This is a genomic window from Flavobacterium sp. GNP011 (genome assembly GCF_056428925.1).
Window position 1 is genome coordinate 57,672 of the sequence record NZ_JBWJVJ010000004.1, and the last position, 115,343, is coordinate 173,014.

At 34.1% G+C, this 115,343-nt stretch carries 101 protein-coding genes, 6 tRNA genes, 3 rRNA genes and 1 pseudogene (1 of these 111 only partly in view); 26 read left to right on the plus strand and 85 right to left on the minus strand.

Annotation, left to right across the window (positions count from 1 at the left end):
• Nucleotides 1–14: 14 nt before the first annotated feature.
• Both AC061E_RS05150 and AC061E_RS05155 read right to left on the minus strand, forming a co-directional pair.
• The gene (locus AC061E_RS05150; protein ID WP_478285312.1) at nucleotides 15–3,461 is read right to left on the minus strand and encodes an RHS repeat domain-containing protein; all 3,447 of its coding nucleotides are present in this window, start codon (nucleotides 3,459–3,461) and stop codon (nucleotides 15–17) included.
• A 650-nt stretch (nucleotides 3,462–4,111) separates the two neighbouring features.
• Nucleotides 4,112–6,241 (minus strand): TonB-dependent receptor domain-containing protein, encoded by a 2,130-nt coding sequence (locus AC061E_RS05155; protein WP_478285313.1) that lies wholly within the window; start codon nucleotides 6,239–6,241, stop codon nucleotides 4,112–4,114.
• A 142-nt stretch (nucleotides 6,242–6,383) separates the two neighbouring features.
• On the opposite strand from AC061E_RS05155, the gene AC061E_RS05160 reads away from it, so the two are divergent.
• From AC061E_RS05160 to AC061E_RS05205, 10 genes are all read left to right on the plus strand, one after another.
• Nucleotides 6,384–7,769, plus strand: a complete 1,386-nt coding sequence (locus AC061E_RS05160; RefSeq protein WP_478285314.1) for a DUF1800 family protein — start codon at nucleotides 6,384–6,386, stop codon at nucleotides 7,767–7,769.
• A gap of 10 nt (nucleotides 7,770–7,779) precedes the next feature.
• Entirely contained in the window at nucleotides 7,780–8,949 is a 1,170-nt protein-coding gene (locus AC061E_RS05165; RefSeq protein ID WP_478285315.1) for a DUF1501 domain-containing protein, read from the plus strand.
• A gap of 58 nt (nucleotides 8,950–9,007) precedes the next feature.
• Complete coding sequence (locus tag AC061E_RS05170; protein WP_478285316.1) at nucleotides 9,008–9,904, plus strand: EamA family transporter; 897 nt, start codon at nucleotides 9,008–9,010, stop codon at nucleotides 9,902–9,904.
• Nucleotides 9,905–9,971: 67 nt separating this feature from the next.
• A complete protein-coding gene (locus AC061E_RS05175) occupies nucleotides 9,972–10,325 on the plus strand; it encodes a DoxX family protein (RefSeq protein WP_478285317.1) in 354 nt (117 codons plus the stop codon).
• A gap of 4 nt (nucleotides 10,326–10,329) precedes the next feature.
• The gene (locus AC061E_RS05180; protein WP_478285318.1) at nucleotides 10,330–10,938 is read left to right on the plus strand and encodes an alpha-ketoglutarate-dependent dioxygenase AlkB family protein; all 609 of its coding nucleotides are present in this window, start codon (nucleotides 10,330–10,332) and stop codon (nucleotides 10,936–10,938) included.
• 295 nt (nucleotides 10,939–11,233) lie between these two features.
• Nucleotides 11,234–11,512 carry a DUF2805 domain-containing protein gene (locus AC061E_RS05185; protein WP_086455130.1) on the plus strand — a complete coding sequence of 93 codons (279 nt, stop codon included), beginning with the start codon at nucleotides 11,234–11,236 and terminating at the stop codon, nucleotides 11,510–11,512.
• Nucleotides 11,513–11,723: 211 nt separating this feature from the next.
• Nucleotides 11,724–11,909 carry a hypothetical protein gene (locus AC061E_RS05190; RefSeq protein WP_478285319.1) on the plus strand — a complete coding sequence of 62 codons (186 nt, stop codon included), beginning with the start codon at nucleotides 11,724–11,726 and terminating at the stop codon, nucleotides 11,907–11,909.
• A complete protein-coding gene (locus AC061E_RS05195) occupies nucleotides 11,910–12,851 on the plus strand; it encodes an alpha/beta hydrolase (protein ID WP_478285320.1) in 942 nt (313 codons plus the stop codon).
• A 47-nt stretch (nucleotides 12,852–12,898) separates the two neighbouring features.
• Nucleotides 12,899–14,761, plus strand: a complete 1,863-nt coding sequence (locus AC061E_RS05200) for a M61 family metallopeptidase (protein ID WP_478285321.1) — start codon at nucleotides 12,899–12,901, stop codon at nucleotides 14,759–14,761.
• A 175-nt stretch (nucleotides 14,762–14,936) separates the two neighbouring features.
• The gene (locus AC061E_RS05205) at nucleotides 14,937–15,647 is read left to right on the plus strand and encodes a DUF4369 domain-containing protein (RefSeq protein ID WP_478285322.1); all 711 of its coding nucleotides are present in this window, start codon (nucleotides 14,937–14,939) and stop codon (nucleotides 15,645–15,647) included.
• A gap of 352 nt (nucleotides 15,648–15,999) precedes the next feature.
• Here the strand turns inward: AC061E_RS05205 and AC061E_RS05210 are convergent.
• From AC061E_RS05210 to idi, 7 genes are all read right to left on the minus strand, one after another.
• A tRNA-Thr gene (locus tag AC061E_RS05210) sits at nucleotides 16,000–16,073 on the minus strand.
• A gap of 147 nt (nucleotides 16,074–16,220) precedes the next feature.
• Nucleotides 16,221–16,294: transfer RNA gene (locus AC061E_RS05215), tRNA-Thr, on the minus strand.
• A gap of 78 nt (nucleotides 16,295–16,372) precedes the next feature.
• Complete coding sequence (locus AC061E_RS05220; RefSeq protein WP_144893109.1) at nucleotides 16,373–16,639, minus strand: hypothetical protein; 267 nt, start codon at nucleotides 16,637–16,639, stop codon at nucleotides 16,373–16,375.
• Between the two features lie 71 nt (nucleotides 16,640–16,710).
• Nucleotides 16,711–17,670 carry a type I phosphomannose isomerase catalytic subunit gene (locus AC061E_RS05225; protein ID WP_478285323.1) on the minus strand — a complete coding sequence of 320 codons (960 nt, stop codon included), beginning with the start codon at nucleotides 17,668–17,670 and terminating at the stop codon, nucleotides 16,711–16,713.
• A 90-nt stretch (nucleotides 17,671–17,760) separates the two neighbouring features.
• On the minus strand, nucleotides 17,761–18,222 hold the full coding sequence (locus tag AC061E_RS05230) for a peroxiredoxin (protein ID WP_478285324.1): 462 nt from the start codon (nucleotides 18,220–18,222) through the stop codon (nucleotides 17,761–17,763).
• Nucleotides 18,219–18,629 (minus strand): 6-pyruvoyl trahydropterin synthase family protein, encoded by a 411-nt coding sequence (locus tag AC061E_RS05235; protein WP_478285325.1) that lies wholly within the window; start codon nucleotides 18,627–18,629, stop codon nucleotides 18,219–18,221. Before AC061E_RS05235 ends, AC061E_RS05230 begins: the two co-directional genes overlap by 4 nt.
• A 12-nt stretch (nucleotides 18,630–18,641) precedes the next feature.
• Complete coding sequence (gene idi / locus AC061E_RS05240) at nucleotides 18,642–19,199, minus strand: isopentenyl-diphosphate Delta-isomerase (protein WP_478285326.1); 558 nt, start codon at nucleotides 19,197–19,199, stop codon at nucleotides 18,642–18,644.
• Nucleotides 19,200–19,580: 381 nt separating this feature from the next.
• Here idi and msrB point away from each other — a divergent pair, with 381 nt between their 5' ends.
• Both msrB and AC061E_RS05250 read left to right on the plus strand, forming a co-directional pair.
• Nucleotides 19,581–20,129, plus strand: coding sequence for a peptide-methionine (R)-S-oxide reductase MsrB (msrB, locus tag AC061E_RS05245; RefSeq protein WP_478285327.1), 549 nt, complete (start codon nucleotides 19,581–19,583; stop codon nucleotides 20,127–20,129).
• A 196-nt stretch (nucleotides 20,130–20,325) separates the two neighbouring features.
• Nucleotides 20,326–21,633, plus strand: coding sequence for an amidohydrolase (locus AC061E_RS05250; RefSeq protein WP_478285328.1), 1,308 nt, complete (start codon nucleotides 20,326–20,328; stop codon nucleotides 21,631–21,633).
• 57 nt (nucleotides 21,634–21,690) lie between these two features.
• Here the strand turns inward: AC061E_RS05250 and AC061E_RS05255 are convergent.
• The 3 genes and pseudogenes from AC061E_RS05255 to AC061E_RS05265 all read right to left on the minus strand — a co-directional run.
• Nucleotides 21,691–22,085 (minus strand): annotated as a pseudogene (locus AC061E_RS05255) (FAD-dependent protein); the annotation flags it as partial.
• Between the two features lie 135 nt (nucleotides 22,086–22,220).
• A complete protein-coding gene (locus tag AC061E_RS05260) occupies nucleotides 22,221–24,722 on the minus strand; it encodes a pectate lyase family protein (protein WP_478285329.1) in 2,502 nt (833 codons plus the stop codon).
• A 187-nt stretch (nucleotides 24,723–24,909) separates the two neighbouring features.
• Nucleotides 24,910–26,478 carry an NAD(P)/FAD-dependent oxidoreductase gene (locus AC061E_RS05265; RefSeq protein WP_478285330.1) on the minus strand — a complete coding sequence of 523 codons (1,569 nt, stop codon included), beginning with the start codon at nucleotides 26,476–26,478 and terminating at the stop codon, nucleotides 24,910–24,912.
• 192 nt (nucleotides 26,479–26,670) lie between these two features.
• Between AC061E_RS05265 and AC061E_RS05270 the strand changes: the two genes are divergently transcribed.
• A complete protein-coding gene (locus tag AC061E_RS05270; RefSeq protein WP_158727956.1) occupies nucleotides 26,671–26,910 on the plus strand; it encodes a hypothetical protein in 240 nt (79 codons plus the stop codon).
• Between the two features lie 2 nt (nucleotides 26,911–26,912).
• Here AC061E_RS05270 and AC061E_RS05275 read toward each other — a convergent pair whose 3' ends face one another.
• Nucleotides 26,913–27,734: a purine-nucleoside phosphorylase gene (locus AC061E_RS05275; RefSeq protein ID WP_478285331.1), complete on the minus strand. Its 822-nt coding sequence runs from the start codon at nucleotides 27,732–27,734 to the stop codon at nucleotides 26,913–26,915.
• A 62-nt stretch (nucleotides 27,735–27,796) separates the two neighbouring features.
• Here AC061E_RS05275 and AC061E_RS05280 point away from each other — a divergent pair, with 62 nt between their 5' ends.
• From AC061E_RS05280 to AC061E_RS05305, 6 genes are read left to right on the plus strand one after another with little or no spacing between them, the layout of a single operon-like run.
• The gene (locus tag AC061E_RS05280) at nucleotides 27,797–28,546 is read left to right on the plus strand and encodes a DUF547 domain-containing protein (RefSeq protein ID WP_478285332.1); all 750 of its coding nucleotides are present in this window, start codon (nucleotides 27,797–27,799) and stop codon (nucleotides 28,544–28,546) included.
• A gap of 9 nt (nucleotides 28,547–28,555) precedes the next feature.
• On the plus strand, nucleotides 28,556–28,891 hold the full coding sequence (locus AC061E_RS05285) for an arsenosugar biosynthesis-associated peroxidase-like protein (RefSeq protein ID WP_478285333.1): 336 nt from the start codon (nucleotides 28,556–28,558) through the stop codon (nucleotides 28,889–28,891).
• The gene (gene arsS, locus AC061E_RS05290) at nucleotides 28,888–29,955 is read left to right on the plus strand and encodes an arsenosugar biosynthesis radical SAM (seleno)protein ArsS (protein WP_478285334.1); all 1,068 of its coding nucleotides are present in this window, start codon (nucleotides 28,888–28,890) and stop codon (nucleotides 29,953–29,955) included. The genes AC061E_RS05285 and arsS overlap by 4 nt, the downstream gene beginning before the upstream one ends.
• Nucleotides 29,956–29,964: 9 nt before the next feature.
• Complete coding sequence (locus tag AC061E_RS05295; RefSeq protein ID WP_478285335.1) at nucleotides 29,965–30,615, plus strand: aquaporin; 651 nt, start codon at nucleotides 29,965–29,967, stop codon at nucleotides 30,613–30,615.
• 7 nt (nucleotides 30,616–30,622) lie between these two features.
• On the plus strand, nucleotides 30,623–31,594 hold the full coding sequence (arsM, locus tag AC061E_RS05300; protein WP_478285336.1) for an arsenosugar biosynthesis arsenite methyltransferase ArsM: 972 nt from the start codon (nucleotides 30,623–30,625) through the stop codon (nucleotides 31,592–31,594).
• Between the two features lie 53 nt (nucleotides 31,595–31,647).
• Nucleotides 31,648–32,241 carry a TIGR04282 family arsenosugar biosynthesis glycosyltransferase gene (locus tag AC061E_RS05305; RefSeq protein WP_478285337.1) on the plus strand — a complete coding sequence of 198 codons (594 nt, stop codon included), beginning with the start codon at nucleotides 31,648–31,650 and terminating at the stop codon, nucleotides 32,239–32,241.
• A gap of 150 nt (nucleotides 32,242–32,391) precedes the next feature.
• Here AC061E_RS05305 and recQ read toward each other — a convergent pair whose 3' ends face one another.
• A complete protein-coding gene (recQ, locus tag AC061E_RS05310; protein WP_478285338.1) occupies nucleotides 32,392–34,587 on the minus strand; it encodes a DNA helicase RecQ in 2,196 nt (731 codons plus the stop codon).
• Between the two features lie 85 nt (nucleotides 34,588–34,672).
• On the opposite strand from recQ, the gene AC061E_RS05315 reads away from it, so the two are divergent.
• The 4 genes from AC061E_RS05315 to lptB all read left to right on the plus strand — a co-directional run bounded on the left by AC061E_RS05315 (nucleotide 34,673) and on the right by lptB (nucleotide 37,656).
• Nucleotides 34,673–35,638 (plus strand): KpsF/GutQ family sugar-phosphate isomerase, encoded by a 966-nt coding sequence (locus AC061E_RS05315; protein ID WP_478285339.1) that lies wholly within the window; start codon nucleotides 34,673–34,675, stop codon nucleotides 35,636–35,638.
• On the plus strand, nucleotides 35,638–36,453 hold the full coding sequence (gene tatC, locus AC061E_RS05320) for a twin-arginine translocase subunit TatC (RefSeq protein WP_478285340.1): 816 nt from the start codon (nucleotides 35,638–35,640) through the stop codon (nucleotides 36,451–36,453). The genes AC061E_RS05315 and tatC overlap by 1 nt, the downstream gene beginning before the upstream one ends.
• Nucleotides 36,446–36,799: a carboxymuconolactone decarboxylase family protein gene (locus AC061E_RS05325; protein ID WP_144893068.1), complete on the plus strand. Its 354-nt coding sequence runs from the start codon at nucleotides 36,446–36,448 to the stop codon at nucleotides 36,797–36,799. Before tatC ends, AC061E_RS05325 begins: the two co-directional genes overlap by 8 nt.
• A gap of 116 nt (nucleotides 36,800–36,915) precedes the next feature.
• Nucleotides 36,916–37,656 (plus strand): LPS export ABC transporter ATP-binding protein, encoded by a 741-nt coding sequence (gene lptB / locus AC061E_RS05330; protein ID WP_478285341.1) that lies wholly within the window; start codon nucleotides 36,916–36,918, stop codon nucleotides 37,654–37,656.
• 31 nt (nucleotides 37,657–37,687) lie between these two features.
• Here lptB and AC061E_RS05335 read toward each other — a convergent pair whose 3' ends face one another.
• Together AC061E_RS05335 and AC061E_RS05340 are read right to left on the minus strand one after the other, a co-directional pair.
• Nucleotides 37,688–38,554: a glycoside hydrolase family 25 protein gene (locus tag AC061E_RS05335; RefSeq protein ID WP_478285342.1), complete on the minus strand. Its 867-nt coding sequence runs from the start codon at nucleotides 38,552–38,554 to the stop codon at nucleotides 37,688–37,690.
• Between the two features lie 8 nt (nucleotides 38,555–38,562).
• Entirely contained in the window at nucleotides 38,563–39,279 is a 717-nt protein-coding gene (locus tag AC061E_RS05340) for a CDP-alcohol phosphatidyltransferase family protein (RefSeq protein WP_478285452.1), read from the minus strand.
• 238 nt (nucleotides 39,280–39,517) lie between these two features.
• On the opposite strand from AC061E_RS05340, the gene AC061E_RS05345 reads away from it, so the two are divergent.
• Entirely contained in the window at nucleotides 39,518–40,588 is a 1,071-nt protein-coding gene (locus AC061E_RS05345; RefSeq protein ID WP_478285343.1) for a putative type IX sorting system protein PorV2, read from the plus strand.
• 114 nt (nucleotides 40,589–40,702) lie between these two features.
• The gene (locus AC061E_RS05350; RefSeq protein ID WP_478285344.1) at nucleotides 40,703–41,842 is read left to right on the plus strand and encodes a lipoprotein N-acyltransferase Lnb domain-containing protein; all 1,140 of its coding nucleotides are present in this window, start codon (nucleotides 40,703–40,705) and stop codon (nucleotides 41,840–41,842) included.
• A gap of 21 nt (nucleotides 41,843–41,863) precedes the next feature.
• On the opposite strand, the gene AC061E_RS05355 is transcribed toward AC061E_RS05350, so the two are convergent.
• The 42 genes from AC061E_RS05355 to AC061E_RS05560 form a co-directional block, all read right to left on the minus strand.
• Nucleotides 41,864–43,258 (minus strand): exopolysaccharide biosynthesis polyprenyl glycosylphosphotransferase, encoded by a 1,395-nt coding sequence (locus tag AC061E_RS05355; protein WP_478285345.1) that lies wholly within the window; start codon nucleotides 43,256–43,258, stop codon nucleotides 41,864–41,866.
• A 167-nt stretch (nucleotides 43,259–43,425) separates the two neighbouring features.
• Nucleotides 43,426–44,766 carry an O-antigen ligase family protein gene (locus AC061E_RS05360; RefSeq protein ID WP_478285346.1) on the minus strand — a complete coding sequence of 447 codons (1,341 nt, stop codon included), beginning with the start codon at nucleotides 44,764–44,766 and terminating at the stop codon, nucleotides 43,426–43,428.
• Complete coding sequence (locus tag AC061E_RS05365) at nucleotides 44,763–45,839, minus strand: glycosyltransferase (RefSeq protein ID WP_478285347.1); 1,077 nt, start codon at nucleotides 45,837–45,839, stop codon at nucleotides 44,763–44,765. The genes AC061E_RS05360 and AC061E_RS05365 overlap by 4 nt, the downstream gene beginning before the upstream one ends.
• Nucleotides 45,836–46,954: a glycosyltransferase family 4 protein gene (locus AC061E_RS05370; RefSeq protein WP_478285348.1), complete on the minus strand. Its 1,119-nt coding sequence runs from the start codon at nucleotides 46,952–46,954 to the stop codon at nucleotides 45,836–45,838. Before AC061E_RS05370 ends, AC061E_RS05365 begins: the two co-directional genes overlap by 4 nt.
• Nucleotides 46,951–47,880, minus strand: coding sequence for a methyltransferase domain-containing protein (locus tag AC061E_RS05375; protein ID WP_478285349.1), 930 nt, complete (start codon nucleotides 47,878–47,880; stop codon nucleotides 46,951–46,953). Before AC061E_RS05375 ends, AC061E_RS05370 begins: the two co-directional genes overlap by 4 nt.
• A gap of 86 nt (nucleotides 47,881–47,966) precedes the next feature.
• Nucleotides 47,967–48,986, minus strand: a complete 1,020-nt coding sequence (locus AC061E_RS05380) for a glycosyltransferase family 2 protein (protein WP_478285350.1) — start codon at nucleotides 48,984–48,986, stop codon at nucleotides 47,967–47,969.
• On the minus strand, nucleotides 48,976–49,995 hold the full coding sequence (locus AC061E_RS05385) for an exostosin domain-containing protein (protein ID WP_478285351.1): 1,020 nt from the start codon (nucleotides 49,993–49,995) through the stop codon (nucleotides 48,976–48,978). The genes AC061E_RS05380 and AC061E_RS05385 overlap by 11 nt, the downstream gene beginning before the upstream one ends.
• Before the next feature lie 5 nt (nucleotides 49,996–50,000).
• Nucleotides 50,001–50,849 (minus strand): FkbM family methyltransferase, encoded by an 849-nt coding sequence (locus AC061E_RS05390; RefSeq protein ID WP_478285352.1) that lies wholly within the window; start codon nucleotides 50,847–50,849, stop codon nucleotides 50,001–50,003.
• Nucleotides 50,839–52,392: a glycosyltransferase family 2 protein gene (locus AC061E_RS05395; RefSeq protein WP_478285353.1), complete on the minus strand. Its 1,554-nt coding sequence runs from the start codon at nucleotides 52,390–52,392 to the stop codon at nucleotides 50,839–50,841. Before AC061E_RS05395 ends, AC061E_RS05390 begins: the two co-directional genes overlap by 11 nt.
• Nucleotides 52,389–53,537, minus strand: a complete 1,149-nt coding sequence (locus AC061E_RS05400; RefSeq protein WP_478285354.1) for a glycosyltransferase family 4 protein — start codon at nucleotides 53,535–53,537, stop codon at nucleotides 52,389–52,391. The genes AC061E_RS05395 and AC061E_RS05400 overlap by 4 nt, the downstream gene beginning before the upstream one ends.
• An 89-nt stretch (nucleotides 53,538–53,626) precedes the next feature.
• Nucleotides 53,627–54,499 (minus strand): hypothetical protein, encoded by an 873-nt coding sequence (locus AC061E_RS05405; protein WP_478285355.1) that lies wholly within the window; start codon nucleotides 54,497–54,499, stop codon nucleotides 53,627–53,629.
• A gap of 49 nt (nucleotides 54,500–54,548) precedes the next feature.
• Nucleotides 54,549–55,982 (minus strand): MBOAT family O-acyltransferase, encoded by a 1,434-nt coding sequence (locus AC061E_RS05410; protein WP_478285356.1) that lies wholly within the window; start codon nucleotides 55,980–55,982, stop codon nucleotides 54,549–54,551.
• A gap of 1 nt (nucleotide 55,983) precedes the next feature.
• Complete coding sequence (locus AC061E_RS05415; protein ID WP_478285357.1) at nucleotides 55,984–57,381, minus strand: glycosyltransferase family protein; 1,398 nt, start codon at nucleotides 57,379–57,381, stop codon at nucleotides 55,984–55,986.
• An 88-nt stretch (nucleotides 57,382–57,469) separates the two neighbouring features.
• Entirely contained in the window at nucleotides 57,470–58,345 is an 876-nt protein-coding gene (locus tag AC061E_RS05420; protein ID WP_478285358.1) for an N-acetylneuraminate synthase family protein, read from the minus strand.
• Between the two features lie 212 nt (nucleotides 58,346–58,557).
• Nucleotides 58,558–59,718 carry a cytidylyltransferase domain-containing protein gene (locus AC061E_RS05425; RefSeq protein ID WP_478285359.1) on the minus strand — a complete coding sequence of 387 codons (1,161 nt, stop codon included), beginning with the start codon at nucleotides 59,716–59,718 and terminating at the stop codon, nucleotides 58,558–58,560.
• Nucleotides 59,715–60,488 carry a hypothetical protein gene (locus AC061E_RS05430; protein ID WP_478285360.1) on the minus strand — a complete coding sequence of 258 codons (774 nt, stop codon included), beginning with the start codon at nucleotides 60,486–60,488 and terminating at the stop codon, nucleotides 59,715–59,717. The genes AC061E_RS05425 and AC061E_RS05430 overlap by 4 nt, the downstream gene beginning before the upstream one ends.
• A gap of 136 nt (nucleotides 60,489–60,624) precedes the next feature.
• On the minus strand, nucleotides 60,625–62,064 hold the full coding sequence (locus AC061E_RS05435) for an MBOAT family O-acyltransferase (RefSeq protein ID WP_478285361.1): 1,440 nt from the start codon (nucleotides 62,062–62,064) through the stop codon (nucleotides 60,625–60,627).
• 1 nt (nucleotide 62,065) lies between these two features.
• Nucleotides 62,066–62,944, minus strand: a complete 879-nt coding sequence (locus AC061E_RS05440; protein WP_478285362.1) for a glycosyltransferase family 2 protein — start codon at nucleotides 62,942–62,944, stop codon at nucleotides 62,066–62,068.
• Nucleotides 62,945–62,956: 12 nt separating this feature from the next.
• Nucleotides 62,957–64,102 carry a glycosyltransferase gene (locus AC061E_RS05445; protein ID WP_478285363.1) on the minus strand — a complete coding sequence of 382 codons (1,146 nt, stop codon included), beginning with the start codon at nucleotides 64,100–64,102 and terminating at the stop codon, nucleotides 62,957–62,959.
• A 50-nt stretch (nucleotides 64,103–64,152) separates the two neighbouring features.
• A complete protein-coding gene (locus AC061E_RS05450; RefSeq protein ID WP_478285364.1) occupies nucleotides 64,153–65,076 on the minus strand; it encodes a glycosyltransferase in 924 nt (307 codons plus the stop codon).
• On the minus strand, nucleotides 65,076–65,891 hold the full coding sequence (locus tag AC061E_RS05455; protein WP_478285365.1) for a glycosyltransferase family 2 protein: 816 nt from the start codon (nucleotides 65,889–65,891) through the stop codon (nucleotides 65,076–65,078). Before AC061E_RS05455 ends, AC061E_RS05450 begins: the two co-directional genes overlap by 1 nt.
• A gap of 90 nt (nucleotides 65,892–65,981) precedes the next feature.
• Nucleotides 65,982–67,004 (minus strand): acyltransferase family protein, encoded by a 1,023-nt coding sequence (locus tag AC061E_RS05460; RefSeq protein WP_478285366.1) that lies wholly within the window; start codon nucleotides 67,002–67,004, stop codon nucleotides 65,982–65,984.
• Between the two features lies 1 nt (nucleotide 67,005).
• Complete coding sequence (locus tag AC061E_RS05465) at nucleotides 67,006–67,791, minus strand: glycosyltransferase family 2 protein (RefSeq protein WP_478285367.1); 786 nt, start codon at nucleotides 67,789–67,791, stop codon at nucleotides 67,006–67,008.
• Nucleotides 67,788–68,648, minus strand: a complete 861-nt coding sequence (locus tag AC061E_RS05470; RefSeq protein ID WP_478285368.1) for a glycosyltransferase family 2 protein — start codon at nucleotides 68,646–68,648, stop codon at nucleotides 67,788–67,790. The genes AC061E_RS05465 and AC061E_RS05470 overlap by 4 nt, the downstream gene beginning before the upstream one ends.
• Nucleotides 68,645–69,487, minus strand: coding sequence for a glycosyltransferase family 2 protein (locus tag AC061E_RS05475; RefSeq protein ID WP_478285369.1), 843 nt, complete (start codon nucleotides 69,485–69,487; stop codon nucleotides 68,645–68,647). The genes AC061E_RS05470 and AC061E_RS05475 overlap by 4 nt, the downstream gene beginning before the upstream one ends.
• A gap of 19 nt (nucleotides 69,488–69,506) precedes the next feature.
• Nucleotides 69,507–70,454, minus strand: a complete 948-nt coding sequence (locus AC061E_RS05480; RefSeq protein WP_478285370.1) for a glycosyltransferase family 2 protein — start codon at nucleotides 70,452–70,454, stop codon at nucleotides 69,507–69,509.
• A complete protein-coding gene (locus AC061E_RS05485) occupies nucleotides 70,454–71,362 on the minus strand; it encodes a glycosyltransferase (RefSeq protein WP_478285371.1) in 909 nt (302 codons plus the stop codon). The genes AC061E_RS05480 and AC061E_RS05485 overlap by 1 nt, the downstream gene beginning before the upstream one ends.
• Nucleotides 71,356–72,210 (minus strand): glycosyltransferase, encoded by an 855-nt coding sequence (locus AC061E_RS05490; RefSeq protein ID WP_478285372.1) that lies wholly within the window; start codon nucleotides 72,208–72,210, stop codon nucleotides 71,356–71,358. The genes AC061E_RS05485 and AC061E_RS05490 overlap by 7 nt, the downstream gene beginning before the upstream one ends.
• Before the next feature lie 5 nt (nucleotides 72,211–72,215).
• A complete protein-coding gene (locus tag AC061E_RS05495; RefSeq protein ID WP_478285373.1) occupies nucleotides 72,216–73,217 on the minus strand; it encodes a glycosyltransferase family 2 protein in 1,002 nt (333 codons plus the stop codon).
• Nucleotides 73,217–74,068: a class I SAM-dependent methyltransferase gene (locus tag AC061E_RS05500; RefSeq protein ID WP_478285374.1), complete on the minus strand. Its 852-nt coding sequence runs from the start codon at nucleotides 74,066–74,068 to the stop codon at nucleotides 73,217–73,219. Before AC061E_RS05500 ends, AC061E_RS05495 begins: the two co-directional genes overlap by 1 nt.
• 43 nt (nucleotides 74,069–74,111) lie before the next feature.
• Nucleotides 74,112–74,795, minus strand: coding sequence for a CmcI family methyltransferase (locus tag AC061E_RS05505; protein ID WP_478285375.1), 684 nt, complete (start codon nucleotides 74,793–74,795; stop codon nucleotides 74,112–74,114).
• Nucleotides 74,768–75,553 (minus strand): TylF/MycF/NovP-related O-methyltransferase, encoded by a 786-nt coding sequence (locus AC061E_RS05510; RefSeq protein ID WP_478285376.1) that lies wholly within the window; start codon nucleotides 75,551–75,553, stop codon nucleotides 74,768–74,770. The genes AC061E_RS05505 and AC061E_RS05510 overlap by 28 nt, the downstream gene beginning before the upstream one ends.
• Before the next feature lie 2 nt (nucleotides 75,554–75,555).
• Nucleotides 75,556–76,860, minus strand: a complete 1,305-nt coding sequence (locus tag AC061E_RS05515; RefSeq protein WP_478285377.1) for an ABC transporter ATP-binding protein — start codon at nucleotides 76,858–76,860, stop codon at nucleotides 75,556–75,558.
• Between the two features lie 207 nt (nucleotides 76,861–77,067).
• On the minus strand, nucleotides 77,068–77,937 hold the full coding sequence (locus AC061E_RS05520; protein ID WP_478285378.1) for an ABC transporter permease: 870 nt from the start codon (nucleotides 77,935–77,937) through the stop codon (nucleotides 77,068–77,070).
• Nucleotides 77,938–78,163: 226 nt separating this feature from the next.
• Entirely contained in the window at nucleotides 78,164–78,640 is a 477-nt protein-coding gene (locus AC061E_RS05525) for a hypothetical protein (protein ID WP_478285379.1), read from the minus strand.
• 140 nt (nucleotides 78,641–78,780) lie between these two features.
• A tRNA-Leu gene (locus AC061E_RS05530) sits at nucleotides 78,781–78,866 on the minus strand.
• Between the two features lie 6 nt (nucleotides 78,867–78,872).
• A tRNA-Phe gene (locus AC061E_RS05535) sits at nucleotides 78,873–78,945 on the minus strand.
• A gap of 58 nt (nucleotides 78,946–79,003) precedes the next feature.
• Nucleotides 79,004–79,113, minus strand: a 5S ribosomal RNA gene (rrf, locus tag AC061E_RS05540).
• A gap of 173 nt (nucleotides 79,114–79,286) precedes the next feature.
• A 23S ribosomal RNA gene (locus tag AC061E_RS05545) occupies nucleotides 79,287–82,172 on the minus strand.
• 188 nt (nucleotides 82,173–82,360) lie between these two features.
• Nucleotides 82,361–82,434, minus strand: a tRNA-Ala gene (locus tag AC061E_RS05550).
• A gap of 104 nt (nucleotides 82,435–82,538) precedes the next feature.
• Nucleotides 82,539–82,612: transfer RNA gene (locus tag AC061E_RS05555), tRNA-Ile, on the minus strand.
• 131 nt (nucleotides 82,613–82,743) lie between these two features.
• A 16S ribosomal RNA gene (locus AC061E_RS05560) occupies nucleotides 82,744–84,257 on the minus strand.
• The 16S, 23S and 5S rRNA genes sit together here with 4 tRNA genes alongside, the layout of an rRNA operon.
• A 1,151-nt stretch (nucleotides 84,258–85,408) precedes the next feature.
• On the opposite strand from AC061E_RS05560, the gene AC061E_RS05565 reads away from it, so the two are divergent.
• Nucleotides 85,409–86,146 (plus strand): tyrosine-protein phosphatase, encoded by a 738-nt coding sequence (locus tag AC061E_RS05565; protein ID WP_478285380.1) that lies wholly within the window; start codon nucleotides 85,409–85,411, stop codon nucleotides 86,144–86,146.
• 105 nt (nucleotides 86,147–86,251) lie between these two features.
• Here AC061E_RS05565 and AC061E_RS05570 read toward each other — a convergent pair whose 3' ends face one another.
• From AC061E_RS05570 to pseB, 27 genes are all read right to left on the minus strand, one after another.
• Complete coding sequence (locus AC061E_RS05570; RefSeq protein WP_478285381.1) at nucleotides 86,252–88,612, minus strand: GumC family protein; 2,361 nt, start codon at nucleotides 88,610–88,612, stop codon at nucleotides 86,252–86,254.
• A 6-nt stretch (nucleotides 88,613–88,618) separates the two neighbouring features.
• Nucleotides 88,619–89,413 (minus strand): polysaccharide biosynthesis/export family protein, encoded by a 795-nt coding sequence (locus tag AC061E_RS05575; protein WP_478285382.1) that lies wholly within the window; start codon nucleotides 89,411–89,413, stop codon nucleotides 88,619–88,621.
• Between the two features lie 410 nt (nucleotides 89,414–89,823).
• Nucleotides 89,824–91,743 carry a polysaccharide biosynthesis protein gene (locus AC061E_RS05580; RefSeq protein ID WP_478285453.1) on the minus strand — a complete coding sequence of 640 codons (1,920 nt, stop codon included), beginning with the start codon at nucleotides 91,741–91,743 and terminating at the stop codon, nucleotides 89,824–89,826.
• An 837-nt stretch (nucleotides 91,744–92,580) separates the two neighbouring features.
• Nucleotides 92,581–93,732, minus strand: a complete 1,152-nt coding sequence (locus AC061E_RS05585) for a DegT/DnrJ/EryC1/StrS family aminotransferase (protein ID WP_478285383.1) — start codon at nucleotides 93,730–93,732, stop codon at nucleotides 92,581–92,583.
• Entirely contained in the window at nucleotides 93,722–94,147 is a 426-nt protein-coding gene (locus tag AC061E_RS05590) for a hypothetical protein (RefSeq protein WP_478285384.1), read from the minus strand. Before AC061E_RS05590 ends, AC061E_RS05585 begins: the two co-directional genes overlap by 11 nt.
• Nucleotides 94,147–95,100, minus strand: coding sequence for an MraY family glycosyltransferase (locus AC061E_RS05595; protein ID WP_478285385.1), 954 nt, complete (start codon nucleotides 95,098–95,100; stop codon nucleotides 94,147–94,149). The genes AC061E_RS05590 and AC061E_RS05595 overlap by 1 nt, the downstream gene beginning before the upstream one ends.
• Nucleotides 95,101–95,136: 36 nt before the next feature.
• On the minus strand, nucleotides 95,137–96,036 hold the full coding sequence (locus tag AC061E_RS05600) for an NAD-dependent epimerase/dehydratase family protein (protein WP_478285386.1): 900 nt from the start codon (nucleotides 96,034–96,036) through the stop codon (nucleotides 95,137–95,139).
• A gap of 19 nt (nucleotides 96,037–96,055) precedes the next feature.
• Nucleotides 96,056–96,802 carry a glycosyltransferase family 2 protein gene (locus tag AC061E_RS05605; RefSeq protein ID WP_478285387.1) on the minus strand — a complete coding sequence of 249 codons (747 nt, stop codon included), beginning with the start codon at nucleotides 96,800–96,802 and terminating at the stop codon, nucleotides 96,056–96,058.
• Nucleotides 96,803–96,879: 77 nt separating this feature from the next.
• Nucleotides 96,880–97,455, minus strand: a complete 576-nt coding sequence (locus AC061E_RS05610) for a CatB-related O-acetyltransferase (protein ID WP_478285388.1) — start codon at nucleotides 97,453–97,455, stop codon at nucleotides 96,880–96,882.
• A gap of 61 nt (nucleotides 97,456–97,516) precedes the next feature.
• A complete protein-coding gene (locus AC061E_RS05615; protein WP_478285389.1) occupies nucleotides 97,517–98,425 on the minus strand; it encodes a motility associated factor glycosyltransferase family protein in 909 nt (302 codons plus the stop codon).
• Nucleotides 98,426–98,427: 2 nt separating this feature from the next.
• Nucleotides 98,428–99,417, minus strand: a complete 990-nt coding sequence (locus tag AC061E_RS05620) for a glycosyltransferase family 4 protein (RefSeq protein ID WP_478285390.1) — start codon at nucleotides 99,415–99,417, stop codon at nucleotides 98,428–98,430.
• A 272-nt stretch (nucleotides 99,418–99,689) separates the two neighbouring features.
• Nucleotides 99,690–100,673 carry an alpha-1,2-fucosyltransferase gene (locus AC061E_RS05625; protein ID WP_478285391.1) on the minus strand — a complete coding sequence of 328 codons (984 nt, stop codon included), beginning with the start codon at nucleotides 100,671–100,673 and terminating at the stop codon, nucleotides 99,690–99,692.
• 90 nt (nucleotides 100,674–100,763) lie between these two features.
• On the minus strand, nucleotides 100,764–101,957 hold the full coding sequence (locus tag AC061E_RS05630) for a hypothetical protein (RefSeq protein WP_478285392.1): 1,194 nt from the start codon (nucleotides 101,955–101,957) through the stop codon (nucleotides 100,764–100,766).
• A complete protein-coding gene (locus tag AC061E_RS05635) occupies nucleotides 101,958–102,788 on the minus strand; it encodes a hypothetical protein (protein WP_478285393.1) in 831 nt (276 codons plus the stop codon).
• A 6-nt stretch (nucleotides 102,789–102,794) separates the two neighbouring features.
• Nucleotides 102,795–104,153 carry a lipopolysaccharide biosynthesis protein gene (locus AC061E_RS05640; protein WP_478285394.1) on the minus strand — a complete coding sequence of 453 codons (1,359 nt, stop codon included), beginning with the start codon at nucleotides 104,151–104,153 and terminating at the stop codon, nucleotides 102,795–102,797.
• 905 nt (nucleotides 104,154–105,058) lie between these two features.
• The gene (locus tag AC061E_RS05645) at nucleotides 105,059–106,099 is read right to left on the minus strand and encodes a Gfo/Idh/MocA family protein (RefSeq protein ID WP_478285395.1); all 1,041 of its coding nucleotides are present in this window, start codon (nucleotides 106,097–106,099) and stop codon (nucleotides 105,059–105,061) included.
• Between the two features lies 1 nt (nucleotide 106,100).
• Nucleotides 106,101–107,540 carry an NDP-hexose 2,3-dehydratase family protein gene (locus AC061E_RS05650; RefSeq protein ID WP_478285396.1) on the minus strand — a complete coding sequence of 480 codons (1,440 nt, stop codon included), beginning with the start codon at nucleotides 107,538–107,540 and terminating at the stop codon, nucleotides 106,101–106,103.
• An 11-nt stretch (nucleotides 107,541–107,551) separates the two neighbouring features.
• Nucleotides 107,552–108,433, minus strand: coding sequence for an NAD-dependent epimerase/dehydratase family protein (locus AC061E_RS05655; RefSeq protein WP_478285397.1), 882 nt, complete (start codon nucleotides 108,431–108,433; stop codon nucleotides 107,552–107,554).
• Between the two features lie 332 nt (nucleotides 108,434–108,765).
• Entirely contained in the window at nucleotides 108,766–109,803 is a 1,038-nt protein-coding gene (pseI, locus tag AC061E_RS05660) for a pseudaminic acid synthase (protein ID WP_478285398.1), read from the minus strand.
• Between the two features lie 2 nt (nucleotides 109,804–109,805).
• Entirely contained in the window at nucleotides 109,806–110,270 is a 465-nt protein-coding gene (locus AC061E_RS05665; RefSeq protein ID WP_478285399.1) for a GNAT family N-acetyltransferase, read from the minus strand.
• A complete protein-coding gene (locus AC061E_RS05670; protein WP_478285400.1) occupies nucleotides 110,264–110,824 on the minus strand; it encodes a GNAT family N-acetyltransferase in 561 nt (186 codons plus the stop codon). Before AC061E_RS05670 ends, AC061E_RS05665 begins: the two co-directional genes overlap by 7 nt.
• Nucleotides 110,811–111,509, minus strand: coding sequence for a pseudaminic acid cytidylyltransferase (gene pseF, locus AC061E_RS05675; RefSeq protein ID WP_478285401.1), 699 nt, complete (start codon nucleotides 111,507–111,509; stop codon nucleotides 110,811–110,813). The genes AC061E_RS05670 and pseF overlap by 14 nt, the downstream gene beginning before the upstream one ends.
• Nucleotides 111,510–111,521: 12 nt before the next feature.
• Complete coding sequence (gene hisF / locus AC061E_RS05680) at nucleotides 111,522–112,268, minus strand: imidazole glycerol phosphate synthase subunit HisF (protein ID WP_478285402.1); 747 nt, start codon at nucleotides 112,266–112,268, stop codon at nucleotides 111,522–111,524.
• Complete coding sequence (hisH, locus tag AC061E_RS05685) at nucleotides 112,261–112,866, minus strand: imidazole glycerol phosphate synthase subunit HisH (protein ID WP_478285403.1); 606 nt, start codon at nucleotides 112,864–112,866, stop codon at nucleotides 112,261–112,263. Before hisH ends, hisF begins: the two co-directional genes overlap by 8 nt.
• Before the next feature lie 3 nt (nucleotides 112,867–112,869).
• A complete protein-coding gene (locus AC061E_RS05690; protein ID WP_478285404.1) occupies nucleotides 112,870–114,021 on the minus strand; it encodes an N-acetyl sugar amidotransferase in 1,152 nt (383 codons plus the stop codon).
• Between the two features lie 3 nt (nucleotides 114,022–114,024).
• On the minus strand, nucleotides 114,025–115,224 hold the full coding sequence (gene pseC, locus AC061E_RS05695) for a UDP-4-amino-4,6-dideoxy-N-acetyl-beta-L-altrosamine transaminase (RefSeq protein ID WP_478285405.1): 1,200 nt from the start codon (nucleotides 115,222–115,224) through the stop codon (nucleotides 114,025–114,027).
• 2 nt (nucleotides 115,225–115,226) lie between these two features.
• Nucleotides 115,227–115,343 carry the final stretch of a UDP-N-acetylglucosamine 4,6-dehydratase (inverting) gene (gene pseB, locus AC061E_RS05700; RefSeq protein ID WP_478285406.1) on the minus strand. 888 nt of this gene lie beyond the right edge of the window, so only the last 117 of its 1,005 coding nucleotides appear in the window; the start codon falls outside the window, past its right edge; it ends in the stop codon at nucleotides 115,227–115,229.

Consider the following 115,343-nt stretch of genomic DNA (forward strand, 5'->3'; position numbering starts at 1 on the left):
GAACTATTACTATTTTATTGACAGTTAATAGTTTCACCTTTGTAGTTGTAACAGTATTTTTGTAACACATTTCCATCTTGATCTTTCACCCATTTCAATCTATTGAAAGCATCATACTCATAAGTGGTTTTTAGTCCTTTAGGATCTGTAATGGTTCTCACTCCCACCAATGGAATATAGGTATAGGTAGTGATCATAGCATTTGGTAAATTTGTTCTTAAGGCATTTAATGCAGCTGTTAATGCATTTTCATCAGTGCCATTTGATAACGCTTGCAAATTTGCTTCGTATTGTTGTACTTGTGCATAAGTTGCATTTTCTATTTTTGCTATGGGTTGCGTTTGATTGTAACCCCAGATATAAGTTATTGGAATACCATTTGATTGTTTAAGCTCAAGTGGATTACCAAATTCATCATAGGATTTATACTCTAACTTTTCTTCTAAAGTATTAGTCCCCTTAGATGTCATAATAAATTTTGGTAGATAAGACTGATTACTAGCCCATGTATTTGAATAATCAATTTTATTAGTAGATAATAACGTACTATTGTTAAAAGTCTCTATTTTTTCAATCTCTGAAATTCTATTTTGAGAATTTAGTGAATTACCGCTGTGGTAATAATAATTGGTTTTTATGTTTTCACCTAAACTATTAGAACTAGTTTGTGATTCTATTTGTTTGTTTAAACTATTATAAGTGTAAGTCTCATTTGTTTCTAACATATTAGTAGTACCACCGATGTAATAGTAATTCTTGGTGTTTTTTGCTGTTAGTTTTGACCAACCAAAAGCTTCAAAAATAGGGTAAGGAATTATTTTCGGGGTATCAATATCCAAAGGTAACCCACATAAAAAACTTGCCGTCATAGAAAAATTTGACCTGCAACTTATACAATCTGTTTGATTATTTAAATAATAAAGATAAGTTTCATACGTAGAAAATAAAGAACCTGTGTAACAACTTCCAGCTGGTTTTCTGAATCTTGTGCCTGTATGTTCCAAATAGTTTTGAAAATCGTAAATATAAGTCGTTTCTCTAATGCTTTGGTTTAAATCATTATATACAATTTCATTCAATACTAACCCTCTTTTGTAATCGAAATTTTTACTAGGTATGAAGGGAATACCTGTAGCAATATTTGTTTCTGGATAATTACGAGGCGAAGTGTATGTGTAATCCGTTCTGCCCAAGCCAGTTTCTGACACAGACACTTCGGAATAGCCAACATCTGCTCCAGCAGTTTTTAAACTAATTAAGTTATTACTGGATGTATAATTCAAAAAAGAAACTTCTGTATTAAGATTATCATTACAACCGAAACCACTATATGGAGAGAAGGAATAATTATAAGCAAATTTATCAAAATATTCATATATGGGCTTAGGAAAAACAAGTGAACCACTTGATTTGCTTTGAATGGTAAAAAAATTATAATTGTAATTTTTAATTTTGGCAGTAGATGAAGGGTTACTAGTATCTGAAAGGAAATATTTGATATTTCTGATTCTATTACCTCCTCCGTATAAATATTTTTTTTGTTCTGAATTTTTACTATAATACTCAATCATCATAGTATCTGTCCCCGAATAGTTTAAGTCAAAATTATTTCTACGTATGGCATACTCTATATTTTTTTCGAGAATAAATTCAATACAGCAAGCCGCATTGGTAAATGAACAAGTTAAACTGGTGACTTTAGTCCATTGCCCATTCTCCTTTTTTAATAAACTAAATGATTTAGTGTCTTGACTAGGATCTTCATTAAGAGCAATACTTGGATAAAATTTGACCTTTCTATTTTCAATTGTAGAAATAGGTAAAGCTTTTAGAATGGAATTATTGAAACTTAACAAGGTTGTATTAGATAAATAAAAATTAGTGCTGTTCTCGTCAAAATTTGTAATCTCCTGATCTCCAATAAATGAATACGTGTTAGATTCAAACTCAAAATTTACAGATCCGCCAGTAGGATATTTGATTTTTTCTAACAGGTCTGTAGAACTGAATTCTACAGAAGGATTTCTATGATTACTAGTAGTAATTTCACAATTATCAATTAGATTAAAAAAACCCCAATAATCTATTCCAATTGTTTTGCCATTAGACTGATTTTGTTTGTAAAATAATTCCGAATTTGTAATAGATTGCTGATTTTCATTTTTTTCCTTTACTTTTTTCAACAGCATTCTTGTATTTAATATTCTTGAGTATTCATACTCAAAATTGAACTGTTTGACAAATTTGGAATAATTATCTTTAATAATTATCGAATTAAGATAAGCAGTTTGCTCTTTAATATTAATATTGTCATCCAATCGTCCTTTTAAATAATTAAAATAAATTTTAGCATTACCAATTATATCTATAACTTGAATTTTTTTTACATCAATTCTAGTAGTAGATACTGAAGTAGATTCAAGAGGTGGATAATTAGCACATTTATTATTGTCAGCCATTAGATACTTATCAATATCTGTTTTATTAGTTGAATAATTATTAAATGATTCTACATAACTTTCCGTATTGAAAATAAAATCAATCAATAATTTGTTATTGTTATCATAAACTTTAGAAAGATGGAAGGAACTTTTAAAAGGCTTTTCGGCTTCAATATTATCTGAAAATGAATAATTATATGAGTCTTCATTTATAAAGTAAGTATTAGATGAAGCAGTTGTATTGTTTGAATTCTCAAAGACATCAAAAATATACTTATAACCTTTCTCATCAAAAATAGTAAAACTTAAAGGAGTATAAGGATTACTATTTACATTTCCGTAGTTATAAATTATCTTTAAACGATAATCATCAAGAGGTATAATTTCAAGCAAATTATTATTTAAATTTTTCTTGATATAAAATCTCCCTGAAATTCCCATAAAGTTAAACTGCCATAAATCATGTTCAGTATCGTATTTATTGGTATTTGCAGCTGTCCATAAGAATTCATTCCCTATGTCTAAAGATTGTGTTGACAAATTATTTTGATAGTAATCTTGGGTTGTATTAGCTATATTTTCTTTGTAGTAATAATAATTATTTATGTCATTACTAATATAACTATCGGTATGATATAGGCCTACTTTGGTATCATTTGCGTTGTAATTAATTAAAATTTCATCGGGCAGCCCTCTAACTGTTCTTGAGATTGAACCTCCAGCAAATAGACTCCATCCTAAGCCTACATCACTAGCTCTATCATTAGCTCCTACTCCTGAATGGTATTTTAAACTGATATTAATATTAATATCCTTTGAATGTGTAGAGTTAGTAAATAATGGTATTGAAACATCTGGGATCCCGGTATAATTACTTACTGGCACTTCTTCAAACTTCATTAAAGCAGATGCGGTTGGTGATGGAGGAATTATTGTTGGCAACTCTGTTTTTATTTGTGTATTTTGAGAAAATAAAAACGTAATAAAAAGCAAAGAGAAAATTAGAAAGCTATTTTTCATATAATTAAAAATATAAATTTGATAAAGAACGATCAAATATAATATAAATTACGTACAAATCATAATTTATTATTTAATTTCTTTAAATTAAATTTGTAAGAAAAAAATTAATTTATAACACTACTCAACTGAAACATTGGCAAATACATAGCCACAAGCAATACCGCTACTAAAACCCAAATGAAAAGAATAATAAAATGAAAAGAATAAAAAAAGGTTACAGGACCTTGGTTAAAACTTTGCATATCTTCATTACCTCTTGGCTGTATTGCTTGCTAAGTTGCTGAAAAACATAGTCCGTTTGGTTGGTTTCTTCTACTACTTTTCCATAGAGATGATGCGGTTATCAAACAACGAATTCGCTTTTAGACTTTCGCTTAAACTATGTCCATTTGAGATAGTATGTTTTCTACAGCCTTCAACGATTCTTGCAAGGGAGCAAACTGGATCATTTTTTTTACCATTTGTATGCTGTTCAACAAGGGAACTTTGGCGTTGATTAGCAAAGCAATAGCTTGTGTAAACTGAGTCAGATAAATTTTCACCAAAAAAGAGCCCAATATAACATTGAGCTCTTTATTATCAAAATCAATTAAAATTCATCTAAAATTTGTGTCTGGTCTAACAACGTTAAGCTTTTTAGAAATTGTTTATTGATTGATTAAACCGCCTTCTTCTTTTTTCTCGTTGTTTAATAAACTCGGATTTTCTTTTGCCAGTTTGTTTTTAGTTGGTATTTTATAGTTCAAACTAAAACCAAATTTTCTCGTGTCTTGCTTACTGCTTATAAGTAAAGGCGTCTCAAAGGAATTGAATGCGTTTCTATTGGTGTTTAGAATATCATCTGCAAAAAGTGATACTGTCAACTGATCTTTTAAGAATTTTTTCGAAAAAGTAAAGTCTAAAGAATTTCTAAGGGGCTCAACTGCTATAAAGTAAAAATAATTTCCTCTTGGAATAACGTAATTATAATTGGCCACAAATTTTACTTTTTTGGGCAAAAGTAACTGAGACATAAAATTAAACATCCAAAAACCGTTTGTATCTACTTTAGGAATTTGATGGTATTGGTAACCCGCATACACGTATAAAAAATTCATCGTATCTGGGTTTACATTCATTTTCATCGTTTCGGCTAGCCCTTTGGTAAACAACATATAAGGAATAGGCATTCCTACACTAAAATTATGAATCTTAACCTCTTGGATATTTTCATTTGTATTGACTACAAGATTATTCGTTAGAAAAACCCTATTGATTACTTGGTTCTTTGCTACACTCATGTTGTAGCTTACAAATGCATAATCAAAAGCACTTAATTTAACTTCATAATTATCAAATATAGTAGGCTGTAAGTTAGGGTTACCAGAATATTCAACATTAGGGTTTTGATAATTGGTGTTATTTGGGTTCAATGCCGATGTACTTGGCAAGGTAATTTTTTTGTTGTAGTTCATATTAAAATTAACGGCATTACTAAAATTGTACTGCGCACTTGCATTGGGAAAAAACCTAAACTGATTAAATTCTGCAAGTTTAGCAACATCTGTATTTCCAGTTATGTTGTAATCTTCGGCTCGACCGCCAAGAATAAAATTAAATTTGTCAAATTTTGTTTGAAATTCTAAGTAAGTTGAAGCGGTTCTACGCTTGTAGTCTAAGTTGGTTACACCTCTATTGGAAGCATCAAACAAAAGCTCTTCGTACAAAGCACCAACATTTAGCTTACCTTCATCAGAGAATTTAATAGGTTGTGAAAAATCTACTTTTGCATTCAATAATTCTTGTTGTGAAGCATTGTCTAACAACGGGGTAGTTGAACCTGCTGGTTCTAATTGAAATTCATTAGAATTTCGGTTATAATTGAATCTAAACTCTAGTTTTTTTGCCGCATTGTCAAACTTTTTTTGATAGGTAACTACCGCGTCATGACGAAAACCACCGCTCGTTGAAGCATCATTAGTAGTAAAGCCTGGTCCATTTGAAAGTGTTTGACTGTTATTATTATTGTGCGTGAGATCATAATTAAGAAGTAATCTATCTTTACCAATATCAAAAGTAAGCGCTGATTTTACAAAATTATTTCGTCCCACACGATCAGCTTCTGTTGCTGTTAATAAAGCGCTACCACCGTTTTCCTCATTTTTTAAGGAAGTCCATAAAGCATTTTCTCTATAATTTTGCCCCATGTTTAATTGCCATCCAAAATATTTATTCTTGGCACTCAATAAGACACTATTATTCACTCTCCAGCGCACATCATCATAACTGGTAAAACTAGTGCTATTAGTATAAGTAGCACTTAAATAATTTTTGGCGTTTTTATTGGTAATTATATTAAGGATTGCACCTCCTGAAGTTGCCGGAAACTCGGCACCTGGCTGTGTAATAATTTCAATTTTTTCAATAGCATTAGCGGGCATTCCCTCTAGGAAAGCATTGAGTTCATTAGTAGAAATATTAAGTGGTCTACCATCCATAAACACATCCAGTTGCTTGCCTTGAAACATCATTCCAGCAATATCCGAGGCTATTAAACCTGGTAATTTCTTAATTCCCTCTAGCACAGAACCTGTATTTAAGCTAGGTTGGTCAGAGAAGTTAAAAATGGTTCGGTCTGCTTTTTGCTCCACTGCTTTTTTAGTTTTTACAATGGTTACTTCTTTCAACTCTGTAGTTTTTTCAGTTTCGGTTTCAGGAGTTTTCTCTGGAGTAGTTTGAGCCATACTACCCGTTATACAAATCAAACTCAACAAAATAATAAAATGTACTTTTTTCATGTTTTTTATATCAGATACCCCATAAGACTTCTTTATAAAAGAAATGTTACAAAACTGACAATTTAATTTTTCTTAGTAATAGATTAATTAGTTAAGATTAAACCTTTTTTAGAACAATTTGTCCTATTTTAAATAACTCTTTATGAACACACAAACACTCTGGTCCTTACGACTTGGTTTTTCGTCAAAGCAAGCCGAAAAACTACAAACTATGGGAATTAATTCATTTCTAGAGGCTTCGTTCGCAACGTTACATGATTATAAAGTCCCTGATTTTATGGTTGACAGCCCAAAATCTATCACCGAATTACAACAATATAGAAAAAAACTTAAAGATGCCAGTCCAGAACAAATAAAGGAATTGCGTAAAAAGGAAGCACAAACTTCACTCGAATTGAAGAGTTGGTGGATTGATAAAATACAAAACGAGACATATCCTTTACGCGAAAAAATGACCTGTTTTTGGCACAATCATTTTGTATCAACGCTACAAAAAGTAAAGGTCAATTATTGGGTTTTTCAACACAATCAAATTCTTAGAGAAAATGCATTTGGAAATTTCAAAACCTTAACAAAAAAAATAATTCAAAGCAATGCTATGGTGCGCTATCTTGACAATGTAGACAATAGAAAAGGCAAAATAAATGAAAATTTAAGCAGAGAATTACTAGAATTGTTTACTCTAGGTATTGGGAATTATACTGAAACAGACATAAAAGGTGGCGCTAAAGGACTTGCAGGACTTGGTCTTGGCGAAGACCAAGCAGTATACCGAACCTTTTTTGAAGATAATGAAGCTTTTGACTATCTAGGCAAAAAAGGAAGTTTTAAAATTGATGCTATGATAGACCTTATTTTTGAACAGCCACAAGTTCCTTATTTGTTGACTCGCAAAATTCTAAAATGGTTTATTTATGACAACCCAAATGAAGAATTAGTTAATTATTATGGAGACTATTTCAGAAAAATGAATTTTGAAATACAGCCCTTACTTTTAAAAATTTTCACCAAAGAGTATCCTAAAAAAACAGCAGGCTCCAAAATAAAAAACCCACTAGAATACAGCCTCCAAATAATTCACGAACTTGGAATCAAAACTACTAACACAAAAATGATTGTGCTTTTTTGTAAGCAACAAGGAATGGATTTGATGGACCAACCCAATGTAAAAGGATGGGATGGCGGAAATTCATGGTTAACATCCCAAGTGTACTTACAACGCAATAATGTAGCCGATTTACTTTGTAACGGAAAAAATTTAAACCGGAATTTTAATGGTGAAATGAAGGAAAATAAAAATGCAAATAAAATCGTGAATCTTCAATTAAAATGGAATAAAACGGATACCAATAAAACGATCATCAATGCATTTGAAAACCGATTATTATTCCAGATTGATGACGTCATGAAGGCCGATTTTGAAAAAATATTGAAATATGATTTTGATGGTTCAATTGAAGGCTCACAATTTGCAGTGCTGCGATTGGTTAATTTCATGATAAAAACCCCAGAATTTCAACTTATCTAAAGCTAGCATTATGAACCGAAGAAACTTTTTAAACTTAACAGGTACTCTTACTGCAGGAACTCTGCTTTTACCAGATTTTTTATATTCTTTTGGGAAACAAAAAAGTATAATTACTGGAGAGCAATGTGTAGTTTTTATTCAACTCAACGGCGGAAATGATGGCCTAAATACCTTTATTCCCTATCAGGATATGATGTATTATGACTTTCGTCCAAAAATTGCAATTTCAAAAAATGAAATACTACATTCAGCACAGGGAATGGGTTTTCATCCTGCTTTAAAAAACTTTGCTCAAATGCAACAAAGTGGCGACTTAGCTGTAATCCAAAATGTTGGGTACCCAAATCCTGTAAAATCTCATTTTAGAAGTCAGGAAATTTGGCAAACAGCTCCTATAAATCAAGAGTTTTTAAATGACGGTTGGCTAGGACGTTTCTTAGATTTCCAATGTAAAGAACACCAGCCCACAGCAGGGATAAACATTGATACTATTGACAACTTAGCGCTCAAAGGTGAAGAACCTAATTCGATCACGGTAAAAGATCCAAACCGATTTCTTGTTGGAAACAAAATAGAAGTCAACTCAAAACTAACAACAAATCCGCAATTAGACTTTGTTAGAAAAATAGCAAATTCTGTAGTTGAAGGTTCTGACGAGATACAAAATGCCCTAAAAAAAAGTGCTCCCGCCGAAGTGGTATACCCCAAAACAGGTTTATCCAAAAATCTAGAATGGATGGCGCGCTTAATCAAAGGAAATTTAAACTCCACAGTGTATTATACCTCACTGAATGGTTTTGACACGCATGATAACCAACTTACAATTCATAACAACAAACTTACAGAACTGAATGATGCGGTATTCAGTTTTTACCAAGACTTAAAGAAAGCGGAGTTGTTAGAGAACGTTTCCATAGTAGTTTTTTCTGAATTTGGCCGACGCGTCAAGGACAATGGTAAAGTAACAGATCATGGAACTGCTGCGCCTCTATTTGTCATTGGCGGAAGCAATAAAGGAACAATAATTGGTAACAACCCTAATTTACAAGACTTAGACGGAGGAGATTTAAAACATGAAATAGATTTTAGGAGTGTATATGCATCACTTTTACGACAAAAAATGGAGTTTGATCCTGTTAAAATTGGAATTCGAAACCCCGAATTAAAAGGTCTCTTTTAAAAATGCTGTAAATCACTTTAAAAAACTATCTTTGCCCGCTTTTAAAAATAGAACAAAAATGATGAAGAATAGTATTTTAAAGGGAGTATTCCTTGTGGGACTTGGTGCTACTAGCTACGGAATGTTGGCTACATTTGTAAAAATTGCTTACGGCGAAGGCTTTACAACTCCGGAGGTAACCACTGCTCAATTCACCTATGGAATTTTAGGAATGCTACTGATAAATGCTTTTCAAAAATCAAAAAAAGGGACTGAGGTTGTAAAAGCATCTACAAAAAATATTACCCAATTAATGCTGGCCGGAACCTCCCTAGGTATGACAAGTGTATTTTATTATTTAGCTGTAAAATACATACCAGTATCAATTGCTATTGTTCTATTGATGCAAACCGTTTGGATGGGGGTTATATTTGAAATGATTTTAGAAAAAAAAGCACCCTCAACGCAAAAAATAATATCGGTTTTAATAGTTCTTGCAGGAACCGCCTTGGCTACAAATTTAATTGAAAGTTCGGTAGAACTAGACTGGCGTGGTATCGTTTTAGGCCTCTTGGCCGCCACTTCCTTCACCACTACCATGTTTACTGCAAATAGAGTTGCTACTCAAATTTCATCTGCACAACGCAGTCTTTATATGCTACTTGGCGGAGCGGTAATCGTGACTGGGTTTGCTATAGCTACACAAACAGGTGCCTTTAACTTTGATATTTTTCTTAAATGGGGTATTGTATTAGCGCTTTTTGGCACTATAATTCCACCTTTATTATTCAATGCTGGCTTCCCACTTACAGGTATCGGACTAGGCAGTATTGTATCCGCATTAGAACTTCCTGTATCTGTACTTATGGCCTATTTCTTGTTGAGTGAGTCTGTAAATACCCTGCAATGGTTTGGAATTATTCTGATTATAATTGCAATTGTGATTATGAATATCAACTTCAAAAAGACTTTGTAAAGACTATTTGATTCTAATTAGCTTTAATTGGGCTTTTTTTTCTAAATTCGTAATAAACAATTTTATCATGAATTTACCTTGGCATTTGTACGGAATGGCTTTTATATATTTCATTGCAGGAATAAACCATTTTAGGAATCCTAGATTATACTTAAAAATCATTCCGCCCTATTTCCCAAACCCCAAAGCGCTAAACGCCATCAGTGGATTAGCCGAGATTATTCTTGGTATAACATTATGTATACCCCAGCTGTCAAACGCAGCTGCATGGGGCGTAATTGCTTTGTTAATTGCCATTTTTCCTACTCATATTTACATGTATTTTGATCCTAAAGCTAGCATGGGATTACCAAAATGGGTATTGTTCCTGAGATTACCTTTGCAGTTTGCATTGATTTTTTGGGCATATCAATATACGTAAAATTATGGAATCCTTTTTTGAAAATCAGGAACAACCGATACAATTTCAGGTTCCAGATGCTGAAATCACGTATTACCCTGCCTTTTTTGATTTGGCTACAGCCAATGAAATCTACCTGAGCCTAGTTCAAGATATCCCATGGCAGCAAGATGACATTCGCGTTTTCGGAAAAGTTCACCCGCAACCACGATTGACTGCACTTTATGGAAATGAAGGGAAGCCCTACTCCTATTCTAATATTACCATGCAGCCACACCCTTGGAATGCACTGTTGCAAAAACTAAAAAAACAGGTGGAGGCTGCCGCCAATACTATTTTTACAACCGTTCTTTTAAATCAATATCGAGATGGAAAAGACAGTAATGGTTGGCATGCTGATAACGAAAAAGAACTGGGAATCAATCCTACAATTGCCTCATTGAGTTTTGGGGCAACACGTAATTTCCAAATGAAACACAATCATTTAAAGGATCAAAAACTAAACCTTTTACTTGAACACGGGAGTTTACTGCTCATGAAAGGAAGTACACAACATTTCTGGAAACATCAAATTCCAAAAACTGCAAAACCTGTAGAACCCAGAATAAACCTTACTTTTAGGGTAATTATTTAGCAATAAAGTACCAAATAACCAATCATTGAACCACAAATTTATATACACTTTATCAGTAATAGCTAGGCAAAATATAGAAAATTTGTCTCAACAAATCTAGTCTACGGATTTTTTACGATACAACAGAAATGCAATAAAAAACAAACATCAAAAAATACTTAAAAAAAATATTTTAGAAACAATAAAAAAAATGCAGTTTTGATAAAATCCAATTGATTTTTTTCTTAATATTGGTAACAAATTAGAAATATACATTATTAACCATTTACAACTTATTTGAATTAATTTTCACGTGATGAAAAAGAGTAACCGAAAAGAATTAAACTGGGAGCAAACAGAAAAACTTGTTACAATGGCTTTAGAAGAAAAAAATCCTTTTGAAATCATTAAAAAAGAATTTGGCTTAGCAGAAAAAGAGATTCTCGAAATCATGAAAAAGAAAATGCCTGCTGAAAAATTTGAAATGTGGAAAAAGAAAGCTGTAGCAAATAAACCAAAACCAAAACCTTTGAAAATTGATGATTTTGACGAAGATTTGGATGGTAAATATTATATCAAAAACAAACTAGATTAAAACATGAAACTCCTGATTTACGGGAGTTTTTTTGTTTGCTTACAATTCAAAAAATAGGGTAGCAGTTACAACAATAAACAAAACCATTTCATTCGAAATAATGGGTTGGCACAAAATATGGTCGCTCCAAAATAAACTAAGCATCTCTAAAGAAAAAATAATTAAGGCGTATCAAGACGAATCAAAATTCACATTTTGAAAAGGTCTCAGAATGCCTGGAAAAGAAATTCCCCGATTAATAACAGCGGGTACTTTTTATAAAAACGGAAGGAATTTTTGGGATGTATCCAATAAAAAAAACGCAATCATTGTCACATTACGAGATCATTATTTCAAAAAATTAATCATTGAGGTAGAAATTCCTGAAGCGGTGCTACAACAAATAAACACACCTTAAATGAAAATCATTTACTCTTTTGTTTTTATAACGCTAACTGCATGGTGTCATGCTCAAAATAAAAACTTTACAAACAAAGATATTACAATCAACCCTTTGCTGAAGGGAACTTTATATGCACCTAATGAAAGTTCAAAAAATAACACTCTTGTAATAGTTATTGCAGGTTCAGGTCCAACAGACAGGGATGGCAACCAAAGAAATCTAGTCAATAATTCCTTGAAATTTTTATGCGAAGGTGTTGCTTCAAATGCCATCCACGCGTTCAGTTATGACAAAAGGATGTTTGCCATGGCACAGGCAGGAAACGTAGATGAAGCTTCGCTGTCATTAAACGATTTTATTACAGATGCAAACGATGTAGTTCAGTTTTTTAAAAATGAAAAAAAATACAAAAAAATAGTAATAATAGGTCACAGTGAAGGCGCATTAATAGGATTAGTGGCTGCAAACCAAAACACAGACGCTTACATCTCAATAGCTGGTTCAGGACGAGGCATTGATGCTGTTATTCTAGATCAAATTGCACTACAAGCACCATTTTTAAAAGATGAAGTACAACAAAATTTAGAAATCCTAAAAACTGGCAAAACGTTTGAACTCAAAAACCAAATGCTTGCTTCCATCTTTAGACCAAGCGTGCAGCCTTACATGATTTCTTGGCTAAAATACCAGCCAGAAGATGAAATTAAAAAACTACAAATACCCATCTTAATAATTAATGGCACGAAAGATTTACAAGTAAGTATAGCAGACGCTCAACTACTTAAACAAGCAAAACCCGAAGCTAATCTAGTACTCATAAATAATATGAATCATGTATTAAAAGACATAACGGGTGATGATGCTGCAAACAGAGCTAGTTACAATAGTCCAGAATTAGCCAATTCCAATCAGCTACTGAATGAAATACTTTCTTTTCTTAAAAATTTAAAGTTGTAACAAAAACCTGAACAAGCAGACTAATTGCTTTAAATAATATATACTCAATGAAAAAAATAATTTATTCCTTAGCAGTTGTAACAATGCTGTGGAGTTGCAAAACAACAAGCACCACAGCAACATCTGCTGTAAAAGAAGAGGTTAATGTAACAATTGACATTAACAATGTAAAAGAAGACAAGGTGTTAGTAACAGTTGTTGCTCCAAAAATAAAAACAAACGAAATCACATACAGTGTCCCAAAAATAATTCCGGGTACGTATTCCATAGATGATTATGGAAAATATATTGAAGATTTCAAAGCATTTGATAGCAAAGGCGGTCAACTTACCGTTACGAAAACAGATGACAATACTTGGAATATTCAAAACGCAACTACATTAAGTAAAATAACATACCTTGTTAATGATACTTTCGACACTGAAAAAGGTGGTGGTTTTGGTAAAAATGATGTTTTCTCTCCAGCAGGAACAAATATTGATGCAGGTAAAAATTTCATGCTAAACATGCACGGCTTTGTAGGCTATTTTGACAATAAAAAAGACATATCATATACCGTATCAGTCTCACATCCTGAAACATTGTGGGGTGCTACATCTATGAAAGATCTTGACAACAGCACAACAAATGATGTATTTAATACCCCGAGATACTCAGAGCTTGTAGAAAACCCAATCATGTATGCAAAATCAGATTACACTACATTTACTGTTGATGGGATGGAAATATTGATTAGTGTTTTTTCACCAAATGGAAAAGTGACCGCTGAAAGTATTACTCCGGACATGAAAACCATGATGATTGCTCAAAAAACATTTTTAGGAAAAATAAATGCTACAAAAAAATACACTGTATTGCTGTACTTATCAAGCATGACCCCTACAGATGCAAAAGGTTTTGGCGCATTAGAACATCCTACCGCAACCACGGTAGTACTACCAGAGGCAATGCCTAAGGCTGAACTTGTAAATGCAATGAAAGATGTAGTTTCACATGAATTTTTTCACATTGTAACTCCGTTAACAATTCACTCTAAAGAAATTCACTATTTTGATTTTAATACCCCAAAAATGTCCGAACATTTATGGATGTATGAAGGCATTACAGAATATTTTGCAAATCTTTTCCAAATCAATCAAGGGTTGATTACTGAAGAAGAATTTTACACGCGAATGGCTGAAAAAATTGAAAACTCAAAAAAACTAAACGACACCATGCCTTTCACAACCATGAGTGCCAATGTTTTGACAGAGCCTTACAAAGCACAATACTTAAACGTATATGAAAAAGGAGCACTTATAGGAATGTGTTTGGATATCATCATCAGAGAAAAAAGTAATGGTGAAAGAGGTATTCTAGATTTAATGCAGAAATTATCTGTGGAATATGGCGTTTCAAAACCATTTAATGACAAAGAACTTTTTGACAAAATAACTTCATTTACGTATCCTGAAGTAGGTGATTTCTTAAAGACTTATATAGCAGGTCCTACTCCTATTCCTTATGAATCTTTTCTAGCTAAAGTAGGAGTTGTAAAAACATCTGAAAAAGTTCCAGCAAATGTATTCCTTAAAGGTCAAGTTCCGTACATTACAGTAGACCAGGCAACAAAGGAAATTAGTATCATCCCAAACATAGAACTTAATGTATTTTACAGCACTTTAGGACTTGTGGGAGGTGACACCATTTTTGCCATCAATGACAAAGCTTACTCGCTTACTAATATTTACGAAATGATAACTGATAGCCAAAAATGGAAAGAGGATGATTCAGTTGCTGTAAAAATTAAACGTAACGGCGTAGAACAAGTGATCAAAGGAAAAGTAAAACTTCCTTACGAAGACAAGGAAGAACTCAAAGCTACAGATGTATCTAAAACCACACTAAAACAAGCATGGTTAAAAGGATAATAATTTTAACTCAATAAACAGAATCCTAATTTAGAAATAAATTAGGATTTTTTTTGTAAAATAAAAAAAACACAACAGCATTCCAACATTTTTCTTTATTTTGCGCCACAATAACAATGAAACCAAAACCGCTGTACAACGATTATAAACAGCACTATTTAATCACAATATCAACATGAAAAAAACAATATTTGCTCTTGTTACACTAGCATTATTATCCTCTTGTAATAAAGAAGATGCAAAAGGCAACCTACACATCACAGGCAACATCAAAGGTTTAAAGAAAGGCACTCTATACTTACAAAGAATAGTAGATACAACACTGGTTCCATTAGACACCATAAATATTGATGGAAATGCTTCATTCGAGAGTCATATTAACCTAGAATCACCAGAAATGCTGTATTTATTCCTTGATAGAGGTGTAAGTAATTCATTAGACAACAACCTTTCCTTTTTTGCAGAACCTGGCAACATGACTATTGATACCAGTTTAGACAATTATTTAATGGATGCCAAAGTTACAGGGTCAAAAAACAATGAGGTATTTGAAGAATACAAATTAATAAAAACTCGTTTTAATGAAGAAAACTTGGAGTTAATCCAAAAGAAATTCAGCGCAATTAAAACACAAAACAACAAAAAAATTGACAGTTTAAGTGCTAAGCAAGATTCTAATCTAAAAAGAAGGTATTTATTTGCTACAAATTTTGCTTTAAATAATAGAGATTATGAAGTTGCTCCTTACATTGCCTTATCTGAAATATACGATATCAACTTAAAATACTTAGATACCATCCAAAAATCAATGTCACCTAAAGTTGCTCAATCTCTTTATGGAAAAAAGCTAACAAAATATGTAAGCTCATTGAAAAAACAAGAATAACTACTTGTTCATCTTAAATAACTAAACCTGAGCAAAAATGTTTTTTTTGCACAGGTTTTTTTATGTTTTTTCTGAAATGTGTTTTGAAAAACCTAACTTAGAAATACCTAAAACAAAAGTTTCCTAAAAAAGTGGTGTCTATTTTTTTTAAATATACATTATGGTGTATCGTCTAAAATTTACGCACTACATTTAATTGAAACTTTAGTTCTTATCAAATATTGCACGGCATTAATCGGTGTTAACGTTAGTTTTCAAATATAACATTAACAATCAATTTAAAAGTAATACATGTAAGTTAATTAGAGCTATAAAAAAAACCACCTAATAAAAATTAGGTGGTTTATAGAAGAGCCGGCGGAGGGACTCGAACCCACGACCTGCTGATTACAAATCAGCTGCTCTAGCCAACTGAGCTACGCTGGCGACTTATTACGGGTGCAAATATAATGCTGTTTTTTAATTAAACAAATGTTTTATTTAAATAAATTTAAAAAATAGTACATCTAACTTTAATATAGCTATTTATTTATTTTCCAAAAAAAAACCACCTAAAAAGGTGGTTTTACAATGAGCCGGCGGAGGGACTCGAACCCACGACCTGCTGATTACAAATCAGCTGCTCTAGCCAACTGAGCTACGCTGGCGTCTCATTTCGAGTGCAAATATAAAGATGAATTTGACTAATCCAAAATAAATTTGCACTTTTTTATGAATTTATTTGACTATAATTCGTTGATTTTAGTAATCAATTGATTTGCAGTTTGTTCTAATTCTACATTGATTTGCTTGAAATGTGCTTTTTTATTTTCAACATTTTTAGCATTAACTTTAGTGATCAAAACATCAAAAGCTGCAATAGCCTCATCGATTAAATTATTTGTTTCTGTAGTAGGTTTTCCTGTTGTAGAAATTTCATATAAGTAAACTGCTTCAATAATATCACCTAAAACGTAATTGATGTCTTTCTTTAAATTTTTAACGTTTGCCATTTTTATTCTTTTAAAATTTGATTTTTAATTTGCGTTTGCAAAAGTACATATAATCTTTCTATTACTGACTATTAAATGTAAATTTCTAAAATAGAAGCTTTTCCACTTAACACATAAGCACTTATCCGCGCAGGAATCAGTAGTGTATCCCCTTTTTTATATTGATATACTTTTTCGTTTAACTTTAAACTAAAATTGCCATCAACACACATGTACACCGTAAAAGACTCATTAGTTTTATTCATTAAAACCTCACCATCAAGTGGTAAAAAATTGGTAATAAAATAAGGACAATGAACTACTTCATTAGAAACGTTAACCTCTTTCAAATAGTGTCTTTGGGTATCCACTGTATTGTAATTAATGGCATCCAAAGCTAAATCAACATGCAGTTCTCTTGTATTTCCATTAACATCTACCCTATCAAAATCATAAATACGATACGTAATATCAGATGTTTGCTGTATTTCTGCCACAACCATTCCCGCACCTATAGCATGCACAGTTCCTGTTTCTAGAAAGAAAACATCTCCTTCAAAAACCTTCTTTTGATCTAAAATAGAAAGCAAAGTTTTCTCTTTCAAGTTAGAGACATATTCCGCTGCATTGGATTTATTTTTGAAACCAACAATAATTTCGGCATCGGCATCTGCTTGCATGATATACCACATTTCTGTTTTTCCAAAGGATTTATGCCTAGCTTTCGCCAAAGCGTCATTAGGATGAACTTGAATAGACAGATCCTCTCGAGCATCTAAATATTTAAAAAGGAGAGGGAATTGGTTACCAAATTTTTCGTAAACATTTGAACCTAATATTTCTTCAGGAAAATCCTCAAGTAAGGAGGTTAATGATTTTCCTTTCCAATCACCATTTGCCACCACACTTACATCACCTGCAACTGCTGATAGTTCCCAACTTTCACCTGTTATAGAAGAAGTTATAGGTTTATCTAAAACGTTTTTCAATTTTTCACCACCCCAAATTCTTTCTTTTAGAATGGGCTCAAATTGTAAAGGATAAAATTGCATATCGAGAGATGTTACTGGTTATTAAAATTAAATTCAAGAAAATGTAAAAAAAGAGCTTTAAAAATTAGTTTAAATATAAGCAAACCAACTTTATAAAACTAGTTTTTTTATAGCTTGTAATGCCTTAGGTATGTGTTTTGTTGCCAATACGCTATCAAAAACCATCTGCACAACACCTTGTTTATCTGTCACATAAGTTACTCTTCCTGGCACTAAACCAAAAAGACCCGTGGGAACACCAAAACTTTTACGAATAGTTTTATCACTATCTGATAGCAATATAAAAGGCAATTTATACTGCTTTGAAAATTTTTGGTGCGAAGCTAAGCTATCACTACTTATCCCTATTACCTCAGCACCTAAATCTTTAAAATCCTCGTATTGATCTCTAAAACTACACGCTTGCGCGGTACAACCTGGCGTATTATCTTTAGGGTAAAAATAAATAACTAATGGTTTTGAACCCACTACGCTAGCACTATCAAAAGTGTTCCCGTCAGTATCTATGGCTGTAAAATGCGGTATTACATCACCAACTTTTAATTCTTTCATAGTCCTTTATAGGTTACAAAGTTACGTGGTGTTTCATACAAAACTACTTCTAAATCAAATTCAGGTTTGATTTTCTTTTTGATTTTATCCCAAATCACAACTACAATATTCTCGGCTGTAGGATTCAGATCTTTAAACTCTGGTACATCTAAATTTAAGTTCTTATGGTCAAATTGATTTTCGACTTCTTCTTTGATAATATCACTCAAAAATTTTACGTCCATAACATAGCCCGTTTCAGGATCAATTTCGCCAGTGACACTTACTGTTAAATCGTAATTATGTCCGTGGAAATTAGGATTATTGCACTTCCCAAACACGGCGTCATTCTGTTCGAAAGTCCAATCCTTTCTATACAATCTATGTGCTGCATTAAAATGAGCTTTTCTTGAAATGGTAACTTTCATATGGTATAGAAATTAATTATTTTTTAATTTATCTTGAGTTAACGGGCTTTTGTGATCTTCCAAATAGTGATAAAATTCTTCGAAAATAATTTTAAACCAAACGGTATATAATTCTGGATGAACCTCCATGTCATTTTTAACGTCTTCAATTTTCATCCATTTCCAACTTTCAACCTCATCTCTATTAATTAATGGAGCCTCATTGTAATACCCGATCATAACGTGATCCAGCTCATGTTCTGTTAACCCGTTGTCAAAAGGCGCCTTATAAATAAAATGAAACAGCTCTTTCAATTCGGTCACAAAACCCATTTCTTCATGCAATCTTCTTGTTCCGGCTTGAATATTAGTCTCACCTTCCCTTTGATGACTACAACAGGTATTGGTCCACAATAAAGGCGAATGGTATTTTTGATGTGCTCGTTGTTGAAGCATGATTTCATTTTGACTGTTCAAAACAAAAACAGAAAAAGCGCGATGCAAAACTGCTTTTTGATGCGCTTCTAGTTTTGGCATAAGCCCAATTTGCTCGTCGTGTTCGTTAACTAAGATTACATTTTCTTCTGGCATGTTTGTATATTATAACTTCAAAAGTACGAAAAAAAATAATGGGATGTTGGGTTTAACATTCTGTTTCGAATTGTTGAATCACAATTGAAACATATTTAAAAATTGAATATCAAAAAAAATATGGCGTAATACAAAAATGCCTTTCTATTATTTCTATTCACAATCAAAACCTTATAAACAGCTCTTTTTAAAACAGTTTCAAAGTAAATCTATAATTTTTTCTTGATTCTCTTTTCTAGAACTAAACTTTTACTTTCTACAAATCTAATTCTTGATTTTTAACGTAAATAACAATAGTTAAATCAAAGCTCTAAATTGTTAATTCATTAAAAATAAGAAGGCTTGAAACTAAAATGAATTTATATTTGTAAAAAAGAAATCATGAAAACTAAAATCACTTTTTTTTGCGCTTTGTTCGCAATTCCGCTTTTTATGTTTACTGCCTGTGCACAAAACACCGCAAAAAAGCAAACTGCAACTGCAGGATCAGTTATCACAAAACCTGAAAATCCTTATTATTCTAATACTGACACAGCTAAACTAAAAGTGAGTGACGTAGAGTGGAAAAAGGTATTACCCGAAGATGTCTATGAAGTAACCCGAAATGCAGATACCGAAAGACCTTTTACAGGTAAATATTGGAATACCGACGAAAAAGGAACCTACTACTGTGCTGCTTGTGGCAACAAATTATTTAGATCTGGAGCCAAATTTTCGAGCAATTGCGGTTGGCCAAGTTTTTTTGAACAAGACAATAAAAACAGTGTAGTTTATAAAAATGATAACTCTTTAGGAATGGAGCGAATCGAAGCCCTTTGCGGAAGATGTGACGGGCATTTAGGGCATCTTTTTGATGACGGTCCAGAGCCTACTGGAAAAAGATATTGCATGAATTCTATTGCATTAGACTTTATACCTGATGCTAAGTAAAAGGAATAATAAAATTACAAAACCTTTGTAATAACTAAAATCAGTTTGGAGCTTATTCAAGCTGATTTTTTTTATTAGAAACAACATAAAATAAATCAAACTACAATAAAAATATTCCTTACTTTTGAAAAAGACCTTTAATTTCTAAATGTCAATTTATTTGCGCAAAGCGATTTAAACTAATTCATCACGCTCCATGAATACCTATTATTTACTACCTTGTTTACTACTGTTTTCAATTGGAACACAAGCTCAAAACAATGCCTTAAAAAGCAAAATCACCAGTAAAGCAGCCTCTTTAGAATCTAAAGTAGTAAGCTGGAGACGTGATTTTCATGAAAATCCTGAATTAGGAAATAGGGAGTTTAAAACTGCCGAAAAAATAGCTGCCCATTTGCAAAGTTTAGGCATTGAAGTTAAAACAGGAGTTGCAAAAACAGGAGTTTTAGGTGTTTTAAAAGGTGGAAAACCAGGTCCTGTTGTAGCATTAAGAGCAGATATGGATGCTTTACCTGTGATGGAACGTGCAAATTTACCATTTGCTTCAAAAGCTACCGGAGAATACAACGGCACAACCGTAAGTGTAATGCATGCATGCGGACATGATACTCATGTAGCGATGTTGATGGGTACAGCCGAAGTTTTAGCCTCGGTAAAAAACGAAATAAAAGGAACTGTCGTATTTATTTTTCAACCCGCAGAAGAAGGACCGCCTGAAGGAGAAGAAGGAGGAGCTGAATTGATGGTTAAAGAAGGCGTTTTGAACAACCCAAAAGTGGATGTTATTTTTGGGCTACACATTAATGCTCAAACCGAAGTGGGCCAAATTAAATACCGCCCAAGAGGAACTATGGCTTCCTCTGACTGGTTTACCATAAAAGTTAATGGCAAGCAATCTCATGGCGCATATCCATGGCAATCTGTTGATCCTATTGTTACCGCATCACAAATTGTTATGGGTTTACAAACTATAGTTAGTAGAAATGTAAACCTCACTCAAAATGCCGCTGTGGTAAGTGTTGGCCAAATTAATGCCGGAGTGAGAAGCAATATTATCCCTGAGTCTCTAACGATGACCGGTACCATTAGAACATTAGATGCAGAAACGCAAGATTTCATTCATGGCAAAATAAAAACGATAGCTACTAATATTGCTATAAGTGCTGGGGCAACAGCTGAAGTGGCTATTACCAAAAAAACATTAATTACCTATAACGAACCTTCACTTACTGAGCAAATGCTGCCTACACTGCAAGCTGCCGCTGGAAAAGAAAATGTACTACTGACCGAAGCAGTAACTGGAGCGGAAGATTTCTCTTTTTACCAAGCAAAAATTCCAGGTTTGTTTTACTTTATAGGAGGAATGCCTAAAGGTAAAAAACCAAGTGACATGCCTTCACATCACACACCTGATTTTTACATTGATGAAGGAAGCTTTGTACTAGGAATGACTTCTATGGCACATCTTACACTAGATTATATGGAAATGAAATCTAAAAAATAATTCAAGAATCAAGAGAAATTCCATTTATTTTTTTGTGGAGTCCATCCAGATACATAATCAAATTTTACTTTTCAATACTTGAGCAATCATCTGGCACATTTTTCACTATCAATTGCAGCCGAAATAATTTCCTCCAGCATATCCCGCTCCTTCGCCACAAGGATACAAACCTTTTATTTGTAGATATTCATAAGTAATAGGATCTCTTGGTATGCGTACTTGTGATGAAGTTCTAGATTCTGTAGCGTGAAGAATACCTCATTGGCTAAATAGCCTCGCATTGATTTACCAAACTCTGCGAAGTCTTCTCGTAAAATGTACGTCAAATTACTTGGGAATACCTGTCCTAATTATACATACGTAGTTCCAGGTTCATACAATGTTTTAGGGATATCTAATGATACTTTTTTTTGTGTAAAATCAATCATGCGCTGTGCTGGCACTTTTTGACTTTATTGACTAAAGCAACATACTCACTATTCAAAAAATTAAAAATTCTACACCATCAAAATTCCTTAATTTCTTCATAATGCATATATTATATTAAATATAGCTATATAAACACCCCTATTAGATCTCAAATTGCATCATTTTTTAATAATAATTTTATTTGTTGAACCTGTACTTGTGGTCATCTTAACAAAATACGTACCTACACTACACGTACTCATGTCAATTATTTTACTATTGGAAACTTCTTTTACAAGAACTCCATTGATGTCATAAACTTCTAAACGCAATACGTCTTGACTACTTTCAATAGTCAAAATATCAACTACTGGATTAGGATAAGTAATGATAGTGTTGGATATAGCATTATCTGATAAAGTTTTTTCTGCTAATCGTAATGAAGCACCATAACTAGTAGCAATATAATACAATTGTGCTGTAGACCCTTTAGAAATAGTATTAACTCCTGCTGGCAATGAAACCGTAACTATACCAGCTACAGCAGTTCTTGAGACATTGTTTACCAAAACAGTTCCTGAAAAGTTAGTATCAAAAACCAATGTTACATTTGCAACTGCGGAAGTTGTAAAAGTAATTGCTGTACTTGATTCCATTTTTAATCTACCTGTTAAAGTCAATCCCGCATAAGAAACTAAGCCAGGCGTTGAGTTTAAATTTCCAGTTATGGTATAAAATGAGCTTGTTTTACCAGATGTAGTAAAATTATGGACTATTGTACCTGTTGTAGGTGAAGTTGAAGTTGTCACATTTACAGTACTAGTAATAGTTACTGAACTTCCAGAAGTACCTATAGTTGAGACTGTAAAAGTTCTAGAGCCCGCAGGTACTCCTGATATTGTAACTGTTTTTGCCGTAGTATTTTTTACTGTAGTTAGCCCCACGGGTAAATTAGTTACATTTACATCTGTTGCTAAACCGCCCCATGTAAAAACAATGGGTACTATTGCATTTCCAGAAACTACTGTTTGATTTGCATTACTAGATACTATTAGAGTTTGATTATTAGTAGTTACTGGGGGACTTGCCTCACCTTGAACCGACACTAGTTTACTTGAATACGCTCTTAAAGCTGCCATTAATGGAGCATTTACAGCATCTGCAACGTCATCTACACTATTATTAAAAGTCCATTTAAAGTCCCCGCCAGCAACGCGTCCAGCAAATTGTATTGTTTTTGTTCTAGCCACTTCGGGACTATCAGCAGTGTATGAATACATTATGGATGTATTTGTATCAAAATTATTATAAGAATTCGAACCTGATTTTGACGTAATAGTACTGCTAATTGTTTGGCTCCTACTTGAAACTACAATGGCATCAAATTCTCTAGGATTAGTAGCTTGGTCGTAGGCTACAAAACGAGTTTGTCCACTCATAACATTGTTAAACGCTTTTATTGTTCCGCCAGCTTCACCTGAAAATGTCCCTTCTAAACCACCAAAAATATCAGACCCTTGCATTGATGTAAGCATTGGATATTTACAATTTCTAAAAAAGTTGGATTCCATAAATACAGATGACCCAAGTGTAGAACCTGCTCCATATTTAGAATTTCCATCATAATAATTATTATAAACGTGCGCCGAATAAAAACGTACTCTTGGATGACGTGAATCTGAATGATCATACCAATTGTGATGATATGTAATATATAATCCTGAAGTAGTTCCTTCACTAAGGCCTAAAAGATTAGATTTACCAGAATCCCAAAAGTGATTATACGAAAAAGTTATGTATGTAGATTTCTTACAGTCCATAGCACCATCACCTTTAGCTTGATCAGCGTCTCCTCCTGCCGAACCATAAAACAAATCACAATTATGTACCCATACATAATCATTATTTTGTTGCAGGCTAACATTATCGCCTTCACTTGCATTAGTGAGCATAAAACCTAAATTACGAATTTCAATATTAGTTGCATTTTTAATACGAATACCCCAGCCATTTGCAACTGCATCGTTTCCAACTCCCTCAAAAGTTATAAAACTTGAAGTGTTTTTTGCGTTTTCTATAGCAATATCACCACCTTCAAGAACTGCTGGATCTGTAATATTACCTACTAATCGTATAACAAAAGGTCTAGTTTCTTGACCTTTTTTTAAACCATTCAAAATATTTTGTAAACCAACACATGGATTTGTTGTTGCTCCAGTAACATTTACAGAAATTGAATTTTTAGTATTTTGTGTTACGTACAAAACTACAGCATTGTCTTTTAGTGTTCCGTTAGCTTTATATCCTCCGGGAACTCTTGAATTAGAAAATGAAAAACCAGTTCTATCTTGGGCTGTTACCATTAAGCTAGCAGTTGTTGTTCCTGTAACTTCAACTCCAGATACAACTGGAGCAACTCTTACTGTATACGAACCCGGTGCCAAACCCAATACATCGGCCCTCATATAACTACCGTAGCTTCTAATTAATTGAGAGTCAATTTTAACATTAGAAAGTCCTACGCCTGTATAATATACATTATAACTATTGGCATTTGTAACAGGAGCCCACTGCACAAATATGGATTCTTGCCAGCCTTGGGCAAGGTTAATTGTTACTGATTGAGCAGTTGTCTGTAAAGTACAGCAAATAAATACTAGAAAAAATAAAATTTTATTCATGATGGCAGTATTAAATTGTTTTCATCGAATACATTATGCAATCGATTACTCAAAAGTAAAATACTTTTACCACTAACAAGTTGAATAAGTTCAACTTGAACAAAATTTATATTAATAACTGCAATAAAAGCTACTATTTAGTAGGCTTTACACCTATTATTAACTTTATAATCCAGACAGAGACAAATTAATATGAGTTTTTTAAAACCTGAGCAATCATCTGTGCGCATTTTTCACCATCAATTGCAGCCGAAATAATTCCTCCCGCATATCCCGCTCCCTCGCCACATGGGTACAAACCTTTTATTTGTAGATGTTCATAAGTAATAGGATCTCTTGGTATGCGCACTGGTGATGAAGTTCGTGACTCTGGCGCGTGAAGAATAGCCTCATTAGTTAAATAACCTCGCATTGATTTACCAAACTCTGAGAAACCTTCACGCAAAATATGGGTTAAATTACTTGGAAATACCTGACCCAACTCTACAGACGTCGTTCCAGGAACATACGATGTTTTTGGGATATCTGATGATACTCTTTTTTGTGTAAAATCAATCATACGTTGCGCTGGCACTTTTTGACTTTCTCCTGCAAGGTACCATGCACGTTGTTCTATACTTTTTTGAAATTCCATTCCAGCTAGTGCTCCATACTTCGCAAAAGGTTTGAAATCGGCCAACTGCAACTCAATTACAATTCCAGAATTGGCGGTAGCCTGATCCCTTTTAGATGGTGACCAACCATTTGTTACCACCTCGCCGGGACTGGTTGCACAAGGAGCAATTACGCCTCCTGGACACATACAAAAAGAATACATACCACGGCCTGCAACTTGCTTGACAATGCTGTAAGGCGCTGGAGGTAAATGTTCGCCTCTGTAATCACAACTATATTGTATACTATCAATTAAGGTTTGAGGATGTTCTGCGCGAACACCTAAAGCAAAAGGTTTAGCCTCTATAAAAATCTTTTTTCGATCTAATAGTTCAAAAATATCACGAGCGGAATGTCCCGTGGCTAAGATTAATTTATTAGCAAGAATAGTATCTCCCTTATGCGTAAAAATCCCTTGAACTTCATTGTTTTTTACCAAAATATCAGCAACTCTAGTTTCAAACAAAACTTGACCTCCACATTCAATAATTTTTTCACGAATATCCTGAATAATTTGAGGCAATTTATTGGTGCCAATGTGTGGGTGTGCATCTATAAGTATGTCATGAGAAGCACCGAAAGCAACAAACAATTCTAATATTCTATTAACATCGCCTCTTTTTTTAGATCTGGTATACAATTTCCCATCAGAATAGGTACCTGCGCCACCTTCGCCAAAACAATAATTAGAATCTTCATGAACTATATGATCTACATTGATAGCTTTTAAATCTCTTCTTCGTCCACGAACGTCTTTACCTCTTTCAACAACAATAGGCTTTAATCCTAATTCTACTAGGTGTAAAGCTGCAAAAAGACCTGCGGGGCCAGCTCCTACCACCAATACCTCCTGAGCATTTGCTACATTAGGAAAATCAGGCATGGTGAATCTTCTTTCGTCAATTACTTCTCCTTTTGTAAAAATTTCTACTTTGAGATTAATTTTTATTGCTTTTTGTCGGGCATCAATAGATCTTTTTAAAATAGAAACATGTTGCACATCTTCAACTGCAACTTTAATTTGCTTTGCCAAATGTTTTTTGAGCAAATCATTATTTGCAGCTATTTCTGGGGTGACTTGTAGTAAGAGTTCTTGAGGCATTTTTTTTAAAATCAACATTGGATGTTACATAGAAGCAGCATCCAAAATATTAGGGTACAAAAGTAACATTTTTTTACAGTCAAAAGGACAAGGAACTACCACTATCCACGATTTAGAAACTAAAAAAATAAATTCATTTTAGAAATAGACTTCGTAACTTTGACATCAAAACAAGTTCAAAATAAAGAATACATGTCGCGTAAAATAAAATTAATTTGGGATTTTCGTGGTCCTAGTGCTGCAAAAACTGCAGAACACCATGAAATTCATCTCAAGGAATACATTGCAATTGAAAAATTACCTTTGCAAATCACAGGATTCGAAATTCATGGTGAAATGCAAGCTATAGCATTTATGGTGGTTACTGATGAACATATGATTCAAGTGCGTGATGCTTTAAAACCACATCGCGGCGAATTGTATGTCGAATAAAACTATACGATACTGTGAATGGTTTCAAAGAATAACTGACTCAATTTTTCATCTGATTTACCAGCAATAGCAATAATTTCGGCAATATCAACAGGTTTTAAATGATCTGGATCGCACTCGTCAGTAATCACACTTACGGCAGCGCATGGCAATTTTAATTGATTGGCTACAATAACCTCGGGCGTTGTACTCATTCCTACCATATCTGCACCAATTCTACCAAGATAGCGATACTCAGCCCTAGTTTCTAATTGTGGCCCATAAACTGAAGCATACACCCCTTTTTTTAGTGACAATTCCATTTTACTAGCTTCGGTTAGTAAGATATTATTTAGCGTCTCATCATAAGGGGCACTCATATCAGGAAAAATACCACCGTATTCAAAACTATTCAAGCCAGAAAGCGGACTGCCACCTTGTAGATTGATGTGATCATCAAGTAAAATTAAATCTCCTTTTTTGAAATCTTTATTGATTCCGCCTGCAGCATTGCTCAACAGCAAAAACTGGATACCTAGTTTTTGTAAAACCCTAATAGGAAAAGTAACTTGCTGCAAAGTATATCCTTCGTATAAATGAAAACGGCCTTGCATAGCAATTACTTTTTTAGAACCAATAGATCCAAAGAGCAACTTCCCTTTATGAAACTCAACAGTAGAGACCGGAAAATGCGGAATATCAGCATAATCTATTTCTTGTTCTACTACCAAATAATCTAAAAATTTTCCTAAGCCTGTTCCAAGTACTACGCCTACTTCTGGATTTAAAATTCCTTTAGAAATTAAAAAATCAGCTGATTGTGAAATTTGTGCTAAATATGTCATGTTAAAAAAAACTATTGTTGGTAAATTTCGTAAATAATAATAAATTTACAAAAAGCCACGCTATGAAAAACCTACTAATATTACTTTGTTTTACCCAAATACTGATGGCACAACCCAAAGATTACGTGAAAATATCACAAGACTTTATTGAAGCAGCAAAATTTGGAGAAGGCAATACCGAAGAATTTGTTTCGCTAATTGCAAATGCAAACGAAACAGACTTAATTAATCAACTTACAAATGACGATCTTAAAAAAGCATTCTTCATAAATCTTTACAATGGATTTACAAATTACGCTTTGAAAAAAGATCCCGAAAAATACAAGAGTCGAAGTGCTTTTTTCACATCAAAACAATTTTTACTTGCGGGCTACGAATTGAGCCTTGACGATATAGAACATGTTTTTTTAAGAAGATCAAGTGTTAAGTACAGTGTGGGGAAATTGAATAAAGTTTTTCCACCAAAACTTGAAAAAAAATTCCGTGTTGACAAATTAGATTACCGCATCCATTTTAGTTTGAATTGCGGTGCCAAAAGCTGTCCACCTATCTTTTTTTATGATCCAAAAAAAATCAATCAGCAACTTGACGTTGCCACAAAAAGTTATTTAACGGGTGACGTAAGTTATGATAAAGAGAAAAACATCTTGCGAGTTCCTGTTTTAATGAGCTGGTTTCGAGGAGATTTTGGAGACAAAAAAGGAATTTTAAAAATTTGCCAAGATTTAAAAATCATACCCGAAAATGTAAATCCTAAATTAGAGTACAACGAATACGATTGGAGTTTATTTCTAGAAAACTTTAAAAACTAAAAAATACAAATGGACAAAAATTATTACAACTCAGACGATTTAAAAAAATTTGGTAACATCGTTGAATTTCAAAAAGAAATGGGCGAAAAATTCTTTAGCTATTACGGAGAAGTCTTCAAAGAAGGTGAATTAACAGCTAGAGAAAAATCTCTGATTGCACTTGCTGTAGCGCATGCCGTTCAATGTCCGTATTGTATTGATGCTTACAGTTCTGATGCCTATGAAAAAGGGTATAGCGAAGGACAAATGATGGAGGCTGTGCATGTTGCAGCAGCCATTCGAGGTGGAGCTAGTTTAGTACACGGAGTTCAAATGATGAATAAAGTCAAGAAAATTAGTTTATGAGCGAATTTGTAAAAGTTAAATTAAAGTCTCTCAAAGCAAATGAAAACCTACTTTCTAAGGCAGCACATCAAATAGCCGTTTTAGAACAAAACCCAGATGTGTTTACCCCGTTTAAAACCCAGTTACATACCATTGGCTTAAGTCCACTTCAACCTACAAGTTTGGAAATTTTTCAAATTAATTTGGGTAAAATGTGCAATCAAGTATGCACACATTGTCACGTAGACGCTGGTCCAGATCGAAAAGAAATCATGACCAAAGAAACGATGGAAGTTATTCTGGAAGTTTTAAAAGTCAATCCTAACTTTAAAATAGTAGACATGACTGGTGGCGCACCGGAAATGAATCCTAATTTTAGATGGTTTATAGAAGAAGTGAGCAAACTTGGAATTCAAATGTATGTGCGTTGTAACTTGACTATCATTACTGCTAACAAAAAGTACAACGACTTACCAGAATTCTTTAAACAACACCAAATAGAGGTTATCTCATCATTACCGTTTTATTCTAAAAATAGAACCGACAAACAAAGAGGTGATGGCGTTTTTGAAAGCTCTATAAAAGCTTTAAAAATGCTCAATGCGGTGGGTTACGGCAAAGCTGATTCAGGTTTAAAACTGAATTTAGTGTACAATCCGGCAGGAGCATTTTTACCACCTGACCAAAATGCATTGGAAAAAGAATACAAAACAGCTTTACAAAAGGATTTTGGAATTGAGTTTAACAATCTGTTTGCTATAACTAATCTGCCTGTGAGCCGATACTTAGATTATTTGATTTCGTCAGGTAACTATGAAGATTACATGACTAAACTCATTGATGCTTTTAACCCTTTGGCTGCTCAAAATGTGATGTGTAGAAATACCATCTCTATAGGTTGGGACGGTTATATTTATGATTGCGATTTCAACCAAATGCTAGAGTTAAAAGTTACTTGCAAAGACGCGCAGCACATTAGTAATTTTGATTCAAATGCCCTTTTAAACAGGACGATTATTGTAAACAATCATTGTTATGGCTGTACCGCAGGTTCTGGTAGCAGTTGTGGTGGTGCTGTTGCTTAAAACGAAACTATGAGAGAAAATATTTCCGAATTTTTATGTACCTACATACTCGTGTTTTGCGGTACTGGTGCTATTATTATCAATCATGAGACAAGTGGTACAGTTACACATGTGGGCATTTGCATCACTTTTGGGTTAATTGTAATGGGGTTAATTTATGGTTTCGGACAAATATCTGGAGCACACATGAATCCAGCCGTAAGTATTGCATTCGCTTTCTTGAAAATACTTCCAATAAAAAAATTGCCTTTTTATATAATTTCTCAGATTTTAGGCGGATTAGCAGCCAGTACAACACTCAAATTATTATTCCCAAAGAATAGTGGATTGGGAGGGACAATTCCATCTGGCACTGACGGTCAATCTTTTGTATTAGAGTTCATTTTGACCTTTATTTTAATGCTTGTTATTTTAACAGTAGCCTTAGGAAACAAAGAACATTCTCCTTTTGCTGGCATTGCCATTGGAGGCGTTGTATTACTCGAAGCCATGTTTGCTGGACCTATATGTGGCGCCTCTATGAATCCTATTAGATCTCTGGCACCTGCCCTTGTTTCTGGCAATTTGAATTCACAATGGCTGTATATAGTAGCTCCTATCACAGCTACTATACTTGCCTCAATTACATGGAAAACCATTTTAAAAGAAAAAAACTTATAGTAACAATATGGAAAATTATTTAGACGCTACAGTAAATTTATACCGAGATGCAGCACTTACTCCCGATATAGGACTGTGCTGTACAACAACACCAATATGGAAATTTCCTGGCTTAGAAATTCCAAAAATAATGCAAGAAATGAATTACGGTTGTGGTAGTACCATTTCGGCTCAAGACTTAATCAACAATCCAAAAATATTATATGTAGGCGTAGGTGGCGGTATGGAATTGCTTCAATTCTCATATTTTTCGCGTCAAAAAGGAGGCGTGATTGGTGTTGATGTTGTTGATGAAATGCTGGAAGCATCCAAACAAAATTTTAAAATTGCAGAGCAGGAAAACCACTGGTTCAAAAGTGAATTTGTCGAATTAAAAAAAGGAGATGCATTAAACCTACCTATCGAAAACGAAAGTATTGATATTGCAGCTCAAAATTGCTTGTTCAATATTTTTAAAACTGATGATTTAAGAAAAGCACTTGAAGAAATGTATCGGGTTCTCAAACCTCACGGAAGATTGGTAATGAGTGATCCAACCTGTGAACAAGAAATGAACGAAACTCTTAAAAATGATGACCATTTAAGAGCACTTTGTTTGAGCGGAAGCATCCCAATCAAGGAGTATATTAAAATGTTGACAGATGTAGGTTTTGGAACTATAGAAATTAGAGGCCGAAGACCGTATCGAATTTTAGACCCTGAAAATTATGCTACCGATGAATTAATTTTCATTGAGAGTATTGAAGTTTGCGCTATCAAAGATCCAATGCCTAGCGATGGACCGTGTGTATTTACAGGAAAAGCAGCTATTTTTTATGGCAAAGACGACTATTTTGATGATAAAAAAGGACATGTCTTGATGAAAAATCAGCCGCTAGCAGTCTGTGACAAAACAGCACAAGCACTAGCCGATTTAAACAGAAGTGATATTTTTATAAGCGAATCAACGTTTCACTACAACGGAGGCGGATGTTGCTAAACACTATAAAGCTGCAGTATTCTTAGTACTGCAGCTTTAATTATTACCTTTTTATGCAAAACAAAAAAGCTATCATTCTTTTTACTAAAAATCCTGAACTAGGAAAAGTCAAAACACGACTTGCCAAGACTATTGGTAACGAAAAAGCACTTGAGATTTACAAAAAATTATTAGTGCACACCCAAGAAATTGTTACTCCTGTTCAAGCGGACAAATTTGTATTCTATTCGGATTCAATTACGGTGGAGGATCAATGGAATGCGGGTTCGTTTCACAAAAAAGTACAAGATGGTGATGACTTAGGCAAACGTATGGCACATGCTTTTCAAGAGATTTTTCACTTAGGTTATGAATCGGTTTGTATTATTGGGAGTGATTGTTACGAACTCACCTCTGCCATTATTGAAAAAGCGTTTTTAGCATTAGAAACGAATGAAACCGTTATAGGCCCAACATTTGATGGTGGGTATTATCTATTAGGAATGAACCAATTTCATGAAACAGTCTTCAATAATAAAACCTGGAGCACTGATACTGTATATATGGACACAATATCAGATTTTCAAAATCTAAACCTATCTTTCTCTACTTTGAATAAATTATCTGACATTGATGAAGAAAAAGATTTACCCGAACATTGGAAATAAAGCAATTTACATACCCTCTTTAAAATAGAAATAACTTTAACATTAAAATTACATTACAAAAAGGCTGTAGCCCATTTTCATGGATACAGAGGTAAAAATAACAATATCAACATCATAAATACAGATAAGTCAGAGACATATCTTATGAAATTAATTAGCTACTTCACTAATAAATTGGATGCGCATTAATCTCAATTCATCTAAATCATAATCCCCATCAAATTCTTTTAGAGCTGCCTCAATATTATCTGACTCTGATTCCATAAAATAATCGTGAATCTCCTCTTGTTGATCCTCATCAAGCATTTCATCAATCCAATACTTGATATTCAATTTAGTCCCTGAGTACACAATCTGCTCCATTTCTTTTAATAAAGCATCCATATTTATCCCCTTGGCAGAGGCAATATCATCTAAGGATAATTTTCTATCTATGTTTTGAATAATGTATAACTTATTTACAGAGTTTACTCCGGTTGATTTAACTACTAAATCTTCTGGTCTTACAATGTCGTTGTCTTCAACATAGCGACTTATCAATTCTAAGAAATCTTTTCCGTATTTTTTAGCTTTACCCTCACCCACTCCATGAATGTTTATCATCTCATCTTGTGTTATAGGATACTTTAAAGCCATGTCCTCAAGAGATGGATCTTGGAAAACTACAAATGGTGGAACCCCTATTTTCTTAGCCACTTTTTTACGTAAATCTCGTAACATCCCCATTAAAACCTCATCGGCAACACCTGTTGATTTGGCTGCTGTTACTATTGCTTCATCAACCGTTTCATTGTATTCATGATCTTCAGACATCATAAAAGAGTGTGGATTTTCAAGGTAATTCAATCCGTTGTTTGTAACTTTTACAATACCGTAGGTCTCAATATCTTTAGATAAAAATCCTGCTACTAAGACCTGTCTTAACAACGCCATCCAATATTTCTCATCGTGATTTGCACCACAACCAAAAAAAGATTGCGTATCGGTTCTATGTGCTTTAATTACGGCGTTGACACGACCTATTAATGTAAAAACAACTTCTTTTGATTTATACAAATGTTTGGTGTCCCGAACTACTTGCAAGAGCTGTATAACTTGATCTTTGGCTTCAACTTTTGTTTTAGGATTACGTACATTATCATCCATATCAGCACCTTCGCCGGTTACTTCATCAAACTCTTCCCCAAAATAATGCAATAAAAACCTTCGTCTAGACATAGATGTTTCGGCGTAAGCCACGACTTCTTGTAACAATGCAAAACCAATTTCTTGTTCGGCAACTGGTTTACCAGACATGAATTTCTCAAGTTTTTCTACATCTTTATAAGAATAGTAGGCCAGACAGTGTCCTTCTCCTCCATCACGACCCGCACGACCCGTTTCTTGATAATAACTTTCAAGTGATTTAGGGATGTCATGGTGAATCACAAACCGAACATCGGGCTTATCAATTCCCATCCCAAAAGCGATGGTTGCAACCACAACATCAACATCTTCCATTAAAAACATGTCTTGGTGTTTGGCTCTAGTTTTAGCATCTAGACCCGCATGGTAAGGAACAGCTGATATACCATTAACCTGCAAAACTTCGGCAATTGCCTCTACTTTTTTACGGCTTAAGCAATAAATAATACCTGATTTTCCTTTGTGTTGTTTTATAAATCGAATGATATCCGACTCTATATTTTTTGTCTTTGTACGTACTTCGTAATATAAATTTGGTCTGTTGAACGAGGCTTTAAAAGTTGTCGCATCAGACATATCCAAATTTTTCAAGATATCCTCTTGTACTTTTGGCGTAGCCGTAGCCGTAAGTCCTATAATAGGTACATCACCCAATTGCTTGATGATGTGTTTTAGATTTCTATACTCGGGTCTAAAATCATGACCCCATTCTGAAATGCAGTGCGCTTCATCAATGGCAACAAATGAAATGGTGACACTTTTTAAAAAAGTCACATATTCTTCTTTTGTTAAAGACTCGGGAGCCACATACAAAAGCTTGGTTAAGCCTGATGAAATATCTTTTTTTACCTGAGTAATCTCCGTTTTATTTAACGATGAATTCAATACATGCGCAATACCATTCTCTGAAGAAAGGCTTCGTATAGCATCGACTTGGTTCTTCATTAATGCAATAAGAGGAGAAACCACAATTGCAGTTCCCTCTTGAATTAAAGCTGGCAATTGATAACAAAGTGATTTTCCTCCACCAGTAGGCATTATCACAAATGTATTTTGCTGATTAAGGATGCTCTTAATCACCTGCTCTTGCAATCCCTTAAATTGGCTAAAGCCAAAATACTTCTTTAATTCTTTGTGTATGTCAATTTCGTTTGAATTCATTCTTTATTACGTGGTATTTTGTATAAATTTGCAATATCTAAAGGTACAAATTTCTTTTACACTTACAAATTTTAATTATTCTGTTTTGAATTCAAAAGAAAATATATTGGCTAGTGCCAAAAAAACCATTTTATCTGAAAGCCAATCAATAGCAAAACTTACTGATTATCTGGATGAAAACTTCGCTAATACTGTAAACTCAATCTACAATTCAAAAGGGAGATTAGTCGTTACTGGAATAGGAAAAAGCGCCATCATAGCACAAAAAATGGTAGCTTCATTCAATTCTACAGGAACACCTTCTTTGTTTTTACACGCATCAGAGGCTATTCATGGAGATTTAGGCATGATACAATATGAGGACGTTATTATCTGTATTTCAAAAAGTGGTAATAGTCCTGAGATAAAAGTGCTCGTTCCGTTATTAAAGCGTTTTGGAAATACATTGATTGCAATCACCGGAAATACAGCATCATTCTTAGCAAAAGGATCTGATTATGTTTTAAACACCACTATTGATTCCGAGTCTTGCCCTAATAATCTTGCCCCAACAAACAGTACAACCGCACAACTTGTTATGGGTGATGCACTTGTTGTATGCTTGATGGAATTAAGAGATTTTAAACCCGAGGATTTTGCAGTTTATCATCCTGGAGGTGCTCTAGGCAAAAAATTATTACTGCGAGTTAAAGACATGCTGGAACACAGTTTAAAACCAGCAGTAACGGCAGATGCCTCTATAAAAAAAGTGATTTTTGAAATTTCAGAAAAACGTTTGGGCGTTACAGCTGTTGTAGAGAATAACATTGTCATAGGAATAATTACTGATGGTGACATACGTAGAATGTTGAACGAAAGGGATACCTTTACGGAACTAACAGCAAGTGACATCATGACTAAAAATCCTAAAATCACTACATCCGAAGCTATGGTAGTAGACGCCTTGAACACCATGGAAGATTTTGCTATTACCCAGCTTGTAGTAGTTGATCGAGGAGTCTACAAGGGAGTATTGCATTTGCATGATATTTTAAAAGAAGGAATCGTATAATGGCAAAAAAAAATCTAAACGAAATGTCGTTTTTAGACCATCTAGAAGAGTTGAGATGGTTATTGGTACGCAGCACTGTAGCAGTATTAATACTAGCTACGGTTGCATTTTTACTTAGTGATTATATATTTGACGTCATTATTTTTGGCCCAACAAAAGCTGATTTTGTAACGTATCGATTCTTTTGTGATTTATCCAGTCAGCTGGGCAATTCCGATTTGATTTGTGTTAAAGAAATGCCGTTTATTATCCAAAACACAAATATGGAGGGACAAGTAAATGTGCTTATTTGGTCGTGTATCACTGGGGGCTTCATTCTTGCTTTCCCTTTTATTCTTTGGGAAGTCTGGAAATTCATCAGTCCTGCCTTATATGAATCAGAAAAAAAACATGCTAAATTATTTATTTTTTCTTCTTCTATGCTGTTTTTTATGGGTGTCCTTTTTGGATATTACATAATAGTTCCAATGTCTGTTAACTTCTTTGCTACATTTACAGTAAGTAATGTGGTGATCAACCAATTTAATATAGATTCTTATATAGGCATGGTAAAAACAAGTGTCATAGCTTGTGGCCTGTTTTTTGAGTTACCAATAATTATTTATTTTCTGACAAAAGTAGGGCTTGTAACTCCCGTTTTTTTGAGAAAATACTGGAAATACGCCGTCATTATCATCCTTGTTGTCGCGGCAATTGTAACACCGCCAGATGTTGTAAGTCAAATTATAGTAACCATACCTATGCTAATCATTTATGAAGCAAGTATTTTAATATCAAAAATAGTAGTAAAAAATCAAAACAAACAAAATGGCTGATATCATTCAAGAATTCAATGAGTACCGTTCAAAAATGAACGAAAAATTACTAGCAGATAACAATAAAATTGTAAAAAGAATTTTTAATCTTGACACCAATGCTTACGCTGCAGGCGCATTAGATGTTAAAACAAAAGAACTTCTAGGTCTTGTAGCATCTGCTGTATTACGTTGCGATGATTGCGTTAAATACCATTTAGAAACAAGCCACAAAGAAGGTGTAACCAAAGAGGAAATGATGGAAGCTATGGGAATTGCTACACTTGTAGGCGGTACCATTGTTGTACCTCATTTAAGAAGAGCCTATGAATTCTGGGAAGCGCTTGAAGAAAATGATGCTAAATAAAAGTATTAGCAGAACCTAAAGGTTTTTATATCTATAAAAAAAACTATCAATGTACCCAATTATTTGAAAGTGCACATTTCAAATTAAACTACAAACCCATTAAACTGATAACTTAAATGCAATTAAGAGCCGAAAATTTAATTAAAACATACAAGGGAAGAAGCGTTGTAAAAGGGATTTCTGTAGAGGTAAATCAAGGAGAAATTGTAGGTTTACTTGGGCCTAATGGTGCTGGAAAAACTACCTCATTTTACATGATAGTAGGATTGGTTAAACCCAATTCAGGAAATATTTTTTTAGACGATTTAAACATTACTGACTATCCTATGTACAAGCGTGCGCAGCAAGGCATAGGATATCTTGCTCAAGAAGCATCCGTTTTTAGAAAATTAAGCATTGAAGATAACATTCTCAGTGTATTGCAGTTGACTACACTTTCAAAAGCAGAACAAGAAGCTAAAATGGAAAGTTTAATTGAAGAATTTAGTTTAGAACACATTCGTACAAACCGTGGTGATTTACTTTCGGGTGGAGAACGACGCAGAACCGAAATTGCAAGATGTTTGGCCACCGACCCTAAATTTATTTTGCTTGATGAACCTTTTGCAGGGGTTGATCCAGTAGCGGTAGAGGACATTCAAAGAATTGTGGCACAATTGAAAAACAAAAATATTGGTATCTTAATAACTGATCACAACGTACAAGAAACTCTTGCTATTACTGACAAAACCTACTTAATGTTTGAAGGCGGTATTCTTAAAGCAGGAATTCCCGAAGAATTAGTGGAGGACGAAATGGTACGAAGAGTATATCTTGGTCAAAATTTTGAATTGAGAAAAAGAAAATTAGAATTTTAATTTATCACTAATTACAGTAAACTTCTTTTGGTTATTCCTCTAAGGTGATGTGTTGCAATTGTTGCAAATCTCCGTTATAAATATTAACGTCTACATTGCCTTTTATACCTGGAACCGTTGCTTTTTCTGTAAATTGCCAAAACAACCAATTGTCTTTCATTTCTTCTCGATAAAAATTATAATTGGCAATCCAAAAAAGGTAGTCACTAAACTCTTCTTTCAAAAAATCATCGTAATAACGTTCTCCGGTATAAATTATGGGCTTTACTTGATAATGTGCTTCAACCGCCTGCAACCATCTTCTCAAACCTAGTTTTAAATTTTGAATGGATTGATTTATTGGAAGTTTTTCAAGGTCAACCACTGGAGGCAAATCCCCTTTTTGTAGGGTAACTGTCTTTATAAAAAATCGGGCTTGCTCTATTGAATTTTCATTGGGACGATAATAATGATAGGCTCCTCGAATCATTTTATTTTTTTTGGCACCAGCCCAATTTTGATCAAATTTTCTATCTTTTCTATCTTTTCCTACCGTGGCTCTAATAAATACAAATTGAATGGGATATTGTTGCTCCAATGTATCAACATACGACCAACTTATTTTTCCTTGGTATTCAGAAACATCTATACCCACACTTTTTCCGTTGCTTTTTTCAAGGACCTGAACATTTCTAATGTCTGAAATACGTTTTTCTTCAGTAGTTTGGGAATTTGCTTTATTGGATTTAAATCCTAAATAATACGCAAGACCTCCTCTATAATGATAGCCCAGATATAAAATTAGACCAAAAAAACAAACAACTAAAAACCACCAAAAAAGTGTACCCTTAGAACGATTCGTTTTTCTAGTAGTCGTTCTATTATATGAATGCTTTCTTGTACTGACTTTTTTTTTCATTACAAAAATTACTTTTGTAAAAATTTATTTTGGATTACAGAAAGAAGGATATAGAAAGTAATTAACAACGGTATTCCTAGAAACCCAAAAAATAGCATAAGGCAAAGTGAAACTGCAAGAAATACTATTTGTAATGCATTCTCTCTGAAGCTAAACTTTTTGATTTTTAATGAAAATAAAGGAATCTCAGCATTGAGCATGAAAGCACTCGATAGTGTGATTACTAATAAAAACCAATCATTAGTTAGTAATTCAATTACAATTAAGGAATCAGTACTTGCTAAAACTAGAGGTAAACTTAAAATAAAAAGCGCATTTGCTGGAGTGGGAAGTCCTATAAAAGAATCGGATTGACGGGTGTCTATATTGAAATTAGCCAATCTATAGCAAGAACCTAGTGCAATTATAAAACCTAAATAAGGGAAATACTGCCATGGTGCAGCTGCCGCAGTACTTAAATTACTAATCATCATGTGGTACATAACCACCGCTGGTACTACACCGCTTGTAACCATATCAGCTAATGAATCAAGTTGCAACCCTAATGGGCTAGACACCTTGAACAAACGGGCAAAAAAACCATCAAAAAAATCTAAAAAAATTCCGAGGCACACAAAAAAGAAAGCCATTTTAAAATCTTGATGAAAAGCAAAAACAAGCGCAATACAACCAGAAAAAAGATTGAGTAATGTGATACTATTAGGAATGTGTTTTTTAAGCATTATCTGTGGAGCGTTATAAATTTACAGTACAAATTTAGTACAATAAGTCTTTGAAATGCATGTTTTTTTTAAATCATACATTTAAAATTGGTACAAAGCATTATACTATCCACTATTAAAAATGGGACATCATACTTTTACAATCGTTATGGCGTTATAATTCAATTTACTAATAGTATGAAGCTCATTAAAAAATTCTATTTTTGAAAAAAAATTGCACTACATAAAAAAAACCTCATAATTGAAAAAAAGTCTTTTCATAATTATTCTATGCATAAGTAGCGCTGCTAGTAGTCAAACCGTACGAAAATATTCAAATGAATTCATGAATATTGGTGTTGATGCTGCGGCATTAGGACGATCAAATACTGTTGTTGCTTCTACAAAAGATGTTAACTCTGGTTACTGGAATCCTGCTGGATTGATAGGTCTTGAAGATCATCAAGCCTCATTTATGCATGCTAATTATTTTGCCAATATAGCTCAATACGATTATCTTGCCTATGCCAGTCCTATTGATGAGCGCAGTGCATGGGGAATTTCTTTGATCCGTTTTGGGGTGGATGATATTTTAAACACCACTGAACTTATTGATAGCGAAGGGAATATTGACTACAATAGAATCAGCTTATTTTCAACGGCTGATTATGGTTTTACCTTTTCGTATGCTCGAAAGCTACCCGTACCCGGATTTCAATATGGGATTAATGCAAAAATAATTCGGCGTATCATAGGGAAGTTTGCAAACTCATGGGGATTTGGTTTTGATGCTGGAATTCAATTTGAAAAAAATAATTGGCAATTTGGATTGATGGTTAGAGACATTACCACTACCTACAACGTATGGGATATCAATGAAAAAGAATACCAAAAAATTGCCAATGCTATTCCAGGTGAAAACCAAGAATTGCCCGAAAGCGCCGAAATTACTGCACCAAAAGTCCAACTAGGATTGGCAAAAAAATTCATATTTAGATACGATTACAGCATTGAGGCCGCAGTAAACATGAACATGCGATTTGCTAGAACAAATGATTTAATTTCAACAGATGGCATTAGTGTAGATCCTGCTGTAGGACTAGAATTTGGCTATACCGATTTGGTTTTTATCCGAACTGGAATGGGGAATTTTCAAAACGTAATGCAACTAGACGGGAGTGAAAAAATAGGTTTTCAGCCCAATATAGGATTAGGATTCAAGTATAAAGGTATTCAAATAGATTATGCTTTGACAGATATAGGCAATCAAAGCAGGGCTTTGTATTCTAATATTTTTTCTATAAAAGTAGATTTGAGTATGTTTCGCAATTAAAATTTGATAAAGATTTTTCAAGTTTGTTTTGAACAAAAAGAAAGCTGTTAAAGCTTATTATTTTTATATTTGTTTTCTGTTTCATTACTACAAATACATCTAAACTACATGAACATGCTAGCATCAATGATTAAAAAAAATGCACTTATACTTTGTTTTTTAATCGCATCTCAATGGGTTTTCAGTCAAAAAACTTTATTATCAAATAGTTCTAAAGTAAGTGTAATTACTTGTGGAACAGGAAATGAATCGTATTCCCTTTTTGGACACACTGCGCTTCGTATACAAGATTCTGCAAACGCTTTGGATTTGGTTTATAATTATGGCGCATTTGATTTTCAAACCCCAAATTTTGTTATGAAATTTGTAAAAGGAGACTTGCAATATTTTGCTGCAGTCCATACATTTCCCGAATTTATTTCCCAATACCAATACGAGCAACGCTCTGTTTTTGAACAAGAATTGCAGCTTACTTTATCTCAAAAGCAAGATTTATTTGACGCTATAAACTCCTCACTAACATCTGGTTCTAGTTATTATACTTATAAATTTATAGATAAAAATTGCACCTCAATGGTGGTTGACCTGATCAATAAAACGCTCCAAACGAAACTAATTGTAAATAAATACCACCAAGACGAGACATACAGAGCTATTTTGTTTCCCTATTTTCAAAATCACTTTTATGAAAAACTGGGAACAAGTATCATTTTTGGCACCAAAGTAGATCAACTAGGAATACAACTTTTTTTACCCTTTCAATTATTGGAAAGCTTGAAAAAAATTCAATATCAAAATAACCCAATTGTATCAGAAACTAAAACACTGCTTTCACTTAACAAGGAAGCTCCGTTTTCCTACTGGAACAATCCTTACACTTATTTCGCTTTACTTTTTTTTATAGTGTTACTTAACAAGCGATTTATAAATTTATTTTTCTTGAGTATAATGGCTTGCATTGGGTTCTTTTTCACTTTTGCATGGTTTTATTCCTTGCATCTTGAACTGGAAAATAATTATAATATTTTGCTTTTTAATCCTACACTGCTTGGCTTTTTATTCTTTTTTTGGAGAAAAAATAAAAAGGGAATTTACAGACTTGCTCTTTTTAACCTACTTTGTTTATTTGTTTATCTGGTAATAATGATCAACAAAGTTCACCTTATTGTTGTGTTGCCATTACTTGTAACTTCTGGAATCATTTTAGTGAGAATTGCCATTCAAAACAAACGTAGAATTCCAATTATTATCTAAGTGTTCAATTAAAAATATAATTTACTGACCGCGATAAAACAAAACGGTTGTAATGGTTTTAAAAACTATATTAAGATCAAGATAGATACTACGGTGTTTGATGTAGTATAAGTCATATTGCAACTTTATAACACTATCTGATATGGTATCGCCATAAGAATAATTAACTTGTGCCCAACCGGTGAGTCCTGGTTTAATAATATGACGAGTATCATAGAAAGGCATAATAGCACCTATTTCTTTGACAAAAACAGGACGTTCTGGACGTGGACCTATAACTGACATATCGCCTTTTATAATGTTGATAAATTGTGGGAATTCATCAATTCTAGTTTTTCTTAAAAACTTTCCAAAAGCAGTAACACGACAATCATTTACGGTTGTAAAAACTGCGCCATTTTTTTCGGCATTTTCGATCATCGTACGGAATTTCAAGATTTGAAAAACAATACCGTTTTTACCCACGCGCTCTTGTAAATAAAACAAACTTCCTTTATTGCCAATACTATTTCCTATCCATAAAAATGGGATCAAACACAAACCAATAAAAACACCTAACAAAGCAATTGCAATCTCACAGAATCTCACAATTAATAAATACAACTTGTTATGATTGCTTCGACTAAAAGGAAAGCAGCGGTAAAAATCTTTTTCCATGTACTGAATAGGGATACGCTGGGTTTTACTTTCGTATACTTGAGTATATTCTCTAATTACTGTTCCCGACTCTAAAACATGGAGTAAATTTTGATACAAGATAGTATCCATACCCTCTTCATGATTTGTAGCCACAACAATTTCGGATACTTTATTTTCTTTGACAAATTGCAACAGATCACTGGCCGTGATTTCAGGCACATAGTTGTAATGTTTACTTTCTGTATCAGGTTGTGAAACATTAGCATACGCTAAAATTTTATAATGCGGGTCAATATCTTCAAGACCATCTATAAGTTCTTGAACTCGTTTTTCGTCACAAATTAAAACTGCATTTTGATAAAATCTAGTAGAAGCTAAAAAAACAACATACAAGATGCGCCAAGCATATAATGAGAGGAAAGTAACACTGAAAAACAATAATATTTGCAGCCTACTACTTGGTAAAACAGGCGAGAAAAAAGGTGTTAACAGATATACCAATGCAGTAACAGAGGCGGTAATTAAAGTACTTTTTAAAACTTGAAATTGATTGCTTGCTACCTGCAAGTTGTACATTTCGAAAATGGTACCAAAGAAATTGATATATACCGCAAGAACTATTGTCCAATAATAATTTGTTGCTGAAATGCTAAAATAATCGAACACAAAAAACTGACCCAGTGCGTATAAGGCCGTTAAAACAAACAGAACATCAAATAGGCGTAGAATTAACTTTCGCTCTGAAATTTCAAAATGTATTTTGCCAATAGAAAACATAAATCGTATTATGATTGGTACTGCAAGATAGCACTTTTAAGAGGAGATAAATTTAGAAAATCTTTGTTTTTTTTTAACAAATATAGCGACTCGAAAAAAGGAAGCGAAAACTATAATATTAAAGTATATCGCATAGAATATAAACTATGCTGCTAACATACAAATTATTACGTTTCATCTCTTGACGAAGTGCGTAGTTGTACATTTAACAGTGCCAAAGAATAAATAAACGCAGGTGCCGCTGTACGCATAGCCGCATGGTTGATTGTGAGAAACCAAAACACTACAAAACAAATTAAATACATGTTAAACTTGTTTTCAACAAATAAAACAAAAGGTGTTACTAGCAAAATTAATAATCCTACCAAACCTAAGGATCCATGCTCAGCAAGCATTCTAGTTATTTCATCATGAGATACAACTTTAATACCTAATTGCTGCTCTCTGATCTCTACTCCCTTTCCTACACCTACACCAAAAATCGGATTTTTCAGAAACATGTTGATTTCATTTTGAGCCACATCTTCTCTTCCTGTAAACTGGCTTTGCTTTGCTCTTCCCGCAGCATCTTGATTGGAATAACGTTTATCAATAAGTCCACCAGTTTGATACGAGGAGTAAGACCAAATAGCCATCATAGCGAGCGATATAATAATGAAGATATAACTTAATTTAACTTTTCCTCCACTATTTGACTTGAAATATAAGAACAACAACAACATAACAATCATAAAAAAACCAGTAATCATACCTCCTCTTGAAAAAGTAACCATACCCCTGTAACTAATATTCAAAGCAATTATCAAATTAAGTACAACCAAAAACGTATTTTTTGATTCTAAAATAATTCTCGAAAAAAAAATAAACATTCCTAAACCTAGAAAAGTGGCAACTTGGTTCGGCCCAAACCCCCCGGATGTTTCAAAACTGGATTGGGTTCCTGTAATTACAGCTCGAACATTGGGTGTATAAAAAATAAGATAAACAGTACAGCTTACAATAGGTAATCCCACACAAAGAAGGATTGAATTCATCTGAGCCAAACTTATTCTTCTACGATAAGTATACAAAGAAGCAAACGCCAAACAAATAGGTCCAGAAATATTAAACCCAATCGCATTTTTTATATTCGTATTGAAATTCAGTACAAAAGTAGACATGATTACCCCAGGAATAAGAAGGAATAAAAAAAACCAATACGGAAAAGCAGAACGAGAAAATCCCTTAAAATACATTCCCAAAAACAAAAAAATAATGACCTCATATTTTGAAAATTCATAGGAAATATTTCCTCCGGTCATTCTTAAAATTATTTCGCTACCTACAACATAAGCAGCTACTTGCAAGCATTCATTATTTGCATTTTGCTTTTTAACAACATAATAAATCCCTAAAAAAAACACGGCGTATCCATATAATTTGGACACAAAAGGAACTACAAAAACAAGCATACCAAGTACGGCATGCAGGAGAATTAGAAACAAATAGGCCTTATCTTCTTTTTTCATGTATTGCGCTTTTCCAACCAACTTAAATAAAGTGAAATAACATGCTCTTCTGAGAATTTTGCATGAACAGTTTCTTTCAGCTTTGCGCCAAAAGTAATTCGTTTTACCTCATCCTGCATCAAAAGTAGCAGTTTTTCATAGAATATTTTTGAATTTTGAACTACGAGATAGCCATTTTCATCATTACTAATTACAGCGCCATTTTCCCCGACATCAGTTACAACGGTGGCCAAGCCTGCACTACCATACTCTAACAAAGCGAGAGGTAGCCCTTCAGAAGATGAAGTCAATATCCCAATTGTCGCTTGGTGTAAAACATTAGAAACATCACTTCTGGATCCATAGATAAAAACGGTTTGCTCAAGATTAAGAGCTATAATATTTTTTTTTAAAGCATGTGAATAATCATCATTAAAGTCTTTACCTACAAGATGAAAGGTCCAGTCAGGATGGGAATTCTGGACTAAAACAGCAACTTCTAAAAGTAGAGTATGATTTTTTTGAATCCTCAAATTAGCTAAGGATACAATTCGTTTTCCCACTTCACCATGTAACTTGCTTGTACTATTCTCGAGTTTTTGGGGAGTTGTAAAATTTTCTAAATAAATAACATTGTTACTAAACCCTTTTGTTTCAGCCCAATTTTTTAATTTTTGGTTTACACCAATAATCCCATTGAAAAAGGGTAAAATGAAACGCAATACCAGTGTGGGTCTAGCTTGTAAAAACTCACTATCACCATAATGATCGTGCCAAATTAATTGTAAAGAAGGACGTAGCAGTTTTACCATAAAAGCTAAAAAGAAGGAGGTACTATGAGCATGAATCACTTCAATTTTATTTTTAGTAACATATTGGCGAAAAGCCCAAATAGCTTTAAAATCAAAGGTTCGTTTTTTGTTTAAAAAAAAATAAGCGGTTTTAAATTCGATATGCTCTCGCAATGGTCCTTCCTGACGCGTGCATACAATCCCCGAAAAATCAATTCTTTTGTTTAGCGCATTGGCATAATTCACAGCCATTCGTTCAGCGCCTCCAGCAGCAAGTGTATCTATGAGTTGTATGATTCTCATGGTTGTAAAAGCAATTGTATTTCGTTTTCAAAACGCTCTATTGTATATGCTCTGGACCAATCAGCTGCCGCTTTGCGTTTTATTTCTTGCATAGTAGTATCTTGTAAAAGAGCAAAAATCTCTTTACTATCCTGCTCTAATTGCATGGTAAGCAAAACTCCTCTTTTGCCAAAATCTAACATATTTGGAACGCAAGATACGGAAGTTGCTAATGGAATACAGCCCCAAAACATCCCTTCGGCAATGGCTTTGGGCCAACCCTCACTATTCGAAGGTAATATCACAAAATGACTGGATTGATAGGCATTTTTTACCACTTCACTACTTTGATTTCCCATTACGGTAATCCATTGAGACAAATTATTAGTATTGACATACTCTTCTAAAGAAACTTTTAAAGGTCCGTCACCATAGATTTTTAAAGTAACACTACAATCTTGATGTAGTAATTTTTCGATAAGCTTTATGGCGTAAAGAGGATTTTTCCCAGATACCAATGCACCCACAAAGACAAACGTAAAGACAGCATTTGGACTCCATGGTTCAAGTGGAACTATTTCGTTTTCTGAATAACTTGCCGTAAAAAAAGGTTTGCAATTTAAACTGTTGTTTTTCCATTCACCATACACCAAAACATTCATGTTCTTGCTCCAGAAAGTAGAATTCAAAATCCACTTTTGCAACCTATACGTCCAAGGTTGTTTTGCATTAGGATCCCAATTGCCTGCATACTTAGCTGTTTTTGGGGTGTTAGGAAAAAATATTTGAACGATACAGCCCAGCATTCCTATATTTCCAGGACATCGTAAATGAATATGATCTGCCTTTTGCATTGCTTTAAAAAGCTGGATGCAAATTTTTGGAATTTTAAAAAAAGCCTGCAATGCACTCTTAAAATGAAGCACATCAAAACGTGCTACAGGTACAAATTGTAATCTATTGTGTGCATAAAAAGCATCAATTACTGTATGCCTTTCGTTTTGTAAAGGAGCAATAAAAGTTGCTGTATCACAATGTTTTAACCACAAATTCATTTCTTTTACATAAGGAGCATAGGCATAATAACGCCCGTCTTTATGAACATGAGGAACATGGGTAATAACGAGAAGTCTCATTTTTTTAATTGATAAAACTCCGTTAATAAGTCTTTTGAAGATCGGGGCTGAGAATCTTTTTGAAAAGTAAACGCATACCCTTTTGGCATTGAAACGGATCGTCTGGTAAGACTAGCTTTCGGGCGGTCTAGATATTTCATCCATCCTAATGTCAATCTAGTAACAAACAACCATGCACTCCTTATCCACCTAGTAGAAGAAGTATTGATAAAAAAATTAGATACCGTAACCGCTACATTTGCTGCGTTACCCTCAGTTATTTCAGAAGTAACAACGGCACATTCCCGAAACAAACTTCGCATACCAGTAAAAGTAAATCTAAAAAAATCATAGGGTTCAGCATGATATGGAAATGATTGTGGAGCTTCTATTTGCAAGAAACCATTTATTTTGGTAACCCTTTGTAATTCTTCACAAAAAAGCCACGGATGCAAAGTATGCTCTATAACTTGTGCCGCAAGAACAAGGTCAAAACAAGCATTTTCAAACGGGATGTAATGCCCGTCAAAAATATAATCTGGTTTAAAAGTAGCATGAACATCAGTGGTTATAACCTCGCCATCACTGAAAATATTTTTATAATAAGTAGCCTTTTCGCCCACACCTATAATAAGTACTTTACTGTCTTTAGTCAACCTTTTTGCCAGTTCAATATACCGCTGATCCATATTAAAATCAGCACATAAAGCAGGTAACATTTTTCTACGGATGTAATTTTTGAGGTTTGAGGTGTCTAAATGAGCCCCGTTTTGAGTAGTCACTTTGGCTTTGCAAATATCCTCGTAACAGAACATAGATTCCGATCCAAAAAGAACTGGAATCCCATTAAAAACAGGCAACTGACTACCATCTTCAAAATGAAAAAAATCTTTTGTAGATGATATTAATTTAGCGTGTGTATCAGGATGAATAATGTGTTTTTGCATACAGTAGGGTAAATTGTGGCATTCAAATTTAATGCTTTTTTATTCTAAAAGCCAACGGAATTCTTAGCGAATCTTTTGCAATTACATTAAAGGCCTCCATAATCCCTACTTTGTATTTGCGGCGGATAAAATAAAACCGATGTCCAACCTACAACTCTTCCTATGGTTTCTAAAAATGCAGCTTTTTTATCATTGCCTTTCAAAGAATTTGTACCTCTGATGCACAATAACAAAACGGTAATTGCATGCCATTTGAGCCTATCCTTGATTTTAGGATTTGGATTCTTCACTCGCCACACGTACCAACCGTTTCGAACAACCATTTTACCATATTTATATTGATTTGGTCTACCATAAGGTTCGTGATAATGGTGCAATTGAGCCTTTGTATTGATAACATTTTTACCATATTGCATGACTCTCAAACTGAAATCAGCATCTTCATACAAGCCATATCCTTCAAAATAAGTAGAAAATTGCAACTCCTTAAAAACACTTGCCCGAAAGGACATTGACATGCCAATTAACAAATCTACATCATAGATTTTGCCTGTCAAGGGATAACCGCAAGTGCGACCATGAGAGAAATTAGGCATTTTTCCCGGATGTAATGGAGAAGACAAACCCAGATAATTACGAACTACATTACGTAATCCTTCGGGATAAACGTAATTTTCCCATTGATAAAAATAATGAGGATGATAAGAAATATTCGGTTTTTTTTCTTGCCATTTATTTTCGTTCACCGCAACACCTCCCACTCCTACAAGGCCTTCATCCTCTTTGAATGTTTTGATGATTTCCAAGCAATAATTGGGAGTAAGTATGGTATCATCGTCTAGAAAACAAATCACTTGGGAACTTCTATCACTTTTTTGAATGCCAAAATTTCTTTGCTTTGTCAAACCTCTTTCTGATTCACTTACTTTGTAATAAGCCACCTTAGCAAAATCATGTTGTGCAACAGCATTTTCAGTATCTTGGTTCTCACTGCCATCAATGATTAAAATTTCATCTGGATAAAGGGACTGCTTCGCAACAGATTGCAAAAGTTTCACCACGGCTTGTGGGCGCATGTACGTACATATAATGAGACTAAACTTCATTCATTCTATTTTTAAAAACACGGTATATAGTACTAAAATAAGCTTCTCGTTCTAAAAAATTCAACCATAAATTACGGTTGTCAATTTGCATTTGAATAAAATCTTTTGGTTCAATATCAGTGTGAAAAGCAACCAACTCTTGTATCATGTTTCCCTCAGATACCATCACGCAATGTTTACTCCAATCAATTTGATCATCTAGAGGCAATCGAATATCCGTGTTAACCACTACTGGAATCCTTCCCATGGCCAACGTTTCATAAAACCTAACCGAAAAATTTCCTGCTCCACGCATGCAAAACGTGTACGGATTAGCAGCAATATTATCAAAAAATTCCTGTCTTGCAATGACTTTGTCCTGAACTGTTTTTGCACCAGCACTATAATTTTTTCTCAAAATGAAATTAGTTGCTACTTTTTCACTTTTTGATAATTGTTTTAAAAAGTGATAGCGTTTTGTACTAGAAGGATAAAAATTTTGAAAATCAGCTTGTTCCCGCTTTAAAATTATATCTAAATTATTTTTAAAATACCCAATTAATTCTTTTAACTGTTTAGTAATTGAATTAGCTGCATGCCCCACAAACCCTATTTGAGGCAACGCAATTTTAGGAATAGCAACTACTACTTGATCTTTATTTTGAAAGGGATCATTGATAAAAGACGGCAAAATAAAAGTAGTCCTTGGTAACTTAGAATGAAAACCACCGTTTCTAAATACATGAACAGCCGAGTCTAATGTTAATCCAAAATCTCCCCCAGAATACAGCCAAACTATTTTACGCCTTTTTTGGGCCTCAGAAATAAATTGATTTAAATCCCTACGGGTACCAAACCGTCGCAAATTTACAGGAACTATTGCTACATCACACGCTTCAAGAGTTGATACGAACTCATAAAGGGTATGCAAAATACTATTCTCCGTATAACACAAATCAAACAACAACGGAAAAACTTCTTTGCGGTTTTCAGGAGTTATAAACAGATGATTGGTATAAATTTTTAGCATTTGTATTATTTGCTTTTCTTAATGAAAATAGTATTGAATGTCAACGTGTTAAAACTCTCCATTTCAATACACTTTTTATTCTCCACATCGTATCGAATAGGTACAAAGTTAAAAGAAAGTAATAATTCAAATATTTGTTGGTTGGTATGACCAAATTTCAAATTAGACGAGTTTAACTCAATAATAATATATTTGAGACTTTCACGCTTTAGTATAGCTGTTGCTCCTTTTAGAACAAAATATTCATAACCTTCAACATCAACTTTCAAAAAAGTTGGAGCTTTATCTATAAGAATTGTGTCGAGTTTTTTTACCTCAACGGTAACACATCCTGATTCCTGCTCTAAAGCAACTGCATTCATGACTCCCTTATGCTGTGTAAAATTCAAAAAGGATTCCTCTTCACCTATTCCAATATTATATGTTGTGATTTTTTGCGATAGATTATTTAAGTCTATATTTTTTGTCAATTTTACAAACGTGGATGGTATAGGTTCAAAAGCTATTACATCTGCTTCACATATTCCTGCAGCCAGTAAAGTAAAATGCCCCACATTTGCTCCAACATCAATAAACAAGTCCTTTGATTTTAAATGATGCAACAAAAACATAGAATCTTCGTAATCAAATAGTTTATAATAAATATTTGCCACAATACCTGCATCTCCTTTTTGAGCATAAAACTTCAAACCATCAATCCAATCATACTGTCTTGGTTTAGGATGTAAACTTTGAATACTATTGAATGAAACATATCTAAAAAAAGCTTTCCACACAGTACCTTTTGTTAATGGATGCTGCTTAAAGTCATCCCATCTTTTGAGTAATTTAGCATAGGTGTATTTAATTCTCATGTTGTCCCATTTTTAATTTTTGTGCCCAAAAAAAACTTCTTTCCCATTTTTTATTAAAATTACAAACAAAAAGAATACTCTTTAAAATGGGTTCTTTTTTTAGAAGCTTAAAAAAAAGTAAGAGTTTAAAACCTTTTAATTGCTTTAAGGTAAAATGTTTTAAATACACATACAATATAGTAGGTGATGGTTTGGGTTGAATGCAATCTTGTTCCCATAATTGAGGCAGTGGCGTTCTAAAACCTCCCGACGGTGCTTTGAGATGCGTGATTTTTAAACTGGGAAAATAAATAATATCACAACCTGAATTTCGTAGTTGTAGACCAAAATCAGTATCCTCTCCATAACCAAATTCTAATGCCTTGTCAAATCGAATATTTTTTAAGGATGGTGCAGCTACAAAACTATTTCCAGACCCAAAAATACCCGATTGATGAATGGTATTGAATATTTGAGTTTCACCCTCCTGCAAATAAGCAGTAGTTATAGCTTCTAAGCCATACATTGTTGCGTTTTGTAACACATCCCGAATCAAATGTTGTCCAAAACGGTTGTCATCATCCCCAAGAAATACCCACTCGCTTTCCACTAGATCTAAAGCTAGATTTCGTGCATTGCAAGCACCAGTTTGATGTGTAAAGATGTGTTTTACAACAAAAGGCCAGTGTTTTCCTTGCAAATATTCTAGTTCTGAAATACTATCAGGAACAGGATTTTGCTCAATCACAATTACATGTACAGGCAAATGAGATTGGGCAGCCAAATCAAGAAGTACATCATACAAATACACTTTCCTTCCCAAAGTAGGAATGATAACATCAATAGAAGGCAACTCTTGAGCATCTTGGGCAGCATCTGTCATTAAGGACTCAAAATTAAGGTCCATATGCAAGCGACTTTTAAAAAACAAGGCCTTTAAAAGAGGAAAAAAAGCGAATCGTTTTTCATAAATCAACATCATAAAAAATAAAAAGAACACCCATTGCTTTTTAAAATGCTGACTCACAAACTTAAAAGCTGCAAAGGTACTAATAGGCTTTTCATGAATTACATCTTGATTATCAAACAATAATTGTGGTGCAGCATAACAAAACAGGCCTTTGATCATTCCTATTTTTGCAATAGAACACAAAAAATAATCCAAATTGACATCGGGTTTAAGCAGTGATTTATAGCGCTCTAGTACCGAGGCGTGTATCACTCCAACGGTTGAACTCATGCACCACGTAGGATAGGTAACGGTGTGATTGACTTTTAAAAAGGGAGATTGCTCTATATAACTTACTAAATTTTGAAATGGCAAATCTGCTGCTCCTTTGTAACTCAACATGACATTTTTATGCTTTGAAAGAGCATCTAAGGCTATTAGATTCAGTTTTTTCTTCACGGTTTCATGACACCAAACTATTTTTGCATTTGGATTTTCACTAGCTATAAGAAATAATGTATGCGCAATATTGCTTCTATTTAACTTTGAATAAAACACAGGTGAAACTCCATCAACGGCAGTAACTTTGCTATCTCTATGATATACTATAATCACTTCGCGAAGATTGATTTATAAAATTGAATATTTTCTACTACAATTTTTTCGATATCAAAATGTTCTTCCACATATAGGCTGGCGTTCTTACCCATTTTAATACCAAGTTGCGGTTGCTCCAGAACAGTAAAAATACGATTTGCAAATTGTTGATGATGTGCAGGATGCACTAAAAAACCACTTTCAGCATCCACCATCAATTCTTGCGCCCACCCAATATTGGTATTTACCACAGGTTTCTGCAAAGCCATAGACTCAATTGTCACCATTCCTAAGGTCTCTGCATAGCTAGGAAAAATACATACTTGTGCTTGTTTTATGTGTTTTTGGATTTCTTGATACGGTATTTTCCCTAAGTACGTTACATTTTTTACGTCTTCACTGTCAAAACTTTGCTGTAGTAACTCCCAAGTAGATGTTGCTCCCGTTGCTATATCAGATGCATCTCCACCTATCAAAACCAGTTTGGCCTCTGGGAATTTCGTACGCACGATATTGAAAATAGCAGGCAATTCCAGAACTCCTTTTTTTCTAATAATAGTGCCTATGTACAATAACAGTCCGCTCTCAAATTGTGTTGGATTTGGATTTTGAAAATCTTCTAATGCCAATCCATAATGAATGGTTTTTACAGTTTTGTTTTTAATTCCAAATAATTCTTTAGATACTCTTCCAGCGTAAGCAGTGGGAGCTATAAACGCCTTGGCTTTTTTAACAGCTTGCTTTTCGAACCAAAAGTTTTTCCATTTTTGTTTGCGCTTTTCAAGATGACAAAAATAGGTATCACTACCATGAAAACGAATTACCAATGGCGCTTTTAGTTTCATAAAAGCTGTAATCCCTGTCCAATCAGGTGCTTCAAGAAGATCAATTTTTTCGGTGATTATCAAATCATTTACATAATCCTGAATGTATTTTCTATGCAAATACCAGCCTAGAAATCGATATTTTTTTGATTTTAAAATATGTATCGCTACTCCATTTTCGTCAAGTTGAGTATTTTCCGCCTGACCATATACGATCACCGTTACCTTAATCTTTTCTTTAGCGAAAGCTACTACCAAGTTTTTAATACTTGTGCCAATGCCCGCAGCGTGAGCTACTTGCTTATGAGGATATTCTGGCGTAAGAAAAGCAATATGCATAAGGTATGGATTACAAGTTTAATGGCCAATGTATTATTCTAACCCACCGACGTTTTATTCTGCTCTATTTAATTTTGTGTTCTTTACTGTTAAAAAAAATCCGTAATTACAACTGAGGTAAACTTTCTAGCTCCTGCATCATTCAAATGGCCACAAGATGAAAAATATTGATCTCCAATCACCACATTTTCATAATTATGAATTTCAGGATATAATTTGTTTACTTTTTCAAAATAATTCATGCCTTTGGTATTGCTACACATAGGCGTCATGATAGCAATAAAGTTAATGTTATTCTCTTTACAAAGCTGTTTTATTTCTTCAAAATATTTGTTTTTCAAAGGCTTTAAGTTGGTCAAATCATTCTTCATATTTGCCTTTGGATTTTTGTATAAAGGATAATACCCTGAATTATCTAGTAAAGTCGTAGGCTTTTGTTGCACTACATTAAATAACTCTCTAAAACCTATTTTTGCATCAAATGCTACATACCTATAAAAAGGCACATAATACATGGATGCAAAATCAGTTTCATTCGAAAAATGATTTGCTATAGTTTGAGATTGATGCAAAAATGGCAGAAAATGTGATGAAACTCCTTCGTCACGCTTTTCATTGGAGAGATTCAAATCAGCTTCTAAAACTACATTTTTTATAACATACTTTTTTTCGATCATTAATTTTAATAGCAGTGAGGCTTCAAAAAGATGTCCACCACTCATTCCGTAATTAAAAGCGCGCAACCCTTTTTGTTCAAATAATGGAGTTACAAAATGATTATTTGCTCTTGAGGATCCCAAAATAACCACATCAAGTTTTTGAGCTTTTGAGTTGTAAACCTGTTCTATCTTTCCTCTTGTGGAGGATTGCAAATAAACAGAGGTATACAAAACATCCAGGATCACTGCTAACAATAGGAGTATCAAGAGTGTTTTGCCAATAAAAATTAAAAACTGCTTCATTATTCGTTTTTTCGAGGTTGAATTTGAGGTTTCCTTATCTTATTTATTTTTAAAACTGAAAATAAATAAATTCTTTATAATCAGCGTAAGTGCCTAATGTTACAATAGCAACGAAACAAAGACTCAGCCTTAAGTAACTGTATTTTCCAGAAATAGGTTCTACTTGCTGACGGTTTTTCCATTCTACAAGAACAAAAGCTAATATCAGAACTACAATTTCATAGTTGTACCTTTGATTCTCTAAATATTGTATTTCAAAAATACGATTCGAAAACATTCGTACGATGTACTCATAGGCAGCCTCGATAGATTTAGACCTAAAAAATATCCAAGCCAAACAGGTTAAAGCAAAAGTAGTCAGCATGCTAAAGAATACTTTAATACCGCTAAAATTCCAATTTAAACCAACCGTTTCCATATTCGAACGGTTACGATTTAAAATCAATAATGGCAAAAAGTACAAGGCATTGATAAAACCCCAAGCAACAAAAGTCCAATTGGCTCCATGCCAAAAACCACTAACCAAGAAAATTATAAAAGTATTTCTAATTTTCTTAGCCATTCCCCCTGAGCTACCTCCTAGCGGAATATACAAATAATCTTTGAACCAAGAAGAAAGCGAAATGTGCCAACGCCTCCAAAACTCAGCTATATCTCTTGAAAAATAGGGGTAATTAAAATTCCGTAACAAATCAATCCCAAACAATTTTGACATTCCAAGTGCCATATCAGAGTATCCCGAAAAGTCACCGTATATTTGGAACGCAAAATACACAGCACCCAACACGAGCGATAAGGCATTCATAGACGGGTAATTATCAAAAATAGCATTCGCATAAGTTGCACAAGTATCAGCAATGACCACTTTCTTGACTAATCCCCACACGAACTGAAACACACCTTCTTTAGCTTTTTGATAATCAAAACTGCGCTTTACTTTTACTTGTGGTAATAAATGGGTCGCTCTCTCAATAGGACCAGCCACAAGTAAAGGGAAGTAACTCACAAATAAGGAATAATCTACAAAATTATATTCAGCTTTGATGCGCTTGTAATAAATATCAATCACGTAAGATAAGCCGTGAAAGGTGTAAAAAGATATTCCTACTGGCAAGACCACATGGAGTAACAATGGACTGGTTTTAAAACCAAAACCATTAACCAATTGAGAAAACGAATCAGCAAAGAAATTGTAATATTTAAATATCCCTAAAAATCCTAAATTGATGGCTATACTGAGCCAAAACCAAAATTTGCGCGCCGTTTTACTACTGCTTTTTTCTATTTGAATCCCCGTATAATAATCTAAAAACGTCGAGAAAATTAGTAAAAACAAAAAACGCCAGTCCCAACACGAATAAAAATAATAACTCGCAATAATAAGAAGTGCATTTTGATAGGACTTGTTTTTATTACAAACAAACCAATACAAGATAAAAACAATGGGCAAAAATACCGCAAAGGCAAGTGAATTGAAAAACATATTAGTTTTTTAAAATAGTTTCTATAGTATCCCAAATAGTTTTAGACGCAACTGATGGATGATTTGACGCAACAATATCAAACCACTTTTTTCCTACTGAAACATTGGATACTTTTTGTTCTAAAATTTGCTCAACCAAGAATTCTAAATCCCTTTTATGGGTACAAAAAACGGCAGCATCTGGGCTGGGCATACTCCTAAAATGAACATAGTTATAGTTTTGACCTATATCCCGAATGCCTTTTGTTAATTGAGGTTGCTCGTAATTAAAATACAAACAGGATTTGTTGTGCAAAACAAAATCAAAAACAGTTGAGGAACACACATTTGCTACAAATTCTGAATGTTCACACACATTATACAACAAACCTAAATCAGCTTTTGTGGGTAAAATTTCATTCCATTGTGTTCCTTTGGAGGTCCACAAAGGATCTATCACAGCAATAACATCTTGGTATTGCTGTATTATTTTTTCATATCTCGTGGTAGTATCTACGGGGCATTTCCTGTAAATTATTCCTAGATCATGACCTTTAGCATTTAAACTTCGTACGGCTTGCGCCAAATCCTCTAAATAAAACTGATCCAGTGGTGAGGTAGTTTCATCATCGCCCGAAAAACAAATGTACTTTTTATGATAATCCAAATTATGTTGGCTACAAAAATCCATTCTGCTTTGTGCCAAACGCGTATCAAAATGAGGTTCAAACTGTGGAGAACCAGTTACAAAAACTTGATTTTCTTTGATAAACGGATAATAAGTCAATACTTCTTTTTTCATCAAATCACTCCATACACAATAGAAATCTGTTTCTATGAGCTGCATCGCCTTTGGAACATTGTCCCAAGAATATACAAAACCTACTGTAGGAATTCCTAAATCTTGGGCAGCAAGCAATGCGCTTATAGATTGTGTGGCACGCTGTGTGGTACAAAAAACAAGATCTGGTTTATGGGCTTGCAGCTGGGCTTTGCAATACTGGTATTTTTTTGTAGAACGTTCTAAACTATTGATTCCTTTTCGAATGCGAATTATACCTGCCTCAGAGGAGTTCAAGCCAATGAGTATTTGGATAAAGACACTCTTTAAAATATTTTTGATTCCTTTGTAACTAAAGGGAAATTTATAAGTTGCGTAAACGGGATCCTTGAATTTTTTTTGTGAAACATCGAGTTCAACATGCTTTCTAGCTCGAGTGTACAAAGGAGTTAAGGGATGTATTTTATGATTTTTGAGTGGTAATTCCTCATAACCCAATTCATTTTCAAGTGAAAATACCGTGTTATTCCAGTATACAATGGTATTCCCACGTTCCTCTCCCAATTCCTTAAACTGAGTAAATGCAAAATTGCGCAACCCTACTCCATCTGGAAAAAAAACAAAAACTTTTTTATTCATGTTACCCATTTACTTCAAAAATTCAAACTTTAAAATGTGCTTTCGTAAACGCATGCATACCTAAAACACGATTTAAAAACAAAACTGTTTATCCTTTTTTATTTTTTAATTTATCTCTTTGCACTTGTTCAATTGGCAAAATATCCGTTGCCTTCGTTGACAACGCTTGGTAAACTGCTTTTAAATCTCGTGTCAACTTGCGCATACCCATTGGCTCAAGAGAAGCGGCATGATCAGTGCCTTTCCAAGTTCTATCCAGGGTATAATGGCGTTCAATAATAGAGGCTCCCAAGGTATAGGCAGCTACATCCACAGCAATGCCTAAATGATGACCTGAAAAACCAATTTGTTTTACAACTTCACCATATTTACTTTGCAAAGCATTAATTTCTAACAAACAAACACTGTCAAATGGAACCGGGTATCCTGAAGTACAATTGTATAAAACTAAATCTTGATTGCGTTCTTTTTTCACGAAAAAGTCAACAATCTCTTTCGTTTCATCTTGCGTTGTCATTCCAGTCGAAATATGAATTTCACCTTTGTAATGGTCGCATAACCATTCGAGCATGGCATAATTATTATTACATGCCGATGGAATTTTTATGAATTCAGGTTTTAAAGAGGCTATTTCTTGAGCCGATGTTACATCCCAAACTGATGTAGAATATACTAATCCTACTGATTCACAATATTCTTTTAACTCAGCATGTTGTTCCACTGTGAATTCTAGATACTCTCGGTGCGCTCCATATGTATCGCCATACGAATTGTCTCTATTGGGATGAGGCGAATTGTACTGCTCTATAGTAAGTAATTCTTTGTTGTTTCGTTTTTGAAATTTTACGGCATCTACGTTACAAAAAATCTTTGCAATATGAATCAATTCCTTAGCAATAACCATATCTCCTTTATGGTTACATCCTATTTCAGCTATTACATAAGGTGCTTTATATGCCTTCATTTTTTTTAATTTTAGTAAGCAAAGAAAATTATTTTTTTCCTAAAAACGATTACTTTGCCGTATTAATATTTGGCTAAAAACAACATCTCAACTCTATTGCTTTCGCAACATACATCGAACCTTACAAAAACATCTGGATTTACAAATGCCATCTCATTATTTGTATTTCTTTTCGTATTGTAGCATAATGCAGTTTGAGTAGATGCTTATTTTTAAGAGTAGCGCAGGTTGTATTTCATAATGCGCTCACACACTTCCCTAATGGCGCCTTGAGCAGATGCTTGGGTCAAAACATAATCCGCATGCTGTTTCACAATTTCGGTTCCATTAGCTGGACAAAAAGACCAACCGACACTACAAATGTTGGCCAAATCATTCACATCATCCCCTACATACGCTAACTGTGAGTAAGAAGCTCCCTCATTTTTTAAAAATTGCTCTAGAAATGAATATTTGTCTTTGACTCCCATAAAACAATGTTCTATCTGCAATTTTTTCATGCGGGTTTTTACCAATTCGGAGTTTTCAGAGGTCATAATTACAACTTCTACTTGATTTTGTCTGATTATTTCAAGTCCCATACCATCACGCATGTCAAAATACTTCATCAATTCCCCATCAGCTCCATAATACACACCACCATTGGTAAAAACACCATCAACGTCCAGAACCAAATAGGATATTTTATCATGCTTTTTACTTTTTTGTAAACGTTGTGCCAGCAAGTGTGTTACAATTTCCCAATCTGAAGTTGAATCAATTTCTGTGTAAGATTCTTCATCCATCTCTACAAGTCCTATGTTGCCACTTATTCTGTTTTTTGAACGTACAAAAGCAGCTTTGGTAGTGGCATATATAGCACCGTTTTCAACCAAAAGTCCTTCAAAATCTTGGCGTCTAGGTCTGTTGTAGATGTCATAATTTTGTGGTTTACCTGCTGCATCCCAAATAAAACGATGTGTTTTAACGACTGTAAGTGCTGCATCATAAGCTTCCTGCTCTACTTTGGTTAAAACGGTATTAATTGCCGCTCGTTGGGTTAAAGGTGACGTTGCCTGAAGCAAGCACAAAACATCATAATCATGAGCTATAAGCTGAGTAAACTCATTCATAACACTTTCGGTTGAGGCAGTGTCCGTTGCATTCTCATCACTTCGCAAGAGTACTTTTACTTTTGAACTCCAATGGTATTCTTTTTCTATATAGTGAATGATTTCTGTATCATCTGTAAACACATATATTTCATCTAAATTTGAAAAAATAGCTTCACTCAAAACCCAAGAAAACAAGGGTCTCCCCAACATTTTTTTCTTATTTTTTCCTGGTATTCCTTTAGAGTTTTTGCGTAGCGGAATCAAACCTATTTTTTTCATTTCAGGTAGTTTTTATTTTGTATAAAGGTACTTATTTCATTTGTAAAAACTTGGGCGGCTTTTTGCTGCAAATGGGATTCGTCATGAAAACTAGCTTCGTTTTGATAAATCGTATTCAAGGTATCGTAAACCATAACATCCTGTGCAGGCACCATTTTCAAAAACCGCTTGTAAAATTGTTTGTCGAATGCCCCATAACTGGGAGGAAAAACATAAACTAATTGTATTTTATTTTTCAAACACAATTGTTGTAACGCCTTAAAAGCGGTTATTTTTTCTGTATTTTCTAAAGCTCTATTGTACAATTGAACCGAATTTTTTTTACCAATAAAAGAAGCTTTTCTATTATAAAAGGGCATGGAACCCCAAGCATCAATTTTTCCGTCAAGCGGAATAGCTACTTTTGAAACTGAAAAATTGGATCGATTGAGACGCGCCAAACAAAAAACCCACGAAAGCACATTTTTTTCTTTTTGCCGGATTAACTCTTGTGTAATATAATTGTATTTAGCTAATGGATACAAACGATCAAAACGAAAATTAAGTGTTTTTTCATTTACAAATTCATGCGGATTATCAATGGTTAAGACTACCATTTTTGGTTTTTCATTATATGCCAACACAGATTTTAAAACAAAATAATGAAACTTAACATCTGATCCAGGATAGGAAAGATTGTATGTACTGTGCCTTGTTTTGTTTTCTATTTGTCCTGCCAAAATATTATTTGCGCCTCTTGAAGACCCTAAAATCAATATCTCTTTGTTCATCTTTCCTTTTAATACTTGTTCTAAACGCGTGTCGTACTCCAGTGTGGGCGCATGATGTAAGAAAAAATAAAACATCTTATCCACCACAAAAAAAGTAGCTAAAAAAAGGACACTATGGAGGATAAAACGCCGCATATTAAAATTGAAAATAGATGAATTGTTGTTCTACAGGACTACTAAACACGAAAATGAGAATTAAAATAAAACTTATAAAAAACCATCTAATTAGTCTGTTCCCTTGTAAATTAAAGTTTTCTAATGCAAATGCATTCCTACGACCAAACCATTCTACAGTAATACAAAATAAAATCAGGACCAAAACATTGGTTGGTCGTACACTGGGTATTGTAAATAAAGAAATTGAAAAAATACCCGATATATAATCAAGAGCAGCAGACAAAGAATTGGCCCTAAAAAAAATCCACGCTAGGGTTGTCATTAAAAAAGTACTTCCCATTTGAAAAACCTCCTTACCACTAGGCCATAAATTTGAAAAAGCTACTATCTCAATGTGTTTTCGATTTTTTTGCGCCAGCAACAAGGGTACAAAATACAAAGCATGTAAAAGTCCCCAAACAATAAACGTCCAATTGGCTCCATGCCAAAAACCGCTTAATAAAAAAATGATACAAACATTTCGGATTTTTAAAAAACGAGAGCCTGAACTACCTCCCAGTGGGATGTACACATAATCTTTGAACCAAGAGGATAATGAAATGTGCCAACGTCGCCAAAACTCAGCAATATCCCTGGAAAAATAGGGAAATGAAAAATTTTGAAGCAACTCTATTCCAAAAAGTTTTGATGTTCCCAAAGCAATATCTGAGTAACCACTAAAGTCGCCATAAATTTGGAACGCAAAAAATAAAGCTCCCATAAATAAAGTACTTCCGGATTCTTGTGGTGCATTATTAAAAATTGCATTGGCGTAAAGCGCACATTGATCAGCAATCACAATTTTTTTAAACAATCCCCACACTATTTGGAACAATCCATTTACTGCTTGCTGGTATGAAAATGTTCTATTTTTTTTGAGTTGGGGTAATAAATGGGTGGCTCGCTCAATAGGCCCAGCAACCAAAAGGGGAAAATAAGATACAAATAAGGCATATGCTATGGGGTCTTGCTCTGGAACCAGTCGTTTTTTATAGACATCAATCACGTAAGACAGTCCGTGAAAAGTGTAAAATGAAATTCCTACTGGTAAAATAATTTCCAACACGTACAAATCAATATCCCAACCCAACACCTGCAATGCTGACTGCATAGAAACTGCAAAAAAGTTATAATATTTAAAAATTCCGAGAAAAGAAATGTTAATTCCGATGCTTGTCCAGAACCATATCTTTCGGACTTGTTCTGATTTTGAATTTTGCATTTGTAACGCCGATACAAAATCTAAAGCAGTTGAAAACAACAATAATCCAAGAAACCGAACATCCCAACAGGAATAAAAATAGTAACTGCACAACAGCAAAAAAACATTTTGAGCCTTACTTGATTTTCCCAAAACATACCAATATACCACAAAAACTATGGGTACAAATAAGGCGTACATAAGGGTGTTAAAAAGCATATTAGTAAGGCAAGTTTTTTAATTGTTGAATTGCTTTAAGCGTCCTATTTTTAATAGGAGATCTGTATTTTAAGGTATTAAAAATAGTTAATATCATGTGTCCTACAGCACGCCAGTACAATTTAAAAAAAATAAAATCAGTACAAGCATAACGCTTGAAATTATGAAAAAGCAAACGTGCTATTACAGGCAAAGGATTAGGATAATAGACTAGATAGAGTTTAAAACTATTGCGGAACTGTCGCTCAAATCGGAAGTAATTCTTGCCTTGCAATTTTCTTTTTTCGATGTCAATCCTATGATTTACCATAATGTCGTGTGCAAAAAATATAGTATAACCAGCATCCAAAACCTCATAGGCCACGCATGGTTCCTCCCCATAAATATCAACCCACGTAGGGAACCCATTGGTAATGGCGTATACTTTTTTGGCTATAGCAAAACCACAACCTACAAAATCTTTAGTATAAAAAGACGTTTTATTTTTTGCTTGAAGCAAAGCTAAATCATCTGTTGGATAAATTCCTTTAACTTCCTGAAGAGCCAAGATTCCCAGCTGAGGATTAGTCTGAAAATGCTGTTGTACCTTTGAAATAAAATCAGCACTAATAGGATGCGCATCATCATCAAGACCAATGAATATGGTACCCACCGCTTTTTGATACAAAATAGCTCTTGCCGGAGAAGCACTTATACTTTGATCTGAAACGGTCCATTTGACCCAATCAAATTCTGTAACCAATACCTGAGTAGCCACACACCCATCAATAAAAACTAAAACTTCATGCTTATCAATTGTCACAAGATTTTGCAACCGTGAAAGCGTATATCGCAATTCATCAGGTCGGTTTTTGGTAACAATTAAAAATGAGATATCCATAATGTTGTAAAGCTAAATCGTAATTGAGTTGTACAAATGTACTATTTGTGATTGCAATACCACTCTATCATAGTTTTTAGAACAAAAGGCAACATTGTATTCCTGTGCTTTTTCCCTTAGGGTAGTGTGCTGCAAAGCTGTTGTTATATGACCCGCAATCTCAGCAACATCCAACGGATTTGCAATCAAAAGCCCATTTTTTTGATGTTCTATAATTTCAGATGTTGCTCCGCCAGGATTAGACTGAATAGGAAAAGCGCCCATACCCATAGCCTCAAGTAAACTATTGGGCATGCCATCTGACAAGCTGTTACCAAGGTACAATATGCTTTGCCCCATTTGTTTCAACAGAATTTCATTTGGGACAAATTGATTCCTGGGTTGTATTTCAACATCGTAGTTTTGGAGTTTTTTTGAATTTTTAAAAAACGCCTCCACCACAGCGTCAGCACTAAAAACAATAATTTTTTTATCCGAAAGTAACACTGGATCAACTAGTTCTAGTGCTTCCCCTATTTCTAGTGCCTTTCCTACCTCATCATCATATCCTTTTATAATAATGCAGTTTCTTTTGTGCCAAGGAAGTATATCTTTTTTAGGATATGCAATTCCACCATTTCCAGGATACACGCCTAGAAAAATATTTCGAAACTGATTTTGTAGTGCAAGCGTGTAATCTCTATGGCAATCCGTGATTATATAATTCACACGTTTTAAAAAGTGATGCACGCTTTGGGATGAAAGACCCATTTCTTTATGATAAAACAAATCACTCCCCCAAGAACTATAGATCAATGGAATATGCGAATGGTTTTCCATTACTTCAAGAATGGGCATTCCGGCAACTTGCATTTCAAAACATTGCACCACATCAGGTTTGATTTGCTGCAACTGCTTTTCAAAAACTTCAGCAAGCTTGCGTTCGTTAATTTTTTGAATTTGGCTATACCCTTTCGGGAATCGAAACTTGATGAAGTGTCTAAACGGAAAATTCCACCTCAACTTCCAACCTTTAATTTGGTGCACCCATTGAATTTTCTCAACTACACCTCCGCCATCAGTACTATCAAACCAAAATACTTCATGCCCACTATCTTTCAATTGGTTTACCCATTGAAAAAAATGATGATTGGGAATGGCTACCATGAGTATTTTCATGAGGTAAATTTAGATCCGTTATTTATGAAACAAATAAAAATTGGAGCATCTTAGTATTGTTTACTCCAACGTTTGTTTAAGGAATAAAAATACATTTTTACCACGTGCCAATTCGATTTTAACTGCAAAATATTTTTCAGGAAGTAGAACAATCCTTTTCTAAATTTACCCTCCATGTTGTAACTCGTCATGCGATTCACTTTTAGTCGACTCAAACTGCTTGCTATCGTTTTTTGATGTGATGCAAAAGAGTAATCCTGTGCTATACATTCTAAAATTCCTATGTTGACCTCAAGAAGTGAACTACTTTTAGCAATTATGGGTGACGAAACGCCAATACCAAGCCTGTACATGGCAGTGAAATCTTGTAGAAAATAAAGTTTACTACCGTTTCTTAAAATCCATAAATAAGTAGGCCAATCACCGTATGGAAATTGCAAGATCCACTGAGGTAATGGATCAAATTGTAAATGATTCCGAAAGAGCACTGTAGCCGAAGTAATTAAATTATCATACACTAGATCCTCAAATGTAAACTCCAGTTTTTGACGCAGTTTTTTAACTTGCTCTACATCTCCATTAGGATGCAGCAACTCATAATTAGTAGCAACAATCGAAAAATCTAGATTTGCTTCAAGAAAATCAACTTGTTTTTGTAATTTGAAAGCATCAGTCCAATAATCATCACCATCACAAATGGCAATATATGTTCCATCGCAGGCTGCAACAGTTCGCATATAATTAGCAATTAATCCTTGATTGTAACCTAGATTTGGTAAAAGTTTAATAGTGTTAGGAAATTTTTTTGCATAGTGCTCACAAATTTCATGAGTACTATCAGTGCTGCAATCCTCTCCAATAACCAACTGGTATGTAAAACTTGTTTTTTGCATCAATATACTTTCAATAGTCTGGCCTATAAAAGCTTCTTGATTGTATGTGAGCATAAAAATACTAACGGTGTGACCTTTCATTACTTGGTTGATTTTAGAATAGAAAAACCAAAAAATGTTTTGCAAAAGGCATTTAACACAAACCTTTTATTAGTTAATTTGCTTGCTAAATTATCATGCTCTCTTACAAATTTACAATACTGAAACTGATACAAATCACTGTATTTCTTGGCGATATAGGATCTAGAAGCCAATTTCATTTCAGCCGTAAACTTTTTAATCATTGAATTTTTTGAAACACGGTATTGAAATGTAATCGAATCCATAAAATAGAACTGTGCCTGAATAGTTCCAAAAGCCAACCATAAATCCCAATCTTCGAGTCCATCATAAGGTAAGTTCTCTTCATAACCGCCTACTTGCTCCCATGTTGATTTTCTAAATATCGCGCAAGCGTCAATGTAATTATCCAAAAGTATTTTCTCAATATTATAGGCACCAATGTTCCAGATACCCGTTTTTTCGCCAATAAATAATGCATTTCCGTGAACCACATCAATAACGTTTTGTGCATCTAGAATTGCAACTGCATTTTTTGCAAAATCTGGCATCACTAGATTGTCTGCGTCTAAAGGCAATATGTATTTACCTTGCGCTCTTGTAATTCCATAATTTCTAGTTTTACCCAAACCCTCGTTGGGTTTGGAAAAATAATGAAATCTACTGTCGTTCTTAACCCATTGCAAAGCAATATCTTCTGTATTATCTATGGATCCATCATTCACAATTATTGCTTCCCATTTTTGAAAATCCTGAACAAAAATAGATTGTAGCGTTTCCTCTAAAGTAACTGCTGCATTGTAACAAGGAATAATTATACTTAATATTGGTTTCATGTAATTAAACTAATTTTTTTTGATTAAAACAAAATCTATTGTAGCAAATTTAATCACTTAAAGCTTAATTTTAATTCATTCATGATGAATTTAAAGTTTTCCTTTTAACAGCAATGACTTTTTCTCAACATAATGCCAAGAAAGAAATCCCAAAACAATTGAAATTGAAAGCGAGCAAACCATCAAATAATATACTGTGGGTTTAAAGAGATCAACCAAGACCTGCTGCACAGGAAAGCTGTAAATATATATACCATACGATAAGTCTCCATATTTCCCAAATGTACTAAAAAAACGGAAGGGAATAAATCCCAACGATAAAACTACAACCGGAAAGACGATGTGTTTAACAGTGCTATAAACCTCAAAGTAAATGGCTAAAAATAATATTACAACACTAATAAACAGTATTGAAACAGAAACCTTTTTTTCAAATTGAATAGAGGCCAGCAAACTCCCCATGACAAAAAAAGTTCCTAAATTTAAAAAATGATATCCTTGTAGGTATAACAATTGCATCCCTGCCACCCGTTCTATAAAAAAAGTATAAACAACATACAGTAGCACCATTACAACCGCAAGTAACACTGAAATTAATTTTTGATGCGCTCGAAAATAAAATAATAGTGCAATCAATACATACAAACTAAACTCATATTGTATGGTCCAAAGTGACCCATTGATAGCGTGGTAAGAATTAGTATCAAAAACACCTTTTACTGTAGATTGAAAACCGTACAACGTCATGTTTCTAGGGACATAGGTGTAATAATCCCATTGTGTAAATATCGTAAAGCCTTTAAAATGAAGGAACGGAATCAAGAGCAGTGTAATACATAATACGCCGAGCAAACCGGGAAAAATACGTAGAATTCTGTTCTTAAAATACGTTTTTAAACTACTCGCCCGCTGCAAACTCATAAAAATAAAATACCCACTTATGACAAAAAAACCACTTAAACCAATTTGAGAAAAAGACAGTTGTCCACCCGTAATTTGCCACATCCATTCTGCTGATTCTGGCGTTCCTGTTAAAGCATAGGAGTGCGTTATGACTACAAATAAGGCAAATAGAAATCGTAGAAAATCAAAATTGTTTACGTTTGCTTTCAATTCACTCCATTTTTTTAGGTTTATTACTCCAGAACCACAATAAAAAAAACAACTTCAAAAAAGTGTACTTTATATTTAGAAAAAAAGATCTGACACTAGACCACAGACTCCCTAAAAAACTTTTAAAAATCGATTTAAATGTAACATCCTCTCCCCACAATTGATAATTACCAACCACATCATTTCGGAATCTAAAAAATAACTGTTTGGGTGTTCGTTTGATTTCGTAGGCAAAAACAACAGGAGCAAACTCAATGTCATAGCCTGCTTTCAAAACCCGTTTTGTCCATTCTTTATCCTCAAAAGTAGCTACATCTTCTCTAAAAGGATGTTGTATCCAAACCGCTTTGCTAAAAGCTGATCCTGCAAAAATTAATCCTGACTTATTTGGGTCAACCGAGGCAGAGATGGCGTTGATATAATTTCTATAATCATTGGGTTGATGCAAACATCTTACTCCTGCTAAATTAGGATTTTGGTCAAATTGATTTTGAATAACCTTAAAAAAATCAGGACTTACGGGATAGGAATGTGCACTAAAAATAACAACAATATCATTTTTAGCTTCATAAGCACATATATTGGCGCTACCGCCAAAACTAAAATTGGTAATTGTTACAAATCGAGCTCCAAAATGCGCCGCCACTTTTTCACTATCATCAGTCGAGAGGTTATCTACAACAATAATCTCATTAACATCCGTGGCATAACGATTTGTTAAGTTTTTTAACAAAAAAGATAAAGCAGGAGCTTGATTTTTATTTCTAATGACTACTGATATGTTCATATCTTTTTTGATTTTAAGATCAATTTTGTTAACCAGTGGTAGGGTTGTAAAATTAATTTTCCAATTTTATATTCTAGACTGTTTTTATAGGTATCATGACCTGTACGTTGAACTTTTAATTCAAAGAATAGCACTTCCATACAATTCTCAAAATTACGGATGTACAACTCTTTATGCTTGATAAATAAAAATTGTTTAACCTCTTCTGCATGATGTTGGATTGTATTAGTCAGCATTGACTTCTTAGCCTTTCGGTAATAAAATAAAAACTCAGGAATTATTTTGTACGTCCATCCTTGTTTGGTACAACTTAGCCAAAAGTCCCAATCTTCAAATCCTTTTTTCATTGTTTCATCATATCCGCCTGCTTGTTCCCAGCACATTTTTCTGAACAAAGAAGTGGCTACTAATTGATTCACAAACAGTAACGAAGTTACATTATCTCCAATAGGTTTTAATTGATTAACAATGTTATTTGTAGTACCCGAGAAAAAAGTACTATAGCAACTTACTATTCCTAATGCTGGGTGATCCCTCAAAACGGGAACTGTTTTATTTAAATAATCTGGATGCAATACGTCATCTGAATCAAGAGGTAAGATAAATTTTCCCTTGCTATGTTTTATTCCAGTATTACGAGCACCAGACAAACCCGCGTTGTCTTGATATACATACTTAAACCGGGTGTCTTTAGCACACCATTCTTGTGCAACAATTGCTGTATTATCAGGACTACCATCATTAACAATAATACACTCCCAATCCATATAAGTTTGATCTAAGACGGATTGTAAAGACTCACCTAAAAAATGAGCTTGACGGTAGCATGGGACAATTATGGATACTAACAGACTCATCTGGATACTATTTTTTTAAAAAACCGCAGTGGAGCCAGCAATAAATTCCCTAGCTGAAACTCTTTGGACTCTTTGGCATTCCGCAAACTATTTCGCAAAATTGAATTTTGACGCAGCAAAGCACTTGCATAAAATTCAAAATGAGTCTGATATATTTCTTTATGCTTATTAAAAATATACATGCGTAACTCATAATCATGATGTACAATTGCAGTACGGTCCCGCGAAGTATTCTTAATTCGGTAGTGAGACAATATTTCGGGAATAATATGCATACGCCAATTATTTTTAGTGATAGCAAGCCAAAACTCCCAATCTTCATAACCTGCTTTCATGTTTTCATCAAATCCACCCACCTTTTCCCAGCATTCTTTTCTAAACATAGCGCTTGCTCTACCATTGTTAATGAACAAAAAATCAGTAACACCTCCACCTAAAGGCCTTACAATAGAGATTGTTTTTTTTTCTGAAAAAGTCCTACAGTAAGAACTAATTACTCCAATAGTGACATCAGTATCTAAAATTTGTATGGCTTTTTCAATAAAAGTAGGTTCATAATAATCATCGGCATCCAAGTTCAGAATGTATGGCGTGTCTACTAAACGGATAGCCTCGTTACGCGCGACACTTACTCCTTGATTTTCCTGATGTATTATGGTTACTCGATCTTGCTGTATTTTTTTTAAAACCTTTTTGGTAGATTCATTTGAGCCATCATCAATAATAATGATGTTATGTGGTACTACTGTTTGATTCCATATAGATTGCAATGCCTCCATGATATAAGCCCCATCATTATAACAAGGTATGATTACGGTAACAGTACTAGATGGTTTCATCTTTTTATATTGCTTTTAATTATTTAAACAAAAATGGAAAAAGCATTTGTCTATACCTAATTATTGGAAAGTATTTAATGCTATAAATTGTAAAAAGTAATTGTGGTTGCAAGAAAAAGAATTTTCCCCATCCAGTTATATCTTGATACAATTTATTTTTTTGCTGGTATTTAAGCATCCAAATCCATTTCAAGACATCATCTATAATAACATTACTAACTTGATTTTTACTACACCAAATAGCTACAGCTTCGTGCATTTTTATATTATATATTTTATACAATCCTGTATTATCAAAAATATTTGAATCATGAACACCACGAATAGCTACCGCTTTATTAATAATTCCTGTTATTAAATTGCATTTTATAGCCATTTTCCAAAATAGTTCAGTGTCTTCTGCTACAACCAAACTTTCATTAAATAAACCTGTAACTTCCAAAACACATTTCTTAATAGTTAATCCATTAATATGAAAATGACCGTATTTACCGTACAATAAGTTTTTAAACAAATCTTTTGGAGCTACTTTTTGTCTAACTGTATAAAGTTGATCCGTTGCTAATTCCAATGCCGTTGCTTCTCTATAAAAATGATATCCCACAGCATTATATACTCCATCACAATTAGAATTTGTTTCGAATATTATAAAATCATTTGCAAAACGATTGGGTAAATAATAATCATCTGCATCTAAAAAAGCAATGTAAGCGCCGGAGGATTTTTGTATTCCTAAATTGCGCGTGGCAGAGCGCCCTTTGTTAACGCCATTCGTGTGCTGAAACAGTTTAACTCTATTATCTATTTTTTGTAATTGTGAAACTAAAGATAAGGTTGCATCAGTGCTTCCATCATCTACAACGATTACTTCAAATACTTCATGTTGATCCAATACCGAAAGTACCGCTTTTTCAATAAAACGAGCTACATTGAAGGTAGGGATAATTACACTTAAATTGAATCCCATTATTGTGTTTTTTTAAATTTGGCAATAATCACTCTTCTAATAAACTTTGCTAAAGCATAAAAAGAGGCATTTTGAACTAATTTCTGAACGATCAAAAAGAATAATTCAAAGTTCAATCGCTGTTGGGCAATAGCAGTAATTCCAAATTCTAAAATCAGCTTTTGCTTTTGAAAATGGGTAAACTTCAAAACATGAGCTTTAATCAGTTTTTCAAAAAATAAAAATTTTGCTCTATCTTTAACTTCAAGATTATTCTGCATCCCAGAAATATTTAGGTTTGAAAAACGAAATACAACAACCGCATCATTTATACTAAAGATCTTTGAATTCCCTGAGAATTCAATCCAAGCCATGTCGTCTGCATACCACGCCAAAGGAAAATTATTAAACTTATATTTTAAATAACTTTCTCTTCTGAAAATATATTCAGAAAGAGAACTCATTGTCAAAAACTGAAACTTTCTAAAATAAGAATCCGATGCTTTTTCCCAAATGGGATGGGTATAGATTTCAGTAAACTCCTTTTTATCTTGATTATAAATTTTTGAAGCAAGTCGAATTACATTGGTTCTGTTTTTAAAATTATTTAGATTTTTATAGAAATATTCAACAACATTGTGATCCAAATAATCATCGTCTCCAAGTACCATTATCCAAGGTTCGTCATAACTCATAGCAATACAACGCTTCCATTGTTTAGTTAATGAAATTGAACCTAAATTTTCTTCAAATCGGTGATAGGTAAAATCAAATTTTCCTTTGTATCTATCTAGTAAACAATTTGGTCTTTCAATACTAGCATCATCACCAATATATACTTTAAAACGCTTATCAGTCTGTTTCGATAATGAATCCAAGGTTTCATCAAAAAAAGTAAGTTTGTAGTATGGAATTATAACGGCTAACATGATATTTTTTTTAGCATATCTTTCCAAAATTTATAATGGTATTTAGAAAATGGATGAATTTTAAAGATTTTGTACCACCAGTAAATTGCATCTTTATACATTTTCTGTTCTATTAGAGTTGCTATAAATTTTACTCCTATTTTGTATTCAAGCTTTTTGATATACTCTTTACTAAACTGTTCTTTAAGATAAATGGGAAAGTCATTTCTATATTTCTTATGGAACGAACTAGTTGATTCAATCCATAACGTATTTAAATTCCCTTCTGAAAAATGTTCTAAAAAAATTCTATTCGTAACACAAATCTTTTTTTGCTGTTTATAATTTTGTAAAGAAAGGTATAAATCATAATTATGAAACCCTTTTAATTTTTCATCAAAAATAAATTTATCCTTTCTTCGCATTACCATAAAAACACCATCTATAGCGACAACTTCAACAATATCAGAGTTTTCAAATCCCCTGTCCAAAATTTCGGTTGAACCATCTTTGTAATGCTGCTTTATTTTTAAAACATTATAATTGGTATCCCACCATGATGAAGGCATTTGGGTTTTTAACTTTGTTCCAGCAACACCTATTAATCCTATTTTTTTCTCAGATTCAAATATAGATTCAATTATCTCTCCCCAATTTGCAGTATGAAACTTTATGTCATCATGTATGAAACACAAGTAATTTCCTGAACTATTTTTAATCCCTGCATTATAAGCCTCAAAAATAGAATACTTATTTTCTGAATTGTCTATAACGATCAATTCGTAATGACAACCTATTGTTTCTAAAATATTTTGATATAATACAGTTGAAATTTGAGCTTTACGGGAACAAATAATGATAGAAATCATTTTCATCAATATTTGAATTTAAATATTCTATTTATTTTTCGTTTAATACTTTTCTTAAGACTGTTGTGCTTTAAATAAACATCAAACACAGTTATCATATAAAAATATCCTTTTAATTTTTTTTCCGTCTGAATAAAAAGTATTGCTTTTTCATAAGTTAAATAATTTCTTTTGATAAATCTATTTTTTACTTTGATTGCAGTAATATTCGGCAGTTTTCTTTCATATAAATATTGCATCAATACAGCTCTCATTTTATAATCAATTTCTATAATTGAAATCCTTTTTTCAGACTCTACTGCTCTTGCAATAACGCTATTGGAATGGTATCTAAAATTATTTAATGATTCACTAATAAAAGCAATTTTCTTATTTACAATTAACTTGAAATAAAACATCCAATCTCCACAATATCGAAACTCTGGGACAAGATCAAAATGGTGTTGCAAATCAATTGCTTCTTTTTTAATAAGTACAGCGCTAGCATTTGGTATTACATTTTTACAAATTAAAAATTGTTCGATAAACTCATTACTGTCTACTGTAAAATCTTGTAAAAAATAAGAAACACTCAAATTATTTGTATGAGAAATCCAACTACCTGTAATCTCAGAAAATTCATTAAGCTTACTAGACTGACAATAAGATAATACTACTTGTGCATCTTTGAGAAAAGGTTCAAGAATTTTCTCTAAAAAGTTTAATTCACAAGAATCATCAGACTCTGCAATCCAAATATAGTCTCCCTTGGCGAGTTCAATTCCTTTTTTCCATTGAAAAAAAGTATTCCCTGAATTAACTTCATTAAAAATACATTGACTCACTTTAGGATGCTGAGCATATTCTAATAGTATAGCCTGACTATTATCGGTACTGCAATCATCTAATAAAATAACTTCAAAAACAGTATAGGTTTGATTAAGTATACTATCTAAGCGTTCTTTCAAAAAACGCTCGTGATTGTAATTGGGAACTATGACTGAAATTAAAGGTGTTTTAGAAATCATTAAAAAATCTGTTTTAGCTTTTGTTTTATTTTATAAAAAGGGAAAATGATAAAGTTACCAATTTTAAAAGTGTTAGACTTTTTCCATTCCAAAGTTAGATTGCTCTTGATAATTTGTTCAAATCGATCATTTGCCCTTTTGGTAATTTGAGTTCCATTAAAAAAAGAATCACAAATACTATAGTCATCTACTTCAGAAGCTATTACAATATTATAAAGTGGTTCAATTGATTCATCTTCTAAACCATGCTCATCCCCATAAAAAACCTTAAATTTATTAATGCTTTCAAAAGAGCTAATGAATGAATTGAAATTAAATGAATTTTGATAATAATACTTTGTAAATTGGAACGATTTATTGACTAATTCTTTGAACTCTTTAAAATACAATTCTTTCACATGAAATGGATTGTGTTGTCCGGTCAAATCAGAATAATATTTTTTATCAGGTGAAGACATTATTAAAACACCATCATCTTTTAAAACCCTTTTTATTTCTGATAACATCTCATTGTGCTTATCATGATGTTCTATGGTTTCAAAACTAACAACAACATCTATAGAATTTGAATCTACTGGTATCTTATCTGCTCTACCTACAAGAAATCTTAAATTGTTTTTGGAATACTTAAGTTTAGCATTTTCTATCGTTTCAAAATCAATATCAACACCTATAACTTCGAATGCCTTTTCTGCCAAAAGATAAGAACCATAACCTTCCCCCGATGCAATATCTAACACTTTTTTACCTGACACAAAATCATTTACTATAGCGTACCTATGCAAATGTTCTACAGTAACATCTGAAAAATCATAAAACTCTAATCTTTCTCCGGTAGATTTTTTTTCCATCCACTTTAATTTTAATAATATTGTAAAATCCCGCTTCAATATTTTAAATCATTTTTTTTAAATATCCATTAACATTGAAAGTAGCATTTTTCCCAAACATATCACACCATTTTCTATCAACTATATATTCTGGATGATTGGGTAAAAATTCACGAAGTGCTTTCAATGGTCCACCTTGATATTCTTTTTCTAGTCCAAGTTCGTTAATAATTCCATCTTCAATAATGAAATAGGAATTTACTGATACTATTTCGTGGAACTTATTTAATATTCCAATAGAATCTTTGTATAAATGTGACGCATCTTCTATAATCAGTATTGTTTCAAAACCTCTTGTTAATTTCAAATCATAATTTTCCCATCCATCTGTAAAAAATTTGATTCGACTATGCTCTTTAACTTTTGGATCAATTATATCTACAATATCAATTGTATGCAAAATACCTTTCCCAATACTATCTAATAAATCTGCTATGTAAAGTGCACCACCACCAATGTTAGTACCAATTTCGATAACCAGATCAGGTTTAACTTCATTGATAATCATTTGATAAATCACATAATCAAATGGGCATCTTATTGCTTTAATTCCTTTATAAGTTACTTGATGATGACCTCTATAAATAGAATCAATTGAAAACTGAACTTGTTCTTCTTTACTATTTTTTTTCTTTTTAAACATTTTTACATTATATGGTATTATGGTTTTAATAAAAGTCCTTGACAAGTTGGTAATGATAAAATTTCTACTCCTTTAGAACGAGCAAAATCATCATGCGCTTTTTTTTGTTCGTTATAACTGTTATCATATCCGTAATCATCTAAAATAACAACCCCCCCACTTACTATTTTATCCCAAAAAAACTCTAATGCAGCGACTTCTGGCACAACACAATTCATATCTATTGATAAGTAACTTATTTTATCTGAATCAACATATTCTAATGTTTCAGGAACTGCTCCTTTTATAATTTTGACATTATAATCTTTAAATGTATTAACAACTTGTTTATATAAATAATCTGAATCTTCTTTATCATAACCCATTATTACATTTCTTTTAAATTCCTCTTCACTACTATATCTTTTATCCAATCCATTAAATGTATCCAATAAAAAATATTTTTTCAAAGAATTCTGAAAAGCAGTATAATTAATAACAGCACGAGCAAAAATACCAGTATGAACTCCGCAGTCCACAAAATCCCCTTCTAAATGCATTGCATGATTCGCTGCCCAACACAAAACATGTATTCTCCATTGAATATCATGATTTTTTAACAAAGTACCATTATCTGTTTTCTTTCCTAATTCATAGGATTCAACAAAAAGTGGATCTCTTAAAAAATCTGCATTGTGAAATGTATATAATAAGTCATTTGAATAAGTAATTCTAGCCTTAGGTAAAATATGATTATTATCAATAAGAGAATCATACTTTTCTTTTTTTATATAGCCAATTTTTTTTAATAATTTTTCTATCATAATTATTCAATTTTATTAACTTCCCAATTCAAGAGTGGCCTTACAAAACCAGGGAAGCTTTGTGTGTAATTACCTCGTGCTGAATCTCCATTCATCTCATCTACTATATTAATAGTTATTACTTTTTCTAAATGAATAAACATTTCAAATGGATTGGGTTTAAAAAACGCAATACTTATCGTTAAAAGTCCTTCACTTAATAGATTTTTAGGAATCCACATTGTAGCTTGATAAACCCCTTTATCTTTTTTATTTTTCCTTTCAAATGAAGTGACATCATGTGAATTAAAGATATTAATATCTTCATCATTATAGAAATTGGCTCCATGAATAAATGAATATCCATCTTCAGTAACTTCATAGGAAGTAGTAACTCCTATGTCATCTATTATTCTGTAATTTCCATTCTGAGAAACAGAACCATCTCTATTGTGCACAATTACTTCATTTACTTTTAGAAAGAAAACATATGGATTATTCTTATCATTCCATTTTTTATGCGACTCTAAAATATTATCTACATGTAAATAACTGGCAACAATATCTTCGGTTGCACCCTCTGCTATCAATTTTCCATTTTCCAAAACAATACATCTACTACACAACTGTTTTACAGCCAACATGTTATGACTTACAAACAAAACCGTTCTGCCGCCCGTTTTAGAAATATCTTGCATTTTACCAATGGCTTTTTTTTGGAATTCGGCATCACCTACTGCTAAGACTTCATCTACAATCAATATTTCAGGTTCTAAAAATGCTGCTACTGCAAAGGCCAAACGTACGTACATCCCGCTACTATAGCGTTTTACAGGAGTATCAATGTAACGCTGGCAACCTGAAAATTCGATTATTTCATCTAGCTTAGCCGTAATTTCTTTTTTAGTCATACCTAAAATAGCACCATTCAAATAGATGTTTTCGCGTCCGGTCATTTCTCCATTAAAACCAGTTCCAACCTCCAATAATGAAGCTACACGACCGCCAAACTTAATGCTCCCGGTTGTTGGTGCCGTTACACGTGATAAAATTTTCAATAAGGTCGATTTTCCAGCGCCATTTTTACCAATAATACCAATTACTTCACCGCGCTCAATTTCAAAATTAATATCCTGGAGCGCCCAAACATAATCACTCTCCGCTTTGGTCGAACGGTCATTGGTATCCCCAATTTTCAAATAAGGATCTTCCTTACCCCGAATTTGATGCCACCAACGATTCAAATCATGAACTAATGAACCCGTTCCAACAGTACCCAAACGGTATTGCTTTGAAATATTTTCTGCTCTTAATATTATGTCTTTCATTTTTCTTACCAGATATAAATCTTGTGTGGTGCAATACAAATGGTGAATGATCACTATTTACTACTCTTTTTACAGTTCAACCGTCATCGCCCACTGTTAACTGTTTTCTATTTAATACTTATTATCGGCTACATCTTTCTCACTGTATACTACTTACTGCTAACTTTATACTGTTAACTAATCACTATTCACTTCTCACCACTCACTTTATACAGTATCAATAAACTTTTTCTCTGTATGATTGAACAATAACAATCCAATAAATAAAACTCCGATGGAAAAGAATAACGTATACACTATTCCCCAAAAAGGAAACGCACCTGTACTTAGAAGCATATAACGTGTTGCCTCAATGCAATATGCCAAAGGGTTGTATTGTACAAGCCATGCATAATTTGGCATTTTAACAGCAATTAAATCCAATGGAAAAAAAACGGCAGAAATATACATCAACAATTGTATTCCAAAACCAATTAAATACGTTAAGTCTCTATACTTAGTAACAAGTGCCGAAATTATCATACCAAAACCCAAACCTAAAATTCCCAAGAGAATAATGACAAGAGGAAAAAAAAAGGTCCATGAATTGAAAGATATTGAAGCATCTTGATTGTAGTAATAAATAAAAAAGCAAATAAAAATAAAGATTTGGATAAAAAATTTAATCAAATTAGATAGGACAACAGTCAAAGGAGCTATAATTCTAGGAAAATAAACTTTGCCGAAAATTCCAGCATTTGAGGCAAAAGTATTAGAAGTGCCATTCAAGCAAGCAGTGAAATAATTCCAAACGGTAATACTAGCAAGATTAAACAAAAATGGAGGAACAGATCCAGTACTTATTCCTGCTAAATTATTAAAAACAATAGTAAAAGTTAGACTAGTTAATAAGGGCTGAATGAAATACCACAAAGGTCCTAAAATTGTTTGCTTATATACCGTCACAATATCTCTTTTTACAAAGAGAAACAAAAGATCACGATAAACCCACACTTCTTTCAGATGAAGTGAGAAAAATTTATTTTTTGGTGTTATTTCAAACAACCACGTGGTATTGGTTGATTCTTTCAAATTCATTATAGGCAAAGAATTAAAGTAGGGCAAAATGTATTGGGACAAAAATTATAAAAAAAAAAGAGTAATGACATTATAATTAAAATATCAATTACCTTCAAAAATAACGAATAAAACTGAACATGTAAAGTGTGCTTTCTTCACAAAAGATAACTTAAAAATGAAATAAAAATTGATTCTAATCAAGTTTCATCGGATAGAAATCAATCTACGTGACCTCTATTAAAAATTACTTACAATCTACAACTGAAAATTTAAATTTAACTCGATCAAAGTCTATAGATTCCCCTTTTACAAAATAAGTAGCACCCATGGTCGTTTGCATTTTACCATTACCCAAAACTAACGAATCACCACGTTTTAAGAAAGCCATAGGGTTTTTAAAAGTAACTTTTGTATTATTCCCTTCAATAAATGTATAACTTACAAAAATAGTATCCCCACTCGTATTACCTGATACAGTACCTTTTTTTACTGCAGCATTATTAAAACTCATTACCATATCCCCACTAATTTTTCCGTCTTTTAATGAGTTAAGTTGCAAACTTATAGAATCATTATCATAAATAGACTTGTAACACGTAACGGCAATAGGTTTTTCTTGTTTAGCTGTGTCATTCATAAGTTTCTTCTCAGATGTTGTATTTTGACAGCTTTGTAAACCAACACAAGCAAACAGAAAACTCCCAATGATATATTTTTTCATAATAATTTGTTTTTTAAATAGCTTAGCTAAAATACGAATAAAAAAAGAAAGAATGATATAAAAGCAAAAGATATCCAATAATACCATGTCCTATAAACGAAAAACCCTCCAACACATATGTGTTAGAGGGTTTTTCTATGTACTCAGAGCGGGACTTGAACCCGCACGAACATTGCTGTTCACTGGATTTTAAGTCCAGCGTGTCTACCAATTTCACCATCCGAGCTGGTTGTGGTACCTCCAGGGATCGAACCAGGGACACATGGATTTTCAGTCCATTGCTCTACCATCTGAGCTAAGGTACCTTACTTGTAAAAAGTAAATGATAAAAAAAAGCCCATCCGATTAGAATGGGCTTTCAAAGAAAGGCGACGACATACTCTCCCACATAACTGCAGTACCATCTGCGCAGGCGGGCTTAACTACTCTGTTCGGGATGGGAAGAGGTGAGCCCCGCCGCAATAACCACCTTAAGATTATTGTTTAAGGAGTTTCAAGTTTTTATAGTTTCAGGTTTTTCAACCTGTAACATTAAACATCAAACTTTAAACGCAGCTTTGCTGCAATATCTTAACATACTGAGATAAAGAATATAAAAAGTGTATTAGAAAGTTTCTCCCTCCCGATTACTCGGGAGGAAAAGGGTGTACATAAGCTTACGGGTTATTAGTACTACTCGACTATGACATTACTGCCTTTACATCTATAGCCTATCAACGTGGTCATCTCCCACGACCCTTAAAAGAAATCTCATCTTGTGGTGGGTTTCGCGCTTATATGCTTTCAGCGCTTATCCCTTCCAAACGTAGCTACTCTGCGGTGCCACTGGCGTGACAACAGATACACTAGAGGTTTGTCCAATTCGGTCCTCTCGTACTAGAATCAGATCCACTCAAATTTCTTGCGCCCACAGTAGATAGAGACCGAACTGTCTCACGACGTTCTGAACCCAGCTCGCGTGCCACTTTAATGGGCGAACAGCCCAACCCTTGGGACCTTCTCCAGCCCCAGGATGTGACGAGCCGACATCGAGGTGCCAAACCCCCCCGTCGATATGAGCTCTTGGGGGAGATCAGCCTGTTATCCCCGGCGTACCTTTTATCCTTTGAGCGATGGCCCTTCCATGCGGAACCACCGGATCACTATGCTCTACTTTCGTACCTGATCGACCTGTATGTCTCTCAGTCAAGCTCCCTTATGCCATTGCACTCTACGCACGGTTACCAAGCGTACTGAGGGAACCTTTAGAAGCCTCCGTTACTCTTTTGGAGGCGACCACCCCAGTCAAACTACCCACCAAGCAATGTCCCCCACATTATGGGGTTAGGCCTCAGATAAACAAAGGGTTGTATTTCAACAATGACTCCACAACGCCTAGCGACGCCACTTCACAGTCTCCAACCTATCCTACACATCATTTATCCAAGGTCAATACTAAGCTATAGTAAAGGTGCACAGGGTCTTTTCGTCCCACTGCGGGTAAGCGGCATCTTCACCGCTACTACAATTTCACCGAGCTCATGGCTGAGACAGTGTCCAGATCGTTACACCATTCGTGCAGGTCGGAACTTACCCGACAAGGAATTTCGCTACCTTAGGACCGTTATAGTTACGGCCGCCGTTTACTGGGGCTTCAATTCAATGCTTCTCCGAAGATAACATCTCCTCTTAACCTTCCAGCACCGGGCAGGTGTCAGGCCCTATACTTCATCTTACGATTTTGCAGAGCCCTGTGTTTTTGATAAACAGTCGCCTGGACCTCTTCACTGCGGCCAGCATTGCTGCTGGCGACCCTTCTCCCGAAGTTACGGGTCTATTTTGCCTAATTCCTTAGCCATGAATCTCTCGAGCACCTTAGGATTCTCTCCTCGACTACCTGTGTCGGTTTGCGGTACGGGTACTTATTACCTGAAGTTTAGAGGTTTTTCTTGGAAGCCCTTAGGCGCACTATCTCTTCTACCGAAGTATCCGAGTACTATCGTATTTCCCCAAAACCCGTGGATTTGCCTGCGGGTCTTATAGGTAGGTACTTCAACGAACTATTCCGTCAGTTCGCGGCGCTTTCATCACTCCGTCACCCCATCACAGTAATAACTAGTACGGGAATATTAACCCGTTGTCCATCGACTGTCCCTTTCGGGTTCGCCTTAGGTCCCGACTAACCCACAGCTGATTAGCATAGCTGTGGAAACCTTAGTCTTTCGGTGTGCGGGTTTCTCGCCCGCATTATCGTTACTTATGCCTACATTTTCTTTTCTAACCAGTCCAGCATGCCTTACGACACACCTTCAACCCTGTTAGAATGCTCCCCTACCACTCCATAATTTAATATGAAATCCATAGCTTCGGTAATACGCTTATGCCCGATTATTATCCATGCTCGTCCGCTCGACTAGTGAGCTGTTACGCACTCTTTAAATGAATGGCTGCTTCCAAGCCAACATCCTAGCTGTCTGGGCAGACAAACCTCGTTCTTTCAACTTAGCGTATATTTGGGGACCTTAGCTGATGGTCTGGGTTCTTTCCCTCTCGGACTTGGACCTTAGCACCCAAGCCCTCACTGCACGGAAACATTATATAGCATTCGGAGTTTGTCAGGAATTGGTAGGCGGTGAAGCCCCCGCATCCAATCAGTAGCTCTACCTCTATATAACTTTATGCCGTGCGCTGCACCTAAATGCATTTCGGGGAGTACGAGCTATTTCCGAGTTTGATTGGCCTTTCACCCCTACCCACAGGTCATCCGAAGACTTTTCAACGTCAACCGGTTCGGACCTCCACACTGTGTTACCAGCGCTTCATCCTGCCCATGGGTAGATCACACGGTTTCGCGTCTAACACTACTGACTAAAGCGCCCTATTCAGACTCGCTTTCGCTACGGATCCGTGGCTTAACCACTTATCCTTGCCAGCAACGTTAACTCGTAGGCTCATTATGCAAAAGGCACGCCGTCACCCCACGAAAGGGCTCCGACCGCTTGTAAGCGTATGGTTTCAGGATCTATTTCACTCCGTTATTCACGGTTCTTTTCACCTTTCCCTCACGGTACTGGTTCACTATCGGTCTCTCAGGAGTATTTAGCCTTAGCGGATGGTCCCGCCAAATTCAGACAGGGTTTCACGTGCCCCGCCCTACTCAGGATACCACTATTCATTATACTCGTTACCCATACGGGACTATCACCCTCTATAGTGTCACTTTCCAGTAACTTCCGGTTCCTTGTACATAAAATATCGTGGTCCTACAACCCCAACATTGCCGTAACAACATTGGTTTGGGCTAATCCGCGTTCGCTCGCCACTACTTACGGAATCACTTTTGTTTTCTTCTCCTCCGCCTACTTAGATGTTTCAGTTCAGCGGGTTTGCCCACCTATCGGTGTACTATCTCTTCAAGATAGTGGGTTGCCCCATTCAGGTATTTACGGATCAACGCATGTGTGCTGCTCCCCGTAACTTTTCGCAGCTTATCACGCCTTTCATCGCCTCTGAGAGCCAAGGCATCCCCCATACGCCCTTATTTTGCTTATTGTACCAATCTTAAATTTAATTAAGACCGTTTTCTTTGTCTTTTACTATAAATAGTAAAAAACGCTTTCTACTTTTTATTATTTCTTATCTCAATATGTCAATGAACTTTATTTAGGTCGAAAGTTATAAAGTCTAAGGTCATAAAGTCATACTTTTGACTTTCAGACTTTAGTCTTTCGACTAAATTTGTGGAGAATAACGGAGTCGAACCGTTGACCTCCTGCGTGCAAGGCAGGCGCTCTAGCCAGCTGAGCTAATCCCCCGTTTTTAGTTGGCAGTTATCAGTCGCAGTTCGCAGTTGGATAACGTGCTCACTTTAACGTGATTTCACTCTTCTTCTAAAATTTCCTTATTTAAGTCTAAATAGTTGTCTCGGACAGACTCGAACTGTCGACCCCTACATTATCAGTGTAGTACTCTAACCAGCTGAGCTACGAGACACTCTTATTCTTAAATTTTTATTCTTTTTTTTTAAATTAACAGCAAGAGTAATAAAATGTTGGTATCTGTTTCCAACTTGAACTTTCGTCTTCTTTCCCTAGCGTGTATTACTACTAACACTAAGGCTCTAGAAAGGAGGTGTTCCAGCCGCACCTTCCGGTACGGCTACCTTGTTACGACTTAGCCCTAGTTACCAGTTTTACCCTAGGCAGCTCCTTGCGGTCACCGACTTCAGGCACCCCCAGCTTCCATGGCTTGACGGGCGGTGTGTACAAGGCCCGGGAACGTATTCACCGGATCATGGCTGATATCCGATTACTAGCGATTCCAGCTTCACGGAGTCGAGTTGCAGACTCCGATCCGAACTGTGACCGGTTTTATAGATTCGCTCCTGGTCGCCCAGTGGCTGCTCTCTGTACCGGCCATTGTAGCACGTGTGTAGCCCAAGGCGTAAGGGCCGTGATGATTTGACGTCATCCCCACCTTCCTCACAGTTTGCACTGGCAGTCTTGTTAGAGTTCCCGACTTGACTCGCTGGCAACTAACAACAGGGGTTGCGCTCGTTATAGGACTTAACCTGACACCTCACGGCACGAGCTGACGACAACCATGCAGCACCTTGTAAATTGTCTTGCGAAAAGTCTGTTTCCAAACCGGTCAATCTACATTTAAGCCTTGGTAAGGTTCCTCGCGTATCATCGAATTAAACCACATGCTCCACCGCTTGTGCGGGCCCCCGTCAATTCCTTTGAGTTTCATTCTTGCGAACGTACTCCCCAGGTGGGATACTTATCACTTTCGCTTAGCCACTGAACTTGCGCCCAACAGCTAGTATCCATCGTTTACGGCGTGGACTACCAGGGTATCTAATCCTGTTCGCTACCCACGCTTTCGTCCATCAGCGTCAATCCATTAGTAGTAACCTGCCTTCGCAATTGGTATTCCATGTAATCTCTAAGCATTTCACCGCTACACTACATATTCTAGTTACTTCCTAATAATTCAAGTCAGACAGTATCAATGGCCGTTCCACCGTTGAGCGATGGGCTTTCACCACTGACTTATCTGACCGCCTACGGACCCTTTAAACCCAATGATTCCGGATAACGCTTGGATCCTCCGTATTACCGCGGCTGCTGGCACGGAGTTAGCCGATCCTTATTCTTACAGTACCGTCAAGTCTCTACACGTAGAGGTGTTTCTTCCTGTACAAAAGCAGTTTACAATCCATAGGACCGTCATCCTGCACGCGGCATGGCTGGATCAGGCTTGCGCCCATTGTCCAATATTCCTCACTGCTGCCTCCCGTAGGAGTCTGGTCCGTGTCTCAGTACCAGTGTGGGGGATCTCCCTCTCAGGACCCCTACCCATCGTTGCCTTGGTAAGCCGTTACCTTACCAACTAGCTAATGGGACGCATGCTCATCTTTCACCGTTGTGACTTTAATAGTGGTTTCATGCGAAACTGCTATACTATGAGGTATTAATCCAAATTTCTCTGGGCTATCCCTCTGTGAAAGGTAGATTGCATACGCGTTACGCACCCGTGCGCCGGTCTCTAGGTCCGAAAACCTATACCCCTCGACTTGCATGTGTTAAGCCTGCCGCTAGCGTTCATCCTGAGCCAGGATCAAACTCTTCATCGTATATTGTTTGTTCGCCGTGGCGAACTATTGTTATTCGACTCAGTTCTAGTGGTTTTTTCAAATCTTCCGATTCTATTACTCTTATTCTTTATGTTCTGTTCTTGCGAACAAAACGGCTGTCAATTCAATATGTCTAGGAACGTATTCTTACTATTTTTTCGCCTTTCGTTTGTTTCTCAAAGCGGGTGCAAAAGTAGCTATTCTTTTTTTAACTGGCAAGAAAAAATTGAAGTTTTTTTGAGATAATTTTTACCTCGTTTACTTCTCTATTTCTTATCAATCTTTCAAGGAACTTCCGTTGTTTTGCGGGGTGCAAAGATAACTTTCATTTTTAAATCTCACAAGCTTTTTTTAAAGTTTTTTTAAAGAGTAAATCTCTATTCACTTTGTTTTTCTTGCCAATCATTTAAAGAACGTCTGCGCTATTGCGGGTGCAAAACTACAACCTTTATTCGCTTTTACAAGCTTTTTTTAAACCTTTTTTTAAAGTTTTATTAACTTTTAAACTAAAGCACTGATTAAACGACTCTTAAAACTTAAACTTTTTTTCAACTTATTTGAATTTTGATAAATATACAGTGAAATCATGACTGTGGAGGGTATTTAATAGCATTCTATATATAAGGTGTACTGGTTTTTCTAGTGTTGCAATTATAACATCGCACTCTATTATATATAGATACTATCGTTTACTAATAAAACAACATAATAAACCTTTATATATAGGTAATGTTTTTACTTCTCCGCAAAAAACGTCTTCTACATTGAGAAACCGCGTTAGGGATAGCAGCGAAAAGCCCACAGTGACGACCGAAAGGAAGGAACGAGGACTTGTAGCGAAGAGCCCGACCCTTTTGCAATTCCTGAAGCTACTGCGAAAGGGATTGCAAAAGGGTAACGCCCTAATGAAATTTTGACAATCCAATGTGCTTAGATTGAAGATAATTAATATGTATCATATCAATAAAAAAAATACACTATTGAATGATAGGGCTACATTGTTTCTCTATACTCTACCTACATGCTATAAATAGTATCTTATTTTGAAAGGAAACAGAAAATGAACGCAATAAAATTGAGTCTTATAAAAAAGTGAATGGATTCTCTTTTGAAATAATCCTTTTGGAAGGAGTTTTATTTATATTTGCAGCATGTTTACATTTTTTAAATCGAAGCCTCTATTACGAGAGCTCATTCCGCAAAACCACATCGACATTCATTCGCATTTGCTTCCAGGTATTGACGATGGTGCCCAAACGTTCAAAGACACGCTTGCTCTAACCACTGCATTACAAAATATGGGGGTTAGCGAGTTTATTACAACCCCACACATAATACAACATGTTTGGAAAAACACACACGAACAAATCGTAAAGAAACAAAAAGAAACGGTATCCTTATTACATGAGAACGGCATCACGCAACCCTTCAAGGCTGCAGCGGAGTACCTGATGGACGACCAGTTTGTTACACTTTTTAAAGAAAAGTCTTTACTGACCTTGAAAGACAATTACGTACTGGTGGAGATGTCTTACATCAATGCCCCTATTCAATTGTATAGCATTTTATTTGATTTGCAGGTTGCTGGATACATTCCCGTTTTGGCACATCCTGAGCGATATCTTTTCTATCACAATAATATGAAGGAATACGACAAACTTATTAAAGCAGGCTGTTTGTTTCAGCTTAATTTATTATCCGTTGTAGGCTATTACGGCACAGGTATTGCTCAAATTGCCGAACAATTACTTAAAAAAGGAATGTATACGTATGTGGGTACCGATGCGCATCACGCCAAACACATTGCCGCTTTTGATCAAAAAATATTAATTAAAGACAGCTCACCTTTAAAAGAAGCAATTGCCAACAATCAATTTTTTAAACAATAAAATCAATCCTAAACTCTTAGTCTTAACAACTTACTTACCCCCAATAAAAAAAGCTTACTGAGAATGATACTCAGTAAGCTTTTTTATTTAGGAGCTATTCTATGACTATTTCATATTTAACAGCCTTTTATACCATACTTTTTGTTCAACTTGCATTCCGTAACCATAACCATAACCATAGCCTTTAGAAGAATCCGTATCATTTAACAACAAACACATGTTAGGTAATTTATGTTCTTTATATAAGGTGTTTGGAATATTCAACATCCTTTTTTCTAGGAAATTCGCACGTGCTACATAAATAAAACAATCTGCATTATTAGCAATTAAAAGCGTGTCAGTAACCAAGGCTACAGGTGCCGTATCTACAATGATATAATCGTATTTTTTCTTGAGATTTTCAAACATCGTTTCTACCTTTTGGCTCATTAATAGTTCAGCTGGATTAGGCGGAACGATACCTGCAGGAAGAATATCAAAATGTTGAAATCCATCATACTTTACAATAAAATCCTCTACTTTTAAATCTTTAGACGATAAATAGTTTGTTACTCCGTCATCTGGAATTGTTAAATAATCGTCCAAACGCGGGCTTCTGATATCCATTCCTATCAACAATACTTTTTTACCTGAAAGTGCAAAAGTAGCTGCCAAATTTACCGATACAAACGTTTTTCCCTCTGATGGAAAAGTCGATGTTAAAAATATGGTTTTGGCTTGCCCATCAGGAACACGACTCAGCATAAATTCTAAGTTAGTTCGAATAATTCGTAAGGCTTCTGCACTGCTCGTCCTACTTTCGGAACGAATCAACTCGTTTGGAGAATCAGAGGAAGGAACGTCACCAATAAAAGGGATAAGTGATTTGCCTTCCAAATCTAAACGACTTTTAATTTTCGTATCCAACAAATCGATCACATATATCACTCCAAAAGGAACTAAAACTCCCAACAACAATGCCGCCAGATAAATGATGCTCTTTTTTGGCGAAACTGGTATTTCTGATCCTTTGGCCTTGTCCACAACTCGTGCAATAGCCTCTGTAGCCGCCATCGCAATAGCGGTTTCTTCACGCTTTTGCAACAAGTACAAATACAGCTCTTCCTTCACTTTTTGCTGCCTTGCTATTACGCGAAACTGACGTTCTTGTACAGGAATTTTACCAATTTTACTATTTAACAATCCTTCTTGACCGCTCAAATCTCTTTTTTGGATTTGCAAGTTGGACTTCATTCGGCTCAAACTAGCCGATACATTAGACTTTAAAGACTCGATTTGCGAATCAAGTTTAATAACAGAAGGATTCGACTCTGTAGCCGATTTCAAAATTCTATTACGGTCTAAAACTAATTTGTTGTATTCGCCTATTAACTCAGTAGCTTCGCCACTGATAATGTTGTTGGGCAACAAATCTGCCTTTTTGCTTTTTTTCATAAAGTCAAGCATAGAACCGATCATGTTCAGCTGTATATCGGCCTCTACTCCTTTTTTATCGTACTCGCTAGACCCCTCTATAAAAAGCTTGGCTTCTGTTTCAATATCCGTCAAACGATTTGCATTTTTGAAGTCTTGCACATTTTGCTCCACTCCATCTAATTCTTCCGTAATTAAAGCCAAACGATTGGCAATAAAACGGGAGGTGTTCTCTGAAATGAAATTTTTATCTGCTGCAGCGTCTTCGTTATAATTTTTAACCAAATTATTTAAGAAATCCTCAGCTTTTTTAACTACAGGATCAACAATGGCAAGTTCCACCACACTACTCGTCTTGCTTAAAGGATTTACAGTCAACCGAGATCTGTAGCTGTTTACTACTTTCGCTAAAGGTGTAATAACAATATGGATTACTGTAGCTCCATCTCCATAAGATACGGGATGAATTAATGATTTGTTGATTACAAAAGTTCCTAACTTGGACGATATTGATTCTCCATAACGATAGGTCTTTTTAGAAGCAAGCAACATTGTTTTCTCAGCTTCCTCCTGCAATTCAAATGAATTTGTTGAAATCGCCTTAAATTCAAAGGCAGCGGTCCTATCTTCAAAATCTTGTTTCTTATTTAAAAAAGTAACAATGATGGGTGCATTTTTATACAAATCACTGCTGATGATTTTTCCTTGTGATACTAAAGTAACCGCTAGATTCATTTTCCTTAGTGTACTTTCTATAAGCGTGCGTGACTTTAAAATCTCAATTTCATTGTCTAAATTGTTTTTTGCTCCACCAATACCCATATCTGCAAAAGCCGATAATTCTGAGGACAGTCCGCCTTTTTTTTCATCTTTAACTAATATGGTAGTAGCTGCTTTGTATTGGGGTGTCGTGTATCTCAAATATACATATGCCATTGATAAACTGATCATTATACCCAACAAAAACCACCTCCAATGTGTCGCATATTGGTCTACAATGGCTCTAATATTTAAATCTTGTTCTGTATTATCAGTCTGAATACTATTTTCCATTCGGGTTTAATTTGAACTTGAAACGATAAGCGTTATTAAAGTGATTAGTAAAGAAGAAATAGAGATGATTACTCCTGTATTGGGTCCTACTGCAGCTGCATTGATGCGGCTTTTATTAGGCTCTACATAGACTACATCATTTTGTGCTAAGTAATAAAAAGGAGAATTCAAAAAATTGGCATTGGTGATGTCCACCCGATTGAAAGACTTTACTCCATTTGTTTCTCTAATGATCAATATGTTGTTTCTCTTCCCGAAAATAGTCAAATCTCCTGCCAAAGCCAGTGCCTCGATCAGCGTAATGCGCTCTGAGTTTACTGGGTACGATCCAGGAGCCATTACTTCACCTTGAATGGATACCTTAAAATTAGCTATACGGAGGTTGATAATTGGATTTTTGATGTAGGCCGCTATTTTAGAATGCAATAGTTGCATTACATCTGTACGAGTCAACCCACTCACTTTTAACTTTCCTATCACTGGAAATTCTATATTTCCATTGGTATCGACTAAATACAATTGCATCGAAACTTGACCTCCAGCGATTTTAAGGTCTGTCGTTGGCTGCGTAACAACTGAGCTCAAGTTAAAGGGAGCAGCAATTTCAGGATCCTCTGCAGATACAATAATAGACAACAAATCATCTTGTTGGATCTTGATCTCATAAGAGCTGCTGTTGGATTGGGACGACATGGCATCTATATTTTGGTAGTAAACTACGTCTTTTCTTTGGGCACACGAAAACAACAAGCCTATAATTAGGAAAGGTATGGCCCGTTGGAGTACATAATAATATTTCATTTTCAATCATTTGGGTTTTAACGGTGCAAATATAAGAAAACACTACTTAAACTGACCTTTTAATACTATTAATTTAAAATCATCTATAAACTAACTCCATAGCATCAACATACACTAGCATCCAACAGTTTTTAGAACAGATAACTTTCGAAAACGCAAAAAAATTTCTAAAATTGTCTAAATATGAGTGTATTTCAAAGAATAATGCAGATTGTCAAAAGTGCACAATTATCATCTTGTATTCTTAAGCTGTATTTGTATCGTAAACCCTTCACTGTAGTCATACAATACGATGAAAAAATCCATTAAACTAGCTTTCAGACTGGATACAAAAAAAACAGCCTAATTGACTATTTCTTTTATCGAAATGGACTACTCGAGTGTTTTTCGCTTTGTATATCAATACGCTATTATGGATGTACTTCTACTGCATCAAGCGTTTCAAAAGTAGAGTTCATACTTTTAAACTCGGGTACTATTTTTTTCATCTGCGTCACCATAGCATCATTAGTATACCCTTCTGCAATATGAATCAAATCAATCACATCTTGATGCAATGTCTCGTATTCTTCTTGCAATTCTTGAGCAATCATAATTTTAGAATGGTAGGTTGGTAAGGACTTTGAAGTGTCGTTCAACAATTCCTCGTACAGTTTTTCACCCGGCCTCAATCCCACAACCTGTATTTTAATATCGCGTTCTGGTATAAAACCAGCCAACTTGATCATTTTTCGAGCCAAATCAATAATTTTTACGGGCTTACCCATGTCGAAAATATAAATTTCACCGCCATTGCCCATCGCTCCAGCTTCCAAAACCAATTGGCAAGCTTCAGGAATCGTCATGAAATACCGAATAATATCCTTGTGGGTTATGGTTACAGGGCCACCCGCAGCAATTTGTTTTGTAAAAAGTGGCACAACCGAGCCATTGGAACCCAATACATTTCCAAAACGAGTAGTAATAAATTTAGTAGATTGATCCCCTTTTTCGCGTTGGTTTTTCAAATGCAAGGACTGTACGTATTTCTCAGCAATTCGCTTGCTGGCCCCCATCACATTACTTGGGTTTACCGCTTTGTCAGTAGAGACCATTACAAATTTTTTGACGTTATAAGCGCACGATAGATCCGCTAAATTTTTTGTTCCTTTAACATTCGTAAAAATAGCTTGACACGGATTATCCTCCATCAAGGGAACGTGTTTGTAGGCAGCAGCATGAAAAACAACATGCGGTTTATAGGTTTTAAAAACCATCTCCATTGCATCCCTGTTTCTAATATCTGCGATAACAGTTCTGATTTTAGCGTCCGTACTAATAGCATCCGTTTCCAATTGCAAATGATGTAAAGGGGTTTCAGCTTGGTCCAGTATAATTACTTTTTTAGGATTAAAAGTCAGCACTTGTCTCACGATTTCACTTCCAATAGAACCCGCAGCACCACTAATCAAAACCACCTTGTCTTTCAATTGCTTGGAAATGGATTTGTTGTCCAAAACAATTGGTTTCCGTTCTAGTAAATCTTCAATTTGAATAGTTTTAACCTTTTGAGAAATCTCGCGTTGGTTCTCCCAATCCGAAATCAAAGGCACGGTAAAAACTTTTAAATTGTATTCCAAACACTGATCTACAATAACAATTTGCTCCTCTCTGGTTAATGCTTTGTCCGCCAAAATCACACTGGTTGCTCCCACAGAACGCATCATGGCAGGTAATTTCTTTTTCTGAACCAAAATGGGTAAATCAAGCATTCTTTTAGATGCATTTTGATTGTTTTTGTCAATGAAGCCCACAATTTTAAAACGCGTTGGCGTTTCAAATTTTAAAGCATTCGCTACCGATATTGCATTGGCATCTGTACCGTAAATGACGGTTCGAATCAGGTTGGTGTTTTTCTTTTCAGAAAAATAGAGTTCAAAAGTTTGTTTTACAATCACACGGTATAAAAACAATCCGCAAAAAGACAAGACGATATTGATGAATAAGGCCGTATTCAAAAAAACTTTTTCACCTTGAGCAAATTCAAAAAAGAAATTAACAATCAAAAAGATGACTAAAACGGATATTTGGGAAAATAATAATTTTACTGCATCAATATTAGAGGAATGTCGAATGATTCCCGAATACGTTCGGAAAAGCCAAAAGAAAAAGACATTGCACAACAATAGCGAAGCAACATAAAATCCTGAATGACTCGTAAGTACATAATCCAAACCAGTACCTTTAAAAATCAAGTAGGTAAAAAAGAAAGACAAAATGAGGATTCCCAAATCAATAGACACAATAATCCATCTGGGCAAGTATCCCAAATTGTGAATATTCAAGCGCAAATTTAAACTCGATAAATTTTCAGTAAAAAATGCGGCAACTTTTTTTGTAAATGGAAGACTCAAATTCGTAGGTTTTAAAAAGGTTTTATTATAATTCGTATTCTGAAATCAAAGATAAGGAAAATATTGTTTTTACAAGTTTCCTTTAAAAGATGTGTTTTCGATTTTTTTAGTGTTCAGTATACAGTTTGCAGTGTTCGGTTCACAGTTTAAAGTTTTCAGTATTTAATTGACAGTTATCAATAATTAATCGAAAATTTAGCCAACAAATCCTCTTAAAATCATTTCGAAAAACCCGCACTTAAATTAAAAATGCAAAAAAATAACGAGAAAACGCAGTGGCAGCAGTCCGCGAGATGAGGACGAAGGGAGAAATCAAGAGGTCAAAAGTCGAAGGTCGAACGGAATTAGTCTGTAGTAGTTCATTTTACATTTTCAGTTCACTTTTCACAATTCACATTTTACATGTAACAATTTTCAGGCTTAAAGCGATGATTCATGACTATCCAAAAAAACAGTATTAACCCCTGAATAAATTTTCTTTCTTTTGAAATATCAATTCATGAACACCCATAAATGAATAACTCGTGAGTAATCAAGACAAAAGAAAATAATAATCATAAAAATCTCAATTGACTGCACAAATGAAAATCATGTAGAGATGCTTCGTAACCCAGCATAACAAATTACAAAGTCAAACGTCAAAAGTCGAAGGTCGAAAGTAATTTATCCTCAGTTAAAAAAGTTACTCGAAAAAGCAATGCGATAAAACACACTTAAATAAAATCGACTATAACTAATAATTAGAAGCTTCGTTTCTCAGTAACCCCATGTCAATTATAAAAAGGGTTCTAAAATCGCAGTCAATACCTTAGTAATACGTTCCCTATCTGCATCGGATAAATTAGACCCTGACGGCATACACAAACCAGTATCAAACAAGCTTTCAGAAACAGAGCCTCCATAAAACGGATACTTTTCAAAAATAGGTTGCAAATGCATTGGTTTCCATAGTGGTCTAGATTCTATATTTTCAGCTTCTAATGCCAATCGCAAGGTCTCTCGAGTTAACCCATTCGCTAAAAGAGGATCTACAACAATAACACTCAACCAATAATTTGCAAAATAATCTTCATTGGGTACTGTAAAAACCGAAATCCCTTTATAATTTTGAAAGAACTCAGCATAAAAATCATGCATCGCTCTGCGTTTGACCACGTGATCATCTAGCACTTCCATTTGTCCTCTACCAATTCCCGCACAAATATTACTCATACGGTAGTTGTACCCTATGGCACTGTGCTGGTAATGAGGTGCATCATCTCTAGATTGGGTAGCATAGAAAACAGCTTTTTGTTTTAGAGCTGCGTAAGGAGTTACAATAGCACCACCTCCAGAAGTAGTTATGATTTTATTACCGTTAAAAGACAACACTCCAATATCTCCGAAAGTACCGCATTTTTGTCCTTTGTAAGCACTCCCTAGTGCCTCAGCACTGTCCTCTAAAATCGGAATTTGGTAGGCATCGGCAACCGCGCGTACGGCTTCAATTTGATATGGAACCCCGTACAAATGCACGGCAATAATGGCTTTTGGCTTTTGACCTTTGGCAATTTCACTAACGATTGCTTGTTCTAGAGCAACAGGACACAGGTTCCAGGTTTGTGATTCACTATCTATAAAAACAGGTGTGGCGCCTTGATACAAAATAGGATTAGCAGATGCTGAAAAGGTCATGCTTTGGCACAACACCACATCCCCTGCTTGAACTCCTAATAAAATTAAACCCAAATGGATGGCCGCTGTACCCGAAGATAATCCTGTTACAAAAACAGGTAGCTCTAAAAAGTGTTGCAAAGCAATTTCAAAGGCATCAACATCTGGTCCGCCTGAAGTTACCCAATTGTTACTTAAAGAATTTTGCACAAATTGAAGTTCAGAACCACTACACTGACCTAATGACAAAAAAATGCGTGGATTATCCTCCAATTTGCCAAGTATTAAAATCAAATCTTACGTCATCACTAGAAACTTGATCCAAAGGAAGCGTAGAAAAAGACAACAATCTAGAACCTTTCTCTAAAGATTTTATAGCATTAGCATAACCAAAGGGTATATTTAAGACAGCACTAACTCCTGCTGATAAAACCACTGATTCCACTTTTAAATCAGAGGAAGGATTTTCCCAATTATCAACTTTTACAAATGAAATTTGAAAGGAACCTGCAATGCAATAAAAATTTTTAGAATCTAGCTTGTGACCTTGCCAAGCTCGTATTGGATGCATTTCTGAGTTTTCTATAATATAAAAACGTTCAACCCCTAAAAATTTAAAATCATTTACAAAAGAAACAGATCCTCTTTGATCAGTAAAAACATTTCCTTCTATTAAATTAGTCCCCATTAGTATTTAATTTTTTTTAGCAGATAAAATTTTATAGAATATAGTACTAACAAAGGCAAAAGAACCAATGCAAATAGGATAAAATCTTCAAGCTGTGAATGACCACAAATAACTACAACAGATACTAAACCTTGAAGACTAGCATAAATCATAGCAACAATACGATGTTGTATTTTATAGCCGTTACTCAAAACTTGGTACAAATGCAAACGATGTGCCTCAAAAATATTCTCATTCAAATGAATTCTATGGGCAATCGTAGCAATTGTTTCAACACCATAAACTCCTAAAAATAAAAGCCATACTAATGATTCCGTTTTTAGAATCAATTGCAATAGTAAATAAATAATCCAAAAAGCAATAGAAATACTTCCTACATCACCTGCAAAACATTTTGCTTTTTTTCTAAAATTGAAGAATAAGAAAACTGCACTTGCTACCATGGGATACACAATAAAATCAAAAGAAGTAAAAACAGCTACATATGCGTTTACATATAACAAAGAACTTAATACAGCTAAAGTGTATAAACCTGTGATACCATTAATACCATCCATAAAATTATAAGCATTAATTATGCCAATAGCCAATATATAGGTCAACAAAATACCCCAAACCGGAACTATATCAAAAAAACCTAAACTATATAGTACTAGACTAATTGCTAGAAACTGTGTAATTAATCTAATTTTATTTGGAAGACTTTGAATATCATCCCAAAAACTGACTAAACTTACTAAAGTGATTCCAACAAAAAATAAATAATGACCCTCAAAATGTTGAAAAAAATAGAGTAAAGCTGCAAACCAAAAAATAACTCCACCTCCGCGAAGTGTAATTTCGGCATGGGCACTTCTATGATTGGGCTTGTCTACAATATTAAAACGGTCAGCTACTTTAAAATAAAGCAACATCAAAACCATTAATTTAATTCCTAATATTGTGTATTCCATTATTTATATGTGAAGCTTTTAGTGTTATTATAATTATTATAGTTTTTCATTTTTTAGATAATTTAAAACAGATTCAGGTTGCCAATTTAATAATCTTCTTGCTTTTGAATCATCAAAAGTTAAATCGGAAGTGATTTTTTTTAATTTAAGAGAATTAATTGGTACTTTATTTCCCAACACATCTCCTATTAAACCAATCGTTTTTGCTATAGACAAAGGTAAATTATAGGGATTCTTTTTATTTTTTTGTTTAGCTATAGCAACACTCAGTTCATAGAAATCAGGATGAACACCATCAGTCAAATTATAAGTACCTCCTATACTTGCTACTTTAGGGATAAAAGCGGCAACATCTTCAGCCAACACCATACTTTTTTTTGCTTTACCACCGGCGATATTAAAATAATAACCTTTACTAATTGCTTTTATCATTGTCCCTAAATTACCAGGAGGATTTTTTCCAACCAACAATGGTAAACGCAAAATAGTAGAAACAACATTATGCTTTTCACACCATTCCTTTACCAGTAATTCAGCTTCAATTTTACTCATGCCATAAGCGTCTGTGGCATCAAGTAGATGGTTTTCATTTATTCCTATTCCGAATTCCTGCCCATATACAGAAACTGAACTGATAAACACAAACTGTACAGGCACTCCTTTTTTTTCTAATCCTTTTAAAAGATTATCCGTTCCTGTAACATTTATATCATAAAATTGCTTTCTTTCAAATTCTGTTTTAGGTACAGAATGAGCTTTACCAGCGGCATGAATAATTAAATCGAAAGATTGCTTAAACACCGGTATTTCTTTTTCTAAAGAAACTTTATAATTTCCATCAGTTCTGGATAAACTATATACTTCACATTTATTCTCAAACGTTTTTAGAATTGACTTTCCTAAAAAACCATTTCCTCCAGTCAATAATATCTTCATTTTAATAAAATTTTCAAAACTAAATAAATTGGGATAATCTTTTAAATATTCTTAATAACATTAAGTAAAATGGAGCTTTCAGACTATTGTTTTTCCACGCTTTAAGTATCTCTTTGTTTTGATTTACTATATTAGTAAAACTTTGATTTGTGGCTCCACCCAACCTCATTTTAATTATTAACCTATTAAAATATTTAGACTTAAAATTGTGCTTCTTAAACATTCTAAGCATCAATTCATAATCAGCAGCTAGTTTATACTCTAAGTCAAACAACCCTACATCTTTATAAACTTTACTTCTGACAAATAATGAAGGATGAGGCGGTACATTGGCATTCTCAAAAAAATTATTATAATAACTTTTTGATTTCCACTTTCTAACTACTTTATTGGTATCATCACTTTTTACATACACCAAATCCCCATACAATATATCTAAATCAGCATCAGTATTAAATTGTTCCATAACATCTGCAATAACCCCCAAATCCTGATACAAATCATCTGAATTTAATATCCCTATCACATCTCCAGTTGCTGCAAGAATCCCTTTATTCATAGCATCATACAAACCATTATCTTTTTCAGAAATAAAATAACCTAATTTATCTTTTGATTCATTGATTAAAACAACCGTATTGTCTTTAGAATCCCCATCTATAATAACGTATTCTATGTTTTTATACGTTTGTAAAAGAACCGATTGCATAGCATCTCTGATTGTTTTCTCATTATTATATACGACTGTGATTATTGATATTTTCATAAATACTCGAATTGACGTTAACAATATATTCTTAAATATACACTAGCGTTCTTAATTAATATTCTTTTCACCTTGAATCAGATTTTTTCTATATCCATAATCTCCTTTACTTTCTCAATGAATATCTTTGGATTCTTTATGAATTGAGCGACTATTGAAATCTGATTATCACTTAGTGTCCACCATTCAGATTTCAGTAAATCTATGATAGTGTCCTGATCAAAACGATACTTTATCACATTTGCAGGCACACCTCCAACTATAGCATAGGGTTGAACATCCTTTGTTACCATTGCATTGCTACCAATAACTGCACCATGACCGATTGTTACTCCTGCTTTAATTGTTGCGCCATGACCTATCCATACGTCACTGCCTATTTGAGTCATGACAACATTGTCAACCTTAAACAGTGCGAAACGTTTTTTAGGCCCACTATTCTTTACATCCTCAAAGACTGGAGATGTAGAAACCCAGTTCATAGGATGCTCTGGACCACCTACATAGACATGATCAGCAACGCTACAAAAAGCACCCATTTCTGTATTAACAAATTGACAATCATATCCAATATAAGAATATTTGTCTATCTTACAATTCAAAATATTACTTCCGCTATAGATTACAGAAGAAGAATGCACACTAGATTTCATAACGCTCTTGCCATGCAAGCGTTTGAAAATCTTAGAGTATAAGTAGAATAAATTCATTGAGCTAGTTAGTTTTAGAAAAATCATAAAAACGATTGTAGGCGTCCACGAAAGACCCTTTAGTGCAATTGAAGATCTTTACACCTTTGTGTCGAGCATAAACTTCAATTAGGGAGTGCGACTTGAACATATTTGCGAAGGCAGTTAGCATTGTGTACATATTGAACTCCTGCTTATATCTATGAACTTTCAGTCCTTTTTCATAAAAATGACGATCTCCATAACAAACAACATTTTCATCATCGACTCTAAGATCTTTTGTCCAAGAATGATCAGCTCCATATAAGTAGACCACCTCATACTGCATGTTGATTGCGGTTGTCAATGCACAATTAATTACAGTCTGACATTTAGGCATTCCCATTCTATACTTGTAGATTGCATGTCTGAAGACTTCAAAACCGTCTACTGCTGTAATATTTAAATACCTTATTTCAATGTTAGGATTCTTTAATTCTGCAAAAAGATTGCCTTTCGGTGCTGTATTTGGAACCATCAGATACATTTTCCAAGTCACATCATTATTTAATTTATAGATTAAATTATTCAACTCTTTTTCTAGAAATTCATTATATGGCTTAAAATAGTCTGGATCAATCAGAAAATAGAAAGTAGGCTTGATGGAAGTGAAACCTTCATACATGCAGAACATATTCATACAGAAAATATCACATTCTTTTAACATAACTTCGCCATCTCTAAACGCATTTACTAACGACGGTCCATTACCCAAGATACAACATTTAGTAGACTTTTTAAATTCCGACATCTCTTTTGTTTTGATGGCTTTTGAGAATGAACTCATTAAAACTATTCTACAGCAAGATGTAAAAGTTCCAGAAATGTTATCAATATACAAGCCTAGTCTATTTACAATTTTTCTCAGCCAATATTGATTCTTTATATGACTCATAATTATGACAAAATTTTATTAATAAATTTATCTATATCTCTTTTATCTAATGCTTTTGTGGCTTTTTGTATATATTCTTCATACTGCTTGCTAATGATGTCTGTTGAGAATTTTTTTGAGAACGCTTTAATTGCATTATTATCCCATTTACGACTAAGAGCATCAATAATAGCTTTTGCTAAAGTCTCATCGTTATGATCCCTTGCAAAAACCATACAATCCTCACTGTACAAGTCACTGATTGCATCAAGATCGTTGAATGTAACAACTGGAATACCTAAATTGTATGCTTCAATAATCGGAAGGCCAAAGCCTTCATCAATACTTGGCAATACCAACAAATCCGAAGCCTCAATATTTGCATAGACATCTGGTTTTTGCAATCGTCCATTGAATATCACGCCATTAAGTTTATTATTGTCAACATAGGTATGCAGCATATCCCAATCTTCTCCGTCTCCAATAATATTAAGTTTTATCTCGAATTTATCAGCAAAATGCTTTTGGATAACAGGAAGTACTCTGAGTAATTGTATTTGGTTTTTTCTATATGCAAGTGATCCTACGCAAACGATAGTTTTAACATCATTCTTTTCTCGACGCAACGACATATTAAACAAGCAATTATCTAAAATTGAGAAAAAATTCAATATTACGCGTATTTTATTTATTCCATAACGAGAAGTTATTCTATCTAACATCCCCGAACTAACAACTGAAACATCATAACTATTCTCGATGACCATCTGGAGATAGGTATCTTCTATTCGCCTATGCATCACATCACTAATCATCTTATTAAAAGAAACCAATCCGTGAAGGGTGCAAATAACTGGTACATCGTACTTTGCTGCGGCCATAAAATAAGGAACAGTATATATGTCAATACTATGTATATGGATTATATCCGGTCGATGCGTTTTTATTACGGCTTCAACTTGACCTGCAGAGAGGAAGTAAAATATAACCTTCAACCTCTGCTTAAAGTTCATTCCAAACTTATTTCCAAACTTTAATGCTGTTGAAAAATACTCCCATCGGAAATTGCTGAAAATTGTGAAAATACTTCGTTTTAATAAGATCCATTTTCCCACATGCATTTCATCTGTCAGGATAGACTGTGTCATCACGTATACCTCATGCTGATCAGCTAACATATCCACTATATCACGAAACATATAAGCGAATCCAGTTTGGTTCTTCATTCCATGTTTGTGTCCTTGAATAAGGATGTATGGACCTAGTTCTAAAATTTTCATTTTGATTATATTGTATGTGTGGTATTTAGCAAAACAGATGGAGAAATTGTAATCTTATCTGGATTTTTGATAAAGTATGTCCCCCACCATCCAAATGAACTATCTGTAATTATACCATGTTTACAATGAGCCATCAACTGCATATCTCTAAAACTCTCGATTCCTTTATTCCAATCAACAAAAAATACTTTATCCTTTTTGTAATTCAATGCAAAAATATCACTATTATTCTTACACCATTCGACACTCTCAGTATTTGTAAAAAAAACAAATACGGGATTATCAACATGCTTTTTCATATAATTAACGGCATCACGAAAATAGCCGAATTTATAGCACCAACCATTAGCAGAAAGCATATCACCTCGTCGTGCATGGATAAACACAGTATTTTGACTATCAATGAATTCTGCGAACTCTTTATTCTTAGAATCTGTGAACTGAGGGAATTTAAAAGCATTCTCAATCTCATCCTTAATCTTTTCAATCCCGTTAGACTTATATCGAAAAGTAAGCCATTGTCCGGTTAATATATTCTCATCTGTTGTTACAAAAATATTCTTTTGATTATCTGCTCTTTTAATATATTTTTCTGCGAAGACTTTATAAATAGTGCGTTTAATTGAAACTCCCAAACGCGTAGAATTAAAAAACTCATAACGAAGCTTTTTAAGGGAGCCTCTACTCTTTCCCGTGTCAAATTCATCACTTTCAAAGTCACCTCTGATATTCTTCAAATTTAATCCAGTGGTATTCAGTGATGCCGTAATATATTTTGGAAAGTTCCAGTCTTTACTCCAGAACTTACTCTCTCTAACTTTAGCAAGAACTGTGTTCCATTCCTCAGTGGTCATTTTATCCTTGATATTTGGAGCATCTATACCAAAGATATGATTCAATTCATATCCATTCCACTGACATATTGTTTCATTACACTCTGGAATACTGTATACCATTAATTCAATGTAACATTGATCAGTCGGATTCATCTTTTTTAAAGCTAAATACTCACAATAACTGAGCATCTGGTTACCTAAGCCTGATTCGATATGCACAACTTTCATATTATTCCACATTATTTATTTTGATTTATATTTTATTTTCGAATTACTTCTATTATACTGTATATATGATAGGATAAAAATGAATTGAAATAGGAAACCTGATCCAATCATATCAGAATTAGAAAACAATTGAACGAATATACATAGTATGAACGGAAGGATATCTCGATAATTGTTAATAATTTTGAAAAAAATATTTAAATATAATAGTAAACCAATTATACCGAACCTAATAATTACCAGCCAAAAAGAAGATACAAACATACCATTATCACTTACCAATACAAAAGGATTACTTACATTACCCGCAAGATAATAATCATAAGGATTAGCATATGTAATTCCAAAGATAAAATCTGAACTATTCATTTCTTGAACAACGTAAAGTCCATTCACTAAACGTACATCTAACTCGATATTGGTATTGTTTATCTTTCTCATTCCGACCTCAAAATAAGATGAGCTCACAAGAAGAGATGCCAATCCCATACCTCCGATGATAATTAATATTTTTAGCCATAACTTAATCCTTTGAGTAAATACATAAAACAGAAGAAGAATAAATGAGATGGCGATACCTGTGGAAGATGTTGATAAAAATAATGAAATGATTATAATGCCTGCCCATAGCAATTTATTTTCTTTCAATGCCAAAAATAGGGGAACAAGCATAAACGACACAAATGCCTGTGGCTCCATATAGAACGAAGATGGTCTATCCCCTAATTCATCTAGTCGAGTGAAGTCAAAACCTATTAATGGTAGCTTCAGAGGTTCTACTGATCCTCCCATTTTGGTTAGAAGCACATGGTAAAGCAAACCCAAGATACTTAAAATCGCCACATAATTCATCGATCCTGTAAGCTTCTTTTTATTAATAGCAGGAAATATAAAATTAATGGCACCCAAGCATATGATACCAGATATAGTAGCATTAATGAAATATAACTGAACTGAGTTCATTACAAATAGCCATATTATTTCATGAGTGATGTAGAAACCTAAGAAAATTAATATAGGTTTATAGGTCCTGTTTCTTGGCAAATTACCATGATTGCGCTTTATTGCAATCAGAATCAAGATAAGCGGCATCACCAAATGTAAGGGGACTATTCCCCACGAATAAGCACTAAGTATAGGATAGAGCGCAAATAACATCTCTAGCCAACCTATATCCTTTAAGTGTAAATAATTTACAATTTTAAACATCTATTCAGCTTTTGGCATTTTTCCTTTGATTTTGTTCTTTATAAATGGAAATAGGTGATTAAACCCATTTATAAGAATTTTAATGAACATATAGTCACCCCTATTTCTATGCAAGAATATACACACCGGATTGTTTTTCTTTCTCCGGATACCTTTATATGGCAAACCATCCATATATGGGTATCCTTGCCATCCCTGAAATGTTGGATCATCAGAAGGTGTTATATTGTTTTTTTTACAGAGGGCACTAAGAATGGATTGATCATAACGATGTTCAAAAAAAGATTCATACTGAATATTTTGGTCATATTCGGGTCCTATCATTTCATAATTAGAAGCTAAATATAGCCATTCATCCAAGAACATTCTACTCACCGCCGATTTTCTAAAGGCTATAAATGAAGCTTGAAATTGACGGCTTTTTCTAACTTCCTCTGTGTCCATATTGAGTGATTTTAATACCTCTCTCTTTGTAAACGATTCCTCTAAATAAGGAACCTGAGCAACAAATATATCCTCTAACATATTGTTAATAAGAGGCTTCGCAGATCGATAAAAAAAAGCTGCTGCATCAAGATAAAAAAGTACATCCCCTTCAGAACATTCTTCTCTAAATGCCTTAGTAATAAAATATACTTTCCACAGCCAAAGACCTGCACCTTTCTTTACTGATAAGATATCTAAATGTTGATTCCTGAATTCATCATCCATATCCTGATCGATATCATATACCACTATCTTATCAAACTTTCCATATTTCCTTGCACAACGAGCATTCAAGTCTCTCTGCTTGAAGTATGGAGCGTTAGAAAATGTAACAAATACATTCATAATTACTTATTTATTCCAGATGCCACTAGCACTTTTATTGATTAACTTCTTCACTTGGATCTTTCCTAGTATTGCTTGAAATATGAACAATGCTGATGGTAAAATCAATACTCCTTGAAGTCCAAATTTACGACAAGAAATAACCAGCAATGGCCATGCAACTACTGCAAAAAGGCAATAAATAATAAGTTGTATTCTTATCTTTCCAAGACCGTTCAGTATATTCATGTAGATTGCACCTATTGATTGTACTACTGCATAAATTAACATAGCTATTGAAAGTTTTGTATCTACCGAAACACTATCTCCAACCCAAATTTTGAAAAAGAATGGGCCTATAAACAACATTATAATTCCCAAAGCTATTTCTAAATACCAGCACATTTCAAGCTTTTTTACTGTATTTCTCATCCAAGTGAAATCATCTTTAAAAAAAGCATCAGTGAAAGCAGACCAGAAAGGCACGATAATAATCGTCATAATCATGTGAAGAATATTATAGTACTTGAAGGTAATATTATACTGCGTGACAGCCTCTGGTCCTATTTCTCTTGAGATAATAACATTTATCACCTGAAACAGCACAAGCATACTTATTGAGATAAGAAAAAATTGGACTCCTAACGAAAGAATATTTTTTATCAGTTTTGGCCTAATAAAAGATGGCGTAGGAGCATATTTTCTATAACTGGTAAAAAAGAAAGCATATAGAGATGATACTAGCATGACAAGAAAAGATACACCAGTATAATAAAGCGCCAAAGAAGTTAAACTACCATCAGATACCTTAGTTAGGACAAATACAACTGCAAGTGAAAATACATCTCCTACACAATTAATAACAGATGCTACTCCTGGTTTTTGGTCTGCTGTCAATAAAGTACCGAACAGACGAACTACCATATTTAGACAGAAGAATGCTCCAATAATTGTGAAAACTCGCGTTAACTCCTCCCTATTAATAACATCTACTTTTAGTAGTGTATCCCAAGAAATATATTTATTTGCAATCATTACTGAAACAAATATTACAAGTACAATACAAGTTACTGCAAAATATGTTGTACTAACATACTCGCGAGCAAGCTTTACATCTCCTTTTGTTTGCGCTTCAGTAAATCGATTTCGGAAACCATTACCTATTCCTAAATCAAAGTAGCTGATCCAGGCCACAATGGAAGATAATGTTAACCAAATACCATACTGGGTAGGATTGACGTAGTTTATAGTCAAAGGAACGACCAATAAACTCGTTATTATTGAAATACCTTTTGTCCCTAGAGATAATAAAATATTCCTAATGGCTTCCTGCGAACGGCCTTCGGTCTTTAATAGTTTATTAATGCTTTCAATATTAAGTTTCATAAGTACTTTAAAATAATTATTGTTATCGATGTATTTATACCCAATTTTAAGAAGGTCAGTTATAATTACGGGGTCTTCATAATAACTTCACCCTCAATCTTATTTATAGGTATTTGCTTTTCAATTTATACTTAGAGCTTAATTTGCATCTCGCAGGGTAAATAATGCATATTTATTCTATTTTTTTTTAATTAATTAGTTGATCAAATAAATTTTAAATTTATTCATAATTCTAAATTTTAGCAATAACTCTAATCCATTTTAGAAACAGATTAAATATGTAAGCTGTGATATAAACGATGAAGTATGCTATCGGCAACCAAAACAGATAAATAATCCATTCAGGAAATTTAACAAACCTATGACCAACTATCTTCACAACAGACGCCATCTCGTATACGATAAAAAAATGGGTAAGAAAAATAGGAAAACTCAAATCTCCAAACTTCATTAAAAATTTTGGGTACGTTCTATTAGAATTTCTGCTCAAAGCATGTATTAAAAGTAAATAGATTGACATACTAAACAGTGTCGGTTCTATCACAAAAGCAAACTGCAAATCTGAATTGAAGACATGGACACCAAGTAGTCTAAGGATAATTCATGCCAATAATGAGTTTTTATACTTTCTTTCTTCATTGTTTGCTTAAGGTAATTACATTCCTACTAAACAAGAGGTGACTGGTTAATAAAACTATAGTATGTAAAACTATCGTTCCCACAATACCATTCTTCGCCAATCATGGAAATACCGGCTATTATCATAATTCACATCAAATCTGAAATCCCTTTACCCAAATATAGTTAAAAATGACAAGGAATTAGGTATATCGAAGCGGATAGCAGAATGCACCATTATCACCATCATTATGGCTATTCCTTTATAAGCTGTAATTATATCTAATCTAGCTTTCATTCTTTCCTCTTAGGGTCACCAAACTTTTAAATTCATCCATCAGACTTTCCTGTTTGTGTAAAATAACATAGTTTTCTTCGCGTATAGATACGTTCTCAATACAATTAAAAAAGTATAATATAGACTTCAGAAAGGCATCATCAGATGGAAGTTCGCGTGTTTCAATATCTTGATTCTTCTTGATAGTATATGTTGGCACGAATCCTGCAGGTGCAGTAAGGATGCGACCGCTTGTGATAGTTCCCTGGTTACCCCAAATCTCTACGTCACACTTATAGTCGTTATCCATTCCGAATGCCAGTTGAGCAACTTGTCCTGCCGAATTTACAACTGTTGCACTACCATACATCTCCACCTCAAACTCGGATAAGTAGTTTACATTGGCAGCTGATATGTAAGATGAATCACCTAGCAGATAGGTAGCATACTTTATGGTGTAACCTCCTGCATCAAGAAGAGCTCCTCCTCCAAGTTTTTTATTATAGCGAAAGTCGTTGGCAGTTCTACGTGGAAAGCCAAACGAGATCCTGTAGTGACGAACATCTCCTATTTCACCTAAAGCTATAACATCTTGTAACGCCAGAAGTTGATCATGGAAAGCGAACATATAGTTTTCATGTAATGCAAGATGTTTCTTTGATGCAATTGAAATCAGTTCGTCAGTATCAGCCAAAGAGCAAGTTAAAGGTTTCTCCATAAATACATGTTTTCCATTCTCTAATGCCAACTTTGCCCATTTAAAATGTAATGCAGGAGGAAGAGGGATATAGATGGCATCAATTTCATCTGACTTGATAATTGCCTCATATGCATTGAAAACCTTGCATCCAAAGACTGATGCCTTTTCAAATTCTTTAGCCTGCTGTTGCTCAGTTTGCTGATTAGATACATTATCCAAATTTCCGAACCACTCTTCTGGACTGGCAATGGCAATACCAGCAAAAATAAACTTATCCGAAGCCTTTTTTAATGCAGGCAAAAACCTTCTTAATGCAATTTCTGAAGGACATATAATTCCAATTCTAATCATATTAATAAAAACTTATGGTTGAAAGCAATGAGCGTGCAGCAATGTTCAAATAATTATTGTACGTAACGAATGAAAGCATTTGATTGAGCGTCATCCAGCAATAATTTTCATCAACCTCAATTGAAAAATCATCACCAACTTCTACAATGATATTCAAATTCTGCTCTTGGAAGAAACGGCCTCCTTCTTCACTTTGATAACTGCTGTACCAAATGTTCTCTTTTGGAGCATTTAGAACTTGCTCCAAATATGGGATAGTATATTCGTTCTTTCCTTTTCGATAGTTTCCAGTCAAACACTGAACCGTGGGAGCCAACTCTACAACATCAAAGTTGCCCGATTCCAGTTTTGCTTGCACAAGGAAGTGATATATTCCATTTATCTTCTTTACAATGAAAGCAATGAGACCTTCCTGCGCTGAACGAATCATCGGCTGATCCCATGAAAAGACCTCACGATTTCCAATCTCAACTCGCACACCAATCACATCGAAGTACTTTCTGTCTTCATGACCAACTGTATTGCCATCGTATGCCCAATGCTGCATTTCTGATATACCAATAGGTTTAACTTCAAGCTCATACTTAAACTTTAGTGACGTAATCCAATGGATAATGTCCTGTAAATCTAGAAGGTGGTTAGTTTCGCTCAAAACTGAATATAGAAATGAATCTGGCTTTTCCGATTCTAGGCCAACCATAATCTTTACTGAACTCATCAATTTTAATGAATGTTCAGAATAACTACCGAATTTGATACAAGATATTACGGTACGACTATCCATATTGACAATATTATCATGCCTAAGTAGTTCCTTAATTTGACCAAGCGATACCCAAATAAAGTTACTATTTACAGGAACATCTTCATTCTCGTCAACCTCAACAATGATATTTCGATTACGCTTGTGAAGAAAACGAGCACCTTGCTCTGACTGCAATTGATCAATAAGAACCATCACATTCTTTTCGCCATTGAAATACTCCAAATAGTTAGGTGAATCTCCTCCATGCACCCGTGTATAATTGGAACGAGTTGCCTGAAGTGTAGGTGACAATTGCACTATATTTAGGTTCCCAGGTTCTATCTTTGCTTGAATTAGGAAGTGCATCACACCATTGAACTTCTTCACCACAAAGCCAAGGAAACCAATCTCAGGCTGATTGATAATAGGCTGATCCCACTCTGGTATATTGCGATAGTTGGTCTTGACACGAATACCATCGATGCTAAAAAACTTACCTGAATTATGACTAATACGGTCATCAAAATAGTTCCAACCTTTCAACTCGCTGATTGGAATCTGCTGTATTTTGGAAACGACTGCGTCATTCTGCTGTTTCATCCAAAAAAGTATGTCCTGCGTTTTCATGAATGATCCATGATTGAAGGCAGAGACGAGGAAGTCTAATTGTACATCTTCTACTTTTCTTGTTCTCATATTGCTATAAATTAAATATCATTTGAAAAATCTTGAAGTCGTCTATATTGTTTCAAATTAAGTAGCTCCCGTATCTTTAAATCATCAAAGTAGGTATGATCACTCTCTAAGCGAAGGTCTTTTTCAGGCCAAGGAATATCCGCAACCTTTGTATCAAACTTTCGAGCTACAATTTCAGCAGCTTCACGCAAAGAAAGTGTTTCTCCACCTATATTATAAATTTCTCCATTACTATTTGGATTAAACGCTCCTTCAACTACCTGATAACATAGATCTTCAATATGAGTGAATGTACGCTTGATAGTGCCACCACCATAGAGGGTAATATCATTACCATCCTTTGCTTGTTTAATAAAAAAGCCTACTGTACCAAAAGAATAGTCGGTAGAGAGTAGATTACCATATGGAATACATATACGAAATATAGTGTACGGGATGTCAAAACTTGCATTATATGCCTGTAACAAACCCTCGCATGCTATTTTATTGACCGCATAAATGGTCTTACATTCCTTCTCATCTGTTTCCTTTAAGGGCTTGTCTAAACCTTTATAGACCAACCGAGTTGAAGGGAAGACGATCTTTGGCCTATACTTAGATTTACGAATAGCATCGAGCAGATTTAATAAGCCAATTTCATTAATTGAATTATATACCTGATAGTTATCAAACCCATTGTAAGTGCCTGTAAGACCCGCAAACATAAAAATATAATCTACATTAAGATCTATTTTCTCTACAGATTCTGGGCTAGAAATATCTATCTTCTTGAAGTTTATCTCATCACAATCTAGCATGTCATATACTTGCGAGCAAATTCCTCTCTGCTGCAAGTAGAATGCAATATGCTTTCCAACGTAACCTTTACCACCAATTATTGCACACCTCATCATCATTTATTATTGTATATCTCTGAATAATACTTCAAGTAGTTCTCAGAAGTTATATTATTTTTTAAACTTCTTTCTTTTAAGATAGCACTTGAAAGTCTTCATATTTACTTCTCTTTACTTCAAATGGATACTTATCCCAGTTTCTCTTGGGGTTTTGAACTATCAATACTTATATTGAATTGCTTCCTAGTCTATAAGTTACACATTTAAAATAAATAAATTCTTATTCTTTTTCATGACTAAGTTGATTATCTGCTGTTTTGAATGGCTCGTAATTGATAGGTAATTATTAATCTAGAAGAGTATTTTTAAAATTTTAGCAAATATTAATGTTACTTAATATATTCTAGACTTACTCTTGTACCCTTATTCAAATCACTAGTCACTTTTTTTCCTAAAATATCTTTATAATATTTAGGATGCATACCAAATCCAGGACGAATAGAGCGTACATTTTTTTCGGTAATTATATCACCCTCTTTGATATCTTCTACAACATATAAAGATCTTGAAAAATCCTTCCCTTTGACTTGTTTATCCGTCAAAGTATAATCCACAACTCCAATAGCACTTTCTGCTTCTCGCACTGCTTTGACCATTGCGGTAAATTCTTCCTCATTCATCGAGAACGAAGCATCTGGTCCGCCTATGGAACGGTCTAATATAAAATGCTTTTCGATAATTTTAGCACCAAAACAAGTCGCAACTACAGGAACAGTTACTCCCATCGTGTGATCCGAAAGACCGCTTATCACATTGTAACGTTCGGCCAAATCTTTTACCATACACATATTGGCTTCTTCTATCGGCGCAGGATAACTAGAAGTACATTTTAACAAGGCAATATCAGTGTTACCCATTCTTCTGCAAGCGTCTAAAGCTAATTCAATATCTGCTTGCTCTGCAATACCTGTAGATAAAATGATTGGCTTCCCTTTTGAAGCCACATACTCAATTAAAGGAATATCAGTAATCTCAAAAGAAGCTATCTTATAAGCTGGAACATTTAGAGTTTCCAAGAAATCAACCGCTGTTTTATCAAATGGAGAAGAGAAACAGATAATTCCCTCTTCTTTGGCAACTCTAAAAATCTCTTCGTGCCATTCCCAAGGAGTATAGGCTTCTTGGTATAGTTTATATAGATTTTTGCCTTCCCAAATAGTTCCTTTTATCAAAAAATCCTCTTTATCACAATCTATTGTAATGGTATCGGCAGTATAGGTTTGTAGCTTTATACAATCCGCCCCTGCACGTTTTGCTGCACGGATGGTTTCAATAGCAGTAGCAATGCTACCGTTATGATTGGCTGAAAGCTCGGCAATGATAAAAACCTTGCTTTCTTTGTTTATTTTAAAATTATCTATTTGCATTTTTAACCTTTTTTTGTAAAATGAAAACTATTACAGTTTTCATACTTTATTATATTTTTAAACTCAAATCCTGCTTTTTCAAAAGCTTGCTTCGAGCTTTTATTTTGTTCTTTTATATATGCATTTATCAAATAGCCTTTATTGTTTTCTAAAAAATAATCGGATGCCAAAAGTAGTATTTCCTTTGCTAATCCCTTTCCCCTATGTTCCGCAGCTATAGAAATTCCAATCAAAGCTTCCTCTTCATTTTCTTTCTGAATGCGAATTTGTCCTATATTTAACTTTTCCTCATTTTGAAAAATCAACAACATACATGAATCATCTTCTACTTTACTTTCGAACCATTTTTTGTGATTTTCAAAATCAATTACAGTGGAATTATATGATTGCTCTCTAACATCCGAATCATTTGCCCAATCAAAATAGAGCTTTGTATCGGCTAAAGTCGCTTTTCGAAAAGTTAACATTTATTGTTTATTTTAGAATGAATCACTACATCAATAAATTTATCGTCAAAAAGGCAATGTTCTTTCAATCGGGTTTCTTCAATAAAATTGGAATCTTGCAACACAAAATATAAATGTGGTCTTAAGTCAAAAGCGTAAGTAAATATTTTATGAAATTTCAAGTCTTCAAAAGCTACTTTTTCTATAAGCAATAAATATTTAGTCCAAATGCCGTGAAAATTATCATTTTCTAATATTGTATTCATTATAAATGAAATTTCTGCATTTTTATCAATCCAATTAATATGAACTAAACCACCATAGCCTATACAAATATCATCCTCTATAAACGAAAATAAAATTTGATTGGGTTGCATTTGATGAAAGAGTTTTTCAACTATATTAGTGAAATAATTTTCTTGATCTTCTACAGTTAGCGGTTTATTTTGTCTTAAATGATAAATTTGTTCATTTCTCCATTTCAAAATATCCAGACGATCCTCAAAGCGCAAAGGAACAATTTTAAAATTATCATATTCAAAACTTTCATTTTCTAAACATCTATAGGCTCTCATCTAAGAATAATTTATATTTTAATTCTGCCAAAATCCAGTCTTTTTCAGTGTCTATATCATGCGCACAAAGCTCATCTATTTCGATTGCAAAAGTATCTTGTGTCCGTAAACTTTTATTTGTTATTAATTTCTTGACATTAAAAGTATAAAACATACCTGCATCGTGAAATGCTCTGTGCAAATCCTGTGTCCTTGCATTGGAATTAGAATTGTCAAAAGTTGCTATTTTACCCATATTCGAAAGCTTCAAAGCTCTTTGAATTGGATGTGAATACGCTATAATGGGGAATACACAATCACAATTTTCTTTAATCAACATCTCTAAAGAATCTTGTAAAACTTTAGCATTTACAAAAGGAGCACAGGCATAAATGCAAGTTGCAAAATCAAATTGGAAATTCTTTTCATTATACCAATCTAAAACTTCGATTAATACATCAACTGTTGTAGCAAAATCATTACTATTAGAGGCACTACGAATAAATGGCACTTTTGCTCCATGTTTTCTTGCAACCTCTGCAATTTCTTCATTATCTGTCGAAACCATAACCTCGTCATATAAACCACTTTTGAAGGCGGCTTCAATAGCATAGGCTATAATAGGTTTCCCGAAAAATTCTTTTATATTCTTATGAGGAATACGTTTACTTCCACCTCGAGCCGGAATAATAGCAATTTTTTTCAAGTTCAATGACATTTATATTCTAACTGGAATACCAATACTTTTAATTTCATTTTTTATATCCAAAGGCGTAAACTGCGTAAAATGAAATATGCTGGCAGAACCCACCGCTTGAACTTTTGTTTGAGAGAATAACTCATTATAGTGTTCCATCAACCCTCCACCACCAACTGCAATAATAGGAATATTGGTCAATTCTGTAACACGATTGATTAAATTAATATCAAAACCATCCATCAATCCATCATTATCAACGCTCGTAACAACAAACTCTCCTACTTTACAAGAAATCATTCTGTTTACAAAATCTTCTAAAGAGATTTCAACATTTAACTTATTAAAAATCTTATATCCTTCAGGAGTAGCATAAGCATCAATGGAAATAGAAATGCATTGACTTCCAAAAAAAGCTACAGCTTCCTCGATGAATTTTTTATCCAATAAAGCTTTAGTTTTTATTACAACTTTATCTGCCCCAATTTTCAGCAAATTGTTTATGTCCTCAATAGTTTCTATACCCCCACCAATAGCCACAGGCATATAACATTCTTTTATTACATCGGCGACGAGTTTTAAATTGATTTTTCGCTTTTGTGAACTTGCAAAAATATCTACAAAAACTAATTCATCAACACCGCGACTGTTATAAACTCTAGCCGATTGAACAGGATTACCAACCATTCTGGGGTTAGAAAATTTTTTAGTTTTAACTAATCCAAAACCATTAAAGGTCAATATAGGTATTATTCGTACTTTAAGCATGTATTTCGAAAAAAGTTTTTAAAAGTGATAATCCTGCATTTTGACTTTTCTCAGGATGAAATTGTGTAGCAAAAATATTATCTTTCTGAATACTGGCAACCACATCAAAACCATAATTTACAGTTGTAGCAATATCTTCCTTGTTTTCGGGAACTACATGATAACTATGAATAAAGTAAAAATCATCTGTTTGGCAATCTTTATAATAAGTGTCATTCAAAACCTGAATATTATTCCAACCCATGTGAGGAATATTCAAATCTTGCAATTCAAATTTAACAACACTTCCTTTTACCCAACCTAGACCTTTACATTCAAAAGGTTCCATACCTTTTTCCATAATCAGCTGCATTCCTAAACAGATTCCTATGAAATTTTTCTTTTTCACAACAACCTCATTGGTAAGTAATTCAACTAATCCTCTATCGTTTAGATTTTTCATTCCTTGAGCAAAAGACCCAACGCCAGGTAATAAGATAGTCTTAGCCTCTTTAATTAGCTTATGGTCATCAGTAATAACACTCTCAATTTTTAAAAAATTCAAAGCCTTTTGAACAGAAGCTACATTACCCATTCCATAATCAATTATTGCTATCATTATTTATTCAAAATCAAAGTTTCTAATTAGATTTCCTTGGTTATCCTTAATGAAATTACCTATTTCGTCTTGAGCAAATAAAACAGGATTTGTGAAAGAGTCTAAAATCGAATCTATTTCCTCTTTGGTGATACCTGAGTATTTCACAAATTCATTAACACCATAATGAGGATACTTGCCATCATATTGTTTAACTAGTTTCAAGCCTTCTTCCCTTGTCAATCTATTATTTCTCACATCAATGCATGCATGATCTGTTGCACGACCAAAACCATATTTAACATATTTTAAATAATCATGTAAACCGTGCATTTTTTCGTCCAGATTCTCATAATTTGTATAAGTTCCTTCAACAGGTCCATCTTCTTTTACAGCAAAACCGTGTTTTTTTACAATTTCTAATTGCTTTTGAGCATCCCAAAAGAAATAGTGACCTAAAAATAATCCTACAACACCAACTCTATTAATATCTTCATCTGATGGGTAAAAATAAGGTGTTAAATCTTTTTCGGTTAAGCCATCAACCCCAACCATATCTTGTATTCTATTCCCTAATAAGCCACCAAACTCTTCTAACCATTTCCTGTTTAAATGTTTGTTTTCTATAGATTCTACTGGACCACCATACTCTTGTTGCGGATTTTCTCCCCAAATAACTAACGGGATATTAAATTTAACAGCTATATGAATTGGAATAGTAAAAATACCTAAATGATTTGGCCACATCTCGTCACCAACTCTTTTAAATCCTTCAACCACCATACTTTTATAAGCTTTGTAATTCTTTTTAAAATAAATTAGATCAATACCCATTTTTGAAATATTGTCTAAATTTGCTTGACCTACTTCCGTAAGATTTGTTGTTTCGAAACAAACGCACAAAGGATTTAGTCCACAAACTTCTTTCATAAAATAGGCTTGGTACGTACTGTCTTTACCTCCACTTACTGGAATTAAACAATCGTAACCAATTTCATTAGGTCCTTTTTTATATTTATCAATAATCGTATTAAAATCAATTTCTCGTTGTTTCCAATCAATTGAATTATCTTTTTGGTCAGCCGCAATACATGCAGAACAAACACCTTCTTCATTAAAAAACAAATCTGGTTTAGTCTCTGGAAATAAACATTTGGAACAATAATGAATTTTCATAATTTATTTTTTAAAATATTCTTCAATTTTATCAATAACAAACTTTTGTTCTTCAACGGTCAAAGTTGGATACATAGGCAAACTCAAACAATTTTTATAATACTGCTCGGCAATAGGCATGTCACCTTCTTTCCAACCAAATTGCTTATAATAAGGCATTAAGTGGCAAGGAATATAGTGAATTTGAGCGAAGATTTTGTTTTCTCTTAAATAATTATACAATCCCAAACGATCATGAACTTCAATTACATAAAGATGGTAGGCATGTCCTTCTACAACACCCGATTGCCCTTTTATAAAAGATTTCGTTTTAAAAGCTTTTTCATAAGTAACCGCTATGTCTCTTCTTTTTACAATACCCTCATCTGCCCTTTGCAATTGACTAATCCCTAAAGCTGCTTGAAAATCAGTTAGTCTATAATTGAATCCGAGGGTTTGCATTTCCATATACCACGCTGGATAACTAGTATCCTCATCGTCAATTCCATTCGCAAAAGACATTGTATTGGTATACTCTGATTCATTTTTAGTAATTCCGTGTGTGCGTAAAGCAAGTAGTTTTTTGTATAAAACTTCATCATTTGTTGTAATCATCCCTCCTTCACCACAAGCGATATGCTTTACGGGGTGAAAAGAAAAAATAGCTAAATTGGCAAAATTACTATTTCCGCAATTTTGATTTTTATTACTAGTATCCTTAAAAAAGCCACCTGGAGCATGGCAAGCATCTTCTATAATCCACAGCCCATATTGGTCAGCAAGCTTTCTATAAGCCTCTAAATCAACTGATCTACCAGCAAAATCCACTGGTATAATTCCTTTATAAGTTCCTTTGGGAGAGGCTTCTAGCAAAATTCGTACCCTTTCAATATCCAAAAGATAAGTACTTGAATCAATATCCGAGAAAATAACTTCCCCCCCACAATAGCGTACACAATTAGCCGAAGCAGCAAAAGTAATAGGGGACGTAATAACCTTATCACCCTCTTTTACATCTAATGCCAATGCACACAAATGCAAAGCAGCAGTTCCATTGGAAACGGCAACTGCATATGTACTTCCCACATATTCTGCAAAAGCTTTTTCGAACTCCAAAATTTTAGGTCCTTGTGTCAAGTAATCAGACTGTAATGCTTCAATAACAACATTAATATCTTCTTGTGTAACATTTTGACGACCGTAAGGTATTATTTTATCAATCATTATTAAAAATTTGAATCCACATGTTCTTTAATCAGTTCTCTCAAACCACCAACAGTTTCCCATTCACTGTTAGTTCCTGAATTGTAATTAAATCCATCAGGTACTTTTACAGCATTAAA

Bases quoted from the DNA above. Each gene is read 5' to 3' on its own strand.
- AC061E_RS05440 (WP_478285362.1), bottom strand. From the start codon at position 62,944: ATGGATATCTCATTTTTAATTGTTACCAAAAACCGACCTGATGAATTG.
- AC061E_RS05655 (WP_478285397.1), bottom strand. From the start codon at position 108,433: ATGATGAGGTGTGCAATAATTGGTGGTAAAGGTTACGTTGGAAAGCAT.
- AC061E_RS05200 (WP_478285321.1), top strand. From the start codon at position 12,899: ATGAAAAAAATAATTTATTCCTTAGCAGTTGTAACAATGCTGTGGAGT.
- tatC (WP_478285340.1), top strand. From the start codon at position 35,638: ATGGCAAAAAAAAATCTAAACGAAATGTCGTTTTTAGACCATCTAGAA.
- hisH (WP_478285403.1), bottom strand. From the start codon at position 112,866: ATGATAGCAATAATTGATTATGGAATGGGTAATGTAGCTTCTGTTCAA.
- AC061E_RS05180 (WP_478285318.1), top strand. From the start codon at position 10,330: ATGGAATCCTTTTTTGAAAATCAGGAACAACCGATACAATTTCAGGTT.
- AC061E_RS05670 (WP_478285400.1), bottom strand. From the start codon at position 110,824: ATGAGAGCCTATAGATGTTTAGAAAATGAAAGTTTTGAATATGATAAT.
- arsM (WP_478285336.1), top strand. From the start codon at position 30,623: ATGGAAAATTATTTAGACGCTACAGTAAATTTATACCGAGATGCAGCA.
- AC061E_RS05190 (WP_478285319.1), top strand. From the start codon at position 11,724: ATGCCTGGAAAAGAAATTCCCCGATTAATAACAGCGGGTACTTTTTAT.
- AC061E_RS05170 (WP_478285316.1), top strand. From the start codon at position 9,008: ATGATGAAGAATAGTATTTTAAAGGGAGTATTCCTTGTGGGACTTGGT.
- AC061E_RS05525 (WP_478285379.1), bottom strand. From the start codon at position 78,640: ATGAAAAAATATATCATTGGGAGTTTTCTGTTTGCTTGTGTTGGTTTA.
- arsS (WP_478285334.1), top strand. From the start codon at position 28,888: ATGAGCGAATTTGTAAAAGTTAAATTAAAGTCTCTCAAAGCAAATGAA.
- msrB (WP_478285327.1), top strand. From the start codon at position 19,581: ATGAAAACTAAAATCACTTTTTTTTGCGCTTTGTTCGCAATTCCGCTT.
- AC061E_RS05690 (WP_478285404.1), bottom strand. From the start codon at position 114,021: ATGAAAATTCATTATTGTTCCAAATGTTTATTTCCAGAGACTAAACCA.
- AC061E_RS05410 (WP_478285356.1), bottom strand. From the start codon at position 55,982: ATGTTTTTCAATTCACTTGCCTTTGCGGTATTTTTGCCCATTGTTTTT.
- AC061E_RS05195 (WP_478285320.1), top strand. From the start codon at position 11,910: ATGAAAATCATTTACTCTTTTGTTTTTATAACGCTAACTGCATGGTGT.
- AC061E_RS05405 (WP_478285355.1), bottom strand. From the start codon at position 54,499: ATGAAGCAGTTTTTAATTTTTATTGGCAAAACACTCTTGATACTCCTA.
- AC061E_RS05620 (WP_478285390.1), bottom strand. From the start codon at position 99,417: ATGAACTTTAAGCAGAGGTTGAAGGTTATATTTTACTTCCTCTCTGCA.
- AC061E_RS05500 (WP_478285374.1), bottom strand. From the start codon at position 74,068: ATGGAAAAAAAATCTACCGGAGAAAGATTAGAGTTTTATGATTTTTCA.
- AC061E_RS05520 (WP_478285378.1), bottom strand. From the start codon at position 77,937: ATGAATTTGAAAGAATCAACCAATACCACGTGGTTGTTTGAAATAACA.
- AC061E_RS05250 (WP_478285328.1), top strand. From the start codon at position 20,326: ATGAATACCTATTATTTACTACCTTGTTTACTACTGTTTTCAATTGGA.
- AC061E_RS05630 (WP_478285392.1), bottom strand. From the start codon at position 101,957: ATGTTTAAAATTGTAAATTATTTACACTTAAAGGATATAGGTTGGCTA.
- AC061E_RS05600 (WP_478285386.1), bottom strand. From the start codon at position 96,036: ATGAAGATATTATTGACTGGAGGAAATGGTTTTTTAGGAAAGTCAATT.
- AC061E_RS05470 (WP_478285368.1), bottom strand. From the start codon at position 68,648: ATGAGTCTGTTAGTATCCATAATTGTCCCATGCTACCGTCAAGCTCAT.
- AC061E_RS05150 (WP_478285312.1), bottom strand. From the start codon at position 3,461: ATGAAAAATAGCTTTCTAATTTTCTCTTTGCTTTTTATTACGTTTTTA.
- pseC (WP_478285405.1), bottom strand. From the start codon at position 115,224: ATGATTGATAAAATAATACCTTACGGTCGTCAAAATGTTACACAAGAA.
- AC061E_RS05610 (WP_478285388.1), bottom strand. From the start codon at position 97,455: ATGAAATCTAGTGTGCATTCTTCTTCTGTAATCTATAGCGGAAGTAAT.
- AC061E_RS05495 (WP_478285373.1), bottom strand. From the start codon at position 73,217: ATGATTTCTAAAACACCTTTAATTTCAGTCATAGTTCCCAATTACAAT.
- AC061E_RS05400 (WP_478285354.1), bottom strand. From the start codon at position 53,537: ATGCATATTGCTTTTCTTACGCCAGAATATCCTCATAAGCAAGTAGCT.
- AC061E_RS05265 (WP_478285330.1), bottom strand. From the start codon at position 26,478: ATGCCTCAAGAACTCTTACTACAAGTCACCCCAGAAATAGCTGCAAAT.
- AC061E_RS05175 (WP_478285317.1), top strand. From the start codon at position 9,972: ATGAATTTACCTTGGCATTTGTACGGAATGGCTTTTATATATTTCATT.
- AC061E_RS05270 (WP_158727956.1), top strand. From the start codon at position 26,671: ATGTCGCGTAAAATAAAATTAATTTGGGATTTTCGTGGTCCTAGTGCT.
- AC061E_RS05425 (WP_478285359.1), bottom strand. From the start codon at position 59,718: ATGAAAAAAATAGGTTTGATTCCGCTACGCAAAAACTCTAAAGGAATA.
- AC061E_RS05260 (WP_478285329.1), bottom strand. From the start codon at position 24,722: ATGAATAAAATTTTATTTTTTCTAGTATTTATTTGCTGTACTTTACAG.
- AC061E_RS05455 (WP_478285365.1), bottom strand. From the start codon at position 65,891: ATGAAACCAATATTAAGTATAATTATTCCTTGTTACAATGCAGCAGTT.
- AC061E_RS05605 (WP_478285387.1), bottom strand. From the start codon at position 96,802: ATGAAAATATCAATAATCACAGTCGTATATAATAATGAGAAAACAATC.
- AC061E_RS05375 (WP_478285349.1), bottom strand. From the start codon at position 47,880: ATGCAAAAACACATTATTCATCCTGATACACACGCTAAATTAATATCA.
- AC061E_RS05385 (WP_478285351.1), bottom strand. From the start codon at position 49,995: ATGCTAAAAATTTATACCAATCATCTGTTTATAACTCCTGAAAACCGC.
- AC061E_RS05510 (WP_478285376.1), bottom strand. From the start codon at position 75,553: ATGATAGAAAAATTATTAAAAAAAATTGGCTATATAAAAAAAGAAAAG.
- AC061E_RS05435 (WP_478285361.1), bottom strand. From the start codon at position 62,064: ATGCTTTTTAACACCCTTATGTACGCCTTATTTGTACCCATAGTTTTT.
- AC061E_RS05575 (WP_478285382.1), bottom strand. From the start codon at position 89,413: ATGAAATATTATTATGTACTCCAACGGGCCATACCTTTCCTAATTATA.
- AC061E_RS05665 (WP_478285399.1), bottom strand. From the start codon at position 110,270: ATGTTAACTTTTCGAAAAGCGACTTTAGCCGATACAAAGCTCTATTTT.
- AC061E_RS05480 (WP_478285370.1), bottom strand. From the start codon at position 70,454: ATGGGATTCAATTTAAGTGTAATTATCCCTACCTTCAATGTAGCTCGT.
- AC061E_RS05360 (WP_478285346.1), bottom strand. From the start codon at position 44,766: ATGAAAAAAGAAGATAAGGCCTATTTGTTTCTAATTCTCCTGCATGCC.
- AC061E_RS05465 (WP_478285367.1), bottom strand. From the start codon at position 67,791: ATGAACATATCAGTAGTCATTAGAAATAAAAATCAAGCTCCTGCTTTA.
- AC061E_RS05515 (WP_478285377.1), bottom strand. From the start codon at position 76,860: ATGAAAGACATAATATTAAGAGCAGAAAATATTTCAAAGCAATACCGT.
- AC061E_RS05430 (WP_478285360.1), bottom strand. From the start codon at position 60,488: ATGAACAAAGAGATATTGATTTTAGGGTCTTCAAGAGGCGCAAATAAT.
- AC061E_RS05160 (WP_478285314.1), top strand. From the start codon at position 6,384: ATGAACACACAAACACTCTGGTCCTTACGACTTGGTTTTTCGTCAAAG.
- AC061E_RS05615 (WP_478285389.1), bottom strand. From the start codon at position 98,425: ATGAGTCATATAAAGAATCAATATTGGCTGAGAAAAATTGTAAATAGA.
- AC061E_RS05445 (WP_478285363.1), bottom strand. From the start codon at position 64,102: ATGAAAATACTCATGGTAGCCATTCCCAATCATCATTTTTTTCAATGG.
- recQ (WP_478285338.1), bottom strand. From the start codon at position 34,587: ATGAATTCAAACGAAATTGACATACACAAAGAATTAAAGAAGTATTTT.
- hisF (WP_478285402.1), bottom strand. From the start codon at position 112,268: ATGCTTAAAGTACGAATAATACCTATATTGACCTTTAATGGTTTTGGA.
- AC061E_RS05645 (WP_478285395.1), bottom strand. From the start codon at position 106,099: ATGATTAGAATTGGAATTATATGTCCTTCAGAAATTGCATTAAGAAGG.
- AC061E_RS05220 (WP_144893109.1), bottom strand. From the start codon at position 16,639: ATGGCAAACGTTAAAAATTTAAAGAAAGACATCAATTACGTTTTAGGT.
- AC061E_RS05205 (WP_478285322.1), top strand. From the start codon at position 14,937: ATGAAAAAAACAATATTTGCTCTTGTTACACTAGCATTATTATCCTCT.
- AC061E_RS05280 (WP_478285332.1), top strand. From the start codon at position 27,797: ATGAAAAACCTACTAATATTACTTTGTTTTACCCAAATACTGATGGCA.
- AC061E_RS05185 (WP_086455130.1), top strand. From the start codon at position 11,234: ATGAAAAAGAGTAACCGAAAAGAATTAAACTGGGAGCAAACAGAAAAA.
- AC061E_RS05350 (WP_478285344.1), top strand. From the start codon at position 40,703: ATGCTAGCATCAATGATTAAAAAAAATGCACTTATACTTTGTTTTTTA.
- AC061E_RS05415 (WP_478285357.1), bottom strand. From the start codon at position 57,381: ATGAATAAAAAAGTTTTTGTTTTTTTTCCAGATGGAGTAGGGTTGCGC.
- AC061E_RS05285 (WP_478285333.1), top strand. From the start codon at position 28,556: ATGGACAAAAATTATTACAACTCAGACGATTTAAAAAAATTTGGTAAC.
- AC061E_RS05235 (WP_478285325.1), bottom strand. From the start codon at position 18,629: ATGAAAGTTACCATTTCAAGAAAAGCTCATTTTAATGCAGCACATAGA.
- AC061E_RS05590 (WP_478285384.1), bottom strand. From the start codon at position 94,147: ATGGGGACTAATTTAATAGAAGGAAATGTTTTTACTGATCAAAGAGGA.
- AC061E_RS05325 (WP_144893068.1), top strand. From the start codon at position 36,446: ATGGCTGATATCATTCAAGAATTCAATGAGTACCGTTCAAAAATGAAC.
- AC061E_RS05305 (WP_478285337.1), top strand. From the start codon at position 31,648: ATGCAAAACAAAAAAGCTATCATTCTTTTTACTAAAAATCCTGAACTA.
- AC061E_RS05380 (WP_478285350.1), bottom strand. From the start codon at position 48,986: ATGAAGTTTAGTCTCATTATATGTACGTACATGCGCCCACAAGCCGTG.
- AC061E_RS05475 (WP_478285369.1), bottom strand. From the start codon at position 69,487: ATGAAACCATCTAGTACTGTTACCGTAATCATACCTTGTTATAATGAT.
- pseI (WP_478285398.1), bottom strand. From the start codon at position 109,803: ATGCAAATAGATAATTTTAAAATAAACAAAGAAAGCAAGGTTTTTATC.
- AC061E_RS05450 (WP_478285364.1), bottom strand. From the start codon at position 65,076: ATGAAAGGTCACACCGTTAGTATTTTTATGCTCACATACAATCAAGAA.
- AC061E_RS05490 (WP_478285372.1), bottom strand. From the start codon at position 72,210: ATGATTTCTATCATTATTTGTTCCCGTAAAGCTCAAATTTCAACTGTA.
- lptB (WP_478285341.1), top strand. From the start codon at position 36,916: ATGCAATTAAGAGCCGAAAATTTAATTAAAACATACAAGGGAAGAAGC.
- AC061E_RS05635 (WP_478285393.1), bottom strand. From the start codon at position 102,788: ATGAATGTATTTGTTACATTTTCTAACGCTCCATACTTCAAGCAGAGA.
- AC061E_RS05640 (WP_478285394.1), bottom strand. From the start codon at position 104,153: ATGAAACTTAATATTGAAAGCATTAATAAACTATTAAAGACCGAAGGC.
- AC061E_RS05155 (WP_478285313.1), bottom strand. From the start codon at position 6,241: ATGAAAAAAGTACATTTTATTATTTTGTTGAGTTTGATTTGTATAACG.
- idi (WP_478285326.1), bottom strand. From the start codon at position 19,199: ATGCCAGAAGAAAATGTAATCTTAGTTAACGAACACGACGAGCAAATT.
- AC061E_RS05595 (WP_478285385.1), bottom strand. From the start codon at position 95,100: ATGGAATACACAATATTAGGAATTAAATTAATGGTTTTGATGTTGCTT.
- AC061E_RS05650 (WP_478285396.1), bottom strand. From the start codon at position 107,540: ATGAGAACAAGAAAAGTAGAAGATGTACAATTAGACTTCCTCGTCTCT.
- AC061E_RS05485 (WP_478285371.1), bottom strand. From the start codon at position 71,362: ATGTTAGCCGTTATAATTCCATACTACAAACTTACTTTTTTTGATGAA.
- AC061E_RS05275 (WP_478285331.1), bottom strand. From the start codon at position 27,734: ATGACATATTTAGCACAAATTTCACAATCAGCTGATTTTTTAATTTCT.
- AC061E_RS05230 (WP_478285324.1), bottom strand. From the start codon at position 18,222: ATGAAAGAATTAAAAGTTGGTGATGTAATACCGCATTTTACAGCCATA.
- AC061E_RS05565 (WP_478285380.1), top strand. From the start codon at position 85,409: ATGTTTACATTTTTTAAATCGAAGCCTCTATTACGAGAGCTCATTCCG.
- AC061E_RS05295 (WP_478285335.1), top strand. From the start codon at position 29,965: ATGAGAGAAAATATTTCCGAATTTTTATGTACCTACATACTCGTGTTT.
- AC061E_RS05355 (WP_478285345.1), bottom strand. From the start codon at position 43,258: ATGTTTTCTATTGGCAAAATACATTTTGAAATTTCAGAGCGAAAGTTA.
- AC061E_RS05625 (WP_478285391.1), bottom strand. From the start codon at position 100,673: ATGAATCCGACTGATCAATGTTACATTGAATTAATGGTATACAGTATT.
- AC061E_RS05390 (WP_478285352.1), bottom strand. From the start codon at position 50,849: ATGAGAATTAAATACACCTATGCTAAATTACTCAAAAGATGGGATGAC.
- AC061E_RS05335 (WP_478285342.1), bottom strand. From the start codon at position 38,554: ATGAAAAAAAAAGTCAGTACAAGAAAGCATTCATATAATAGAACGACT.
- AC061E_RS05165 (WP_478285315.1), top strand. From the start codon at position 7,780: ATGAACCGAAGAAACTTTTTAAACTTAACAGGTACTCTTACTGCAGGA.
- AC061E_RS05420 (WP_478285358.1), bottom strand. From the start codon at position 58,345: ATGAAGGCATATAAAGCACCTTATGTAATAGCTGAAATAGGATGTAAC.
- AC061E_RS05225 (WP_478285323.1), bottom strand. From the start codon at position 17,670: ATGCAATTTTATCCTTTACAATTTGAGCCCATTCTAAAAGAAAGAATT.
- AC061E_RS05570 (WP_478285381.1), bottom strand. From the start codon at position 88,612: ATGGAAAATAGTATTCAGACTGATAATACAGAACAAGATTTAAATATT.
- AC061E_RS05365 (WP_478285347.1), bottom strand. From the start codon at position 45,839: ATGAGAATCATACAACTCATAGATACACTTGCTGCTGGAGGCGCTGAA.
- AC061E_RS05370 (WP_478285348.1), bottom strand. From the start codon at position 46,954: ATGAGACTTCTCGTTATTACCCATGTTCCTCATGTTCATAAAGACGGG.